Origin of the sequence: Ferrimicrobium sp. (assembly GCF_027319265.1) — a bacterium.
Lineage (GTDB): Bacteria > Actinomycetota > Acidimicrobiia > Acidimicrobiales > Acidimicrobiaceae > Ferrimicrobium.
This window is the reverse complement of sequence record NZ_DAHVNP010000070.1, coordinates 1-115343: the sequence shown is the minus strand read 5'-3', so window position 1 is coordinate 115343 and position 115343 is coordinate 1. Positions and strand designations below refer to the sequence as shown.

At 57.0% G+C, this 115343-nt stretch carries 105 protein-coding genes and 2 tRNA genes (1 of these 107 running past the window's edge); 58 read left to right on the top strand and 49 right to left on the bottom strand.

The annotated features are described in order from the left end of the window. Positions 1-979, top strand: the 3' portion of a protein-coding gene (locus tag M7439_RS10750) for an inositol-3-phosphate synthase (protein ID WP_298342749.1). It extends 95 nt beyond the left edge of the window; only the last 979 of its 1074 coding nucleotides appear in the window; its start codon lies off the left edge, out of view; it ends in the stop codon at positions 977-979. 11 nt (positions 980-990) lie between these two features. Here the strand turns inward: M7439_RS10750 and M7439_RS10745 are convergent, their stop codons facing one another. The 8 genes from M7439_RS10745 to M7439_RS10710 form a co-directional block, all read right to left on the bottom strand. After that, the gene (locus M7439_RS10745) at positions 991-1971 is read right to left on the bottom strand and encodes a peptidoglycan-binding protein (protein WP_298342746.1); all 981 of its coding nucleotides are present in this window, start codon (positions 1969-1971) and stop codon (positions 991-993) included. After that, positions 1968-2300: a thioredoxin gene (trxA, locus tag M7439_RS10740; protein WP_308464494.1), complete on the bottom strand. Its 333-nt coding sequence runs from the start codon at positions 2298-2300 to the stop codon at positions 1968-1970. The genes M7439_RS10745 and trxA overlap by 4 nt, the downstream gene beginning before the upstream one ends. A gap of 73 nt (positions 2301-2373) precedes the next feature. Then, positions 2374-3339 (bottom strand): thioredoxin-disulfide reductase, encoded by a 966-nt coding sequence (gene trxB, locus M7439_RS10735; RefSeq protein ID WP_298342740.1) that lies wholly within the window; start codon positions 3337-3339, stop codon positions 2374-2376. Positions 3340-3491: 152 nt separating this feature from the next. Beyond that, positions 3492-3827, bottom strand: coding sequence for a hypothetical protein (locus M7439_RS10730; protein ID WP_298342737.1), 336 nt, complete (start codon positions 3825-3827; stop codon positions 3492-3494). 25 nt (positions 3828-3852) lie between these two features. Further along, positions 3853-4692, bottom strand: coding sequence for a DegV family protein (locus M7439_RS10725; RefSeq protein WP_298342734.1), 840 nt, complete (start codon positions 4690-4692; stop codon positions 3853-3855). Beyond that, complete coding sequence (gene murJ / locus M7439_RS10720; RefSeq protein WP_298342729.1) at positions 4689-6290, bottom strand: murein biosynthesis integral membrane protein MurJ; 1602 nt, start codon at positions 6288-6290, stop codon at positions 4689-4691. Before murJ ends, M7439_RS10725 begins: the two co-directional genes overlap by 4 nt. Then, positions 6287-8116 carry a DUF6049 family protein gene (locus M7439_RS10715; protein WP_298342726.1) on the bottom strand — a complete coding sequence of 610 codons (1830 nt, stop codon included), beginning with the start codon at positions 8114-8116 and terminating at the stop codon, positions 6287-6289. Before M7439_RS10715 ends, murJ begins: the two co-directional genes overlap by 4 nt. Further along, entirely contained in the window at positions 8097-8816 is a 720-nt protein-coding gene (locus M7439_RS10710; RefSeq protein WP_308464493.1) for a GNAT family N-acetyltransferase, read from the bottom strand. The genes M7439_RS10715 and M7439_RS10710 overlap by 20 nt, the downstream gene beginning before the upstream one ends. 117 nt (positions 8817-8933) lie before the next feature. Here M7439_RS10710 and M7439_RS10705 point away from each other — a divergent pair, with 117 nt between their 5' ends. Together M7439_RS10705 and M7439_RS10700 are read left to right on the top strand one after the other, a co-directional pair. Next, on the top strand, positions 8934-9971 hold the full coding sequence (locus M7439_RS10705; protein ID WP_308464492.1) for a histone deacetylase: 1038 nt from the start codon (positions 8934-8936) through the stop codon (positions 9969-9971). A 56-nt stretch (positions 9972-10027) separates the two neighbouring features. Further along, complete coding sequence (locus M7439_RS10700; RefSeq protein ID WP_298342720.1) at positions 10028-11416, top strand: CCA tRNA nucleotidyltransferase; 1389 nt, start codon at positions 10028-10030, stop codon at positions 11414-11416. 91 nt (positions 11417-11507) lie between these two features. Here the strand turns inward: M7439_RS10700 and M7439_RS10695 are convergent, their stop codons facing one another. The 8 genes from M7439_RS10695 to rpmH form a co-directional block, all read right to left on the bottom strand. Further along, the gene (locus M7439_RS10695) at positions 11508-12416 is read right to left on the bottom strand and encodes a ParB/RepB/Spo0J family partition protein (protein ID WP_298342717.1); all 909 of its coding nucleotides are present in this window, start codon (positions 12414-12416) and stop codon (positions 11508-11510) included. Further along, positions 12409-13176, bottom strand: coding sequence for a ParA family protein (locus M7439_RS10690; RefSeq protein ID WP_298342901.1), 768 nt, complete (start codon positions 13174-13176; stop codon positions 12409-12411). The genes M7439_RS10695 and M7439_RS10690 overlap by 8 nt, the downstream gene beginning before the upstream one ends. Before the next feature lie 1131 nt (positions 13177-14307). Then, positions 14308-14925 (bottom strand): RsmG family class I SAM-dependent methyltransferase, encoded by a 618-nt coding sequence (locus M7439_RS10685; RefSeq protein WP_308464491.1) that lies wholly within the window; start codon positions 14923-14925, stop codon positions 14308-14310. Then, positions 14891-15790, bottom strand: coding sequence for an RNA-binding cell elongation regulator Jag/EloR (gene jag, locus M7439_RS10680; protein WP_298342712.1), 900 nt, complete (start codon positions 15788-15790; stop codon positions 14891-14893). Before jag ends, M7439_RS10685 begins: the two co-directional genes overlap by 35 nt. Positions 15791-15855: 65 nt before the next feature. Beyond that, entirely contained in the window at positions 15856-16851 is a 996-nt protein-coding gene (locus M7439_RS10675) for a YidC/Oxa1 family membrane protein insertase (RefSeq protein ID WP_298342709.1), read from the bottom strand. Further along, a complete protein-coding gene (yidD, locus tag M7439_RS13135; protein WP_366525211.1) occupies positions 16835-17083 on the bottom strand; it encodes a membrane protein insertion efficiency factor YidD in 249 nt (82 codons plus the stop codon). The genes M7439_RS10675 and yidD overlap by 17 nt, the downstream gene beginning before the upstream one ends. A 25-nt stretch (positions 17084-17108) precedes the next feature. After that, positions 17109-17483: a ribonuclease P protein component gene (rnpA, locus tag M7439_RS13130; protein WP_366525209.1), complete on the bottom strand. Its 375-nt coding sequence runs from the start codon at positions 17481-17483 to the stop codon at positions 17109-17111. A 3-nt stretch (positions 17484-17486) separates the two neighbouring features. Continuing rightward, positions 17487-17621 carry a 50S ribosomal protein L34 gene (rpmH, locus tag M7439_RS10670; RefSeq protein ID WP_298338309.1) on the bottom strand — a complete coding sequence of 45 codons (135 nt, stop codon included), beginning with the start codon at positions 17619-17621 and terminating at the stop codon, positions 17487-17489. 242 nt (positions 17622-17863) lie between these two features. Here rpmH and dnaA point away from each other — a divergent pair, with 242 nt between their 5' ends. From dnaA to M7439_RS10630, 8 genes are all read left to right on the top strand, one after another. Then, positions 17864-19264: a chromosomal replication initiator protein DnaA gene (gene dnaA / locus M7439_RS10665; RefSeq protein ID WP_298342708.1), complete on the top strand. Its 1401-nt coding sequence runs from the start codon at positions 17864-17866 to the stop codon at positions 19262-19264. A gap of 221 nt (positions 19265-19485) precedes the next feature. Continuing rightward, the gene (dnaN, locus tag M7439_RS10660; RefSeq protein ID WP_298338305.1) at positions 19486-20592 is read left to right on the top strand and encodes a DNA polymerase III subunit beta; all 1107 of its coding nucleotides are present in this window, start codon (positions 19486-19488) and stop codon (positions 20590-20592) included. 3 nt (positions 20593-20595) lie between these two features. Continuing rightward, positions 20596-21657 (top strand): DNA replication/repair protein RecF, encoded by a 1062-nt coding sequence (gene recF / locus M7439_RS10655; protein WP_298342705.1) that lies wholly within the window; start codon positions 20596-20598, stop codon positions 21655-21657. Continuing rightward, complete coding sequence (locus M7439_RS10650) at positions 21638-21958, top strand: hypothetical protein (protein WP_298342702.1); 321 nt, start codon at positions 21638-21640, stop codon at positions 21956-21958. The genes recF and M7439_RS10650 overlap by 20 nt, the downstream gene beginning before the upstream one ends. 80 nt (positions 21959-22038) lie before the next feature. Continuing rightward, entirely contained in the window at positions 22039-23967 is a 1929-nt protein-coding gene (locus M7439_RS10645; RefSeq protein ID WP_298342700.1) for a type IIA DNA topoisomerase subunit B, read from the top strand. Between the two features lie 8 nt (positions 23968-23975). Further along, positions 23976-26435: a DNA gyrase subunit A gene (gyrA, locus tag M7439_RS10640; protein ID WP_298342697.1), complete on the top strand. Its 2460-nt coding sequence runs from the start codon at positions 23976-23978 to the stop codon at positions 26433-26435. A 98-nt stretch (positions 26436-26533) separates the two neighbouring features. After that, positions 26534-27310 carry a tyrosine-protein phosphatase gene (locus M7439_RS10635; protein ID WP_298342694.1) on the top strand — a complete coding sequence of 259 codons (777 nt, stop codon included), beginning with the start codon at positions 26534-26536 and terminating at the stop codon, positions 27308-27310. Positions 27311-27491: 181 nt separating this feature from the next. Then, positions 27492-28295, top strand: coding sequence for a ferritin-like domain-containing protein (locus M7439_RS10630; RefSeq protein ID WP_298342690.1), 804 nt, complete (start codon positions 27492-27494; stop codon positions 28293-28295). A gap of 476 nt (positions 28296-28771) precedes the next feature. Here M7439_RS10630 and M7439_RS10625 read toward each other — a convergent pair whose 3' ends face one another. The 3 genes from M7439_RS10625 to M7439_RS10615 are packed head-to-tail and all read right to left on the bottom strand — an operon-like array spanning position 28772 to position 31068. Then, positions 28772-28903, bottom strand: coding sequence for a hypothetical protein (locus M7439_RS10625; RefSeq protein ID WP_298342688.1), 132 nt, complete (start codon positions 28901-28903; stop codon positions 28772-28774). Between the two features lie 12 nt (positions 28904-28915). Further along, positions 28916-29596 carry a response regulator transcription factor gene (locus tag M7439_RS10620; protein ID WP_298342685.1) on the bottom strand — a complete coding sequence of 227 codons (681 nt, stop codon included), beginning with the start codon at positions 29594-29596 and terminating at the stop codon, positions 28916-28918. Next, complete coding sequence (locus tag M7439_RS10615) at positions 29593-31068, bottom strand: ATP-binding protein (RefSeq protein WP_298342682.1); 1476 nt, start codon at positions 31066-31068, stop codon at positions 29593-29595. The genes M7439_RS10620 and M7439_RS10615 overlap by 4 nt, the downstream gene beginning before the upstream one ends. A 62-nt stretch (positions 31069-31130) precedes the next feature. Between M7439_RS10615 and M7439_RS10610 the strand changes: the two genes are divergently transcribed. Then, a complete protein-coding gene (locus tag M7439_RS10610) occupies positions 31131-32282 on the top strand; it encodes a universal stress protein (protein WP_298442444.1) in 1152 nt (383 codons plus the stop codon). A gap of 75 nt (positions 32283-32357) precedes the next feature. On the opposite strand, the gene M7439_RS10605 is transcribed toward M7439_RS10610, so the two are convergent. Genes M7439_RS10605 through kdpA form a run of 3 tightly spaced genes read right to left on the bottom strand, consistent with a single transcriptional unit; the run spans position 32358 to position 36622 of the window. Then, entirely contained in the window at positions 32358-32894 is a 537-nt protein-coding gene (locus M7439_RS10605) for a potassium-transporting ATPase subunit C (protein WP_298342677.1), read from the bottom strand. Further along, a complete protein-coding gene (gene kdpB, locus M7439_RS10600; protein WP_298342673.1) occupies positions 32894-34933 on the bottom strand; it encodes a potassium-transporting ATPase subunit KdpB in 2040 nt (679 codons plus the stop codon). Before kdpB ends, M7439_RS10605 begins: the two co-directional genes overlap by 1 nt. Next, positions 34934-36622, bottom strand: coding sequence for a potassium-transporting ATPase subunit KdpA (gene kdpA, locus M7439_RS10595; RefSeq protein WP_298342671.1), 1689 nt, complete (start codon positions 36620-36622; stop codon positions 34934-34936). It lies immediately after the preceding gene. Positions 36623-36952: 330 nt separating this feature from the next. Between kdpA and M7439_RS10590 the strand changes: the two genes are divergently transcribed. The 3 genes from M7439_RS10590 to M7439_RS10580 all read left to right on the top strand — a co-directional run bounded on the left by M7439_RS10590 (position 36953) and on the right by M7439_RS10580 (position 38610). Then, complete coding sequence (locus tag M7439_RS10590; RefSeq protein WP_298342668.1) at positions 36953-37492, top strand: RNA polymerase sigma factor; 540 nt, start codon at positions 36953-36955, stop codon at positions 37490-37492. 52 nt (positions 37493-37544) lie between these two features. Beyond that, the gene (locus tag M7439_RS10585) at positions 37545-38456 is read left to right on the top strand and encodes a hypothetical protein (protein WP_298342665.1); all 912 of its coding nucleotides are present in this window, start codon (positions 37545-37547) and stop codon (positions 38454-38456) included. Positions 38457-38536: 80 nt separating this feature from the next. Then, positions 38537-38610 (top strand) — tRNA-Ile (locus M7439_RS10580). A gap of 294 nt (positions 38611-38904) precedes the next feature. Here M7439_RS10580 and M7439_RS10575 read toward each other — a convergent pair. The 5 genes from M7439_RS10575 to M7439_RS10555 form a co-directional block, all read right to left on the bottom strand. Then, positions 38905-39060, bottom strand: a complete 156-nt coding sequence (locus M7439_RS10575) for a hypothetical protein (RefSeq protein ID WP_298342662.1) — start codon at positions 39058-39060, stop codon at positions 38905-38907. Between the two features lie 181 nt (positions 39061-39241). Beyond that, positions 39242-40684 (bottom strand): MFS transporter, encoded by a 1443-nt coding sequence (locus M7439_RS10570; protein ID WP_298342659.1) that lies wholly within the window; start codon positions 40682-40684, stop codon positions 39242-39244. Between the two features lie 401 nt (positions 40685-41085). Continuing rightward, positions 41086-41592 carry an N-acetyltransferase gene (locus tag M7439_RS10565; protein ID WP_298342655.1) on the bottom strand — a complete coding sequence of 169 codons (507 nt, stop codon included), beginning with the start codon at positions 41590-41592 and terminating at the stop codon, positions 41086-41088. Between the two features lie 49 nt (positions 41593-41641). Next, positions 41642-42667 (bottom strand): acetamidase/formamidase family protein, encoded by a 1026-nt coding sequence (locus tag M7439_RS10560; RefSeq protein ID WP_298342652.1) that lies wholly within the window; start codon positions 42665-42667, stop codon positions 41642-41644. After that, the gene (locus tag M7439_RS10555) at positions 42664-44136 is read right to left on the bottom strand and encodes an APC family permease (RefSeq protein WP_298342650.1); all 1473 of its coding nucleotides are present in this window, start codon (positions 44134-44136) and stop codon (positions 42664-42666) included. Before M7439_RS10555 ends, M7439_RS10560 begins: the two co-directional genes overlap by 4 nt. 268 nt (positions 44137-44404) lie before the next feature. Here M7439_RS10555 and M7439_RS10550 point away from each other — a divergent pair. Together M7439_RS10550 and M7439_RS10545 are read left to right on the top strand one after the other, a co-directional pair. After that, positions 44405-44480: transfer RNA gene (locus tag M7439_RS10550), tRNA-Ala, on the top strand. A gap of 138 nt (positions 44481-44618) precedes the next feature. Next, the gene (locus tag M7439_RS10545) at positions 44619-45713 is read left to right on the top strand and encodes a site-specific integrase (protein ID WP_298342647.1); all 1095 of its coding nucleotides are present in this window, start codon (positions 44619-44621) and stop codon (positions 45711-45713) included. On the opposite strand, the gene M7439_RS10540 is transcribed toward M7439_RS10545, so the two are convergent. Next, positions 45693-46067, bottom strand: coding sequence for a hypothetical protein (locus M7439_RS10540; protein WP_298342644.1), 375 nt, complete (start codon positions 46065-46067; stop codon positions 45693-45695). The genes M7439_RS10545 and M7439_RS10540 overlap by 21 nt on opposite strands. A gap of 219 nt (positions 46068-46286) precedes the next feature. Between M7439_RS10540 and M7439_RS13125 the strand changes: the two genes are divergently transcribed. From M7439_RS13125 to M7439_RS10495, 10 genes are all read left to right on the top strand, one after another. After that, on the top strand, positions 46287-46490 hold the full coding sequence (locus M7439_RS13125) for a helix-turn-helix domain-containing protein (protein ID WP_366525207.1): 204 nt from the start codon (positions 46287-46289) through the stop codon (positions 46488-46490). A gap of 371 nt (positions 46491-46861) precedes the next feature. Then, entirely contained in the window at positions 46862-49072 is a 2211-nt protein-coding gene (locus M7439_RS10535) for a YfjI family protein (RefSeq protein ID WP_298349234.1), read from the top strand. Further along, positions 49062-49418: a hypothetical protein gene (locus M7439_RS10530; RefSeq protein ID WP_298342636.1), complete on the top strand. Its 357-nt coding sequence runs from the start codon at positions 49062-49064 to the stop codon at positions 49416-49418. The genes M7439_RS10535 and M7439_RS10530 overlap by 11 nt, the downstream gene beginning before the upstream one ends. Then, a complete protein-coding gene (locus M7439_RS10525; protein WP_298442441.1) occupies positions 49415-49561 on the top strand; it encodes a hypothetical protein in 147 nt (48 codons plus the stop codon). Before M7439_RS10530 ends, M7439_RS10525 begins: the two co-directional genes overlap by 4 nt. Then, positions 49554-49745 carry a hypothetical protein gene (locus M7439_RS10520; protein ID WP_298342633.1) on the top strand — a complete coding sequence of 64 codons (192 nt, stop codon included), beginning with the start codon at positions 49554-49556 and terminating at the stop codon, positions 49743-49745. The genes M7439_RS10525 and M7439_RS10520 overlap by 8 nt, the downstream gene beginning before the upstream one ends. Next, on the top strand, positions 49735-49896 hold the full coding sequence (locus M7439_RS10515; RefSeq protein WP_298342630.1) for a hypothetical protein: 162 nt from the start codon (positions 49735-49737) through the stop codon (positions 49894-49896). Before M7439_RS10520 ends, M7439_RS10515 begins: the two co-directional genes overlap by 11 nt. After that, positions 49893-50330 (top strand): helix-turn-helix domain-containing protein, encoded by a 438-nt coding sequence (locus tag M7439_RS10510; RefSeq protein ID WP_298342627.1) that lies wholly within the window; start codon positions 49893-49895, stop codon positions 50328-50330. Before M7439_RS10515 ends, M7439_RS10510 begins: the two co-directional genes overlap by 4 nt. A 77-nt stretch (positions 50331-50407) precedes the next feature. Next, entirely contained in the window at positions 50408-50929 is a 522-nt protein-coding gene (locus M7439_RS10505) for a hypothetical protein (protein ID WP_298342625.1), read from the top strand. A gap of 1238 nt (positions 50930-52167) precedes the next feature. Beyond that, the gene (locus M7439_RS10500) at positions 52168-52614 is read left to right on the top strand and encodes a nitroreductase family deazaflavin-dependent oxidoreductase (protein WP_298342623.1); all 447 of its coding nucleotides are present in this window, start codon (positions 52168-52170) and stop codon (positions 52612-52614) included. A 418-nt stretch (positions 52615-53032) separates the two neighbouring features. Next, complete coding sequence (locus tag M7439_RS10495; RefSeq protein ID WP_298342620.1) at positions 53033-53491, top strand: Fur family transcriptional regulator; 459 nt, start codon at positions 53033-53035, stop codon at positions 53489-53491. 67 nt (positions 53492-53558) lie between these two features. Here the strand turns inward: M7439_RS10495 and M7439_RS10490 are convergent, their stop codons facing one another. From M7439_RS10490 to M7439_RS10460, 7 genes are all read right to left on the bottom strand, one after another. Further along, on the bottom strand, positions 53559-54482 hold the full coding sequence (locus M7439_RS10490) for an oxidoreductase (RefSeq protein WP_298342617.1): 924 nt from the start codon (positions 54480-54482) through the stop codon (positions 53559-53561). 43 nt (positions 54483-54525) lie between these two features. Then, positions 54526-55308 carry an ABC transporter ATP-binding protein gene (locus tag M7439_RS10485; RefSeq protein ID WP_298342612.1) on the bottom strand — a complete coding sequence of 261 codons (783 nt, stop codon included), beginning with the start codon at positions 55306-55308 and terminating at the stop codon, positions 54526-54528. Further along, a complete protein-coding gene (locus M7439_RS10480; RefSeq protein ID WP_298342609.1) occupies positions 55309-56268 on the bottom strand; it encodes an ABC transporter ATP-binding protein in 960 nt (319 codons plus the stop codon). Further along, positions 56265-57167 carry an ABC transporter permease gene (locus M7439_RS10475; RefSeq protein WP_298342606.1) on the bottom strand — a complete coding sequence of 301 codons (903 nt, stop codon included), beginning with the start codon at positions 57165-57167 and terminating at the stop codon, positions 56265-56267. The genes M7439_RS10480 and M7439_RS10475 overlap by 4 nt, the downstream gene beginning before the upstream one ends. Beyond that, positions 57164-58096, bottom strand: coding sequence for an ABC transporter permease (locus tag M7439_RS10470; protein WP_374045754.1), 933 nt, complete (start codon positions 58094-58096; stop codon positions 57164-57166). Before M7439_RS10470 ends, M7439_RS10475 begins: the two co-directional genes overlap by 4 nt. Before the next feature lie 154 nt (positions 58097-58250). Continuing rightward, complete coding sequence (locus M7439_RS10465) at positions 58251-59951, bottom strand: ABC transporter substrate-binding protein (protein ID WP_298342600.1); 1701 nt, start codon at positions 59949-59951, stop codon at positions 58251-58253. A 442-nt stretch (positions 59952-60393) separates the two neighbouring features. Then, the gene (locus tag M7439_RS10460; RefSeq protein WP_298342597.1) at positions 60394-61137 is read right to left on the bottom strand and encodes a maleylpyruvate isomerase family mycothiol-dependent enzyme; all 744 of its coding nucleotides are present in this window, start codon (positions 61135-61137) and stop codon (positions 60394-60396) included. Between the two features lie 125 nt (positions 61138-61262). Here M7439_RS10460 and M7439_RS10455 point away from each other — a divergent pair, with 125 nt between their 5' ends. Beyond that, a complete protein-coding gene (locus tag M7439_RS10455) occupies positions 61263-62033 on the top strand; it encodes an SDR family NAD(P)-dependent oxidoreductase (RefSeq protein ID WP_298342592.1) in 771 nt (256 codons plus the stop codon). A gap of 62 nt (positions 62034-62095) precedes the next feature. Here M7439_RS10455 and M7439_RS10450 read toward each other — a convergent pair whose 3' ends face one another. Further along, positions 62096-63310, bottom strand: a complete 1215-nt coding sequence (locus tag M7439_RS10450) for a M20 family metallopeptidase (protein WP_298342589.1) — start codon at positions 63308-63310, stop codon at positions 62096-62098. Between the two features lie 184 nt (positions 63311-63494). On the opposite strand from M7439_RS10450, the gene M7439_RS10445 reads away from it, so the two are divergent. The 7 genes from M7439_RS10445 to M7439_RS10420 all read left to right on the top strand — a co-directional run bounded on the left by M7439_RS10445 (position 63495) and on the right by M7439_RS10420 (position 69152). Continuing rightward, the gene (locus M7439_RS10445) at positions 63495-64271 is read left to right on the top strand and encodes a tyrosine-protein phosphatase (protein ID WP_298342586.1); all 777 of its coding nucleotides are present in this window, start codon (positions 63495-63497) and stop codon (positions 64269-64271) included. Positions 64272-64752: 481 nt separating this feature from the next. Beyond that, entirely contained in the window at positions 64753-66201 is a 1449-nt protein-coding gene (locus M7439_RS10440; RefSeq protein ID WP_298349231.1) for an amidase, read from the top strand. Further along, complete coding sequence (locus tag M7439_RS10435; RefSeq protein ID WP_298342582.1) at positions 66198-67064, top strand: metallophosphoesterase; 867 nt, start codon at positions 66198-66200, stop codon at positions 67062-67064. The genes M7439_RS10440 and M7439_RS10435 overlap by 4 nt, the downstream gene beginning before the upstream one ends. A 61-nt stretch (positions 67065-67125) precedes the next feature. After that, positions 67126-67599 (top strand): hypothetical protein, encoded by a 474-nt coding sequence (locus M7439_RS10430; protein WP_298342579.1) that lies wholly within the window; start codon positions 67126-67128, stop codon positions 67597-67599. Beyond that, positions 67590-68453 carry an RNA-guided endonuclease TnpB family protein gene (locus M7439_RS13120; RefSeq protein WP_366525206.1) on the top strand — a complete coding sequence of 288 codons (864 nt, stop codon included), beginning with the start codon at positions 67590-67592 and terminating at the stop codon, positions 68451-68453. The genes M7439_RS10430 and M7439_RS13120 overlap by 10 nt, the downstream gene beginning before the upstream one ends. Continuing rightward, positions 68450-68905 (top strand): hypothetical protein, encoded by a 456-nt coding sequence (locus tag M7439_RS10425; protein WP_298343914.1) that lies wholly within the window; start codon positions 68450-68452, stop codon positions 68903-68905. Before M7439_RS13120 ends, M7439_RS10425 begins: the two co-directional genes overlap by 4 nt. 4 nt (positions 68906-68909) lie before the next feature. Beyond that, positions 68910-69152 carry a hypothetical protein gene (locus M7439_RS10420; RefSeq protein WP_298343910.1) on the top strand — a complete coding sequence of 81 codons (243 nt, stop codon included), beginning with the start codon at positions 68910-68912 and terminating at the stop codon, positions 69150-69152. Between the two features lie 400 nt (positions 69153-69552). On the opposite strand, the gene M7439_RS10415 is transcribed toward M7439_RS10420, so the two are convergent. Both M7439_RS10415 and M7439_RS10410 read right to left on the bottom strand, forming a co-directional pair. Then, positions 69553-70410 (bottom strand): HEAT repeat domain-containing protein, encoded by an 858-nt coding sequence (locus tag M7439_RS10415; protein WP_298343920.1) that lies wholly within the window; start codon positions 70408-70410, stop codon positions 69553-69555. Continuing rightward, positions 70410-71924, bottom strand: a complete 1515-nt coding sequence (locus tag M7439_RS10410) for an APC family permease (RefSeq protein ID WP_298343907.1) — start codon at positions 71922-71924, stop codon at positions 70410-70412. The genes M7439_RS10415 and M7439_RS10410 overlap by 1 nt, the downstream gene beginning before the upstream one ends. 348 nt (positions 71925-72272) lie before the next feature. Between M7439_RS10410 and M7439_RS10405 the strand changes: the two genes are divergently transcribed. The 8 genes from M7439_RS10405 to M7439_RS10370 all read left to right on the top strand — a co-directional run bounded on the left by M7439_RS10405 (position 72273) and on the right by M7439_RS10370 (position 82042). After that, entirely contained in the window at positions 72273-73700 is a 1428-nt protein-coding gene (locus M7439_RS10405; protein WP_298343901.1) for a phospholipase D-like domain-containing protein, read from the top strand. 129 nt (positions 73701-73829) lie between these two features. Then, positions 73830-75248: a cytochrome ubiquinol oxidase subunit I gene (locus tag M7439_RS10400; protein WP_298343899.1), complete on the top strand. Its 1419-nt coding sequence runs from the start codon at positions 73830-73832 to the stop codon at positions 75246-75248. 15 nt (positions 75249-75263) lie between these two features. Further along, a complete protein-coding gene (gene cydB, locus M7439_RS10395; protein WP_298343896.1) occupies positions 75264-76295 on the top strand; it encodes a cytochrome d ubiquinol oxidase subunit II in 1032 nt (343 codons plus the stop codon). 26 nt (positions 76296-76321) lie between these two features. Continuing rightward, entirely contained in the window at positions 76322-77989 is a 1668-nt protein-coding gene (locus M7439_RS10390; RefSeq protein WP_298343893.1) for an ATP-binding cassette domain-containing protein, read from the top strand. Next, a complete protein-coding gene (cydC, locus tag M7439_RS10385; protein ID WP_298343890.1) occupies positions 77986-79653 on the top strand; it encodes a thiol reductant ABC exporter subunit CydC in 1668 nt (555 codons plus the stop codon). Before M7439_RS10390 ends, cydC begins: the two co-directional genes overlap by 4 nt. 261 nt (positions 79654-79914) lie before the next feature. After that, positions 79915-80202: a hypothetical protein gene (locus M7439_RS10380; protein WP_298343887.1), complete on the top strand. Its 288-nt coding sequence runs from the start codon at positions 79915-79917 to the stop codon at positions 80200-80202. A 50-nt stretch (positions 80203-80252) separates the two neighbouring features. Then, entirely contained in the window at positions 80253-81677 is a 1425-nt protein-coding gene (locus tag M7439_RS10375) for a DUF4331 domain-containing protein (RefSeq protein WP_298343885.1), read from the top strand. Then, entirely contained in the window at positions 81620-82042 is a 423-nt protein-coding gene (locus M7439_RS10370; RefSeq protein ID WP_298442458.1) for a hypothetical protein, read from the top strand. Before M7439_RS10375 ends, M7439_RS10370 begins: the two co-directional genes overlap by 58 nt. A 123-nt stretch (positions 82043-82165) precedes the next feature. Here the strand turns inward: M7439_RS10370 and soxR are convergent, their stop codons facing one another. After that, positions 82166-82630 (bottom strand): redox-sensitive transcriptional activator SoxR, encoded by a 465-nt coding sequence (gene soxR / locus M7439_RS10365; protein WP_298343879.1) that lies wholly within the window; start codon positions 82628-82630, stop codon positions 82166-82168. Positions 82631-82902: 272 nt separating this feature from the next. Here soxR and M7439_RS10360 point away from each other — a divergent pair, with 272 nt between their 5' ends. The 4 genes from M7439_RS10360 (at position 82903) to M7439_RS10345 (ending at position 87277) form a co-directional block, all read left to right on the top strand. Next, a complete protein-coding gene (locus tag M7439_RS10360) occupies positions 82903-84201 on the top strand; it encodes a M20/M25/M40 family metallo-hydrolase (RefSeq protein WP_308464490.1) in 1299 nt (432 codons plus the stop codon). Further along, positions 84194-84967: a FadR/GntR family transcriptional regulator gene (locus M7439_RS10355; RefSeq protein ID WP_298343874.1), complete on the top strand. Its 774-nt coding sequence runs from the start codon at positions 84194-84196 to the stop codon at positions 84965-84967. The genes M7439_RS10360 and M7439_RS10355 overlap by 8 nt, the downstream gene beginning before the upstream one ends. Before the next feature lie 69 nt (positions 84968-85036). Continuing rightward, positions 85037-85837: an alpha/beta fold hydrolase gene (locus M7439_RS10350; RefSeq protein WP_298343871.1), complete on the top strand. Its 801-nt coding sequence runs from the start codon at positions 85037-85039 to the stop codon at positions 85835-85837. 3 nt (positions 85838-85840) lie between these two features. Continuing rightward, positions 85841-87277 carry an APC family permease gene (locus M7439_RS10345; protein WP_298343868.1) on the top strand — a complete coding sequence of 479 codons (1437 nt, stop codon included), beginning with the start codon at positions 85841-85843 and terminating at the stop codon, positions 87275-87277. Positions 87278-88661: 1384 nt separating this feature from the next. On the opposite strand, the gene M7439_RS10340 is transcribed toward M7439_RS10345, so the two are convergent. The 4 genes from M7439_RS10340 to M7439_RS10325 form a co-directional block, all read right to left on the bottom strand. Then, on the bottom strand, positions 88662-89783 hold the full coding sequence (locus M7439_RS10340) for a P1 family peptidase (RefSeq protein WP_298343865.1): 1122 nt from the start codon (positions 89781-89783) through the stop codon (positions 88662-88664). Then, positions 89783-91225 (bottom strand): APC family permease, encoded by a 1443-nt coding sequence (locus M7439_RS10335; RefSeq protein WP_298343862.1) that lies wholly within the window; start codon positions 91223-91225, stop codon positions 89783-89785. The genes M7439_RS10340 and M7439_RS10335 overlap by 1 nt, the downstream gene beginning before the upstream one ends. 736 nt (positions 91226-91961) lie before the next feature. Further along, on the bottom strand, positions 91962-92513 hold the full coding sequence (locus M7439_RS10330; RefSeq protein WP_298349228.1) for a PH domain-containing protein: 552 nt from the start codon (positions 92511-92513) through the stop codon (positions 91962-91964). Between the two features lie 464 nt (positions 92514-92977). Continuing rightward, positions 92978-93970: a YihY/virulence factor BrkB family protein gene (locus M7439_RS10325; protein WP_298343857.1), complete on the bottom strand. Its 993-nt coding sequence runs from the start codon at positions 93968-93970 to the stop codon at positions 92978-92980. Between the two features lie 349 nt (positions 93971-94319). Between M7439_RS10325 and M7439_RS10320 the strand changes: the two genes are divergently transcribed. The 3 genes from M7439_RS10320 to M7439_RS10310 all read left to right on the top strand — a co-directional run bounded on the left by M7439_RS10320 (position 94320) and on the right by M7439_RS10310 (position 97433). Then, positions 94320-95372 (top strand): aldo/keto reductase, encoded by a 1053-nt coding sequence (locus M7439_RS10320; RefSeq protein WP_298343854.1) that lies wholly within the window; start codon positions 94320-94322, stop codon positions 95370-95372. A gap of 664 nt (positions 95373-96036) precedes the next feature. Next, on the top strand, positions 96037-96261 hold the full coding sequence (locus M7439_RS10315) for a hypothetical protein (protein ID WP_298442438.1): 225 nt from the start codon (positions 96037-96039) through the stop codon (positions 96259-96261). 5 nt (positions 96262-96266) lie between these two features. Beyond that, on the top strand, positions 96267-97433 hold the full coding sequence (locus M7439_RS10310; RefSeq protein ID WP_298343847.1) for a G1 family glutamic endopeptidase: 1167 nt from the start codon (positions 96267-96269) through the stop codon (positions 97431-97433). Between the two features lie 77 nt (positions 97434-97510). Here the strand turns inward: M7439_RS10310 and M7439_RS10305 are convergent, their stop codons facing one another. Continuing rightward, positions 97511-98917, bottom strand: a complete 1407-nt coding sequence (locus M7439_RS10305; RefSeq protein WP_298343844.1) for an aminotransferase class V-fold PLP-dependent enzyme — start codon at positions 98915-98917, stop codon at positions 97511-97513. Next, the gene (locus M7439_RS10300; protein WP_298343842.1) at positions 98914-99627 is read right to left on the bottom strand and encodes a GntR family transcriptional regulator; all 714 of its coding nucleotides are present in this window, start codon (positions 99625-99627) and stop codon (positions 98914-98916) included. The genes M7439_RS10305 and M7439_RS10300 overlap by 4 nt, the downstream gene beginning before the upstream one ends. A gap of 441 nt (positions 99628-100068) precedes the next feature. On the opposite strand from M7439_RS10300, the gene M7439_RS10295 reads away from it, so the two are divergent. The 4 genes from M7439_RS10295 (at position 100069) to M7439_RS10280 (ending at position 107216) form a co-directional block, all read left to right on the top strand. Continuing rightward, entirely contained in the window at positions 100069-103356 is a 3288-nt protein-coding gene (locus M7439_RS10295; RefSeq protein ID WP_308464489.1) for an SNF2-related protein, read from the top strand. 290 nt (positions 103357-103646) lie between these two features. Beyond that, positions 103647-105071: a M20/M25/M40 family metallo-hydrolase gene (locus tag M7439_RS10290; protein WP_298343836.1), complete on the top strand. Its 1425-nt coding sequence runs from the start codon at positions 103647-103649 to the stop codon at positions 105069-105071. Beyond that, a complete protein-coding gene (locus tag M7439_RS10285) occupies positions 105061-106290 on the top strand; it encodes a dipeptidase (RefSeq protein WP_298343832.1) in 1230 nt (409 codons plus the stop codon). Before M7439_RS10290 ends, M7439_RS10285 begins: the two co-directional genes overlap by 11 nt. A 71-nt stretch (positions 106291-106361) precedes the next feature. After that, positions 106362-107216 carry an alpha/beta fold hydrolase gene (locus tag M7439_RS10280; RefSeq protein ID WP_298343829.1) on the top strand — a complete coding sequence of 285 codons (855 nt, stop codon included), beginning with the start codon at positions 106362-106364 and terminating at the stop codon, positions 107214-107216. A 539-nt stretch (positions 107217-107755) separates the two neighbouring features. Here the strand turns inward: M7439_RS10280 and M7439_RS10275 are convergent. Next, the gene (locus M7439_RS10275; protein WP_298343826.1) at positions 107756-108694 is read right to left on the bottom strand and encodes an amidohydrolase family protein; all 939 of its coding nucleotides are present in this window, start codon (positions 108692-108694) and stop codon (positions 107756-107758) included. A 446-nt stretch (positions 108695-109140) separates the two neighbouring features. Then, positions 109141-109794, bottom strand: coding sequence for an FMN-dependent NADH-azoreductase (locus tag M7439_RS10270; protein ID WP_298343824.1), 654 nt, complete (start codon positions 109792-109794; stop codon positions 109141-109143). A gap of 108 nt (positions 109795-109902) precedes the next feature. Here M7439_RS10270 and M7439_RS10265 point away from each other — a divergent pair, with 108 nt between their 5' ends. Both M7439_RS10265 and M7439_RS10260 read left to right on the top strand, forming a co-directional pair. Then, positions 109903-110292: a helix-turn-helix domain-containing protein gene (locus tag M7439_RS10265; protein WP_298343822.1), complete on the top strand. Its 390-nt coding sequence runs from the start codon at positions 109903-109905 to the stop codon at positions 110290-110292. Positions 110293-110944: 652 nt separating this feature from the next. After that, positions 110945-112384, top strand: a complete 1440-nt coding sequence (locus M7439_RS10260; RefSeq protein ID WP_298343817.1) for an EAL domain-containing protein — start codon at positions 110945-110947, stop codon at positions 112382-112384. A gap of 53 nt (positions 112385-112437) precedes the next feature. Here M7439_RS10260 and M7439_RS10255 read toward each other — a convergent pair whose 3' ends face one another. After that, positions 112438-112713 carry a hypothetical protein gene (locus M7439_RS10255; protein ID WP_298442435.1) on the bottom strand — a complete coding sequence of 92 codons (276 nt, stop codon included), beginning with the start codon at positions 112711-112713 and terminating at the stop codon, positions 112438-112440. A 120-nt stretch (positions 112714-112833) separates the two neighbouring features. Between M7439_RS10255 and M7439_RS10250 the strand changes: the two genes are divergently transcribed. Further along, on the top strand, positions 112834-113859 hold the full coding sequence (locus M7439_RS10250; protein ID WP_298343811.1) for an EAL domain-containing protein: 1026 nt from the start codon (positions 112834-112836) through the stop codon (positions 113857-113859). Between the two features lies 1 nt (position 113860). Here M7439_RS10250 and M7439_RS10245 read toward each other — a convergent pair whose 3' ends face one another. After that, positions 113861-114967 (bottom strand): lysylphosphatidylglycerol synthase transmembrane domain-containing protein, encoded by a 1107-nt coding sequence (locus tag M7439_RS10245; RefSeq protein ID WP_298343808.1) that lies wholly within the window; start codon positions 114965-114967, stop codon positions 113861-113863. Between the two features lie 58 nt (positions 114968-115025). Here M7439_RS10245 and M7439_RS10240 point away from each other — a divergent pair. Continuing rightward, positions 115026-115343, top strand: a 318-nt coding sequence (locus M7439_RS10240; protein ID WP_308464488.1) for a sulfatase-like hydrolase/transferase, incomplete at its 3' end; no start/stop codon positions are given.

Genomic DNA, 115343 nt, shown 5'->3' with positions numbered 1-115343 from the left:
CGAAGTCCCTGGTCTTATGCATGTCCAGCTCGGCGACTACCACGTCAGCGATCTGGAGTTCGTCGCTGCCTTCGACGTCGACGCCACCAAGGTTGGTGTCCCACTCTCCAAGGCGATCTTTGCCGGTCGCAATAACACCATCAAGTTTGCCGATGTTCCTGAGAGTCAGGTGACGGTCCAGCGAGGACCAACACTCGATGGCCTTGGCAAGTACTACCGGGAATCTATCGAAGAGTCTCCGGTCGAACCAGTCGACATCGTGGAGACGCTCCGAGCTGTACAAGCAGACGTGCTGGTCGCGTACCTGCCGGTCGGCTCCGAGCAGGCACAGAAGTTCTATGCTCAGGCCTGCATCGATGCCAAGGTGGCCTTTGTCAATGCCATCCCGGTCTTCATCGCCTCTGATCCAGAGTGGGCAGCCAAGTTCACCGCCGCTGGCGTTCCTATCGTTGGCGATGATATCAAGAGCCAGGTTGGCGCCACGATCGTGCACCGCACGCTCGCTCGCCTCTTCGAGGACCGTGGGCTTGTGATCGACCGCACCTACCAGCTCAACGTCGGTGGGAACATGGACTTTAAGAACATGCTTGAGCGCGAGCGACTGGAGTCGAAAAAGATCTCGAAGACGCAGTCCGTCACCAGCCAGATCGACAACGGCATCGAAGCCGACGATGTCCACATCGGCCCCTCAGATCACGTGCCGTGGCTTGAGGATCGTAAATGGGCCTACATTCGGCTTGAGGGTCGCAACTTTGGTGATGTTCCCTTAAACATCGAGCTCAAACTTGAGGTGTGGGACTCCCCCAACAGCGCAGGCGTCATCATCGACGCCGTTCGTTGTGCCAAGATCGCCCTTGACCGCGGCGAGGGCGGGCCACTTCTCGGGCCATCTGCCTATTTCATGAAGTCACCACCTCAGCAGTTCCGTGATGGAGTCGCGCAAGAGATGGTCAATGAGTATGCACGCTCCCGCTCTTAGCTAACCGTCGGCTAGCCGACTCCAGGAGTGCCAGACTCGGGGTTCACCAGAAACTCCTCAATGGAAGCTGCGACCGCCTCCACCACCTCAGGGCCCAAGATGAGCCAACGGTGGGGGTGGTCGATAGCGATCGAAACCGCAGGCATCCTCGTCTCACGAAGGATCGGCAAGGTCATCCCACGAAGGCTGATCATCACCGGCAGTTCGAGACGTGAGAGACCATCAGCGACCATCTGGGCTAGCAACATGCCCGCGGGCGAGGTGTAACGAAAACCGGAGTAGTACGCGACCTGCAACCCCGAGGTCGAGAAGTCGAAATAGGTCACGAGATCGAGTTCCCGCGTGTTCACGATGGTGGCGAGGTGTGATTGATCGGCGTCGGTGAGCGCCACCGCCTTGGCTCCCCTTGCACGCAGACGCTGGGCAAGCAGATCTGCCTGCTGTTCCAGCGGAAGGGCAGCAAGGATCGCCACAGAGGCCTCTGACAACGGCTTTGTCCGGATGCGAAGGCGCTGTCGCTCACGAACTCCATGGATATGCTCAGTGCTGCGTCCAAAGACACGACGCAACTCGTCGACGGTTGCTCCTCCACAGATTCCATCGGCAGGAAGCGCTACATTCGATTGAAAATCCTGCAGGGCATCTCGCGTTCTCGTACCAAAGATACCGTCGACTCTCCCCGGATCGAACCCTAAGTTACCGAGTCGCTCCTGCAACCAGGCCACATCCTCACCACGGAAACTGGGATTTCGCAGATACAGAACTCGATCCCCAAAGGCAAATCCAGCCTCAACCAAACTCCTCCAGGTGATACGATCGCAATCCCCTGTCTCAGGAATTCCACGAGAGGACTGGAAAGCGACAAGCGCATCGGATAGGCCCACCAACCCTACATCGGGAGACAGAAAACCAAGCCGAACCAGACGCATCTCGACATCCGCCAAGCTCGCCTCAGAATGAGGGATCAGTGCCGCGGTTCCCTCAGCACTCACCCCGCTAGCGCTGGGTCCAGCTCCTTCAACAGTGCCTTCTTGGACATCGCTCCTACGATACGCTTCACCGGTTCGCCGTCTCGAAACAGCATCAGCGTCGGGATACTCATGATCTCGAACTTCCGTGCCACCTGCAATGCGTTGTCCACATTCAACTTCCCGATCACCAGCTGACCATTCTTGTCCTGGGCTATCTCCTCGAGAATCGGAGCAATCATCTTGCACGGTCCACACCACTCTGCCCAGAAGTCTACTAGTACCGGTGTCTGCGACGCCTTGATACGGTCATCAAAATTCTGATCATTGAGTTCAATAATCTGTACACTCATCTTCTTCTCCATTCACTCGCCGTGACAGTACTTGCACGTGCAACTATCAACATCGTCATCACCGAAGTATTCCTCAGGCCTCTTGCGCAGCAAGGTAGTGCTCAACATCGAGCGCCGCTTGACAACCAGAACCAGCCGCCGTGATCGCCTGGCGATAGATATGATCCTGTACGTCGCCTGCGGCAAATACCCCCCTGACGCTGGTTGCGGTAGAACCCGGCTGCGTCGCGAGGTAGCCAAGGTCATCCATCTCGAGTTGTCCTTTGAAGACATCGGTGTTGGGTGCATGGCCAATCGCCACAAAGAGACCGGTGAAGTCATGGCGCTCTTCGGGTCCACCCGCTGGGTCCTGCACGGTCACGCCGGCGAGCGAACCACCCTCTTCGTGCAATGCCGTCACCTGACGATTCCATAGGAAGGAGATCTTCGGGTTGGCAAAGGCCCGGTCCTGCATGATCTTCGAGGCCCGCAGCGCATCGCGACGGTGAATAATCGTCACTGACTCGGCGAACTTGGTGAGGAATAACGCCTCCTCCAACGCAGAGTCACCACCACCAACGACCGCGATACGGTGGCCGCGAAAGAAAAAGCCGTCACAGGTTGCACACGTTGAGACGCCGTGACCGACCAGCCGTAGTTCGTTATCGAGTCCGAGCATCAATGAACGGGCGCCGGTCGCTACGATCACGGCGTCAGCGGTGTAGGTCGGCTCGTCAGGGGTCGCATCAGATGCCCAAATAGCGGCGTGTTGACCAGATAGGTCGACTCGAGCAGCCTTGGCCCCATGCATTCTTGCACCAAAGCGTTCCGCTTGACTTCGGAAGTTACCCATGAGCTCTGGGCCGAGGATGCCGTCGACAAAACCTGGGAAATTTTCGATCTCCGTTGTTAGCATCAGCTGGCCACCAGGCTGATCAGAGGTTGACGATGGCTCGCCTTCGAGTATGACTGGGCTGAAGTCGGCTCGGGCCGCATAGATGGCCGCCGTGAGGCCAGCTGGCCCCGAACCAATAATTACTACCTTCACATGCTCTGTCATTAGAGTCCTTTCTCCTTCACCACCGTGTTCGTCCGGCTCACTTCGTCGACGCAGTTCGTGTGCTCAAGGTTCGCACCACGACAGGAGCTGCCCTATTACCGGCAGCAGTCGCTATCGCCCCCTGGGTCCTGCGTAAGCCCACGCGCGCCCCATCACGCCGAAGCGCCGGTGACAAGGCGATACTTGCCCATCTTGCGCCAGGCATACAGCGATAGCAACAGGGCGAGCCCACCGATCACAAAGTACGTGATCCATACCCGTCCTGCGAAGAGATAGGCATCGAGCAGCTTGACCAAGGCGTCGACGGTCAACACGCCGGCGACCACCGCCAGCGCCAAACCCAGTAGGCCAAAGATGATAGCGCGTGCGACCCAAAACAACGGCGACACCGCTTTGCTCTGTAGAAACTTAGCGATCTCGTCAACCCACTCCGCCGCGCGAGCGGCTAGGTCACGCTGACCCTCTGTTTCGCCGTGATAATCAGCCACGTACCCTACCTCCTTGCCTACCATCCTACTTGGGTTCGTGCTTGAGCACCGAGATACCAAGGGCACCTGGGCCAGCGTGGGTCCCAATGGTGGCGCCCATGACCGAGACCACCACCTCATCCACACCGGTCACCTCACGTACACGCGCTAGCACGGCATCGAGGTCGTTCGCCATCGCGTGGACGAGACCAACCCGCTCATAGGGTCCACCACCAGCGAACTTCTCCAACAGCGAAGTAATGGCGCTCTTGCGAGTGCGCACCCGCCCCGCCGCCTCGATCGCACCATCACGCACCTCGATCAGCGGTTTGAAGGACATGACGGTACCCAACAGGGCGCTCGCTGCACCGATTCTTCCGCCCCGGCGAAGGTTCTCAAGGGTGTCGAGCATACCGAAGGTGACCACTCGCTCGATCGCCGCGCGCACGATCCGCTGGCACTGCTCGGTATCCGCCCCAGCCTGCGCGGCGGTTGCTGCACTCACCGCCACCAACCCCTCGCCAACCGTCAAGCTCCGGGTATCAAAAACTGAGACGCGGCCTGAGTAGGCGCTCGCTGCAGCCAGTGCCGCTTGATACGTCGCCGACAGATCCTTGGTCATGGTGAGGCAGATGACGTGGTTCGCACCGGCGTCAAGTTCGCTACTGAAGGCGGCGTCAAACTCTGCTGGCGATGGGGCTGCTGTCTTCGGCAGATCGCTCGCTCGCTGAGCGAGTTCCCAAAACCGTTCCCGCGAAAGCTCGGTTCCGTCTTTGTAGTCAACCCCATCCAGGCTAATCGTTAATGGTACACGACGGATCCCTAGGGCATCAGCCAATTCGTTCGGCAGGTCGGACGCCGAATCGACCACTACGGCGACACTCATCGATGGATCTCCCTTCCTTGGCGGCCAAGTCTAGTTGCGAGCGCATTGAGAACCACGAAGACGCCTGCACAAATCAGGAGTGCTCCCAGGGTCTGAAGGAAAAAACCAACACTCCTTGACGCAGTGATCGAAGGCAAGGTCCTCCACAGCACCAGGGCTGCGATGGCACCAATCACCCCAAGCTGCAACCACACCCGTACGAGTTGCCCCGGTGCGCGAAGCGCGTGCATTCTCATCAACACGAAGAGACCCAGCAGCGCCGCCACTGTGTAGGCAATGGACAAGGATGTCGTCAACCCGACGATTCCATATCGGTTGACCAACGCAAAGGCGAGCACGATGTTGAGCCCATTCTCTACAAGGTAGAGGACGAAGACGACTCGGGCATTGCGGGTCGCCTGAAGACCCTGCACAATCGAGAGGAAAAGAGCGAATCCTGGCAAGCCCACCGCGAATCCCTGCAGCGCCATGGCGGTCAGCTTGACGCCGGCCATGCCTACCGCTCCATAGCGAAGCACCAGATCGAGTCCCACTGGAGCACCAACCAACATGACTGCCGCGAGCGGTAGTGTGATCGCCACACTCGCCCGAAGCGCGCGGGTAAGGTTGGTAGCAAAGCCTTGCCGATCACTCGTGGCCCACAGTCGAGCCAGCCGGGGTTGGAGCGCCGTCATAATCGAGAGCGAGACGATCGCATAAGGCAATTGGAAAAACAGATAGGCATAGTTGTACGCACTGATAAACCCAGGTCGAGGGTCAGCGATAGCCTGGATCACGAAGACGGCGATCTGGTTGGCGATCACAAAGCCAATGGTCCACGATGAAAGGGAGAACATCTCACGAACCGCGGGGTCTCGAAGAGCAAAGGATGGACGGAACTCAATCCCGAGCCGCAACATGACCGGTAACAGAACGAGCATCTGCGCCGCTACACCCGCGGTCGAACCGAGACCCAGAATCAACACGGCATCCGAGTGGGCTAACACCACGCTAAGATTTGCACCCGGATAGAGCGTGGCGAAGGTCACGAGTGAGGCGACCGAGACGATGTTGTTCGCGATCGGAGCGAACGCCGCCGAGGCGAAGTTGCCTCGAAGGTTCAAGACGGCGGTGAACAGCGAGATGGCGCCATAAAAAAAGAGCTGTGGCGCAAAGAGACGCAGCAACTCGGTGGCTAGTTCCCGTTGCGCTAGTGCATAGGCGTGATGGTTCGCGATTGTGTAGAGACCGATGATCGCCGGTGCCAGTAGTTCGAAAATCATCGTCGCCACTAGCAGACCGACGATCCCAAGAGTCAAGATCGTAGCTTGTGACCTCGTGCCCAACCGACGCCCCGCGACGCTAAAACGCGCCGAGAGTACCGGTAACAGGGTTGCTGAGATGACCCCTCCCAAGAGGAGGTCATAGAGCATATTTGGGGTATTGTTGCCAAGGTTATAGGCATCAGCGAGCGGACGTACGCCGAGCACGACGGCGAGCACGATAAGACGCGCCAATCCGGTCAGGCGAGAGGTCAGTGTTCCGGCCGCCAGCAAGGCCGCATTTTGACTAGCCGATTCCCGCGTCCCAAAGAGAAGACGCTTGAGTTGTGCGATCACTCGGTGCTCGTCTTCTTATGGTGGCGACGAGCAGTGCGTACCCACCATGAGACCAAGACCAGTGCAGCTCCGACCGTCAACACGATGCCGACCGTGGAGAATCCAGTGGAGTGGACCGTGAGGACATCCGTGATAAGCACCTGTCCGTTGGGAGCCGATACCACCGCGGTTACCGCGAAGGTTCCTAGCGCTTTCACCACGACCGGCAGTCCCACGGTAGCCGTCCCCTTTGTTAAGTCCATATTACGCTTCGACCCCTTAGGGAACGAGATCTCCGATGACCGGATCGAGAGCTGAACACGGATAGGAAAGGGTAACCGCGAGGAGAGAGTGAGCGGTACCGACACGCTATGAGAGGTGAGAGTGATGGTCTTGGAACCAACCAACTGTACATCATCGAGCAGCTCCTGCTCTTGTTGCCCAAGCAAGGGCAGCGCCTGTGTGGCCGCATGCGAGTCGCTTGAGGTGGCGAGTTGAGCCAAGCCGATGATCCCGACTAAGCCATCTCGCGATCCACTATCAGCTGACGCAAGGGCGCTTAACCGAGCCAATCGGTGACGCTGTTCTTTGGTTAGCGCGCTGCAATGCTTTGGAGTGGGAGCTAGCGAAAGATTCGCGAGCGAGATCTGACTGCTTGGCAGGGCGGCTGCGGTTTGGATCGTCATGCTTTTGAGTAATGGGTTGGCCCCAAGATGGTCAAGCACCGTGGTAATGTCCTCGATCTGTCCAGGTGTCGTGAGGTTAACCTCCATCACTGCCACCCTTCCACTCTGCGCCGGTGCTTGAAAATAAAACTGGGCGAGATCTGCTACCAGCCGTTGATAACCCAGCGGTGTATCCGCGTTGGCGAATTCGTTACCGAGCTGTCCACTCGCGCCCAAAATCGTAAGCCCATCGCTGCGGATGTAAGCTGGGTCGGACACCGAGAGCACCGAGGCGAGTTGGCTCAATACCCCATCGGGGACGACGACCGAATCGATCCGTTGTTGGCCCAGCACACTGAGGGTATGACGGGTAGGGTGCTGATAGAGGACCGCCGTCTTGGATCCCGTCCCGTTAATTAGACCAGAGAGTCGAAGTCGTGCCCTTAGACCAATAAACGAGGAGAATGGCGAACGAGGACAGCTGGTAGCCGCGGCAGCGTACGGCGAAACGATGCGCTGATGGAGGTTCGACGGGCCAATCAGACTGGCATATTTTTTCTGGAGCGCAACGGAAGTGCCGATTGCGCCACCCAATGAGATCGATGCGGCCACTGGTGAACTCGACAGACGCGAGAGGGCCGCATCAACACGCTTTGCGGTAGTCGATAGCTCGAAATGGAGGACTGGCGCTACCCCAAGCGGTGCCGTGACCGCGGTGCTTGACGGAAGGAACGGGATCCCCAAAATCAGCTGATCGAGGGTGACCCCTGTTTGGCTGTTAGCGAGTCGAAGTTCAACCGGATAGACCCCTGCACAGTTCGTACCACAGGAGAGGTCGGCAAAGATCCGCGACGTCAAGTCATAACCACGGGACGAGCCCAACGACGAGAGCGCACGGGGCCTCGACAAGGCCAAAGGCGAGCCACTCGGACCGAGTTTGAGGGTCTGGCGCAGCTGAAAACGTGAGGATGTGCTCGGATAGACGACAAGAAACGCCTCCACATTCGAGGAGGGACCAGTCCAGGTGAAGTGCAGTGAGAGTGGTTGCGGGTTCACCAGGATACCCACATCCTGGGTTAGGGTTACCTTCGCTCTTGCAGCCGTCAGGTCCGATCCGCTTCGCAGCGGAAAGGCCAACAAAATCAGGATGAATACGAAGCTGCTACGGAGAAGCAGGCTCAAAAATCGAGATACCCTCCGCCTGTTGCTCGAAACCGAGCTTGAGGTAGAGTCTGAGGGCGTTCTCGTTACGTTGTTGTGTATTGACTCCAACTCGCCGTGTTCTCCACCTCTTGGCCCACCGTAGTCCGTCGACGATAAGTCGAGTAGCAAAGCCGCGCCCCTGCCATTGAGGATCAACCGCGATCCTCTGCAGGTAACCTTCTCCACCACCTAAGCCAAAGATAGCGTAGCCCGCGAGAACATCGGAGTCGCCTACTGTCATCACCCTAAACCGACTTCTTGGTGTTGCGGCTACCGCCTCAGAGAGTGCGAGCTGATTCATCGCCCAAAACGGCTCAAAGCAAGCGTTGTCAACCCGAATCACCTCCTCAATGTGGAGTGGACTGGCTCGATGAAGCCTGCCGATACTGGCAGAATCCGGTACCTTAGGGAGCGGAAGCGCACATCTTCGGAAGAGCACATGCAGTCGATCCAACTCCCGGAATCCAGCATTGAGCAAGACCTGTTTCTGTGTCGCTCCTGTCGCCTGCACCAAAAAATGAGAGTAACCCATCTGCCGACCTACGGCTATCGCGCGCATCAGGATCTCCGGATCGCGCATCCACACCTGCGTGGGTGCCGCCACAAGCACCGCCTGCAAATTCCCATACCACGGCGAATATCGAACTTGGATACCACCGACACTTCTCAGCGCAGCCAACTAGCGTCAACGGTCCTTTCTTCAGTTGCCCTCCATCCGCGAAGGATCACTCATCCAAACCTTAGTTGCCGACGTAGCCCTGCCTGCAAACTCGCTGGACCAACCCGGTATCATGGGATGATGACCGTACTGTTCGGAACACATCCCGAATACCTAGAACACGATACCGGTCTCTTCCATCCAGAGTCAGCAAGCCGACTTGAGGTCATCGCTACGGTGCTTGACCGTTTTCGCGATGATATCGTCACCTTCAAACCCACACCAGCAGCCACCGCCTCGGTTACTCGTGTGCACGATAGCGCGCACGTCGCCGAGATTCGCCAACTCTGCCTCATGGGTGGCGGGCCGATCGATGCCGACACCCAAGTGGGTTATCAATCCTACGATATCGCCCTGCTGGCCGCTGGCGCTGGCCTCGACGCTATCACACGTCTCCAGCAAGGAGAGGGTGACGCAGCCTTTGTCGCGGTGCGGCCTCCAGGACACCATGCAACCACTGATACGTCCATGGGGTTCTGCCTCTTTAACAACATTGCCGTAGCGGCTCAGCGACTCGTTGACCAGGGTGAGAAGGTACTCATCGTGGATATCGATGCCCATCATGGCAATGGCACGCAAGACATTTTCTACTCGCAGCCCTCTGTCCTCTATGTATCGATCCACCAGTACCCTCTGTATCCTGGTACCGGCAAGGTATTCGAGGTCGGAGAGGGCGCAGCGATCGGGACTACCATCAACATCCCGTTACCACCGCGCACCACCGGAGCAACGGCTCTCGCTGCCCTCGACACGATCGCTGCGCCAGTGATCACTACTTTTGCTCCAACCTGGCTGCTGATCTCAGCAGGTTTTGATGGCCACCGCGATGATCCGCTCACCGATCTCGGTTACGGAGCGAACGACTACTACCATCTGACTCAGTGGGCTCTCCAGTTCGTACCGCACGGGAAAACGGTGGCTTTTCTTGAGGGTGGTTACAATCTCGCTGCCTTGGCGGAATCGACGGAGGCATCCATCGAAGCGTTACTTGGTGTCTCGAGACGCCTTGATCCAGCCGACCCACCGGGAGTCGTTGAGGACGAGATCGTCTCAACCCTGGCAAGGATGCGTCAAGAGACGCTCCTGGCCCGTGGCGATGACGTGCCACCGCGTTGATGCGCCATCTCTCCGATCAGACGAACCCATAGACCAACGATAGGAATGTCCGCTGAGTGATCCCTAACCGCTTCGAACCTGTTATTCACACACTTGAACCCATTGCGGCACGATTTTCGGAGCGTGGCTTTCGGCTCTACCTTGTCGGCGGCATCATCCGTGATCTGCTTCTTGGCGACGTCGATGCCTTCACCGACGTCGACCTCACCACCGACGCTGAACCCGACGAGATACGTTCAAATCTGGCGGGGCTGGTACACTCAGTCAATCGAGCCGGTGAGCGCTTCGGGACAATCGCCTGTTCACTGCAGGACTTGCGGTTAGAGATCACGACCCACCGAGCGGAAGCCTACGTCGATACGAGTCGCAAACCCCACGTGACTTTTTCGACCTCACTCCAGGACGACCTCGCACGTCGCGACTTCACCATCAACGCTATGGCTCTCGAGCTAACCGCGAAGGAACCACGCTTGATCGACCCCTATCACGGTCTTGAAGACCTCCTTGCCCACCGTTTGCGCACACCGGTATCCCCTACCACCTCTTTTAGCGAGGACCCACTCCGTATGCTGCGGGCTGCTCGTTTCATCGCACGCTTTGATCTCGTGCCGGAACCAGAGATGCTCGAAACTATCGAACTACTCGCGCCTCGTCTCGACATTCTTTCGCGTGAAAGAATCCGCGATGAGCTGAACCGTCTGCTGACTATACCCAACCCCACCCGCGGTCTTCAATTCCTCGTCAACACTCCGCTTGCCAGCAACTTTTTGCCGGCGCTCGCCAACCTCCGCCTCGAGCAGGACCCAGTGCATCACCATAAAGACGTTCTTGCCCACACCATCGCCGTGGTGCAGAAATGCTCACCCCGCCTCCGCCTCCGCCTGGCCGCTCTCCTCCATGATATCGCCAAACCCAAGACCCGGGCGATCGGCCCCGACGGTGTCACCTTTCATTTTCACGACGTCGTCGGTGCGAGAATGACGACCGCCATCATGACAGACCTCCGCTACCCGAAAGACCTCACCCAGGAGGTCGCCAAACTCGTCGCTCTCCATCTTCGTTTCCATGGTTATGAGAATGGCTGGACCGACTCCGCCGTCCGTCGCTACGTCCGCGACGCCGGCGAGCTCTACGACGACCTCAACGAGCTCACCGTGTGTGACGCCACGACTCGCAATCAACACAAGCTTCAAGCGATGACGAGGCGAATGGAAGAGTTCAAACAACGGGTGATGCGCCTTCAGGAAGCAGAGGCCCTTGCCTCGTTGCGCCCCCCTTTGGACGGACTAGCCATCATGGAGCTGCTCCAGATCCCACCATCACCGGCCGTCGGAAAGGCCTTGGCCTTTCTCCTCGAGACCGAACTGGACGAGGGTCCACTTCAGCGAGACCAAGCCATCGAGCGCCTCCTTGCCTGGTGGCAGCAGCAGTCTCACGACGCCTAACTCAGGTTACGCACAGACTACGGGTGCTTCATCCACAACCTTATGCACAGCTGTGTACAACCCTCATCTTGAACCTCGATCAAACCCTCAATTAAGACTCAAACCCTGGGTCCACGATCGCGGAGGCGATCCGATGCAGGTCAGACAGATCAGCAAAATCGATCCTCACCACCCCTGAACCCGTCTTTTTGACCTCAATCGCCACCGAAGTCAACAACGTCTCAGAGAGCAATCGTTCTACCTCTACCACCACCGCAGGGCGGACATTGCCTACAGGCATGCCTCGATCCCCACGAGAGCTCTCTTGGAGCACGCTGGCTCCCGTACCTGGCTGAACCTCACCAGTGCTACGTCGGACGAGCTCCTCAGCTTCACGAACACTCAGAGCACCATCGACAATGGTATCCGCCAACTGCTCTTGGAGCTTGCGGTCTGGCGAACCGAGCAATGCCCGCGCATGGCCTGCCGAGAGGGAACCGTCAACCAGACGGCGTTGTACGCTCGATGGTAGTTGCAAAAGACGCAGAGCGTTCGATACCGCAGACCTACTCTTACCCACACGTTGTGCAACTACTTCATGGGTGAGACCAAAGTCATCGATCAACTGTCGATATGCAGCAGCCTCCTCCAAAGCGTTCAGATCCTCACGATGTAAATTCTCCACCACCGCTGCCTGAAGCGAAGAAAGATCATCCCGGTCCTGAATCACTGCTGGAATCGTCGTCAAGCCCGCGCGCTGCGCTGCCTGCCAGCGCCGCTCCCCCGCTACCAATTCAAACCCATCATCGTGCCGTCGCACCAGAATCGGTTGCAAGACTCCCAACTCGGCGATCGAGAGAGCAAGCGCCGCTAACCCCTCATCGGAAAAGGCCTTGCGCGGCTGGAAACGATTGGGGCGAACCATGCCGATGGGAATCTCTTGCATACCCTCAGCAAAACGCTCGCTTGGCACCGGGATTAGCGCTCCAAGCCCCTTACCCAACCCTGATTGCCTAGCCATGGGTCACTTCCTTCGCGAGATGTCGGTAGGCAATCGCCCCTCGAGACCCAGGATCGAACACCGTGATTGGCTTACCGAAGGAGGGTGCCTCGGAGAGACGAACAGTGCGTGGAATGATCGTGCTACAGACTTTATCACCACAGTACTCGCGCACCTCGCGTACCACTTGCTCAGCAAGATTCGTACGCGCGTCATACATCGTCATTACCACGTAATCAATTGTGAGGGAAGGATTGAGTGACGCCTGGATCAGCCCCACGTTCCGAAACAGTTGCGAAAGCCCCTCTAGCGCATAATATTCACACTGAATCGGAACCATCACTGTGTCTGCCGCTGACAGTGCATTGATGGTGAGCAAGCCCAACGATGGGGGACAGTCAATCACCACATAGTCAAAGTCCTCGCGCACCGCATCTAGTGCCCTGCGAAGCCGTAGCTCACGAGAGAACGCCGACACCAGCTCTATCTCCGCACCAGCTAGATCGATGGTGGCAGGGCAAAGGAAGAGGTTTGCCACCATCGTGGCCTCTACCACATTCTCCATCGGCTCGTCCTTCATCAGCACGTCGTAGACAGAGTATTCGAGCTCCCTGGGGCTCACACCCAATCCAGTGGTCGCGTTACCCTGCGGATCGAGGTCGAGCACGAGCACTCGATGGCCAAGCTCTGCGAGTGCAGCTGAGAGATTTACCGCCGTCGTTGTCTTCCCAACCCCACCCTTTTGGTTCGCCAGCGCAATCACTCTTGCTCCCTCGCTCACCACGCAACCTCCCTCACTCTATCACTACACCGTTCGGTCTGTTTCACGTGAAACCCACCATGACCTCTCACCGATCCTGTCCCACGTGGCACCGATCGAAAGAAAACCATTGACCTACCTTAGTACCTCGCTCACAAGAATACCCCTCTCCGCGAACACGGAGCTGGCCCGTCACCCTGGTGCGGTGGTCTCGCTCGTCCCACCATTACGGATCCTCAACACCCATAGATCACCCTTATCCCCGCCGAACAGCCGCAATAAGATCGTTCTACGGATGCGACGTAACTGCAGTCGGTACGCTGCCAACCTGCCTCAGTCGCGAACCCCATTTCACCTTGACAGCAAACCCATGACCTCACCGTGCACCGTTGTACAGGCTCGAACATCCCGATGCCCTGCCCACAGCCTGGGCAAACCACCCATCCTGCAGGGGACATATAGCGACCTACAGGACTGCCCTAAAGCCGCCAGTGGACCCCTCTCCGTACCGGATGCCCGCGGATGTCGACGCGTGAAGAGACTCGATCCCCACGCCTACCATCACCATCGAGATCAGTCACAGCAGTCCTGATGAGAACCTACGCCCCCTCATCACGCGCAAGCCCGTTCCCCCCGCAAACCTCCTATCGGGACAACGTTCTCAACGAGCGCATCTGGCAGTGCTAGCAACAATGGTGCAGTGTACCCACTCAGACGTACCCAGAAGGGCCCGGATCGCTTCTCCATTCCTTGCAAACCACGCCCTAAGAACGGCGGTGCGTCGGAGATCTCCCTTTGGCGTGCTCCCGTCGCACTCACCAAGACTTCCTCGCCTAGGGTAGAGGGTAGGGGAGCGCAGTCGATGGTCCTCTGCCGGGATAGTAGCCTTGCTGAGGAGGCGCACCCAGTTACCAAAGAGTCGCAGGAGGGACATACGGGACCAACCTCAAAGTACCCATAACGTCCGCTGGAATCTTCCATCGCACATCCAGCTGGTGCTGGATCAGCTTGGGTGACGGGCATTTTTCGCAAACCCGGCTCACCATGTGCCCCGAAACGCGCAATCTCTGCGATCCGGGAGCCAACCGGTCCGGGCTGCTGGTGCTCATCGATCCCCAGAGTGGGGGAGTCAAGCCTCAGCTCATCTGAGCCTTAAAACAACGGCTGCTTCCAAGCCTTACCGGATCGTCGCGGATACCGACGATCACATGCGTGGGACTTCGCGAGCACCGCAAAACTATAACGTCCTTGATAGACCTGGGATAAGCTCAACCCGAGGAGTGCAAGTCCGTCTGCTGGCCACCGCTCGCCCGTCGACTCCGGCGGTTCAGAGACGATAACCTTACCACCAGGCCGCAAAAACCCGGTGGCGACTTCGGCGGTGACCGCTGGGCTCGCAAAACTGCGCGCGGTCACGAATCCGTATCGCTCGCGATGCTCAGCGTCGTGTGCCAGCTCCTCTGCTCGACGTATGACGACGTGAGCCCGTTCCCCGAAGCCCGCCTCATCGATGGTAGTCTCTAGAAAGTTCGCTCTCTTGATCATCACTTCCACCAAGGTCAAACGAATGGATGGAAGCTCAGAAAGGAGAATAAGACTCGGTAGTCCACCTCCGCTACCAAGATCCACTCCTGACTCTTCGGCGAACCCCAAGCTCTGGAGAACTTCGACAAAAGCGTGGGAGTGGTCAAGGTGGAGATCAATATCTCCACCTATAAAACCCCACGCCTGTGCCTTATGAATCGACTCTTGCAGTCGCTCCATCATCATCGGATTCCTGACTCATTGGCCCCTCGCGGAACATCACGACGTAGCGATGCGGCTCGTCACCCTCGGAACGGGTAGCGACCTCCGCGATCTCGGCAACCGTGTCATGAATAATCTTGCGATCCGGGGCGGACATCTCTTCAAAGACCAACTCTTCACCGGTCTCACGAACCTTCGCGGCCTGATCTCGTGCGAACTTCTCGAGAGCCTCACGCCGCTTCTGGCGGTAGCCAGCGATATCCACGCCGACACGGCCAGCTCCCTCACCAGCCCGTGTCTGCACCACCGACCGCGTCACCTCTTGTACGGCGGTCAATACACTGCCGCGTGGGCCAACAAGCGAACCGAGCCCTTCACCGTTGATCTCAAGCTCCATAGACTCATCGTCGAGATGCGTTACCGTCACCTCGCCAGAAAGCCCGAACTCATGCATGAGACCGGCAAGAAACTCTTGAGCTGCATTGGCGAGCTCGACCCTACTGACTTCCTCACGCTCAGCTCGCGGCGCGGCATTCTCCTCTGATTCCACTTTCTTTGACTCCTTTGGTCTCTCGGTTCGTGGCCTCTCAGCCCTGGGCTTTTCGATTTTATCGCTCGAAGCCTCGCTGTTTGATACAGGCGATAGTGACGAGGTCGTGCCTGCGCTCTGTTGCCGTGGTTTCCTCGGCTTGCGCTCACGTTTTGGATTGGGGAACGACGGGCGGAGTCGGGCTCGAATACGCGCCGACTTCCTACCAAACCCTAGAAAACTAGAGCGTCCTTCATCCAAGACCTCAAACTCGATTTCACTCTCCTCGACACCTAAGTGCTCGAGGGCGAGTTCCTTCGCCTCATCGAGATCCTTACCAGTGGTTTCAATCCACTCCATTGCAGCAGTTAGCTCCTTGTCTCTCTATTTTTTGGCCATCACAGCCCCATCAGCTAGAAGATAGACTAGCGACGCTTTTTCTTCTTATTGGAACGATTATCCCGAGGCGCTCGCGGCTTTGGTGGATCGACTGGGCTTGCGTTGTTATCCGTCGATAGCGCCGGGGTAGCGCCAGGCAGTAATCTGCGCAGGATATTTCGTTGCGGTGATGGTCTGCGAACAATCTCCCTCGCTTCGATCACTTGGTTTTGCTTGGCCTCGGACGCCTTCCTCCGTGCCTCTATTGAATGCGATCGGAGCGTGGGGTCGTGTCGCCACATCAACTCTTGCTGCACGACTCGGAAAATACCAGAGACGAGGAAGTAGACAACGACACCAGCTGGGATGTCTAGATAGATAAAGCCAAACACCAATGTCGAGATCTGCTGGGTCTTCGACGCCATCGGGTTTGCCGCTGCCGCCGCCGGGTTCTTGCCGGTGATCTGTTTGATCTGCAGGTACTGCAGACCGACAGAGATAATGACCAAGAGATAATAGGGCAATGAGTCGAGAAAACCGAGGTGCAGATGCAACGCGGTCAGTGTGAGGTTCAGCCCCAAAAACTTCATCACGCCGTGGTCAAGCACCAAATGTTTGTACAGCAAGCTGGAATGGATGATGTACTTCGGTGAGGCGACGATCCCGTGAGCGGTCTTCACGGTGTTGGTGAGCCCTCGGATGACGTCATACATCACGATCAACAACGGAAACTGGAGCAACATCGGCAGACAGCCACCGGCAGGGGAGACTTTGTTCTCCTTAAAAAGGGCTTGCTGGGCCTCGGCTAGACCCTGGCGATCGCCCTTGAACTGCTTCTGCAGTTCCTTGATTTTTGGCTGGATCGCCTGCATCTGGAGCATTGATTTCGTACTCTTGATAGTCAACGGGGAGATCGCCACCATGACCGTGATGGTTAAGAGTGATATCGCGATGCCATAGCTCGGTATCAGTGCATACCAGAACGTGATAATGCCTGCGAGCAGGTCAAAGATCGGGCGTAGAATATCACCGAGTATGTTCATGATTCAATTTTCTCCCATGCTTTGCGACATGCGTCTTTGGAGGAACAGGGTCATAGCCACTTGATCCAAACGGATTACATCGGGCAACTCTGCGAACACCGAGCCACATCCCTTGTAGACCGCCGTATTCTTGGATCGCCTCTTTGGTATACTCGGAACAACTTGGTAGGTACCGGCAGGGGGAAGGACGACCACGTCGAACAAACTGATACCCATCAATTACCTTCACCATGAGGACCTGTAGGGGTGAGAGCTTCTTAGCGCTCATTCGTCACCTTCTTCGTACGGCAGCCGAGTCCTTCGACACACAGCCTAGTGAAGTCGTCTCTCAAACCTGCAAACGACACAGCATCACAAGGCAAGCGCGGGCTAACGAAGTAGCTTCCGGATGGAAGATCTAAACTCCGCAGCACCTCTCGAACCCTACGACGGAATCGATTCCGTTCTACCGCATTGCCAAAGCGACGCGCCACCGCTATACCTAGCCGAGGAGTTCGTGGGACATTTTGGTCAGTGTCGATGCAAGTGTCGACGAGGAAGACCACATTGATATAACGACCGCGCCACCTCTTGCCCTGGGCGAAGACGCTATCGAACTCTGCGCGGGTCCGCAATGACTCGAGTTCAACCACCCACTATGCGGAGAGACGCGCTCTTCCCTTAACACGACGGGCCTTAATGATGGCTCGACCAGCTCTCGTCGCCATTCGATGACGGAAACCATGCTTTCGCGATCGCCGACGATTGTTCGGCTGAAATGTCCTCTTCACACTAACTCCCTTACCGCCGTCCTACTCCAGACGGGTACTCAACCCGTACAGCATAGCTGCTCTCACCCAACACGGTGGTGGTCGATGCCCCTCATCGGCCATCGTGAGTCAATGAAATACCGCGAAGTGCCCAACAACCCTACAAAACTCATCTATGATGGTGCGTTACTCTGGACAGCAACAGTTTTCCACAGGTTCATATCCACAGGTTGACAACTCTGTGGATAAGAGAGGAGGGCCTCTTGCCAGAGCATGAGGATCTATGGAACAGCATCTCAGAACGCTTCCGTGACCACGTTGGTGAGGCGGCTTGGAAGACATGGTTTATCTCCATCACGCCTGTGATGATCACGACCGAGGAGGTCGTGTTGGCGACTCCTTCGCCATTGGCCAAGGAGCGACTTGAGACCAAGTACCGCGAAGTCCTTGGAACCCTCTTCTCAGAGGCGATCGGCCATCACGTTCCGGTGAAGATCCAAGTTCGAGCAAATGAAAATCTCGCTTATCGCGCTGACCGCACAGACCCCAGCATCGTCGAGGAGGACCTCTTCGGGCAGAACCGAGCTCCCGTACGACAGACAAACTCTAAGGCTCGCCTCTCAAGCGCTTTTGACCCCCGTTACACCTTTGAAGCTTTTGTGATCGGATCCTCCAACCGATTCGCCCATGCCGCATCACTTGCCGTAGCCGAGACACCGGCCGCCTCCTACAACCCGCTCTTCATTCATGGTGGTGCTGGTCTTGGCAAGACGCACCTTCTCCATGCCATTGGTAACTACCTTCGACACAACTACCGCGATAAGTACGTGAAATATGTCTCCACTGAGACCTTTCTCAATGAGTTCGTCGATGCCATTCAACGCAACAAAACCTCCGACTTCAAGGCGCGCTACCGCGAGTGTGATGTCCTCCTTGTGGATGACATCCAGTTCCTTCAGAACAAAGAGGCGATTCAGGAGGAGTTCTTCCATACCTTCAATTACCTGTACGGCGCGCAGAAACAGATCGTCCTCACCTCTGATCGATCACCCAAAGCCATCGCCACCCTCGAAGAGCGTCTACGTAGTCGATTTGCGATGGGGCTCATCACTGATGTCCAACCACCTGACCTTGAGACGCGATCCGCAATTCTCCAACGTAAGGCTGAAGACTCTGGATTCCGCCTCGACCCTTCCGTGATCGAGCTCATCGCCACCAATATCACCGACAACATTCGGGAACTCGAGGGGGCTCTTACTCGCCTCTCCGCTTACTCAAGCCTGAATCAGGTCCCTGTCACCCTCGATCTCGCCCAGATCGTCCTCTCTGATCTCATCACCAGCTCCCAGCGTCTGCAACCACGCGACCCCCGAGAGATCATCACCGTTACCGCGACCTTCTTCAATACCACCCCTATGGAACTGCTCGGACAATCCCGCAAGCGACCCATCGCGATGGCTCGCCAGATCGCGATGTACATCATGCGCGAACTCACTGAGTTGAGCTATCCCGAGATCGGTAGAGAGTTCGGAGGGCGTGACCATACCACCGTCATCCATGCTGTTCAAAAAGTGCAGAGTGTCATGCAGACCTCCATCGAGACTTTTGAACAGGTAGATCAACTTTTCAAACTTCTTCGCGATCCCTCTCGGCAACGTGGATAACTATGTGGATCTCGTGTGCACAACCCAGAAGTTTTCAACATCCCACCAGGGCGGACTTCACCATAAAGGGAGACGCACTAGGATTCTCCACATTGCTGTGGATGACACACGAGAACCTGTGTATAACAAAACCGCCTTTCATCAGGTGTAATTGAGTTTCATCCACAATCCAGAACCCCTATTACTACTATTACCTTGATATCAACTAGAAAGGATGGCCTGTGCAATTCATCTCCGACCGTGAGCCACTCACCGAGGCCCTCGCAAATGCCTCGAGAGCGTTGAGTTCTCGAGGGTCGATAACTGGTCTGCGATGGACAGTTGCAGCTGGTCTACTAGAGATCGAAGGGCGTGAGAGCGATCTTTCGATTCGGGCAACTGTGCCAGTTGATGGGGGCGATACCCGTTTCACTACCCCAGCGTCACTTGCCGTTGATCTCATGAAGTCCTTACCGGGTGATCGCGTGGAGATTGTGGTGGAGGACGCTACCGTCTCTTTCCGCTCAGGTCGGGCTGAGGTATCGTTGAACCTGCTCAATGAGTTTGAGGTCCCCCCGCTTGGAGTTGAGGATCATGCGGGCGTTACCGTACCCTCCGCTGAGTTGGCAAGCGGTATCTCACAGGTGGCGATCGCTGCCAGTCGTGACGACACCAGAGATCTGATCTATTCAGGCATGTTGTTTGCTTCATCACCAGAGGGCCTGCGGTTAGTAGCAACAGATGGGATTCGACTCGCACTTCGGGATATCGCCGGCATCAATATGTTGAGTGACTCCGACAATGGCGAGGTGGTTATCCCCACCAGAGCAGTGCGCGAGCTTGAACGCATCCTCTCGAGCTCGGCATCCGATCAACTACTCAACGTCAAGATCGGAGCACGAGAGGCGGTCTTCTCAGTTGGGGCAACGACACTTGCTACCCGCCTCATCGATGAACCATTTCGTGACTATCGACGACTAGTCGATGTTTCCTACTCACGGGTCATGCTCGCTGATCGATCACAACTCATCTCTGCGCTGCGGACCTTACGTCGAATGGCGAAGGAGGCACGCAACTCGTCGATGCTCAGGATGACCATCACCGGAACTTCGTGTGAGCTGAGTGTGAAGATTCCTCAAATCGGTCAGGTCCATGAGGTCATCGATGTGAACTTCTCAGACGAGGAGTTCACGATCAGTTTTGATCCAGACCTTCTCGCAGAGGGTATCGATGGAGTCGAGTCGGAGGTGGTCCGTTTCGAGTTTCTCGAGTCGAATCGAGCCGCTAGCATCACCAACTCAGATTCCCGATCATTCATTTACCTTTTAATGCCTATCGTACAAAAGTAAGTCGTGAAGGTACTGAGTGTAGCGATCGAGCACTTTCGTAACCTCTCCTTAACTGAACTCGACTTCGCCCAGAGGAACTTACTAGTTGGGCCGAACGGAGCAGGTAAGACGAGTGTTGCTGAGGCGGTCGTCGTGGCGCTCAACGGTCGTTCCTTTCGCACCTTTGATAATCAAACCTTCCTCCAACGAGGCAGCGAGTATTGGCGAACGCGCGCCCAAGTAGAGGTCGCAGACCACCTACCTCACCTAGTCACTATGGTTGGCAGTTCCCAACAACGCGAGCGCATTCTGCTCGATGATCAACGGGTGAGGATCGCTCAGCTCGGAGCGATGTTTCCAGTGGTTAGTTTCGTACCCGAGGACCGCGATCTGGTCGTCGGTCTCCCGACGGTACGGCGAGAGTATTTAGATAGTATTCTGGCGCGATCGAGTCAAGCGATGCAACGGACACTATCGAGAGCGAATAAGATACTGAAGCAACGACAGAATCTTATTCGGTCGAGTAGACCGGACATGGTAAGCCTCGATTTCTTCGATCAAGAACTGGCAAAATCGTCAACAATAATCGCAGATGAACGAGAACGGATGTTGGGTTTTCTATGCACGATGGTAGCGGGTTTTAATACCAATATATCGGGTGCTCATGAGGATCTTGATTTTCAATATGTAAGGAGTTGGAAGAAGGATCCCCTTGAGGATCTCATTGGAGCTCGATCGGAAGATCTTCGAAAGGGAACAACAAGTGTTGGCTTCCATCGTGATGACTTCTCGATCGAACTCAATGGACTTCAGGCGAAATCAACGGCATCTCAGGGTCAGATTCGCTCGCTCGCTATCGCGCTACGGATAGGGAGTGCCCAGTTGTTAGAACAAGAGATTGGTGAGTCGCCAATTCTCATACTCGATGACGTCTTCGCCGAGTTTGATCAGCAAAGAGCAGCGAGGTTGCTCGACCTGGTTGGGCACTATCAGACGTTTGCTACAACCACTGACCGGTTGGTCGATGCTGATGGATGGACCGTCTTTGACGTACAAGGAGGGCGCGTTGTATCTAACGCACACTAACCAAAGTCGGTCAAAGAACCCTGCTTCAATTCGAGCTGTTCTTCTGGCAGTAGTGGACGACTTACAACTTATCGATCATGCTAAGTTGGTCGAAGTTCAGGGTGTTCTTGATGGTTTATTCGGCATCGATGTGGCTCAGGGTATCGCCATCGACCTAGGAAGAAAGGGAGATATTGTAGTCACGACAACAAGAGAAATAGTACCACTAGTGAAACTGCGATCCTCGCAGTTAGCGACACAACTAGAGAGCCTTGGTTTCAGTGGACAAGTGCGTATCGTTGCTGTTCAAAAGGCACCTTGACGCCCCTCACCTAGTAGAATGAATCCAAGCGATTTTTCTTGACTAGACAGTCGTGCAAGATGAAGGAGTGAGGTGAGTGGGTGAGCGACACGGCTAGCTCTAACTACACAGCGAAGGACATCATCGTCCTCGAAGGGTTGGAGCACGTTCGGATGCGTCCGGGAATGTATATCGGGTCGACAGGACCGAGTGGACTCCACCACCTCGTCTGGGAGGTAGTCGATAATTCGGTAGACGAAGCGATGGCGGGCCAGTGTACAAAGATCGATGTCACAATCCTTGCTGATGGAGGCTGTCGTGTGATCGATGATGGTCGTGGTATTCCGACGGATGCCCATCCATCCGATCCATCGAAATCAGCTGCCGAGGTAGCGCTTACCCAGTTGAACGCGGGCGGTAAGTTTGGATCCGGCGGCTACAAAGTCAGCGGTGGGCTTCATGGGGTCGGCGTTTCGGTGGTCAATGCGCTGTCGCAACGTTTACTGCTCGAGATCGATCGGGATGGTAAGCATTACGAGATGGAGTTTGTCGATGGTGGGAAGCCAACCGGTCCACTCAAGGAGATTGGCCCCGCAAAGCGCGGTCGTCGGGGAACGACCGTGACCTTCTGGCCGGATGCCTCAATCTTTGATGAGGTGGAGTTGCAGGCGCATCGGATCATCGAGCGGCTCCAGATTATCGCCTTTCTTAACAAAGGTGTAGAGGTTCGGTTTAGGGATGAACGGGTCGGTAAGGACCCCGCCGATGTGGTGCTCAAATACGACGGTGGCATCGTTGACTTCGTCTCGCATCTCAATACCCCCAAAGATCCTCTCTTTAAGAAGGTGGGTTACTACGCAGCCTCCGAGGATGAACAGGAGGTGGAGGTCGCCTTCTCCTGGAATACTGGTTACTACGAAGCGATTCACTCGTACGCCAATGGGATCTCCACAGAGGAGGGTGGTACGCATACCGAGGGTCTCAAGAAGGCACTCACACAGGTGGTCAACAAGTACGCAAGAGCAAAGAACCTCCTCAAGGAGAAGGATGACAATCTCGCTGGTGAAGATATTCGCGAAGGAGTGACCGCTATCGTCTCAGTAAGGCTCACCAATCCCCAGTTTGAGGGTCAGACGAAGACAAAGTTGGGAAATGTTTCCATTCGATCATTGGTCGAAAAGGTAACCAATGAAAAGATGGCTGAGTGGTTTGAGGAGAATCCTCGAGAAGCTGGGGCGGTGGTCCAAAAGGCGATTCTGGCGGCACGAGCACGTGCGGCAGCTCGACAGGCTCGTGATCTCACGCGTCGTAAGTCGGGACTCGAAGGAGCTGGCCTGCCAGGCAAGTTGACCGACTGCACCTCGAAAGACCCGAAGGAATCAGAGCTGTTCATTGTCGAAGGCAACTCAGCAGGAGGCACGGCCATCAAAGGTCGAGACCCAAAAACCCAAGCCATCCTTCCTATTCGTGGAAAGATCCTGAATGTTGAACGGGCGCGCTTGGATAAGATGCTCGGAAATCAGGAGATTCAATCACTGATCGCGGCGATCGGTGCTGGCGTAGGGGAAGAATTCGACATCAAGAAGGCGAGATATCACAAGATCATTATTCTTGCTGATGCTGATCCGGATGGTTCTCATATCCGTACACTGCTCCTAACCTTCTTCTTCCGGCAGATGCGACCGCTCGTAGAGGAGGGAATGGTCTACGCTGCCCAACCTCCTCTGTACTCCACGCTCATTGGCAATGAGAAGACCTATATCAAGAACGAGGTGGAACGTCAACAGTTTCTTTCGAGCCGACCCAATCATAAGCAACCCTTCCTCCGGTTGAAGGGTCTTGGGGAGATGGACTTTGACGAGCTGAACGTCACCACGATGGCGAAGGAGCATCGTTCACTTCTCCAGATCAATGTCGAACAAGCCAGTATCGCTGATGAAGTGTGCTCAGTGTTGATGGGTGACGATGTAGAGCTTCGTCGCCGTTTCATTCAAGAGAACGCCGACGATGTTCGGTTCCTAGACTTTTAAGGAGCGGTATGCCAGACGATCCAGAGGGTTTCGAACCCACCCAAGTTCAGTTAGTAGAGTTACAGGAGGAGATGGAGCGTTCCTTCCTTGAATACTCCATGTCGGTCATCATTTCGCGTGCCTTGCCCGATGCCCGTGACGGTTTGAAGCCGGTTCACCGACGGATCCTTTACTCGATGTTCGATAACGGTTATCGACCTGATCGACCCCACGTCAAGTGTGCCAAGGTCGTTGGTGATGTGATGGGTAAATTTCACCCTCACGGTGACGCGGCTATCTACGACGCCTTGGCTCGTATGGTGCAGGACTTCTCGCTACTCCATCCCCTGATCGACGGGCATGGTAATTTTGGAGCTCCTGATCCCTCGACAGGACCTGCCGCTTCTCGCTATACCGAGTGTCGATTGGCTCCAATCGCTCTCCAGATGCTCGCTAGCATCGACGAGGAGACGGTTGACTTCGTACCGAACTATGATTCTCAATCCGTTGAGCCCTCCGTGCTTCCAGCGAGGTTCCCCAACCTCCTCGTGAATGGGTCACAAGGGATCGCGGTTGGAATGGCGACACAGATTCCGTCGCACAACTTGGCCGAAGTCGTGCAGGCGGTGATCTATGTGATCGACCACCCAGATGCGGTGGTTGACGATCTTTTGAGCATCGTTCCGGGACCTGACTTTCCTACGGGTGGTCAGATACTCGGACGCGAGGGTATTGTGGCAGCCTATCGAACAGGGAGAGGGTCGGTTCGCCTCCGAGCAGTTGCTGAGATTGAGGAAGTAAAGAATCGTTCGCAGATTGTCGTAACCGATATTCCATTCCAGACCTCCTTTGAGCAGATTGCTGAGCGCATTAAGAAGCTTGTCGAGGACAAGTTGATCGATGGTATCTCTGATGTTCAGAACTACTCCTCCGGGCGAGAGAGTCGTTTTGTGATTGAGCTCAAGCGCGACGCGAACCCAAATGTTGTCCTGAATAATCTCTATAAGCTCACCCCGTTGCAATCGAGTTTTGCGATCAACATGCTCGCCATTGTCGATGGCGTCCCGCGGACTCTCAACCTGCTCCAAGCGATCCAGGTGTACATCGACCATCAGCGTGAGGTAGTGACACGCCGGTCGGAGTATCGACTGCGAAAGGCACGTGAACGGCTGCACATCGTCGATGGCTTGTTACGCTGCATCGATCAGCTCGACGCTGTGATTCAAGCGATTCGAGGGTCAGCGGACCGGCGGGAGGCACGCGAGGTGTTGATGGCGAGCCCATTCGACTTCTCGGAGTTACAGGCCAACCACATTCTCGACATGACACTCGGGCGATTGACACGCCTGGGTCGGTCCGAACTTGAGGAGGAGTCGGTACAGCTCCATCTGTCGATCGCTGATCTAGAGGCCATCCTTGGTGATCGGGTACGTCTTGACACGATCGTCAAGGAGGAGTTGGTCGAGGCGTCGCAACCCTACGAACAGCCGCGGCGATCGCAGTTTGTCATCGATCCAGGCGAGTTCTCAGCAGAGGACCTGATCGAAGATGAGAACTTGGTGGTGATGATCTCTCGATCGGGGTACATCAAGGCGGTGCCAGAGGCGTCGTTTCGTGCGCAAAACCGTGGGGGCCGAGGAGTGGTTGGTGCCAAGGTTAAGGAGGAGGATGGTATTAGCCATCTCATTCCTTCCTCCATGCTCTCGAAGATTCTTATCTTTTCGTCGAGAGGCAAGGTCTATCAGCTCCGTGGCTACGAGCTTCCAAGGCTCGAGCGTAGCGCTCGTGGTACAGCCATGGTGAACCTGATCCCTCTTCAGGATGGGGAGTCTATCGCTGCGGTGATGGGGACAAAGGATTTTCCGGAGATGACCGACCTTGTGTTCATTACCGAACAGGGGATGATCAAGCGAACACCGATGCCCGAGTATGCTCGGTCGCGACGCGATGGATTGATAGCGATCGATCTACGTGAAGGCGATAGCCTCGTCAAGGTGATGACGGCCCACGCCGAACAGGAGGCCATGATCTTCTCGAAGGACGGGATGGTGATCCGCTTCTCCATTGAAGAGGTGCGATCAACAGGACGCGCAACGGCTGGGGTTAAGGCGATGCGCATGCGACCTAATGATCGGGTTATCGGGGGAGACATGATTGATGACGATCGTGAAGTAGTCTTGGTCACCTCCAACGGCTATGGCAAACGCATCAGCCCGCACTATTTCTCAGCACAGAAGCGTGGTGGCGCTGGTGTCCACGGGATGAAGCTGACGGCTCAAAAAGGCCATCTCGTCGCAGCGGAGTTCGTATCCAAGGACGAGCAGCTGATTATCGTGAGCTCCAATGGACAAACAATTCGCGTACGGGCGAAGTCGATCTCTGCGCAAGGAAAAATCGCTACCGGGGTCAAGTTGATGACCCTCCAGGGTTCCGAGGTGATCTCTTCGGTAGGGGTCGTGCAGGATTCAGAGATAGAGGATGAGACCTAGGTTCTTGGACTTCCTACTGGGTTCCTGGCGAGGCTGAGGGCACATAGAGGTAGCGGCAACGAGGCGAGGATGGCGATAGAGAGGCACAAGGAACGAAAATGATGGGAGAACTCGATCCTCGGATCCAGTTACAAGGTCCATTGAACTTTCGCGACCTTGGCGGTTACCCAACCATTACCGAGCGACGTGTTCGCCTGGGTCTGGTGTATCGTGCGGATAACTTAGCGCAGTTGACAAGCTCTGACATCGATCGTCTTGGAGGGCTCGGTCTCCGTACCGTGATCGACCTGCGCAGTAGTGAGGAGGTTGATCGACTCGGTCGTTTTCCCGTTGACGAGTATCCATCACCATTGACCTATGCCCATCTCTCGTTGGTGGAAGACGTGGTTGGTGTGCACAGTCCCGGCGTGGATGACCAAACGTACATCAATACCCGCTATCTGCATCTGTTGGAACGCGGCGCGGATGCTATCGTAGCGAGTTTCCACCTCTTTGCGCTTCCCACGAGCTACCCGCTCGTCTTCCACTGCGTTGCCGGCAAGGATCGGACGGGATTGATTGCCGCCTTGCTGCTCGACCTCCTTGGCGTACCAGATGAGAGTATCGCACGGGACTATCAGTTGACGGATAGGGCGACCAAGGCATGGTTTGATCGCATGCGAAGTACACAACCGCAAGAGCTTGAGGTCATACAGCAGATCCCTGCAGTGTTGTTCTCCTCCAATCCGGAGACGATCCTCGCAGTACTGGAGCGGATTCGAAGTTCAGCTGGATCAATCGAGGAGTGGTTGCGGGCGCAGGGCATCGCTGATGATGAGATTGATTCGATTCGCAATCTACTGTTGACTGAGCAAGAGAAGCAACCTTATTGTTGATGGCTTACCATCAATCTCTTCGACTGCGATCGATCAGCAAGCTCGATAGGGCATTGACGACATCGTAGATAGGGTGAGGAACTCCGGCCTGTTTATTGGTTGTTCTCTGGATGCGAGCTAACGAACAACAGTTGTCGGTGAACCGAACATCCAGAGACCGCTCGTGGAACGAAGAAATGATATGCCTGTATCTAGTCGTTCTATTATCGGGCGTTCGGCTCGAGTAGATCTTGAAGGGATCGATTTTAACTCCTTCGAGACGCAACCGTTAGCAGTGGAAACGCTCCGTTGCCTCCGTTACATGTGCGATGTTGAGAGTCATACAATCTGCTATCTTCGAGAGATCTTGGCCACGAGCGCGCATCGCGATCCAGATATCACCGCGTTCCTCGCTTGCTGGAACTACGAGGAATTTTGGCATGGAGAAGCACTTGGTCAGGTGCTCGAACTGCACCGATTACCGGGAGCTAAAGAGTCAGCACAAGACCTTCGTCGTGAGCGAAAATGGCTTGATGAACTACGACTATTGACCTTCAATATTGGGTCGTTGATCGCAGACGATTTTGTTGCAATCCAGATGTGTTGGGGTGCGATCAACGAGTTGACTGCCCAGGCGGCGTACGCAAGAATGATCGCCAAAGCCCAACACCCGGAGCTCTCTGAACTCGTTCGTCGGATCATGAAACAGGAGGGTAGACACCTTGACTTCTATGAGGGTGAGGCTCGGAAACGTCTCTTGAAGAGCAGACGTGCGCAGCGTCTGGCTCGATTCGCCCTCACCAAGTTCTGGGCCCCAGTGGGTAGTGGAGTTGTCTCCAATAGCGAAGTCGCTCATATGGCATCCTATCTATTCGCCGATGAAGAGGGTCTGGTAGCCGCACAAAGGGTCGACCGGAAATTTTCGCGACTACCGGGTCTTGACGGGCTCACCTTGCTCGAGACCGCGGCGCGCCGTGGCGGCAAAGCAGCAGCTCTCCGCCAGTGAGGCTTCTGCGGAAACGGTGATTGGATCTGACGAGAGGCTTCCTGATCTCCACCGGGCTGCGAAAGGTTCACCAGTGACAATTCGCACCTACCTGACTGGTCAAACGACCATTGGAGGTGCGAATCGATACGACTCCGCGAGGCGTGAATGCGCAGACACAAAGTAGTACTATCGATGCACCCTCTTATGAATCGCGCGACTTGCGCCTGTATCGCTAGGACCAGCATGCCGGGTTCGTGAAGCTTCCCACGCGCCACGTGTGAGCGTTCGCGAAAACTCTAGTATCTCTCGGCAGAGATTCGAGCGCTCGCATGGGGTAGAGGTTGCGGTGATTGGTCTGCGGCTGGACGCTCTGGAAGGGACGTTCCCCGCCTACTCTTGAGCGTCGTGATCGCGGCGATGGCGGTCGAGCTGACGATCTTGGGTGTCAATCCGATTAGCACCATGGTGCTCGCATCGGCGATTGCCTTGGCAGACTACGCGATCAGGAAGGCCCCCTTGGAGATCAGGAGAAGACAGAGATAGCTCTCCCAGATGGAGCGAACGGCCGCAGCGAAGGTATCGCATGGGTCGTAGAGCGTGTTGGTAGTGACCGAGAGGGTATCCATGGGTAACGGTTGTCACGGAGCCTCGCTCTCCCAGAGGTAGCCCAGTCCAGCTCTGGACCGGAGGTATTGGCTGGATGGACCCAACTTGGTTCGCAGTCGATTGACGTACACACGTACATGGTGCGGGTCGTCGTAGCCCTCTCCCCAGAGGGTCGTCAGGAGGAGCTGATGCGTGCAGAGACGCCGTTGATTTTCAACCAAGAACCGTAGGAGATCAAATTCTCGCGGCGTGAGTCGGATCTCACCTTGGACATCGTCGATCACGCGACGTTTTGCGAGGTCGATCACCAATCCTGGCGCAGCGGTTATCTCGGTGACCATCGGAGCGGCTAGGTCCATGCGGCGCTCCAGTGCGCGTAGTCGAGCTTCGAACTCGCTCAACCCGAAGGGCTTGGTGACATAGTCATCGGCACCACGGTCGAGGGCTTTGACTTTGGTGTGTTCATCGCCTGCCGCTGAGAGGACGACAAGGCCCTTCTTGTGATAGCGACGTAGCTCTGCAACGAGGGTCACGCCATCGATGTCCGGTAGACCAAGGTCGACGACCAAAAGATCAGGATGATCCTGGATGGCCCGAGCCAGTCCATCCAGACCCCGCAGGGCAACGGTGACGTCATAGCCCGCGGCGCTCAATCCAATGCGGAGCACTCTACTGAGTGCTGGGTCATCGTCGATGATAAGAACGGAGGTCATGGTTGCCTTGGGAGCGTGAAGGTGAAGGTCGTTCCGCTCTCTGTCGTATGCACTGAGAGCTGACCATGGTGGGCCTCGATGAAGGATCGTGCAATTGCAAGGCCTAATCCACTGCGCCCACTCTTGCCTACGGCATGGAACCACTCAAAGAGCCGTATCTGATCTGCACCCTCGACGAGTCGGCCGGTATCGTGGATGTGGACGACAAAGAACGCCTTGTCGAGTTCGATCGCTACCTGGACCACGTCACCGATTGGCGAGTGACGGACAGCATTATCGAGCAGATTCCAGATCACCTCGCGTACCAACCCAACGTCAACCCGAGCCAGGGGTAGTTCAGGCGGTGCAGAGAGGTCGAGCTTTGATTCGACCGAGAGAAAATCGATACCCATTGCTACCTCTTGGATTAACTCGATCAGGTTCACCGACCGATACTGGAGATGAAAGGCGCCGGCCTCGATTCGCGTGACATTGAGTAGATCACTGACCAACTGAATAGATCGGTCGATTTGGCTGAGTGCGGTATCCAGGAGCTGTTCGCGCTCGTGTGGTTCGAGGCCATCACCGAATTCGTTGAGCGCGGTGGTGGCGGTCTTGATGCCAGCAAGTGGTGTCAACAGGTCATGGGACACCGTTCTCAGGAGGGAGGCGCGCCAACCGTCGATCTGTTGGAGCGTATCGAGTTTGAGGCGCGTCTCATGGAGCTGTGTTCGCTCAAGGGCGGCAGATATCTGGTTGGCTACCACATTCAGTGCCTGCACGAGGCTATCAGGCAGGTCATCGCTCCAGATCACCAGGAACCCGAAGTTGTCGCTGAGCGTCGATAAGGCAAAGGAGCGGACTCGTATTCCCTCAATGGTGATCTCCCCACTCCGAGCCATGCCGTTTGATCCAACAAAGGCGCTGGCTATCGAGGTGGCCATCTGGTGGTCGCCGACGATGTTCGCCGGTCGGAGCAGGTTGTCTGTTGGGCGCAACGCCATCGCCCCTTGGAGATCCAGGAGCTGAACGATCTGTTCAGTGGCGCTTCGCCACACACCCTCAAGGGAGCGCTCACTGATGAGCGTAGCGGGAAGATTGGCCAGTTGTTCGAGAATATGCGCCTGGTAGAGGGCGCGCTCTCTTTGGAGTCGGAAGCGACGGTCAATCAGGACAGTGACGAGACCGACCAAAGCATAGACACCAAGGGGTATCCAATTTGACGCTACCCCTACAGCGAGGGTGCCATAAGGAGGGATAAAAAAGAGATCGTAGGCGCCAAAACCAGCAAGGGTGGCGACTACTCCGGCCGAGATGCCGCCAACGGCGATGCTGGCCACCAGAGGGACGACAAGAATGAGCGCGATGGATGCGGGTGGGAGATGCGTGCGCAATGGTACCAGCAGCGCCGAAAACACACCGATCATGAAAATACTGAGACCCGATCCAAGCAACGCTGATCGGTCGTGTGCTGTGATCGCTCTACCCATCATATTCTGTCCACCGCCCCTAGTATAGAGATCGTATCATTGTCGACTTGGAGATAGACCGAGGTATGTCGAGCGTGGAACAATCCGCAAGCAATGAGGTCGAGGCTGCCGGTCGATTTCGTATCTATCTGGGGGCGATGGCGGGGGTGGGTAAGACCTGCGCCATGTTGGACGAGGGTTGGCGGCGGATGCAACGCGGTGCCGATGTGGTGATCGGGTTGGTTGAGACCCATGGGCGGGTCCACACCCAGGAGCTGATCCGCGAGATTCCTGTGATTCCCCAACGGGTGGTGACCTACCAAGGGCGTCAATTCATGGAGATGGACACCGCGGCGGTTGTGGCTCGTCATCCTGATGTGGTGCTGGTGGATGAGCTCGCACATACCAATATTCCAGGATCCGGACCACATGAAAAGCGTTATGAGGATGTGCTTGATCTGCTGAATGCGGGAATCGATGTCATCGCAACTCTGAACGTGCAACATATCGAGAGCATCGCCGGTGCGGTTGAGGAGATGCTCGGAGTCCGAATCTCCGAGCGGGTACCGGACTGGGTGGTACGCCAAGCCGATCAGCTCGAGCTGATCGACTCCTCCCCACAGCAACTGCGGCGGCGAATGCTTCACGGCAACATCTACCCCGAGTCGAAGATCCAGTCGGCACTTGACAACTTCTTCACCACGCAGAATCTGACCGCCCTGCGAGAGTTGGCCCTGCGTTTTGTGGCTGACGAAGCGGACGAAGATCTGCTCTTGTCGTTCGCAAACCGACAGGGTCGGAGAGTTTTTGAGACGAGAGAGCGTTACTTGGTGGGATTGAGCCTCTCGCCGGAGACTCCACGGGTTCTTCGTCGGGCGGCGAGGATGGCGGCTCGATCTAAGGCGGACCTGCGCTCGTTGTTGATCATGCCCGACACCGACATATCGGAGTCGGCTTCCCGGGAGATCGAGGCGCTCAGGAAGTTGAGCCATGATCTTGGGGTTGTCTTCTTGGAGAAGTACGGTACCAAGGTGGCCGATGTCATGGTTGAGACCGCGCTCGAGCATCAGATCACCCAGATTGTCATCGGTGCCTCAAAGCGTTCTCGGCGCGATGAACTGTTGAAGGGTTCTATCGTCAATCAGGTCCTTCGTAAAGTCGGTCCGCTGGGCATTGATGTCCATGTGATCGGGATCCGCGACTATGACCCAGGACTTGCTGAGATTGACGACAACTAGGCGGGGTCGCCTAGTTGTCGTCCGTGGATCACGCATTGCTCGCTGTCTGTTTCCACCCACCGTGACGCGAGCCAGCTAGCGCCCTTCGATCGCCGCGAGTGCACGATTCAGGCTCAGTACGTTCACGTAGCCATCGCCAAAGATGCCGTATTCAGGCCCGGTGGTCTGTGCGTCGATGAGCTGGCGTAGGCGGCTAACCGAGATGCCGGTTGATCGGTGGATCATTGGGATCTGGACAAGAGCGCTCTTTTGGGAGATGTCGGGGTCGACCTCGCTTCCTGATGTGGTGACCAGTTCTTGGGTGGGGTCGACACCTTGGGCATGCCAGAACGCCACGAGTGCTTTGGTGTTATCGAGCAGTTGCTTTGACCGAGGGCCAAGATTGGTGCCTCCCGTCTCGGTGTCATTGTCGAGATCTGGCCGACCGTGGAACCAACGGTCTCCACTCCAGTGCTGGCCTATCTCGGTGGAGCCGTACGGGGTGAGTGAACCTTTTGCCTGGGTGGGAAAGAGGACATTGGCCAGCCCAGTCTCAACAAGTGGATAGGCAAGACCGAGGATGATAGCGAAGAAGAGGGCGAGAACGATTGAGCGGCGGATTTGAGTCAGCATTAGTACAACCTCGTGACCGTGAGAAGAATATCGATAAGTTTGATGCCGATGAAGGGGAGGATCACCCCACCCACTCCATAGATGAATACGTTTCTTCGGATGATCTCACCGGCAGCGGCGGGTCGAAACTTCACCCCTCGCAGCGCCAGCGGGATCAGAACGATGATGATCAGTGCGTTGAAGATCACTGCCGAGAGGATCGCGGTGATCGGGGAGTGAAGGTGCATGACGTTGAGCACCTTCAACTGTGGGTAGGCCGCAATGAAGAGTGCGGGGATAATGGCGAAGTACTTCGCGAGGTCATTGGCGATCGAGAAGGTGGTGAGCGCCCCTCGGGTGATGAGGAGTTGCTTGCCCACCTCGACGATCTCGATCAGTTTGGTGGGACTTGAATCGAGATCGACCATGTTCCCTGCCTCCTTGGCAGCGACCGTGCCTGAGTTCATCGCAACCCCGACGTCTGCCTGGGCGAGCGCTGGGGCGTCGTTGGTACCGTCACCGGTCATCGCAACGAGTTTGCCCCCCTCCTGCTCCTCCTTGATGAGTTCGAGTTTGCGCTCTGGTGTCGCCTCAGCGAGATAGTCATCGACGCCAGCCTCTGAGGCGATCGCGGCTGCCGTAAGAGGGTTATCTCCGGTGATCATCACGGTGCGGATGCCCATCTTACGCAGCTGGGCGAAGCGTTCCTTGATACCAGGCTTCACGACGTCCTTGAGTTCGACGACGCCGAGCACTCTCTTGTTCTCAGCGACCACCAGTGGGGTCGAGCCAGCGTTGGCGATCTCCTTGGTGAGATCGTCAACTTCACTGGGAACCTCTCCACCCTGGTCGATCACCCACCGTTTAACCGCTTCGGTTGCCCCCTTGCGAATCTGGGTGTCATTGATGTTCACGCCAGACATACGGGTGGTAGCTGAGAAGGGAACGAACTCGTAATCGGTACCGACTTCGTTGTCACGGATGCCGTACTCGTTTTTCGCCAGTACCACGATGGAACGACCCTCGGGTGTCTCATCAGCCATCGAGGCGAGTCGAGCTACTCGAGCCATCTCTTCATTGGAGGTGCCGCCGACGCCGACAAAGCGCGACGCCATTCGGTTGCCAAAGGTGATCGTTCCGGTCTTGTCGAGCAACAGGGTCGAAACGTCGCCGGCGGCCTCAACGGCTCGGCCTGACATGGCCAGCACGTTCTTTTGAACCATTCGGTCCATTCCGGCGATCCCGATCGCCGAGAGGAGGGCACCGATCGTCGTCGGGATGAGACAGACGAGAAGGGCGACAAGGGTAACGATCGCGATTCCTGTATGCGAAAAGTGGGCGAAGTACTCCAAGCTCACCACCACGGGAACAAAGATCACGGTCAATGCGATCAGGAGAATGGAGAGTGCGACCTCGTTGGGCGTTTTTTTGCGGTTCGCACCCTCGACTAGCGAGATCATTCGATCGAGGAACGAGTTGCCCGGCGTCGCGGTGATTTTGATCACGATGCGATCCGAAAGCACCATGGTGCCACCCGTCACCGACGACCGATCACCCCCAGCTTCGCGGATGACTGGTGCCGACTCCCCCGTGATGGCGGACTCGTCGACGGATGCAACGCCGTCGACGATCTCTCCATCGGAGGGAATGACGTCGTTGGCTTCACAGACGACGAGGTCGCCGGTCTGGAGTTGATTGGCTGGCACGACCTCCTCGGATCCATCGGAGTTAAGCCTTCGTGCCTCAGTCTCGGTTCGGGTTCGACGAAGGGTATCAGCCTGGGCCTTGCCTCGACCCTCGGCCATCGCCTCTGCAAAGTTGGCAAACAACACAGTAAAGGCGAGGACGATCGTGACCATCCACGAAAAGAGTGAGGTGTGGACAATCGATGCGATGAGGGTCACCACGGTCCCGAGGTAGACCACGAACATAACAGGGTTGCGCACCTGGACCCGAGGGTCGAGTTTGATGAATGACGCCTTGATGGCAGCGGTGAGGATGTCGCGGTCAAAGAGGGACTTCGACCCCGCGACTCCCTTGGTTCGAACGCTGGTAGCCATTTAGAAAAACCTCCCATGTGAGACCGCTTCCGCGATGGGTCCAAGAGCCACCGCCGGAAAGAAATTAAGAGCACCAACCAGTAAAATCACTCCGACCAGTAGACCGGTGAACATCGGGGTTGCAGTCAGGAACGTCCCGGCGGTTACCGGTACCTCCTCTTTGGCCGCCAACGAGCCGGCGAGTGCCATCACCGGTACGATGACGCCGAATCTTCCAATCAGCATGGCGATAGCACCGGTGATGTTGAAGTACGCGGTGTTGCTCGAGAGGCCGGCAAAGGCCGAGCCATTGTTGTTGCCCTGCGAGGTAAAGGCATAGAGGATCTCGGAGAATCCGTGAGGTCCGTGGTTCAAGATGGCCGCTCGTCCATCAGGGAGGGCAACGGTAATCGCGGTCAAGATCAGGACGGTGATCGGCATCACCAGCACTCCGATCGACGCCCAGATAATCTCGGTTTTCTGGATCTTCTTCCTCACGTACTCAGGTGTTCTCCCTACCATCAGACCGGCGATAAAGACGGTGAGGATAGCGAAGATCAAGATGGTGTAGATGCCGCTGCCAATACCGCCGGGGGAGACCTCACCGTACATCATGCCTGCTAGCATGCCAAGCCCACCGATCGGGGTGTAGGAGTCCGCGGAGGAGTTTACCGATCCGGTCGAGGTCTGTGTTGATGTTACGTTAAAGAGTACCGAATTGTCGACACCGAATCGTGATTCTTTGCCGACCATATTGCCGCGGGTACTGGTGATGCCAGCTGCGTGTACGGCGGGATTGCCGCCTTTTTCCGCTGCGAGCGTGAAGGCGAAGGTGCCAGCGAAGAGGATAATCATCGCCATGAGCACCGCAACGCCCTCCTTGATGTTGCCGACCATCTTGCCAAAGGTGTAGGTCAGGGCAACAGGGATGCAGAGGATCAGAACGATCTCCAGGAAGTTCGTGAATCCGGTCGGGTTTTCAAAGGGGTGTGCAGAGTTGGCGTTAAAGAAACCGCCACCGTTGGTGCCGAGCTGCTTGATCACCTCTTGGGAGGCCACCGGTCCTCGCAGGATGGTCTGGTGGACGCCGTTCAAGACATCATGAATGTGCGCTGGGCCAAGGAGCGTCTGGGGAGCTCCTTGCCAGACGAAGACGAGCGTCATGACGATCGAGATTGGGAGAAGAACGTAGAACACTCCACGAATGGTGTCGATCCAGAAGTTGCCAAGGGTACTCGATCGCTTCCGGGAAAAGCCGCGGATCACCGCGATCGCGACGGCAAGACCAACGGCGGCTGAGACGAAGTTTTGCGTCGCCAGGGCGACCATCTGTGAGAGATAGGACATCGTCGTCCCGCCAGCGTAGTTTTGCCAGTTGGTGTTGGTGAGAAACGACACCGCTGTGTTGAAGGCCAGTGCTGGTGTCACGTCACCAAGATGCTCGGGGTTGAGCGGGAGATGTCCCTGGAGAGCCAGCAGTAGGTAGGTGATCACCAAGGAGACGAGAGAGAAGACGAGCAAGGACCGGAGATACCGACGCCAGCTCTGCTCCGCGCCCGGTTGGATACCGAGGAGACGAAGGAGAGGTAACTCGATCCAGTCCAGAAAATGGACTCGCCCAGTGAACACTGCCGTCAGATATGAACCCAGATATCGCCAGATCAGGCCGAGCACGACCAGTAGGACAATGATTTCGATTACAAACGCCATGTAGACTCCCAGTTCCAGAACATGGGCTCATCCTATGTTCGAGCACCGGTCCGGCTTGGAGATTGGCCGCAACGTTGAGAGTCTGTTGACGCGGGGCAAGAGAGGTATCAAGAACTGTTGACATGGTTCGCCCAAAACGCTGACAGGGCGTACAGGAGCGACATTTTGAACACGTGACCCAGATGCTTTGGGGTGATGCATACCTGGCAGGAAGATTCGGACTTACCTTCATCCGGATCCGTGCGTGAGTTCTTGGGTAGGGCTGTAGAGTCGTTCCAAGACTATTGCCGAGATAGCCGCATTTTGCGCATACACATATCGAGGAGCCGGTTGAGTCAATTTGGTATTGAAGACTTCCCAGAGGTTCTCCAACAGGCGCAACGGGGTGATGAGGTAGCTTTTCGGGTTATCTATCGAACCTATCACCCTGGCCTGCTGCGGTTCTTGCGAGGTCGCCTTGGAGGTGATGCCGAAGACGTCGCTGCCGAGGTCTGGATCTCGGTCACCAAAGGATTGTCCAAGTTTGTTGGTGACGAGCTCGCCTTTCGTGCCTGGATCTTTGCTACCGCGCGACGTCGAATGATCGACCTCTACCGACGCCGGGCTGTTCGACCACAAATCGCACGAGACTCTGACGTGCACGAGCTGTCGGAGGTTGCTCCGCCTGAGCAATTAGAGATCGACGAGGCAGTCGCTGCTCTGGTGGAGGGGCTGAATGACGAGCAAGCCGAAATCGTGCTATTAAGGGTGCTTGGAGGATTTAGTGCGAAGGAGGTGGGCGACCTCTTAGGTAAGAGCGAGGCATCGGTACGCGTCGCGCAACACCGAGCGCTCGCAAAACTCGCTGAACATCTGAAGGATAAGGCGTAACGTAAGCAGCCTTCGCTGCGTTTATTCTGACAAGGTAAGGAGTGGAAGAGCGTTGGATCCGGACGAGATCGAAGACATTTTGGGTGGTCGTGGCGCTACGAGTTCCAATGGTCATCTCGCACGGCTAGTCCGCACTGCCCAAGCTCCAGCGACCACCCACGAGTTAGTCGCCGAGGATGTGGCCGTTGCCGCGTTCCGACGGTCGGTGGTGGTTGGGTCAGCACAACGGCGACGAGCGTTCTCACGTTTTACCCCGCTCAAGGTAGCGGCCGCGGCTGCTGCGTTCGTGGTGGTGGGAGGCGGATTCACTGCCGCGTTGACGCATGCGTTTACGCATCCAGCAGCAACTACAACGCCATCGGCCACACAAGCAACGCAATCGAAAGTACAAGTGAGTCCTTCGCACCAGCAGGTCGCTCCGTCGAAGGAGGACAACGGTCAAAACGGCAAGAAGACACCATCTGGATCGGAGCATTCAACAAAGGTGGCGGAGTCTGGCCAGACTAAGGAGCAAGGGAAGCAAAACGGCCAAGGGAAGCAAAACGGGCAGGGCACACTTGTCGCACCAGGCCAGGTGGGTAGCGCGGTGCCCGCGAGTTATCACGGTCTGTGTATGTCCTACAGCAAAGCGCTCAGTGAAGTACAAAGTTCCTCTGCCGTGACAACCAAAGTTTCGAAGCTACAGTCGTCAAAACAGTTTCTACGATTGGCAGAGAGTGCACTGAATCGTGGGTTGACTGTCCCTGAGTTTTGTTCAGCGATTCTCGGCACAAAGATACCGAATCCGAGTGTTCCAGGGTTTGGCTTGAATCCCACCTCTTCTACCGGGGATGGCAATACTTCGGGATCAAACTCCAATACGGGTGACCAACCCGCTGGAGCAGGATCGGGCGCGTCTGGCTCTGGACAGAACGATGGGGGAGGCGGGATCGTTTCAGCAGGTGTGCCAGCGAAGCTTCCGTAGTCGAGCGGAGATCACAATCTCGGTTCCAGGAGATAAACCGGCGGACGCCGACCCATGCGGCTGTTAAAGTGGATGTTTCTGGGGCTATAGCTCAGTTGGTTAGAGCGCAGCACTGATAATGCTGAGGTCCCTGGTTCGAGTCCAGGTAGCCCCACTCCCTTGCCAGAGCTGTGTTGTGAGCACGGTGTGCGCCTTCGGTTTCAGCTATGAACAATGCCTATTCGTAAGAGATGGCAGGAGTTCGATTGCGAAGCTACTCCAAGATCGGGCTAGCGCTTGTGGGGTGAGGTGGCCCGGCGTCGTGGATGGCTTTGATCTGCTTGCTGGCCGCGTTGGTGTTGACATCGGCGAGCACCGTCGACCGCAGTCATCTTCCGACTTGATCATCTCTCTATCGCGATTCCCGTGCTGCTGTCCCAGTCGGAATCGCTCGTGTGATGAATGGTGATCAGACCGGTCCGAGCGGATCGCAGCTGTGGAGTCGGTCGTACTCTGCGGTGACAAGAGCTCCGCAATGCAGCGCGGATCGTTCTCCGTCCGAACCAAAGGGAAATCGCAAGGACTGCTGTGCAAGGCCATAACGATGGCGATCCTCTGATGCCACAATGCCCATCACCTAAATGCTGCCTCAAGGGCACCAACGGCTGAATGCTCGAGTCCGTCAAGGAAGTGCTGCTCGCTCGCGTGCCTCTTCTGTGGGAAACGGACTTGTTCTATTTGCGAGTGAGCACAAACTTACCACTGTCGTGACGTGCGTGACGCCACGAGGTATCTGCGGTAATTAGCTAACTGGCACTCGCGGTGGGGGATGAGCTGGTAGTCGATTCGTGCTCAAAGAGTACCGGCGTCTCATGCGAAGCGTCTTCGAGCGAACGTCCGCGCGGCTCAGGGAGTGCAACGATGGTGAGCAGAACCCCAATAACAGACACGCCAGCCATGATTCCCATGACGCCACTGATCCCCACCGACTGGAGCAGATGAGGGACGAGTAGCGCACCAAGGAAACCACCAAACTTCCCCATTCCTGCCGAGATACCGTCGCCAGTACCACGTATTGACGTTGGGAAGACTTCAGCTGGGTAGACAAAAGTGGTGACGTTTGGACCGAACTCGGTGAAGAAATAGCTGATCGCAAAGAGTGGTAGGAAGATTGCCACCGAACTCGCACCATCCGGGATCAACCAGATCAGGGCGAAGGCTGCGGCCATGACGGCAAAGCCTTGCCACTGAATACGTCGGCGACCAATTCGATCCATCAGGAAGACCGCCAGCCAGTAGCCAGGGAAGGCGGCCACAGCGAAGATCAAGAGAGAGAGTAATGTATGGGAGAGCAACGACCCCTTTGGCTGGAGCAACTTCAAAATCAATGGTGATGAGACCGAGTTGCCATAGAAGGCGATGTCGAGCAAGAACCAACCACCCGCGGTCCCTATGAGTCTGAGCAAGAAGGGTTTCTGGGTCAGCTTGGCAATCGGGCGAGGGCGCATCTTTGCGGAGGTGACACTTTGTTCATCCGGTGTGACGGAGGTGTGTACACCTGTGACCCATTCGACGGTTTGCGCCGTTGCTGCGAGATCGCCCTTGATTCCCAGGGTATAACGGGGGGTCTCACGGATTTTGCGGCGAAGGTAGATCACCGAGGCGGCTGGAATCGCTCCGATGGCGAGCATGATCCGCCAGGAAAGATCTGAGGGAACGCCACTGCTGAGGAAAATGGTCGCGATTGCTGGACCAGCAACGAGGCCAAGAGCTTGCATCGAGAAGACGGTGCCGATTAATTTGCCTCGAGATTGACGGTTCGAATATTCAGAGGTGATAACTGCAGAGGTCGCGTAATCGCCACCGACACCATATCCAACGATGATTCGAAAGATCAGCAGGGAAGTGAAGTTCCAAGCGAAGGCGCTCAGGATCGCGCCAACGACCAAAATGGCCACTTCGACCCCATACATGCGCTTGCGACCGAGTTTGTCCATCAATCGGCCGAAAGTAAGCGCACCAGCCACCGATGCCAGGAGAGATATGGAGTTCAACAACGAGATCTGGTCGGTGTTGAGGTGAAAGATTGGTGTAAGGAGGACCGTCACCGTACCGATGATGAAGAGATCATACGCGTCGGTGAAGAACCCCATTCCCGAGGTAAACACCGTCACCCAGTGCTTGCGTCCAACCTTCGCCTCGTCGAGCGAGTGGTAGAGGTTGCTAATCGACGCCTCTGAATCTTCCATTATCGGGACCCTCCTGACCGCGAAGGTAATGCACTCTTCGACTCTCAAGCTAGCAACCGATTGCGAGCATAAAGAAAACAAAAGGTTGCGTGTAGGTAATGGAACTGTGAACGAAAGGTAAACAAAACGCTTGGGAGGAAGGAGGGTTCGTTGAGAGGCTGGTGCCTACGATGCAGGATCTTCACGAGGATTCCAAACCGGTGATCTGGAGCAGTAGTGGGTGTTGTGCACGATTGATCGGATGGAAAGGTTTTGGTTGGCGAGTAGTACGGCTCCAGTTGTCAACAGGAGTATCCCGGTTCTCGTGGAACACTTCTTCTTTGTGGCGTTCGATGACCATCTGGTTCGTGCCCTCGGGCTCGTTCCTACGGGTAGCTCAGTACTGACTCACCTGCACCGGGTTATGATTGGCGCAGAGCCCGGAGCATGCTCACTTCGCACATGCCATCCATCTCGTCGCATCGCTCACCGGTGTCAACGAATCCATGTCGTTCATAGAGCGCAATGGCCGCCCGGTTCATCTCGCGGACGTAGAGACGCACTTGGGCGAGATCTCGTTCGCTCGCCCAGCGCAATACCTCACCAATCAGCCGATCACCGACTCCTCGACCCCGGAATTCGGGAGAGACCCATAGGGACACCAGTTCTGTCTCGCCAGCGGTCGGCGTCGTTGTCGCCACCATCCCGGCGGGTTGGTGGTCAAAGAGACAGACCAAGGCGAGAGCAGAGTTACGCAAGCGGTCCCGCCACCGTGATTCTTGATCGGATTTCCCACTCCATTGTTCAAGGGTGGATCCAAAAGCGTTGGGGGCGTCGGCAAGCGCTTGCAGACGGAGAGACCTCCATAGCTGCCAGTCCGTCTCAGTCAGAATGGAAATTGAAATCTTCTCGATGGTCGCGTCATCCATTGGCCCAGAGCCTAGCCGGGTGAGAAGTTCGTGTCTTTTGGAGCGATAGTTACGATGAACGAGCTGTCAGGTACTCGAGCCCTACCTGTCTCGCGAGATGATGTGCGTTCTGGTATGGTGCGGTGATGTCGCCAAGGTAGTGGCGATCGACCTTGGCAACTGAGGTGTAGTTGGTGTCACAGACGTTTGCTAACGGAGACTCAACAAGCTGTGAGACCAGCTGATAGGAGTCCATGCGCCCTATCCCACAGAGGGATGCGACCCAGTCCACCATCTCCACCTGAGCGATCCTAAAGGCATCCTCAAGCGGACGGGCTGATCCGGTGGTCATCAGGTACTTGTCAGACTCCAATTTGGGCCAAGGCGTGGGAGTGCCTTTGATGAGGTCAAGATAGACGACGGTGTTCATCGCGCATTCAACGGCTACACCACAACTTTCTCCCTCGCCTTGCCGTGCGTGTCCGTCACCGAGAGAGAAGAGTGCTCCCTCGACGTTGACCCCGAAGTAGCAGGTGACACCAGCACGTAGTTCAGGAGTGTCCATATTACCACCGTGTGCATCAGGTACCAGCGCAGAGCGTACCTCGAGATTGGCCGGCGCGACGCCAACGGTTCCGTGCATCGGATCCATGGGGAGCTCGACTGAGAATTCACCAACATCGGAACGAAATCGGCATTGTCGAGTTTGTCGATCAAGTTCCCAGATCCAGACGATCTCGGGGAGGGGGTCCTGCAACGTTGCCGTGAGGTGGGTCGAGGTGAGTGCACCAAAGAGCGGGACGGTAGTGGACACCGCCCAATCCCGGGCTGGCTCGATCTCGATGAAGTGGGCTACGACGGTATCGCCAACCTCGGCGCCCTTGAGGTAAAAAGGTCCAGTCTGTGGATTGAGGAACGGGAACTCACAAACCTCCGAGACAAGGTCAGTTTTGGCCCGAACTTTGCCAGCAAAGCAATCCTCGGTGAAGACCTCCAAGATCGTCCCCGGGTCGATCTCCATGACGGGTTCTCGACCACCAAACGTCCAGCAAAGCTGTTCTTCAGTAGGAGTAAAGGTGATCACAGGGTTCTTCATGATGGTGCTCCAGACTCATCGACAATCTCTTCGAGGAAGACTTCGGAGATGCGGTTCACTGCACCTGGAGAGGCTGATCGAAGACGTAGAAATACTATCACACCAAGGATCAACCAGACCGCGACGATGGGTCCGGCATAGGATGCGGGTGCGGTAAGAGGGGAGATAAACGAGAATGCCGCGATCCCAGCTCCAGCAAGGAGGGCAGGGAAAAGAAAGGCGATGGCAAGCAACGGCACTATACCGTGAGAGAAGAAGTTGAAGCGATCTTCGGAGATTGACCTCGCGAAGTAGACCATTGAAGAGAGATTCATCAGGATGTAAACCGCGACGACGACAATCGTGATGAGGGTGCCATCGAGTGCGAATCCGTTCTCTGGTCCGAAGGCTAGTCCAAGAAGCAGCGTTGCCGCTGCCGAGACGATGATCTGCGAGTAGACAGCGAACTGAGGAACCTTGGTTTTGGCGTGAACCTTGCCAAGCACACCCGGGAAGACTCCTATTCGCCCTAAGGCAAAGGCCATACGGGTGGATACAGAGGTGCCAGCATTTGCATTACCAATGGTCGAATTAATGATCGCCAAGAAGATCAAGATCCAGAAGAGGCCATAGAAGTCTCGGCTCAGGCCAACCCAGGACGCTGCCCCAGCGCCTGCAAAGGAGCTAAAGCGAGCTGGACCATAGGCGACCGAGGCTGCATAGGTGGTGAAGACATAGATTAAGCCAATCGCCAAGGTGGATCCGAGAATGGCAAAGCGGATCGTTCGTTTGGGATCCTTCGCTTCTTCTGCGAGCGGTGCTGCCGCTTCAAATCCTGCGAAGGCGAGGAGGCTGTAAACCGAGCCAGCGAAGACACCCGAGAGCCCGTGGAATCCCTTCGGGGTGTATTTAGTGGTGAAGACGGAGAGTGTGTTGTGCGAGCCCGCGTGCACTACGAAGAGGATACCCGCGGCGAGAAAGATGACAATCTCGATACTCCCAAGGATCGTGCCTGTTTTGGCCGAGGTCGTGATGCCGAGAAGCGCGAGAGCTCCGACGAGGGCGATTCCGACGAGTGACCATGGCCACCAAAGACTGCTCGGATAACCGAACTCAGAATTGAAGGTACCGGCGATGGTGAAACCGAGCTGCAGAAAGAGGAGAGCCGGTACTAACGCGTAGACGAATACGTATCCCCAACCGACAAAAAATCCAACGATTGGGTGGAGAGCCTGCGAAGCGTAGGTCGCAAATGAACCTGCTGATGGAATTCGGGAAGCGAGTTCGCTGATGGAGTAGGCGGTGAGCAGGCTACCGATGAGCGCAACGATCACCGCCAACGTGAGTGCGCCGCCGGCAAATCCTGCTCCTGCGGGAATCGACGCTGCAATTGCTGCTCCTGGAGCCATCGCGGTGATGCTTTGGAAGAGCACCTCGCGGCGCCCAATCGCACCAGCTTTTAGCCGACCAGAATCTGATGTTGCTGACATTTGCCCCCCTTGGCTTCACTGCGACCAATGTTGGGTCGATACTATCTGAACCAGAAGGCACTAGAGGCAGATTTTATGAAAATTTTATTACAGATGAGTCTCTTTACGTTTCTGCTTCAAGGCGCCAGCGGCGGTATCCAAGTACGATAGTTGAGGCGGAGTGCTGAGCGATAATGATTCATTCGATCTAAGCGGCTAAGATCAGTCGGCACTTTCTGAGAGACGGTTAGACTCTTGAGGTCCACTCAAATCATCATGGTCGGATTAAGGGGGCGTAGCTCAGCTGGAAGAGCGCCTGCTTTGCACGCAGGAGGTCAGGGGTTCGAGTCCCCTCGTCTCCACCATATAACCCCAGTTCAGAGCGCTATACGCATAACTGGATAGGAGAATCTGAGGCTTCGTGGCCCCTACGCTGGCCCCTAACGAATTCCTGGGGTACAATGGACAGCATGAGACAGCCAGAGACGCGCAGGGCTAGAGGGATGGGATCGGTCAAGTATTACTCGCCGACCGAGTATCGAGCCGTGCTCCGATGGACAGATGAGCTTGGCAAGTCGAGGACGCGGACGCGCGTATGCACCACCAAGCAAGAAGCCGAGCAAGCGCTCAAGGAGTTTCGCGCTGAGAGGGACAAAGGACTAGCTAAGTCTCGACCCGCGACGTTGGGCGATCTCTTGGCCACGTGGCTTGAGGTGAAACTACCTGACGTGGCACAAGCTACGCAAGGTCAATACAAATGGGCGGTGGAAAAGCTTACACCTATCTCAGGGGCAAAGCTAACGGAGCTTCGCTCAGCGACTCTTGATCGTGCTATCGGGGAGGTTGAGGGCTCGGCGCGCTCGCGCCAGATTGCGCGCACCGTGCTCAGGGCCGCTTGCGCCTGGGGAGTGAGCCAAGGACTGCTCGTAACTGATCCTGCAAAGGGCACGCGGGCGATCAAGCAGGAACGCAAGGAGCTAACCGCATGGACACCAGCTCAGATCGAGAGATTCAAGAGGCTTTGCGAGACAGAACGCCTCGGGCCTTTGTACCTTACGTTGGCTACTCTCGGGCTTCGGCGAGGTGAGGCGCTGGCTCTGCGTTGGGACGATTACGACCCCACCACACGCACCCTCACGATCAACAAGTCTCGCTCGAAGGCGTGGGATAGCGTCGTAGAAGGACCCACCAAGACTGCAAGAAGTCAGAGGGTTATACCTGTCCCGGAGCCGCTGGCGGCGGTCCTAGAGGCTCACAGGGTCACACAGAGGGCAGAGGTAGAACGCCTGCTCAGCTTAGGGATTCGCGCGGAGTCCGGCTATATGTTCTTGAGTGATTTTGGCAAGGCGCTCGACCCAGATACGGTGAGCCATAAGTTCGCGCGTCTCGCTCGAAGTGCAGACCTTGGAGAGCGACACCTACACGAGTTGCGGCATTTGGCCGCGTCGTTGTTGTTGAGTCAAGGTGTCCCGATGCCAGTAATCTCTCGGGTGCTGGGTCACAGTTCGACCGCGGTCACCGACACCATCTACGCTCATTTGGCAGTTGAGGATTTGCGAGTGGCGATCGACTCTAGCTCAAGGCTCTTGGGAAGCTGAGGGCATGAACAGCGGGGCCGCGGCCCCGTCCCGATAAGTTTTGGCGGACTCTTCGCGGTCGACGATCCCGGCGCTCAGGGTTCGCTGATCACCTGTTGACTCGTTGATGCTCACGTGAACCAGCTCACCATCGGCGGCGGCTATTAGTGCTTCAATCTTGGTCATCCATCGAGGTTTGACGTAGGGAGCCAAAGCCGCGCGCTTTAGGAGCGCTGCGGGCGATGCGGTCTGAACGATGCCACAGCACTCGACGCGCGTCGGTTCAGTGATCGCTTGCCATTGAGTACGTGATGCCTCATTGTCAAATACGAGCAGACCCTCAGCGCGGTACGTATCGGCTGGACGGCGCTGCATGCGCTTCGTTCGCACCTCGACTATTCCGTCTTTGATCGGTCGCACCCTCGCTAACGTGGTGCTGCACTTCGGGCACTTGAGGCTCATCCCTATAGTCTAATCGCGTACAAATGATCTAGTTGGGATGCTATTATATAGACAACGAAAGTTTGCGGGCCCCAAAAGGACCCTATCGCTCGACCGATTGGCTTTGGCTAGGAGGTGGGCATAGGGAACCTCATGTCCGAAAACGAATATCAACCATTCGATCAGCTGCTAACCGTCTCCGAAACCGCCCAGGCTCTGCGCTTGTCACGCGCCACTCTATACGGCATTCTGAGCCGCGGAGATTTGCGCTCGGTCTACATTGGGAGCCGCAGACTTATCAGGTCCTCAGACCTTGCGGCCTTCATTGCGAATCTCAGTAGCGAGGCGCAGCCGTGACGGCCCTCAACCGTGTTCTCGGCGCACTCTCGGCGCACGGTTCAAAGATCAACTCAAACCACGAGGGATATTTGGTTACGTGTCCGGCTCACCAGGACAACAACCCATCGCTCAGCGTCTCGGTGGGCGCAGATGGTCGGGTCTTGCTCAATTGCTTTGCGTTATGCAGTACTGACGCGATCCTCTCTGCTCTTGATCTGGAAGCTCGCGATTTGTTCAATGAGCAGGAGAAACCGAGGCCAGAGAAGAGAATCGTAGCGACTTACGACTACCGGAGAGCTGACGGCTCACTCGCGTTTCAAGCGGTGCGGTATCAACCGAAGGGGTTCAGTCAGCGCAGGCCAGACGGCAACGGTGGCTGGGCTTGGTCTTTGAAAGATCTCGCACCCGAGGATCGCTCCCTACCTTTCATCTTGCCGGAACTGACCGAGGCGATCAAAAACAATCCAGAGTTGCCGTTGGTGATCGTCGAAGGCGAGAAGGATGCACTCGCTCTTTGGTCGCAGGGCACGGCGGCGACTTGCAATGCGGCGGGCGCTGGGAAGTGGCGACCTGGCCACTCTCGTGTGATCATCGTAGCGGGGTTCAAAGATATCGTAATCTGGGCTGATCGAGACGAACCAGGCCGCAATCACGCTAAGGCCGTGGCTGAATCCTTGAGGGAACAGGGGTACTTGGGAGCGCTTACGTTGCGAGAGCTGCACTGTCCTGATGGTTGCAAAGATGCGAGCGATGCGATAGCTCATCATCCTCAGAATTGGCAGGATATGCTCGGCGGGCTAGACGTGTTGACAAACGTTGACAACGTTGACAAAACCGATCTACCAGGGGAAACAGTGCAAATCGGTGTTGACAAAAGTGTTGACACGGACACTGCACCTGTTGACAAATACGATCCTGAGCCAGATCTGAGCGAGATTCTGCGGAGCACCGGCCTACTTGGTCAATACTCTAAAGCTCTGGCGAGTGCTTACCAGGTCTCGCCAGGCTTCGCCTTCGCAACCGCTTTGGGCGTGGCCGGTATACCCGTCGGACTCGGCGCGACGGTGGAGATTACGCAGGATTGGCGCGAGCCTGGGGTGCTTCACCTCTTGGTCATCGCACCGCCAGCGGAGCGGAAAACACCAGTCTTAAGCGCGGCAATGGGGCCGATATGGGACGCTGAGAAGGCAGCTCGCCAAGGTCGAGATGATGAGATCGCCAAGACCAAAGCTGAACACGAGCTACTAGCGCTCGCGCGTGATCAAGCTCGCAAAGATGGTGGCACAGCATTCGCAGAGGCACTGGCGCGATTGGAGTCGCACCAAGTGCCCGCGCGCTTCTCGGCAGTGGCGAGCAAGGCTACGGCAGAAGCGTTGGAAACGCTAGCAGCGGCGCAAGGGGAGGACATCGCACGCATCGCGGTCGTATCGGATGAGGCGGGGGGCGTTTTCGGTGATCTTGGACGCTACAACAAGGCAGGGACAAATTACGAGGTGTTGCTCGCAGGTTACGACGCTGGCCACTATACATCGCACCGTGTCACTCGGGGCGAGATTCGGGTTACTGAGCTGCGGGTTCCGCTCTTGCTCATGGGCCAGCCGAGCGCTTGGGCACAAGTGGCAGGAGACGCGGAAGCAGGAGGTCGAGGGTTGCTCGCGAGGCTCTGTCCGGTTCGTCCTGAGTCATTGGTTGGCGTTCGCTTTGGCTTTGGTGAGCAGATGCCAGAGTCACTTAGCCGCGCTTGGTGTGAGCGGTTGACTGCGCTATTCAGCGAAGCCTATGCAGATGAGCAGCCAGAGCCGATGAGACTCGACGCGGCGGCATTCCAGCTCTTCGTGGCCATGAAGGATGAGATAGAGTCCGAGATGACCGCGCTCTACTCGGGTGACATTCTGAACGGTTGGGCAGGCAAGCAGGCTGGGCGTATCGTGCGCATTGCGGCAACTATCCACGCCATGGCCACCGGCAACCTCGCAGGCCGCATTACAGCCGATGAAATTGGCGCGGCGCTTGCGATTGGTGAGTGGCTCGCATGGCATGCCAGACGTGAGTATGGCGGCGAGGACGTAGCGCCAGCGCTCTCAGGAGACGCTACGAGATTATGGGAGTGGGCGAAGCATCGCCAAGAGTTCACCGCACGCGATGCGTACCGGTCGGTGTTTCGAGGTCTGCGCGCTCGCTTTGACGTGGCGGCTGAGCAACTTGAGAAATTAGGCCTCATCGAGCGCCTGGATTCGCGCGGCTCGAATTGGCGCGGTGGCGAGCAACTGTTGACAGTGTCAACACCTTTGTCAACACCGAATGGGGACATAACCGCAGGTCAGAGGCCTTTGTCAACATTGTCAACGTTTGTCAACACATCTGCAGAGGAAAGCGGAAACGAGCAAGCAACGGAGGAAGTAGTAGCGATGAACCATTACGTAACGAAGGAGACAGCACAGATGACCGAGCTAACGCAAGTAGACAGAGTACGGGAACAACTCAAGAAGGAACCAAAGCCTGAGCCGCGTGATTGCGCGGAGTGTGGGCGGCGACTAGTCAACTCAACCGGCACGTTGTGCAAGCCATGCGCCGCTAGGAGGTTGGCCGATGCAAGCTGACTACGATCCGGACAAAGACACGAATGGATGCGAGAAGTACCAACTCATCACCATCCATGGGGCAAAGTTAACCGGAACCTCGGGAACGCTCTACAGCATCGCAGCCCTGGCGCTTGATCTCGCGAGAAGCGTGGTTGACTCGTGGGCGCATGTGTTGAACTATCACCGCGATCTTTTCGGGCTGCCTGAGCCGGTCGATGCTACGTGGTTGTGGGATGCGCTGATCGAGGTGTGGGTGCATGAAGAAGAGGACAATCTACCGAAACCCCAACTTGCTCCGAGTGGCGATTTGAGTCGCCTAAGAGGCGCGCTGGGACGGCCACCGAGGGCACGGAGGGATCAATGAGAACGACAAACGGAGAGACGGAGTTGCGCGAGTTCTGCGAAGCGTTAAACAGCTGGCGAGCAGCGCAAGCCGCGCCGAAGGAAGTACGTGACGAGTTGTACCGCGAAGTATTACGGATCGTGTATGGAGGCCGAAATGGCTAGCGAGCTGGAGATTTTGGAAGCTGAGATAGCGGCGCATCGGGCAATCGTGGAAGTCAAGAAAGCGCGGTTTGATGAGTCGGTGAACTTTGCGGAGTTCTACGAACTTGTCGAGAAGTTCACGGAGATAGCGGCGGCCTGGGAGGCACTCAGAGGTGCACGATTGGAGGTCGAAAATGAAGGATAGGGATAGCCAGCCAGTAGATAGGGGCCAGTCAAGCGGTAGCGATCAAGAGCGGCTCGACGCGATTCACAAGCGGATCTGGGCGCAGTTCCTCGATGGCTTGGAACGGGATGCTGAGCGTGGCGAAGCCGAACAGTGGGAGGGCGAACAATGAGCACCGGGAAGCGAGACGCTGCCAAGTTTGAAGTAGCGCAGAGAAGGGCACGCGCGCTTGAACTGCGCTTGACAGGGATGACGTATCGAGATATCGCGGATGCGATGGGGTGCGCGGACAGCACAGCTCACGAGTTGGTCACGTCTGCGCTGCGAGAGATCCCAGCGAAAGACGTGGAGCTACTGCGGACTGAGCAAGGTGCGACGATCCGGTTACTCTTGTCCAAGCTCTGGCCGAGAATAGAGCGAGGCGAACCGCGGGCAATCGAGGTCGCGGCGAGACTATTAGAGCGCCAGGCCAAGCTCTACGCGCTTGATGTGGTGCCGCCGAAGCCACCGATGTTGATCACCGAGGAATTGGTCGATGAGCTTATCGCCGATGCAGAGCGCAAACTTAGGGAACTTGAGGAAGGCACTTGGCGCAACAAGCGGTGAACATACACGCCCGGGCACCTGAGAGTATGCTTGGAGACGGTCGAGCGGGTCTGCTCGCTCTGGGAAGGATGGAAACAATGAGAAAACTGTTGATGATCGGGGCGAGTGCGCTTGTGCTCGCAGCGTGCGGATCAACGGCTGCGAAATCAAGCGCTACGACGACAACAACAAAGAAGACAACGACCCCAAGCGCGGCACCCGTTGCGATGACTGAGGCACAGGCGGCCAAGGTCTACACCGCTGCAATAGGTCCGATGAACTCGGCGCTCACCGCACTCGGCAAGCAGGCGAACGGTTGGACGAACAGTACGCCGACAAGCACGGTTACGGCGGCCCTCGCACCTGTTAACTCAGCGCTTACCAAAGGCGAGAACGAGTTGAATGCACTTGCGGTCAAGTACCCCAAGGCGGCGACAGCGCTCCACAACCTGACGACCGCGGCTAGTTCGATGGATGGAGTACTGAACTCAGTGACAAGCGCTAACGTCTTTAGTCTTTCATCGTGGGTTACTCAGCTAGAGCAAGCGGCCTCGGTCACTAACAACGACGCGAACATAGTGCGCTCTGAGCTTGGCTTGCCGCCAACGTCACAGGACTGACAACAGAAAGACTCTCGACCCTCACACCACAATATAGGCCATGAGCTGGGGGGAGCTTAGCTCTGGCGATCATACGCATAACTGCAAACAATTGCGTAGCTCCTACGACAGTAGCTCCGTGGCCCCTACGTGTAGTTCGGTCGGGTTCGATGACGAGCTAATCAGTGCGTTAAACAGGGAGTTTACAAGTCGTTGCATAGAATCCGTGGCCCTTACCGTGGCCCCTACGCTGGCCCCTATACCTTTTCAACCATGGACGATGACCTAAATCAAGCTCCATGGCCCCTACCGTGGCCCCTAAGGTGTCATCACCTTTGAACTGGGAGAACGGCTCATATCTTGGCGTTACGGTAGTTTGCATACACCCGGTTAGACTGCATAAGACACCCTAAGACAGGGTATCCCTGATTTGCACGCAGGAGGTCAGGGGTTCGAGTCCCCTCGTCTCCACCAAGGGCTGTTTGCGAAATTGCCCCATCCACGTTTGCGAAACTCACCAAGAACTGACCTTACCCTGGTAAAGGTCGAATGTGGGCGACATTGCAAACGTGCATGATCTCCTCGATAACCATGTGATTCTCGATCGTTCAGTGTCTCGACCGGATCTAGCGATGCGTCTACGTACCCAAGCTACAAGTGCCAGGTCAAGTCGTCTACTTTTTGCGCGATCATCGCAAGATGCCAATTGCCTCTCCGGTGATCATCTCGGAGGATGCGGAATCGCTTCAGAGAGGGCCGTTGAAAGGCCACTCGCACCTAGTTCACCTAATACGTGTCTCGACCGGTATGTGTTGATGGGGAGATGCTTGCTCTTGCAACGATCTCGAGGCACCCTCATGAGCTACGCTGTCCACTATCCCCGGAGATTTTGGAAACTCGTTCCAAATTCTTACGGGAAGTACCATTTCAGGGCTATGGAATGTGCAATCAGGACAGTCGGCTAGTCATGAAAGAATAACCACACTACCGTGTACTCCATTCTCCAGGGTCAAATTGACAATGGACGGCCCCTCGTACACGACACACCTCTGATTGACAGAAACAACGAGGACAGATGCGAGACGACGCTGCTGTTTGGTCAAGTTACAAATCCGAGGTCGAGTCTTTGCAAAACTTGTGGGAGGGTGATCGGATGTTGAAAGAGGCAGGACCTTCGTGAGGGCAAGATCGTCAAGTTTCCTGGCTCGAGAGCGATCGATGATGGTGACCTTTTGCGGTCCATCTCCTAAACTGGCGATATGGCGCTGTTAGGTGAGTACGAGCCGAGTACCCAAGAGTGGGTTCGCGATCAAGTAGAACGTTATGAGCGCACGAATGGGCGTGAAGGCGGGACACTAGCCGATACCGGACTCCCAGTGATTATTCTCTGGACCCTAGGGGCAAAGACCGGTAAGTTGCGCAAAACGCCGCTCATGAGGGTGGAGCATGAAGGCGAGTATGCACTTGTCGCCTCAAAGGGCGGCGCACCTGAACATCCGTTCTGGTTCTACAATCTCATCGCCCATCCCAACAAAGTAACCATCCATGATAGGGAGCTTCTCATGGATGCGACGGTTCGCCAGGTTGAGGGTCAGGAGCGGGTGTTGTGGTGGGAGCGTGCGGTTGCCGCCTTCCCGCCCTATGCGGAATATCAGACCAAGACGACCCGCCACATTCCTGTCTTTGTGGCGACCGCCAAGAGCTAGGACGCTGCAAAGATCGCAGGGTTGCAAAGATCACGCAGAGGAATGCATTGCCAGGGTGGAGGGGCCGATCGTCCGGTTGTAGTTCGCGGATCTATCATCCTCGCACATCGGTTCGGTCTCCTTCCAACACGTTTCCGGCACGCCTTTCAAAGGCGTACTCCCCAACAGCCGAACCGCGACTGAGCAGGCTCAGCTATAGTCTTGCTCTTTGGACATGAGATCCGTATGCTACCGACGACGGCCACGTTGATGATTGGCGAGATGGGTTCTATCGGAGGATTGGCGGTCAGTTTTTGTCCGGCACAACGTTGTGAAAGGCAATGAGTTCACGAGCGGGTTCCGGGGTGGGTTTAGAACGATTCTAAAACTAGAAGTACGGCAGAACTTCTGTTTTTCGACAAGTCTCTATACTGGAGGCATGGAGTCGGCTGTAGCAAACCCTGAACAGTTAATTGATCGCCTGCGCAGTCGGGGTTGGCGACTCAGTGCCCAGCGTCGTGTGGTGGCAGAGGCGCTCCAAGGCGACCATGTCCATATGAGCGCTGAAGAGATCTACAGTCTTGCGCGCGAGCGGCTCGAGGAGATCAGTCAGGCTACCGTTTACAACACCCTACGTGAACTTGTCAGCATGGGCGAGGTCCGCGTACTCTTGGCTGACGATGGGGTAAAACGCTATGACCCAAATGTTGCGGTGGCGCATCATCATCTGTTGTGTGTCCATTGCCAAACCTTTAAGGACGTGCACCCAAGCGGTGATGATGGTGTTGAACTCCCTGACGCTGAACGTTTCGGCTTCATACTTACTGGAATGGATATCGTCTTCAAAGGCATTTGCCCAGAGTGTCAGCTCGTACTTGGAATCCAGGATCACGAGTGACGGGCGATTAGCCCTGCCAATTTCCGTTGTGTAAACTACGGCTTCGTAGTCGAGCTGTACAGGTCTGCTAGAGTGGGAAACTGACGCCAGAGAGGGTGGCGGAGATCTCCCAGAGTTCGCGTGCGAGCTCCTCATCGAGCGCGGCTTTTGGTACGTGAGCAGGGGCCGCTTTTCTGCCCCAGAGTTCTTTCAATCCATCGGGTCCGAGATAGGTCCCATTGTCAAGAGTGAAGTCAGTCGCCGCTCGAATGAGAGGTATGGCGCCTCGTTCGGCAGACTGTGCAAAGAGGAGATTGGCGCCGATCATAGCGACCTCGCCCACTCGACCAAGATTGGCCCGGCCGGTCCGTCGTTGGAGGCCAGTGTTAGCAAAACCGGGATGAGCGATCACGCTGGTGAGCGAGAGACCCTTTGCCGCTGCCCTGCGTGCGAGCTCCTTGCCAAAGAGCAGGTTGGCGAGCTTGGACTGGGCATAGGCGCGAGAGCGCCCATAATGGGTGAGTCCTTGGAGATCGTCGAGCTGAACGCTCCCATGATTCGCTACCAAACTCGCGACCGAGACGACCCTTGGGGTCTCGCTTGCCAGCAGCCGCTCGAACAGTTGGGCAGTCAGGGCGTAGTGGGCAAGGTAGTTGATTCCAAACTGTTGCTCAAATCCATCCACCGTCATCGCTCTAGGCAGCATCATGACCCCTGCGTTGTTGACGAGGACGTCAAGGACGTCGTGACGTTCGGCGAGCTCCTGCGCCGCCTCTTGAACTGACGAAAGGTTCGCTAGGTCCATCGTGAGTAGTTCGAGATGAGCCGCTGGTACTCGTTGGTGAATCCAATCGATAGCTGCTTGTCCGCGTTGAGCACTCCGGCAGCCGAGGATCACCACGGAGCCGCGCTGGGCAAGTCCAAGGCTACACCACCGACCTAAGCCACCGTTGGCACCAGTGACGAGTGCCACCTTGGGAGACGTGGCACTGTTGAAGGGGAGATACGACACTGTTGGGCAGTCTACTGCCTTCGAGCATCCCAGGCAGGTGCGATCATTCGGGCAATCGCGGTATTGACGCCAGTAACTCTCGGGTATATGGGTGCTGTGGGTGTGTGAAGAGCATCTCGGTGGTATTCTCTTCGACCAGTTTTCCCCGATAGAGGACGACTACTCGTGAACAGATGTGGCGAATGACCGCTAGGTCATGGGAGATGAATACCAGCGTCAAACCGAGCTCAGCAACGAGGTTGGCGATGAGATTAAGAACTTGAGCTCGAACCGAGACGTCGAGGGCCGAGACAGCTTCGTCGGCGATGAGCACCGATGGTCGTGGAGCGAGAGCCCGCGCGATGGCGACCCGCTGGCGCTGTCCTCCGGAGAGCTGATGGGGATAGAGCGTCTCGGTATTGGGAGTGAGTCCAACAGCCCGCAGGAGCTCTTGCACTCGCAGGTGCGGATCGCCAGCCAAACGGAGAGCCCGCAGCGGTTCCTCGATCGAAGCACCGATAGAGAGGCGCGGATCCAGGGAACCAAAAGGATCTTGGAAGACGATCTGCACCTGTTGGCGGAAGTTGAGCAGCGGCTCTCCTTTTGCAGGGAGTGGTTGACCCATGAAGAGGAGCTCACCGGAGCTTGGCGTATCGAGAGCTACCAGGAGCCGCGCGAGTGTCGTTTTGCCTGACCCGGACTCACCCACGATTCCCACACGTTCCCCCGTGTGGATGGTTAGGTTGAGGCCATCGAGAGCGACAACGTTGCGGCGACTTCCACCGTAGATCCGGCTGACTTGATGAAGCGCGAAGAGTGCTGATGGGGTGGCGGGCGCGCTTGACACTTAACTTTTTATCCCGTAGGGATGCCAGCACCGTACCTGGTGTTGGGTGCCCTCAGCCGACGGCGCAGAGCGACAGCGTTCCGATTCACGTTCGCATCGGCCGCGAAAGGTACAACCCTGAGGGAATCGACCGGCCTCTGCAACGACTCCTGGGATCGTCGGAAGTTGCCCGAATAGTTCTTGGTCAAGGTCCTCAATCCCCCGCGAGGTAGCCAAGAGGGCGCGAGTGTAGGGGTGCTGTGGTGCACGCAGCAACTCATGGGTAGGGCCCGATTCTACGATCACGCCGCCGTACATGACCTGGATGCGCTCGCAGACACTAGCGACAACGGCAAGATCATGACTGATCAGCATCAAGGCACACCCATGCTCTGTGGTCAGCTCTCCTAAGAGTTTAAGAACCTGTGCCTGGACGGTTACGTCGAGGGCCGTCGTTGGCTCGTCCGCCAAGATCAGATCAGGGTTGCAAGCGATCGCGGTGGCGATCATCACCCGTTGGCGCTGTCCTCCTGAGAGCTGATGTGGAAAGGCACGGGCTTGCTGTGCTGGTGTGTCGAAGCCGACCCGTTCAAGGAGTGTGATGGCCTGGGCAATACTCGCCTTGCGAGAAAGACCCTGATGGATCCGGAGCACCTCGCCGACCTGCTTTCCGACTCGCATCAGTGGGTTTAAGCTGGTCATCGGTTCCTGGAAGATCATAGCGATCCGATCACCGCGCAAGCGAGAGTAGCGTCGTTCGTTGAGGTCAGTGAGTTCCTGATCTGCTAGTCGTACCGAACCCGAGCGACGACCTCGCGGGGGCAGAAGACCCATGATGGTCAATGCCGTTAACGACTTTCCTGATCCAGACTCCCCGATGAGACCGAGGCGTTCAGCGGGCGCCATCTGGAAGCTGATGCCGCGAAGCAGTTCCGTGTCGTCGATCGAGAGCCGAAGATCGGCGACCTCTAGCAGACTCATGATCGTCCCTTGAGGGTGGGGTCGAGAATATCGCGCAACCCATCGCCAAGCGCATTGAGGCCGAAGACCGTCACGGCGATAGCGAGACCGGGCCAGAGGGCCAGGAGTGGGTCTTGATAGAGGTAGTTCTGCGCGCTTTCGAGCATGCCGCCCCAGGTCGGGGCGGGTGGTGGTGTGCCAAGGCCTAGGTACGAGAGTGCGGCAACCGCCAAAATGGTCACCGAAAGGAGGAGCGCGATCTGCGCTACCAGAATTGGCATGATGTTTGGCAGGACATGTCGCCGGGCGATCTGGATGTTCGAGCGCCCATAGGCCCGCGCAGCGAGCACGTAGTCGGTTGAGAGAATGCCCAGTGCAGTCGATCGAGTGACCCTCGCAAAGACGGGAATCGAGGCGATCCCGATGGCCAGGGTGGCTGTGAGGGTAGACGCACCGAGTGCGGCCACCAACGTGATAGCGGCCAGGAGGGCAGGAAAGGAGTAGAGCAGGTCGGCCCCTCGCATAATGATCTCGCCAGTCGCTCCGCGCCGGAAGGCAGCGACGAGACCGGCCGGCACCCCAATCACCAGAGCGATGGCAACCGCACCCAGACTCGACAACAGGGTGATCTGCGTCCCCGTCATCAGCCGCGAGAGTACGTCTCGGCCATACTCATCGGTACCAAGTGGATGCGCAAGACTCGGACGGAGAAACTCTGCAGCTGTGTTCACAGCCAGAGGACCATACGGTGTCCACCAGATCGAGACGATGGCGACGATGATGGCGATGCCGACGATGATGGCACCCGCGGTTGCGCTCGGACTCGATAGGAGTAACCGTAGGCGTGAAGGTTTTGTCACACCAGGGCGTGGCGACGGCTCATCGGTGCCCGTCGTTGCGGTGGTGATGCGTTCGTTCATGAACGTAGCCCCATGCGAGGATCGATGATCCGATAGAGCAGGTCGACGATAAGATTGACGACCAGGACGGTGGCTGCGACGAGCATGACGATGTCTTGGACGGTGATGAGGTCACGATTCGCCACACTCGAGAGCAGGAGACTTCCGAGGCCGGGGAGGGTAAAGACGGCTTCGATGACGACCGCTCCGATGATGAGCCCGGAGAGTTCGAGGCCAAGGACGGTGAGCACTGGGATGCTGGCATTGCGAAGCCCGTGACGAATGAGGGCCTGGTTGGGGCGAAGCCCCTTCGCGCGAGCGGTACGAAGAAAGTCGGCACCTAACACCTCCACCACTGAGGTGCGGATGTAGCGCGCCAGAATCGCACCCTCGACGAGTCCGAGCGAGATCGCTGGCAGAATCAACGACTGCAGCGCCCCCGTTACGCTGGTAGACCAGGTGGTGAAGCCACTTGCTGGCAGCACCTTGAGATCGACGGCGAACACGATGATCAACAGGATTCCGAGTACAAAGTTTGGTATTGCGATGCCAACTTGGGCGAGCCCGGAGAGTACGACGCCTGAGCGTTTCGTGTGGCGAATTGCGCTGGCGATGCCAAGAGGTACGGCGATCAAGAGGCCCACGAGGAGCCCACCCAGTATCAGTGGACCGGTCACCTCAAGGGCTGCTCCGATGACTGGGGCGATTGGTTGTGAGGAGATATAGGAGTCTCCTAAGTGCAACGTCAAAAGTCCGTGGATCCAGTGAAAATACTGCGCCACTAGCGGGCGGTTGAGTCCCAATTTTGCGGTGAGGGCCGCCACGGCACTCGGCGTAGCCTGGGTTCCGAGAATGACCTGCGCAGGCTTACCGGGCAGGATATTGAGGATCCAGAAGACGAGCACCGAGGCGAGAAACAGAGTGATGAGGAGTGTGGCGAGACGCCGTATGAGGAACCTTCGGAGTTCGTGAGCGTGTACCCGACGCCGCGTGGCGACGTCGCCCGCCTTTGGCAGCTCAGCGATGAGCAATGTGGACCCCTGTCATCGATAGACCCGCGATCGACCTCTTCCTCTGGCGACAGACAGCCCCAGCTTCATGTGGTTAACTGAGGTAGCCAAGCTGTTTGGCTGAAGTGGGGATCGTGCCACCGATTCCAACATAGGAGAGATTGTAGGACTCCGTGTAGGCGCTGGTGGGGATGCCTACGATGTTTTTGTCGATGACGGTGATGAAGGGTGCGATGTAGAGCCAATCGTTGACCGCATCGGCGGTGATCTGCTTGAGCACCTTCTGGTAACCCGCAATCCACTGTGCCTTTGTGGGCGCGGCGTTTGCGGCGGTCAGCTCACTGGCAATCTCAGGCGTCTTGGCATAGTGCCAGTAGTAGCCGGTGGTCCCATAGTTGGAGACGTCTCGCCCTTCCGCCTGGTCGATGATGGTCGCCTGGAAGTCGCCCCCCTCAAAGACCTGGGAGATCCAGAGGGGAAAATCGATCGTGGAGACACTGACCTTGATGCCAATGGCACCGAGTTCAGAGACGAGCAGCGGAGCAGCTAGCTTGGCATAGAAGTACGGTGGCAGGACCAACTGAAGCGAAAACCCCTTGGAATAACCCGCCTCTGCCATCAACTTCCTAGCCTTGGTGACGTTGTAGGGGTATTCGCTGGCGAGGTTGATGTAGTACGGATCGGCGGGCACGGTATCGGTGCCGTCGATCAGTCCGTAGCCACCCGATGCGGCATTCATGATCGCCTTGCGATCGGTTGCGAAGAGGATGGCCTGGCGTACCAATTTGTTGCTGAGCGGTCCATAGGTGTTGTTCAGCGTCATCTGAACCTTGCCGTTGGTGAGACTGGAGACAACTTTATACTTTGGATTCGATTTGAACAGCGTCGCATCCGATGGCGCAGAGAGGTTGTCGATCATGTTTACCTCACCGCTTTGCAGCGCTGCATTCAAGGAGTCAGCGTTGGAGAAGTAGCGGAAGACCACACCCGAGACATGGGGCTTGTATCCCCAGTATTGGTTGTTCCTCGCTAACGACACCGAGTAGTTCGAGACCTCACCGGTCACCTTGAAGGGACCCGTCCCGATGGGATCGGTTGCCAAGGTCGATACTGTCGATGGGTCGAGGATAACGCCGTTGGAGTAGGCGGCTAAGTCATAGAGCCAGTTCCAACTTGGCGTCGTCAGCGTCACACGCACCTGATCGGAACCCACCTGCTCTACGGAGGAGACGTCAAAGATCTTGCCGTAGGGGTAGGTCGAGCCAGGGGCGTATACCCGTTTCATGCTGAAGACGACGTCAGCTGGTGTGAGCGGATTACCGTTCGAGAAGGTTACGCCTTTGCGGATGGTGAAGGTGTAGACCTTGTTTGCGTCGCTCACCGTGTACGAGCTGGCCAACACCGGGACGATCGATCCATTGGGTGCAAGCTGGACAAGGTGTTGGAGTACGTTGTAATCGATGACCTCATCGATGGCCTGTGAGGCGTTGGCGGTGGGGTTGAGCGTCGGCGGAAAGACATTGGAGGAGCCGATGGTCAGCATCTGGAGCGGAGTGCTCTTGTTCGTCGACGATGGTGCAGTTGAACTCGTGGATCCACACGCCGCCAGCATGAGTGCGGCGCTAGCCACCAGTGCGGTCGTCTGTGCAAGATGTCGAAGCGAACGAGCCATCTCTTCCCCTCTCGTTAGGAACCCCCGTTGGATGTAACCATAGCCTAGCCAACGACCACGAGCAGCGATCAGGGTAGTTTTGGCGCCGACTTTGCCCTCTCCCATGATGGGAGGGGTGGTCAAGGGAGATCCATCCCCGCGCTGAATCGTGGAGCCTTCTGGTGATCGTGAGTTTGTCATTTCGTCCGGTCGTTGCGGTCCCAAGCACGCTCATGGCGACCATGTTGGCACTTGAGTGCTCGGCAACCAGCGACCGTGACGGTGGTGGGTCGATGCGAGGGATGCCCTGTGCTCCTCCGAGGATCGGAAGGTCGAGGCCGGACGATGCTGCTGGGCGTGTCATCGAGCGCATGGTGAGTGTTGTGACCGATCACATGAGTGGGTTCATAGGAGTTCACACGCATCTCTCGTACTGGGGATTTGGTGCAACCGCTTCCTACAGGACCTGACGATTACCTCCTGGAACCGCTGGTCTCTCGAGTGTTCCCCGCAAGCGGTCCCCTGGTTCTCGCAGGACGTCTTGTGGCGGATCCTCTCGCTATGAGCATCCACGAACACCGGTATCTCAGCGCGGGATTGCAGAGAAGGCTTGAACGGTGGCAGTGTCTCCAGTGATGGACAGGCCTGTTGTTGGTCGGTTCCAACCAAAGAGGTAGAGTTCGATGCTGGTTCCCTTGACGGTGGCGTCTGGTGAACCCACAGGATCGACAGCGCGTAGACCCTGCTGGTCGAGTTCGATCGACCACGGTCTTCCAACCTCGTCGGTAGGGATGAAGCTCAATAGGCGAGGCGGATCGACGAGTTGGGGTGCTGATCGAGCTCGGCTCGGCAAGAAGACGGTGATAAGTTCATCGAGTCCGTCTGCGGCCAAGAGAGGATCGATGCCGAGCGCTTCAGGGCGTGATGGTGTCGGGGAGGCCGCATCGAGATCTACGAGGTGGATGGCGAGTTCGTGGGCAAGCCGACGCAGGTACCAACTGACCCGCTGATTCTCCCCGGTCCAATTCCAGGCCGGATCATCCATGTCGTGTGCAAGCAGGGTCTCTTTCAGATCGCGATAGGTCCTCGCAAGCCACTCGTAGGTAGGCATGCCGATGGGCGGTTCGGAAGGCATGGTGTTTGGCTCCGGGTCAGCGTTGGTCTCAATCCGAACTTGCATACGAGAGAGCACGATCGCAAGGTGGTTGACCAGATCGTCGACGGTCCAGCCGGGGCACGTTGGGATTGGGTTGCTGCCAGGAAGTTCCCGTGCGAGTCTCTCGATGTTGGCCATCAGCCCATCAATGGTTTGTAGTCGGTCGGCGTTCATCGTGCTCCTTTGGGGTTCTGCTGAAGTTTAGATGGTATCGCACTGGTACGGAGGAGGCGCATGCGTGGGCAGCGCCGGGTCCGGGATCGGACGCGATAGATTGAGGACGGGGAAGAGGAGGCGTGATGGAAGACTTCAGGAGACTCTTTGATCTCACCGGGAAACGTGCGCTGGTCATCGGCGCTGGAAGTGGGATTGGAGCTGCCTCGGCGCAGGGGTTGGCCGCCTTTGGCGCGCAAGTTTGGTGTGCCGACATCAACGATGCCGCGGTTGAAGGAGTGGTGAAGGATCTGCCCGGAGCTGAAGGTCTTCACTTCGATATCGCCGATGCAGGGTCGAGTGCGAACGTGCTGTCAACGCTCGGGACTCCTGACATCGTCGTGTCGACGCCTGCGATCAATGTACGCAAGCGTCTCACCGAGGTCAGTGACGAGGAGTTCGACCGAGTGATCGAAATCAACCTCAAGGGAAACTTTCGGGTCATGCGTGATTTCGGGCGCGCGATGGCGGCCAACGGTGGTGGAAGTATGATCGCCTTTTCGAGCATCCGGGCCCAGGTCGTTGAGCCTGGCCAAGGGGTCTATGCGGCCACCAAGGCTGGTGTCCTCCAGATGCTCAAGGTACTTGCTGCAGAGCTTGGACCCCAAGGAGTACGGGCCAATGCGATCGCTCCGGGCGTGGTGGAGACGCCGCTCACCGCCCAGATCAAGAACGATCAACGCTGGTACGAGGCCTACCGTGACAAGACCATGCTTGGACGTTGGGCACAACCATCAGAGATGGTTGGGGCAGTGGTTTTTCTCGCCTCTGAGGCAAGCTCGTATGTGACTGGTTCCTATCTTGTTGTCGACGGAGGCTGGCTCGCCGCCGATGGGAGGTTTACACCTCCGGCGTAGGTGCACAAGAGGCGTAGGTGCACAAGAGAAGGGCCTACCTGCTGTCCAACCCGGCGAGCAATTCATGGGCCTTCGTGCAGTAGCTCTCTCGCGGCGAGCAGATAGACCTTCGCCGCGGCGATCACCTCTGTGACCTCCACAAATTCGTTGGCCTGATGCGCGATCCATTTTCCTCCCGGTCCATAGACCACCACTGGCAGATGCGCATCACGGTGGAGGATCGTCCCATCCGTCGTGCCCGGAACCCCACCATAGGTTGGTTCAGCGCCAACCACTCTCCGGTGAGCTGCCGTTAGAGAACGGACCAGGTCTGCGTCGGGCGAGATGTCGGTCGGTGGACGATCGTCGATCACCTCGACCTCTCCTCGACAGCCAGTAGCCTCGGCGATTCGTCCAACCTCGGCGATGAAGGCATCGATGAGCCGGGCATGATCAACCAGAGGAGTGGTCCGGAGGTCAAAATCGGCGATGGCGACGGATGGGGTGACGTTGAGCTGAACTCGCGATCCAGCCTGTAGAACCGTTGGAGTGATGGAGATGGCTCCAAGAAGGGGATCTTCGCCATATTCTCTCTGGAGTTCGATCTCGGTTTCATGGGCGAAGGTCAAGACCTTCATCAGTGCAGGTATCGGGTTGATACCTTTGGTGGGCATAGCACCATGGGAGATTCGTCCGTGCAGTCGCACTTCGAGCCGGATGGCACCCTTCTGGGTGATACAGATTTCACCGGCCTCAGGTTCACAGACGATTGCCCCGATGGCTTCATTGCAGTAGCCCTTGGCGACGAAGTCCTTGACCCCGAGCATCAACTCCTCCTCATCGATGAGCGCTGCAAGCGTGAGTGTTCCTACCAATTCGCCGCTCAGTTGGAGTGCACGGGCTGCAAAGAGCATCGCCGCAAGCCCGCCCTTCATGTCTGCCGAGCCTCTGCCCAGTAGACGGCCATCGACGATGTCACCGGAGTAAGGGTCGAAGTCCCAGAGATCACGAGAACCCTCCGAGACGACGTCGGTATGGCCCTCAAAGATGAGGTGGGGTCCAGGGGTGGAGCCACGGAGTTGAATGATCACGTTTGGTCGACCTTGCCGTACCTCATCGACGATCGGAGTCCAACCGAACCCCTCGGCCAACTCGATCACCGCGTGGGCTGCGCCCATCTCGGTTGATCCGGTTGCTGGATCATTCACGCTTGGGATACGAACGAGGCGTTGGGTGAAGTCGATGAGACCCTGTGTGTCGAGATAACCAAGTAGTTCGTTCGATGATGGTGCGCTCATCTGCTCCCTTTGTATTGCCTATTTGTACTGCCCCTTTGTGCGGTCCAGTCTATTGCGGGTCTGTGTTGCTCGAGAACCAGCTCAAGTGCTCAATGGTCATGGGGTGCACAAGCTTTTGTTATCGGTAATGCTCTTGCAAGCTCCGATTCACCTGGTGGCAACCTTTGGCCATCAGGCTGGATGTATGGATACCTTCAAGATTGCGAATACGAGAGATGGTCAGCGGATGATTGAAGAGCAACGATGGATACCACTTGACGGTGCGGCCAACGTTCGCGACCTTGGAGGCTATCCAGTAGGACGAGATGGTGTGATTCGATCGAGGGAGATCTTTCGTGGAGACTCACCGCATCGCCTCACCCGCAGCGACGTCGAGCGACTCCGAGCCGCGGGTATCCGTACCCGGATTGATCTACGACGTGATGAGGAGCTCATCCGTTTTGGTAGTGGGCCCATTGGTCAGGTCGTGGCGATCACGATGCATGCGCCACTGCGCCCAACGTTGGCAGATCCTGGTTCGGGATCGCAGTCGCTTGGTGAACTGTACCGACGGTATCTTCTCGAGAGTCCCTACGAGTTGGCCAGTGCGCTACGTTTCCTGGCGGATCCGCTACAGCGACCTGCGCTTTTCCACTGTTATGCCGGTAAGGATAGGACAGGGGTGTTGACGGCGCTGCTGTTATCGGTCCTTGGCGTAACTGATGAGGTCATTGTGGCTGATTACGCTAAGACCACTCTCGTCCGGGATGCCTTCTTGGCCTTAGCCGGCGAGGAGTTAGGCATCTCTCGCGAAGGTGAGCTGACGGCGGACTCCCCAGCATTGGCTGCCGATCCGGAGACGATGGCAGCGACTCTGGATTGGCTGAAGATGACGTTTGGCTCCGCACAGTCCTATCTTGAGGGCGCTGGCTTATCGTCCGAGATCATCGGCCGACTACGAGCCGACCTCGTCGTCTCGTAGCGGTCCTGCCTGTCGTATCTGTCAAAGAACCGAGCAAACAGAATCATTGATATTGCAAAAGGAGGAGTTTGCGGAGAAGGGACCTGAATCAAACCAGTTGACAACCACTATCTCCGGGCCTCAAAATGAGGCGCGAGCCATACGATCCTACCAGTAGGGGATGTTCGCGGCCAGCCAACTAGATCGGTGTCTTTCTAGTGGGCCACAGGTTGCCTCGCGTTGGTGGAAGTCAATGTTGACAGAGGCGGTTCAGGGGTTGACAGACAACAGAGTGCAGGGAGTTGCTCTTTGTGGAGATGCATGCGCACTGCATATCCAGGCTTGATCCTCGCGGTGACTCATCGCAGGGAGGCAAGCGGAGCGGAAGAGGGCAGGAGAGATGACCTTTGGACGCGGATTTGCCATCACTGCTAGTGTTGCTTTTGGTGGGAGGGACCGAAGATCGGTCCATCTCGAAAAAGATGAGAGGGGACGATCAGGTATGGATGAACTTTGGCGATATGACGCGACTGGTCTCGCGGAGCTGATCCGATCAAAGCAGGTGAGTTCACTTGAGGTGACTGACGCTGCGATCAGCCGTATCGAGATGTTCAACCCCATCCTCAATGCGGTCATCGTCGATCGCTTTGAGCAGGCGCGAGAAGAAGCCCGACGCAACCGCAGCGGCTCCTTTGCAGGCGTCCCCCTGTTGCTTAAGGACCTGGGTGCAGCCCAAGAGGGCGAACCGTTCTGGCTCGGCTCTGCGGTACTACGCAATGCTGACTATCGAGCCCCGGTGACGAGTTACTACGTTCAGGCACTGTGCGACGCAGGCTTCATCGTCATCGGTAGAACAAATGCACCGGAGTTCGGCACCAATATCACCACGGAGCCGGTCTCCACTGGTGCCACCAGAAATCCCTGGAATCTGGAGTACTCCTCCGGTGGATCCTCCGGTGGATCCGCTGCAGCGGTAGCGAGCGGCATGGCACCGGTTGGTCAAGCGAGCGATGGAGGTGGATCAATCCGCTTTCCGGCAAGTTATTGCGGATTGGTCGGCTTGAAACCCTCGAGAGGTCGTGTCTCGAAGGGCCCATTGGCCGGTGATGGCTGGGCGGGTTCGACGATCGATGGAGCCTTGACCCGTTCGATTCGAGATGCGGCCGCAGTGCTCGATGTGATGGCTGGGTATCGTAGTGGCGATCCCTATACGGCCCCGGCCTTCGCACAGCCACTCATCGAAGAGGTGAACCAACCGGTCAGACGCCTGCGCATTGGGGTACTCGACCACTCGCTTCTGCGTGCGGCACAGACTGATCCCCGTGTCACGGAGGCCGTTCGCGCCGTTGCAGATCTGCTCGGGCAACACGGCCATATGGTTGAAGAGGCGTGGCCGGAGGCCTTAGGGGAGGAGGAGTTCCAGCCCCGATTTGTCGATGTTGTGAAGGGCTCGATTGCACAACAGTTTCGTTCTCTCGAACGGATGCTGGGTCGCTCTGTCGATCTTGACGAGATCGAATCCGATAACCGAGTCTTCGTGGAACTTGGACGTCAGCTGCCAGCATATCGGTACGTCGAGTCGGTGGATTGGCTGCAGTCCTATGGCCGACGAGTCGCCAAGTTCTTTGAGATCGATGGCTATGACCTTCTCCTCACCCCTGTCGCTCCTCGTTTGCCACCCAAGCTGGGTTACCTCAGCGATCCGAAGCTTGGTCTTGACCGCCAGCTTGAGTTTCTCGGCTTCACCGGTCAGTTCAACGTCTCGGGTCAACCGACGATCTCGTTGCCGCTTGCGATGAGCCCTGGTGAAGACCCCCTCCCGATCGGCATCCAGTTGGTGGCGGCCTATGGGCATGAGGATCTGCTCATACGGATTGGATCTTGGTTGGAACAGGCCATGCCGTGGGCAGGACGCTGGCCGACGATCGCGCTTGAGGGCCCACCGGCATGACACGGATTGTGCATGTCTCGGATCTGCACTTCGAACTCGCGCCCGAGCGTTTCAAACCAGGCATTCGTCAGATTCTTGACCGGTCGATCCCCCTGCTACAGGCGACTGATCCGGATCTCCTCGTCGTTACCGGTGACCTCACCAGCTACGGATGTTTTGATCGAAGTCAACTCATGGGAGTCCGTCGATGGCTCGATGGGCTTGGTCTTGCGTACCTCGCGATCCCTGGAAATCATGATCTATCGGCGAACACGGTGCGTGGCAGCGCCTATCCCATCATGGAGACTTATGAAGCGGTTCCTTGGAAGCGAACGAACTTTGCATCCACCTTCGATCAAGAGCCACTTGTCATCGTCCAAGAGGGTCCCCTCACACTGTTGGCCATCGCGTTACGAGAGGGTGATCCCGACGGTGCTCTTGAACAACTCTCCGCGGCACTCGACGATCTTGATGGTCCGGCACTCGTGTTGGGTCACTATCCTCTCGTTGCGACCAAAGACCTCGGAGTGCTAGCGACTTTTGGTTATGAGGGCTACATCGACGGCGTGCGTGACCGACTGCTCAACCTATTGTTGGCACAACCACTGGTGCGGGCCTACCTCTGCGGTCACGTCCATGCCCAAACCGTGACCACCCTTGGCGGTGAGCTGGTGCAGCTCTCCGCGGGCGGGCTTGGCCCTGGGGCGAGCGCTGGTTGGATCCTCGATGTCAAGGGACCCAACCTTGAGGTGCGCTCCCTCCCTGGAGGAGGGCCTCGGGCCTTCTGGCCCCAAGAGATGCTTGGCGATTGCGACCCGCTTGACTATCACCTCTGGTGTGGCAACGAGCCTCTGATCATCCCGCTCTCCCCGTCTGTCAGCTAGATGGATGACGTGAGCGTCAGACTTGCGGACAACAGCACTTTGTTGGCGATATGGTGTGTTGATGGTACTGCTGATTGAATTCCTTATTTGGTTGCCCGTTACCGCATTGGTGCTGGGGCGGTTCGCGATCGAGCTACTGTGGCGCCGGACGGTGGGATATCGAGTGTGGGTCTCGTATCGCGAGACAGAACGAGCGCCTTGGAGGACGCGGTTGTGCGAGAGTGATCGCCTCCATGGCACCAGCCTTGACAGCGGAGAGGGCCTCCCCACCGCCTACCTGATGGCGCAGCAAACGCACCTCCGCGTGATCAGGCTGTGCAATGCCATAGTCACGACAGTTGTCGTCAGTAGCCTGTTGTTCCTTGCGGGTGCCTTTGTGGTGATCAACGTCATGGGGATTGCCATTCTCGTCGCGGAGATCGTCGCCTCTGTCCGGTATCGTCGGATCTTCGCGTCGATTGAACGGATTCTTGTGCTGCGTCGTGGTGGTGATGCGCAAGGAGCGCCGCAGTCGTTGTCGATTGGATGGAATTGAATCGGAGAGGCTGTCTCGCCACGACGACCGGGCGGGTGGGACAACTTTCGCGATCGATGCAACCTGGACGGAGATGGCCGTTGATGCAAGGCCCTAGGGATCTCGGACTGAGGTCGCTAGCAACGATAGCCGACAGTGACGGCAATATAGAAGTCTTTCCCAACCCAGCACCACTACGTACGACGCGTACCGAGCGTCGTAGGGTTGGGCGCGCTCTTTCACGACGGATACCCGGTTCAAACGGATACAGGCGAGCGAAAGCCAAGCTCGCCAAGCTAGACCGCAAGTCCGTATACATCCGTCGTGAAAGTGTCCACCAGCTAACTCGTTATTTGGTGGATAACTACGGCGAGGTACATATTGAAGATCTGAATCTCGCCGCCATGAGGCAGAGCATGGGAAGACGAGCCTTTCGACGTTCGGTATCTGATGCCGGACTCGGAGGCTTTCGACCAACACTCACCTACAAGGCCAAACGAGCCGGAGTAACGGTAGTCGTCGTTGATCGCTTCTTCCCTTCATCGCAAATCCACCATGACTGCTCAGGCAGACTCATGGGTGCAAAGCTCACCAAGAGGCTCACTTGTGAGGTGTGTCACGTTGAGGTGGATCGCGATGACAATGCTGGGCTCAATATCCGTGACTGGTCGGTTACCAGTCCTGGTCTAGTTGAGGCCAGTGCCCTGTTCGTTCCCAGGCCCTTATCGGGTACAGGCGACAGTTCAGATGATGGGATGACTCATCACCTGGAGAGAGCGCGTAAGACCAGTAACAATGCTGGCCGTACTCGGAGAGGCAAGAACAACTCTTGGACAAGTGAGCATGAGAACCTTGTAAAAGGTGCATCATCATGAGTGAACTCACTATTAATCACTCAGGTGCAACGGTACGAAACGGGGTATGGCCAGGGTGCGATCGTAGCCCTCAGCCCTGGACTCCCTCGTCTACGGCTGGCTGCGGTGAGGTCCTCTGCCGATACTGTGGTGCAGCCGATCGCAACCGTCGGAGCGTGTGGCCATTGCTTGGGGACAGCTTGAAATCGGATGGCATTGATGGATTGCAACGATCTATGCAGGCTTGCCATGTCAATGGCATGGTTGAACTGCTTGCGTTCCGTAGTGGTGCGTTGATGGTTCTCGCTGCGTTGGATGGGTCCGAACATGGGGATCTCGCGGGGCCAACCGTTGGTGCGACGGCCTCAGCGTTCGAGCTGCTGCCGCGTGACTTCGTATGGCCGAGCCGTTCGGTGACGGCCGCACGTTTTGGGTTAGGTGTCGCTACTGAATCGCCCCAAGAGGAGATGTGAAGAGATGAAGCCCTATCAAGTGTTGTGGTTGGATATCGGTATCGACGTGCTGGTCTTGATCACGTTTGTTGTTTCTTTAGCTGCGCGGATTCCATGGCTGGATGAACATACAGGCTGGAAGAGATATCTCCGCCCACGCGGGGCTCTGGATACTGATCGATGCATGTCGCGCAAGCAGTTTGTGTTGATGTCTGTTGTGTGCGTACTCGTGGGTGCCGAGCTGATCTGGGCGGTGGCCCACGTCTAGGTTTTCGCTGTCCGCAATGAGCAGCACGAGCCACTCGTGTTGGAGAGAACGCGATGAGTTGTCAACCGGTGCGTTCCCTGGTCGTCTGCGGGCAGAGAGTAGCGGACTTCGTGTTCCGCTGGCGCATACCATCGGTTATCGAGGAGCACGGCCGCTGGCTGGCGAATCACGTATTCGATTGCTCCGTCCGTGGCAATGTCATCGTCTGGGACGTCGACACAGCTCTGGTCTTCTGTGATTTCTCAGTTTCTACAGAAGGCAAAGTGAACAAATATGCCGTCCTAGTGCAGCGATGTTTCCCCGAGAGCCCTTGCTGGTCCGACAACGGTCTGGGGGCCTGCTCGCACCCGACACTGCAGACAACCGTGGTACCTGTCTCGGTGTTTGGTGATGGGTACCGCTAGGGTTGATCCGCTCTCTTGGTCTGAGGGAGGACTTGGTTGAGGCCGAAGGCAAGTGAGTTGGCCAAGCGAGCGGTGGTGGTATGCGCGTGTCGTGCCATCGATCGGACCTTTGCATCTGGGTCGGTTAAGAGTGCCGCTCGCAGGTGATCCGGGGTACGTGGGTTCGCGGCGACAAAGAAGCGCACCCACGGCTCAGGATCAACAGCGAGAATGGTAAGCGCCGCGACCGGAGCATCCTGGCGCTTGGCGATAGATCGGCGAATCTCCCATCGATCATCCTCGGTGAGGCTGATCTGCGCATCCACTGGACAACGGGGATGCTCGGCAGCAGCATCACGTACCCCGAAGTCGGGATCTGTGGCCATCACCCCGATGAAGCCCGGTTCGGCTTGGAGGTTTTCAGCCAGTGCCCGCCTGACCCATGGGTTCTCATCGGTGACGAGTGTCTGTTGAACCCCGGTGGGGCAGCACGGATTTGCGGCGATACCGGCGCGTACCTCCCACCACCAATCCTGGGCTAACGCTGCAGCGATGCCGGGAGAGCAGTCTGGGTTTTGAGCTGGGATGAGCCGACTATTCGGATCGGGTGAGTTCGCGAGTTGTTCGAAGATGCTCGCCCTGATCGGTTGGGGCACATCGGTGGCCTGGAGCAAATGGTCGAGCTCGTTGTCCCATGCACGGCGGAGACGAGACCGTCGCTGGAGAAGACAGGCAGTGTCGCCGCTTCGATGTACCTCGCAGTCGATCAGGATCGGTTGGGTTGCGAAGATCGTGATCGCTAGGAGACGGCACTTCGCGATGGTCAGGACCGTACCTTTGCCAAGAGTGGAGAGCCCCGCGCCCGAGCGTAGCATCAAGTCTCTCGCCAAAGGCCAAGACTATCGACGGTGTCGAGGGGGTGTTCCTCATGAGCCAGACCGAGTTGATGGCCGGCCTGCCGGGTGAGACCACGATCACCGCCCATTTTGATGTAAGTCCAGACGATCGCTCCGATCAGGATCACGAGCCAGAAGATAGCTGCCCATGCGAGTGGGAAGACCAACGGGACAACGGTCTCATAGAGCACCATCCAAAACAGGCCCATTGCGATGATAGGGAGCACGAAGTGAAAAGCCAACTGGGTGACGCGTCGTTCTCGGTAGGAGATGCGCATCAATGAGAGGTTCATGAGCGTGTGGGCGGTCACAAGGCCAAATAAGACCGCGGTGGTGAGGACGTCAAAGGCCTGAGCTGGCCCAAGCCAGAGGCCAAAGACCAATCCCACCAGAATTGCTGTGGCGCCCACGAAGGTGACACTGGCCGCTGGCGCACGTTTGCCGTTGACGGTGGCAAAGCTCGTCTGGAGAAGCTTGTCGCGGCTCACGGCGTAGAGGACCCTAGCGGTGCTGGTCATGAGGGCGAGATCGTCCATGAGCGCGCTGTTGATCGCGAGGACGACAAGTGCCACGGCACCAATGGGTCCGAGATAGTGGAGGAATACCTGTACACCTGGGGCGGCAGCCTTTGAGAAGAGTGCCATTCGTGCCTCTCCCCAGCCGACGGTGAGCGCGTAGGCCGAGATGGTCAGTGCTACTCCTACCAGAGTGAGGGAGAGGATTGCGGCCTTGCCGATCAGCCTTCCTTGTTGGGTGCGAACTCCCTTGGCCTCCTCGCCAAGTGGGGCGTGGCTACCGACACCGATGAAGCTGGTGATGGCAAAGATCATGCCGAGAGCGACCCCCTTGACGCCAACCGAGGCGAAGGTGAAGGGATGCAAGGGAGCTGCGACATGAGAGCGGGCGATGATGATGATCGACGCGACGATGAGAAAGACGATCTCCAGCGAGCTCGTGAAGAGCATCGCCTTGACGGTTGGACGAATGCCGAGTACGGAGAGTAGCCAGGGTACTCCGATGAAGACCAGCATCATCGGGATCCAGAACCAGCCCGGAAGGGTGACGCCAAAATACGATCGAGCGATCCCTGGCAAGAAGACACCGGCGACGTAGATCGGTACACCAGCGACACTGATCAGCTGGTAGAAGACGACCATGATGGCGGTCACCAATGCTGGCTTTGCTCCGAGCCCTGCCGAGACGTAGCTATAGTAACCTCCAGCTGAACCGCGATGCTTGGAGAGGTGATAGAGGGTGTTGACCTCGATGAACATAAGGATGAAGGCAAAGAGGTATGAGAGCGGCAGGGCCACGAGCGCAAAGGCGGCTCCAGCGGTCATAAAGGCGACGACGTCACAGGTCGGGGCCATGCCGGCGATGCTTTGACTGACCAGACCCCAAACCGAGACGATCCCAGGCTGGAGATGGTGAGGCTGGCCGGCTGGTGAGGTCAGCGCAGCTGGGTCGGCCTTGTTCAACTCGTCTGGTTCCATCGGATGCTTGCCCTTTCCAGAACTAGGTAGAATTTTTTTCTACTACTATAGTAGTGCTGCGAGGTGCCGAGATATTCCGAATAGAGGAGAAAAATCTTCTGATGGCGTTCGTGCCCTGGGGGGCTGGGTTCTCGATAGGAGGGTCGATCGTCTGCTTGGTCATCGACGGTAGGGGGTGGGGTGCAACATATCTCGGTGAGACTGCGAAGATCGAGCATGGCACTACTTGATCGAGCACAACACGATGAGTCTTGGTCAAAGATCCGCGGATTGACCCGGGCGTTCGCGATGTCCGAGTCAAGCGGTATTCTCCACGATAGGGCGATCAACGGGATGGGAGTATAGATAATGGGCCGTCAGCGCATGGTTCCGTTGGTGTTGTGTCTTGGGGTTGGCGTGGTGTCGCTTGGGGGCTGCAAAGCGACGACGGACGCGGCTCCCCGTCAGTCCGTCAAGCATCATCATGCAGGCCTGTCGTTGTCTGCCAAGAAAACGCAGGCACCTTCCTCGCAACCGAACTTTAACAGGACTCCAACTGGCACCGTTGATCGGGGACCGACCAGTCCCAGTGGGCACAACGCGCCAGTCGCGGTGGGTCAAGTTCCCGAAGGCACGCTGACCTTTATCACTGAACCCCAGGCAGGCATTGGACCTTGGTTGAACGCGATGAATCATGCGCGCTCCGTCATCGATGTGAACGAGTACCTCCTCACCGATCCCCAGTTCCTCTCGTCCCTTCGGAGCGCAGCTGTTCGAGGAGTTCAGGTCGACGTCATTGTTGACGGGCATCCCTATGATGACCCCTCAGCTCCCTCTATCGCGGTCGCTGGACTTGCAGGAAGTGGAGTGCACCTCAAGATGGCTCCAGCACGTTTCGAAGGACAGTATGCCTTCGATCACGCAAAGTACCTGATCGTCGATCCTGGTCAGCCAGATCAGGTTGCTCTGTTCGGTTCGCCGAATGCGACCCAGAGTGCCTTCGATGGCGAGAACGTCGAAGATGCCTTCGTGACCTCGAAGCCAAGCGCCATCGCTGCGCTCGCCACCGTTTTTCACGCAGACTGGACTGGAACAGCTGCTGGAGCATCACCAAGATCGACGCTCGTACTCTCCCCCGGGTCGGCCTCCACGATCGCCGGGTTGCTTGGGCAGGCTGGACCGGTTGCCGTCATGGCTGAAGAGCTCGGTGACGCCCCTTCGTGTTACCAGGCGCTGCTTACCCATGGATCAGCTGCTCGCGTGCTGATACCGGCGGATCCGTCCTGGGAAGCGGCGAGCTATGCGAACGAACTCGTCCGATCTGGTGTACAGGTGCGAACGTTGAGCAGTCCCTATGTGCATGCCAAGCTCATCGTTACTCCTCACACCACCTTCGTGGGCTCTGAAAACTTCTCAGTTGTCTCCTTCAACGACAACCGCGAAGTCGGAATGATCACCTCAAGTCCCAGCGTGCGAACGCAGGCTCTGACATGGTTCGATGCACTGTGGAACGATGCCGTGGTTTGGTCTGTGTCTGGAGGGGCGTCACCGACTCCAGTACCAGCGACCCCGACCCCGTCCTCTTTAGCCCCACCGGACTCCGGGAGTGCCTCCCAACAGTCCTATCCCTATCTCAACGATGGTGATACCGAGGCCGAGGTGACCCAGCTTTGGGGGCCGCCAGCCTCGACGACGAGTGCTAGCTATGACGGCTACCCTGAGGTGGTCTGGGTCTACCCGGCGGGTCGTGTGTACTTCGAGGGTGGCACCGTAAGCTATGTGCAGCGAACACAGTGAAAGCTGAGAGGAACCCTCGGTGCGCCGGTGCGCCTGGCGTTTTCTGAGAAGAAAATGTGACTTATGACCCTAAGTTAGGTATGCCTCAGCTCTCTTAGGCTGTCTTATAGAAATTGAATGGAGTTACTTATGGAGCCTTTGCTGGGTACGGTTACCCTTACATTGTCGCGATGGCAATTCGCTACGACGATTATCTTTCACTTCTTTTTTGTGCCTGTAACCATTGGTCTGGCGGTTATTGTCGCCATTTTTCAGACGGCGGTCTACAAGACCCATGATGACCGATATGAGCATCTCGTACGCTTCTTTGGGAAGCTCTTTCTGATTAACTTTGCCATCGGGATCGTGACCGGCATCGTGCAGGAGTTTCAGTTCGGCATGAACTGGGCCCAGTACTCGGCCTTTGTGGGTAATATCTTTGGACCACCTCTCGCAATCGAGGGCCTCCTCGCCTTTTTCATGGAGTCAACGTTCCTCGGAATCTGGATCTTTGGCAAAGGCAAGGTGTCGCCGAGGATCCATATGCTCTCCATCTGGATGGTCGTGTTGGGTAGCTCGCTCTCGGCCTCGTTCATTCTCGTTGCCAATACCTGGATGCAGGACCCTGTTGGTTACAAGATCGATCACGCGACCCATCAGGCCGTGATGACGAACTTCTTTGCGATCCTGACCAACGAGCTGTTTATCACCACCCTCTTCCATGTGCTTCTTGCCTCGCTCATCACAGGTTCGGCGGTCGCCCTCGGTGTTGCCTTCTACCAGATGAAGCGGGAAGGATCGCGGGCGATCTTTTCCCTTGGTATCCGCGTCGCGCTGATCGTCTTCTTTGTCGCATCGCTTGGGATGGCTCTTGATGGATCAGCCCAGGGAACGGTGATGGTCAAGGACCAGCCGATGAAGATGGCCGCAGGAGAGGCACTCTATAACACCCAGCGAGGGGCGCCTGAGTCCCTCATCACCATCGGCAATCTCCACGACAAGGTGATCTTTCAGGTCGATCTTCCCCATGTGCTCTCGTTGCTGGCCACGAACTCCTGGAACGGCAAGGTTCAAGGCATTAACCAGCTCCAAAAGGAATACGTCAAGAAGTATGGACCGGGCAACTATGTACCCCCCGTCTGGCTTGAGTATTGGAACTTCCGCATCATGGCGGGTCTCGGTGCGGTTATCATCGCGATCGCCCTCTGGGGTATGTGGCTTCTGCGGCGCAAGAAGCTCGACAACTCCAAGTGGTTTCGCAGAGTGGCGATCTACGCCATACCCTTGCCATTCATCGCCAACACGACGGGATGGATCTTCACCGAGACCGGTCGCCAGCCCTGGATCGTCTATGGAGTGCTCCGGACTGCCCAGGGAGTCTCCCGTGACATCTCCGCTTGGGACGTTGGATTCACCTTCTTTGGCTTCATCGCGCTCTATGCGGTACTGGGAGTGATCGATTTCGCCATGATGTACCACTACTCACGCAAGGAGCTCGCGATGATGAACGGCGAGGTGCTTCCCCCTGAGGACGATGCGGATGCCGAACACGATGCACTGGTTTACTAGGAGGGATTGACGATTATGCATGTAACAGGACTGCAATTGATTTGGTTTGTCTTGATCGGTTTCCTCTGGGCAGGCTACTTCTTTCTCGAGGGTTTCGATTTTGGTATCGGGATGCTGCTTCCCTTCATCACCAATGGGGACCTGGAACGAAGGGGCATGCTCAACGCGATCGGCCCGATTTGGGACGGGAACGAAGTCTGGCTGATCGTGGCTGGTGGCGCGACCTTTGCCGCCTTTCCCCTGTGGTACTCGACGATGTTCTCGGCGTTCTATCTAGCACTCTTTGTCGTGCTGGTCATGCTGATCGTCCGAGGGATGTCCTTTGAGTTTCGTGGTTTGCGCACTAGCACGCGGTGGCGAGCCAACTGGGACCGGGTCAACTTTCTCGGCTCGCTGATCCCCTCGTTGATCTGGGGTGTGGCCTTTGCGGACCTTTTGAAGGGGATTCCACTCAATGCCCAGCATCAGTACACCGGTACGTTCTTGGGGTTGCTTCAGCCGTATGCGTTGTTGGGTGGCCTTACGATGGTGGCACTCTTCGTGCTCCACGGGGCGACTTTCCTGAGCCTGAAGACAACCGGTGAGTTGCACGATAAGGCGACGATGGCGGCTCGTCGGGTCGCCCCAGCTGCAACCGTCATTCTCTTGGCGTTCCTTGCTTGGACCTACTTTGTTGCGCGTGCGCATGGCAACAGCGGTGCCGTGCCAGGCTTCATCCCAGTGACGGCGTTCCTACTGGTCGCCGCCGTCTCCTGGCTCGTGAGAGAACATCTGAACGGATGGGCATTTGTCTTCACGGGGGTCGCAATTCTGGCACTCACCATCACCATTTTCATGACGCTCTACCCCAATGTGATCACGTCATCGACGGCGTTCTCTGATTCGCTGAGCATCGCCACGGCCGCTTCGCAGCGCTATACCTTGAACATCATGACGATCGTGGCGGTGATCTTTACTCCTTTCGTCCTGCTCTATCAGGGTTGGACCTACTGGATCTTCCGCAAGCGTCTTACATTGCCAAAGACTCCCTCCACCGTCGAGTCTTGAGTGAGGATGAGGGTCAAAGAGGGAACGTGTTTGTTAGTGAGCCAAGTGTTCGTCGTGCCCCGTCCTTATTGCGGGGCGCACTAGCGAGTCGACGGAGTCGGACGCTCGCGATCCTCATCGTGGCGGTCCAAGTCGTCGCGCTGGTATCGTTGGTGGTGTCCGCACTCCTCATTGGTCGGATGCTCGAGGATGCGGTCATGCTGCACCGATATGGGGTTATCCCACGTTTGGCGCTCCTCTTCGGTGTTGCCTTTGGCATTCGACTTGCGATGTTGCGACTCATCGACTACCTGGCGGTCCTCCTTGGAGTCGACTATGCCCAGCGAACGATCTCTCAGCTCATCACAAAGGGCAGCGCCGCACCGGTGGCCGGGACGGAGTTGGGTTACCTCCTGACCGACGGGGTCGCCACCCTTGTGCCGTATGCGTCACGCTTTCTTCCCGAGGCGATTGGTGCGGCGATTATCACCCCAGCACTGATCCTCTTTACCTTGATCGAGTCGCCGATGGCTTTTATCGAGGTCGTCGGTGGACTCGTTGTGCTGCCGGTGATCATGATCGTGGTCGGCAAGAGCACGAAGGATCGCGCTGATCGTCAACTCGGTGCAACCGTACGGTTGAACGCGCTCTACCTCGACATGCTGAGCGGCATGGTCACCCTCAAGTCCTTTAACAAAGCGCACCTGCAGGAGGCTGCTATCGCGAGAGCTGCCCAAGATCTGCGCAAGCGCACCCTTGGGGTGCTGAGTGTCGCCTTCATCTCTGGGGTGAGCCTTGACACGCTCGTCGCCATCATTGTGGCCCTTGTGGCGGTCTCCATCGGTATCCGTCTCAACGACGCATCGATGTCACTCGCCACCGGAGCAGCGGTACTCTTTATCGTCCCGGAGATCTTCCGACCGGTACGCGCGGCAGCGCTGCAGTTCCATGCGACCCAGGACGCCGCTGCGCTGGTGCGACGCGTGGATGCGCTAGCGCTGATGCCTGATACGCGAGAGCCGATCACCGAGGTGGTCCCCGTTCGCGTGAAGCGTGGTAGGGAGGATGAACACACGCGCAGTCTCGCATCGAAGTCGCTATCTCTTGCGCTCACAGACTTTGGGGTGATCATGCCCAACGGCAAGCAGTCAGCGAGTATCGACCTTGTCGCTGCAAGCGGGGAACTCATCGTGTTGCGGGGCCCAAGTGGCGTTGGTAAGACCTCCTGGCTTGAGGGACTGGCAGGATTCTTGCCTACGGTAGGTGCGGTGCGTGTGGGATCGGGTGATTCGGCCGGGGCGCTCCCTCCCGGCGATGTAGGTTTTCTCCCCGCACTTCCCGGCTTTGTTGATGGAAGTGTCTATGACAACGTCACACTCCTGAATCCCGATGCCAGCGAGGCTGAGGTGGGGAAGGTCTTGACACTCGTTGGTGCTGACGGTTTTGTCGAGAGACTGTCTCAGCATGTCGTGGCAGATGGCTCGAACCTCAGTGCGGGTGAGCGTCAACGCCTCGGTGTCGCCCGCGTCGTACTTATGGAGCGTCCGTTCCTGCTACTCGATGAACCCACAGCCCATCTCAACGCGGCGATGGAGCGACAGTTGTTGGACGCGCTAGCCCAGATCGGCAGGGCCAAGGTGCTCTTTGTCGCTTCGCACTCGGATCGAGTAGAGGATCGAGCCAATCAGGTGATTGAGATTGGCCCCCAGCTATGACCCTTGGTACACTGGCGCGCGAACGTCTGCGAGAACGTCGATGGGAGGTGTGGGGTTATCTTGGGACGGGATTCATGGCCTACCTCTCACCCGCGGTGCTCTTTGGCCTCTCGGCGTATCTGATCTCGAAGGCTGCACTCAAGCCTGGTATCTTGACGCTCGGAGTGGTGATCGGATCGGTTCGTTTCTTCGCGCTGGCCCGTGGGGCAAGCCAGTATGGTGAGCGCATGTGGGGTCACTCACTCACCCTCGATCTGGCAGCAAGGATTCGCACCCTGCTCTTCGATCGTCTGGCGGCGGTGGTTCCCTATCGGGTGCGACCGGGGGTCTTTGGCGAGGTGCTCGCCTCGTTAAACGGTGATATGACACAGCTTGAGAATCTTGCCGCGCGGCTGGTTGGTCCCGCCACCGGTGTCGGCCTCGCTTCACTGGTGGTTGTGGTCATTGCCGGCGCGGTGTCGCCCGTCTTTGTGGTGGTTCTCCTACCGAGCTTGCTCCTGATCGGACTCGTGGTCCCCTTTGGGGCCTATCGCCTCGCTCGCTCGGGAGCGCAGAGTACGAGCGTCTTGCGCGCGCAGGCCTACGACACCTCCCTGGCGACCGCAGCAACCTTTCAGTCCCGCTACTTTCTTCGCCGTGGGGACCCGCTTCTTGACCAACTCAAACACAAAACGTTCCGGCTACTCCGTCCACAGCGGCGCCAGGCGGGCATCCAGACCTGGCTCGGCGTCTTCAACGGTGTGATCGAGGCGACGGCTCTCACGGCCACGCTATGGATTGGTGCTGATCTGATGGCAGCGCACAGGCTCGATGCGGTCGAACTCGCCGTCATTCCCTTTCTGATCCTCGCCATCGTGGAGGGGCTGACCGCGGTCGGCCTCGAGGCAGCGACGGCTGGTTCTGGTACGCCTGCAGTCGCACGACTTGAGCGAACGCTGGCGCTCCAGGGTCGCGACTGTTCGCGGTGCTCGCAGACCACCCTCCCCTTGAGCGCCTTAACGATCGAGTGTGAAGACGTCTCGTTTCACTACCCAGACGCTGATCGCGAGATCTTGCACTCCTTTGAGCTTCATCTTGAGGGGGGTCAGCGGCTGTTGGTGGTTGGACCGACGGGATCGGGTAAGTCTACCTTGGCTGCCATGGTGCTGGGAGCATGGACGCCAACGGCCGGGGTGATGCGTATCGGTGGGATACCGACGACGGAGCTCAGCGAGGAGACGATCGCCGCTTCGATCGCCTACCTCTCCTCGGAGCCGTACCTCTTTGGAGCCTCACTCGCCGCCAATCTGCGGCTGGCGCGCGCGGCTGCGAGTGATGCTGAGTTGATCGATGCGCTTGGTCGGGTCGGCCTTGGCCCATGGTTCGCGGAGTTATCCGATGGGCTCGCGACGATGATGGGGCAGGACAATCGGATGGTATCCCAAGGGGAAAAGCAACGACTTGCCTTGGCGCGCCTACTGGTCCTGAACCCAAAGAACCTCGTGCTTGACGAGCCCACTGCGGGGTTGGATGCAGAAAATGAGCAGATCGTCGCTGAAATACTCAATGCGCAGTTCGAGGGTGCCACCATTATGGTGATCACGCATTCAGAGGCATTCATGGAGGCTTTTCATGCCGATCATGTCCGTGATTTTGGCGAGTTTGTGAGGACAAGCGTGATCTGATAGCGGCGGTGTGCTAGCTCGCGTGGAAGGAATCACTCGAGAGCGATCTGCACTAGCACGAGGTGTCGGCTGGTGTGTAGGTGTCATGTTCCTCGACCAACGGCGCCGATCGCTGACGATGAAGAGGTCCAGCGGGGGCGGTGAATCGCTGGTTCACCCGCAAAAAGTAGTCAAACATTTTCTATCGATGACATCCAACGCCGTCAGGGGTGACGAACCAAACACATCAGCAGCATTCGCTGCTTAGTGAATGGAGGCCATATGACCGAAGTTAGTCGTCGTTCCTTTCTGATCCGATCCTCTGCCACCTTGGCGGCGGCCGGAGCAGTTGCCGTTGTTCCAAGTGGTGCAGCCCGGCTCGTCGATTCCAGGAAGCAAGCATATTCCCAACTCACTCCCGAGGAGTCGAGTGCTCTGCAGTCGTTGGTGGTTCACGTTGCCAACCCCGCCACTGGAGAGTTGTCGGTGATGTTTGGGACCCAAGAGGTTCGTATCAAGGATCACCGCCTCATTGCGCAACTCGCCTCAACGATCCGCGCTACCAAGTAATACCACACCAACGAAAATACCAAGATATCGTTCCCTGAAAGGAAATTGCCGTGTCGTCACACCGAGAAGCACCCGCTATATCAAAAGATCCCGTCGCAGATTCAACGGATCTCTATGCATTTCGTTCTCCTGATAATCCAGATACCGTTACGATCATTGCGAACTACCTACCACTGCAGCTACCCGCCGGAGGACCGAACTTTTATGAGTTCGGTGATGATGTGCTCTATGAGATCCACATCGCGAACAACGGTGAGCCGTTGTCAAATATCACCTATCAGTTCCAGTTCCACACCGTGTTGAACGACCCGAATACCTTCTTGTATAACACCGGTCAGATCACCTCGTTGGATTCACCGAACTGGAATCGTCGTCAGTTCTATACGGTGACACGCATCGATAAAAACGGCTCTCACGTGCTCGCGAGCAACGCGCCATGCCCGCCCTCTAACGTTGGACCTCGTTCGATTCCCCACTATACGCCGCTCGCTGATGCAGCAGTGGTAACCACCAGCGATGGAGAGAAGATCTTTGCTGGTCAGCGTGCTGAAGGCTTCTATGTTGATTTGGGCTCTATCTTTGATCTTGGCGACCTTCGTCCCTTCTCCCCTGATCAGCTCATTCCGGGACCAGCCTCCGCAGGAGTCAATGCGACAGCTGGACTCAATGTCGCCTCTATTGCGATCCAGGTGCCGATCACACTCCTGACGAGCAATGGATCGATGCCGACCTCGGTCACCGATCCAGCGGCGGTGCTTGGCATTTGGACCTCGGCAAACCGGCAGAAGGTGCGTGTCTTTGACCAGGCCTTCTCGGGACAGAACTCAGATGTGGGTCCCTTCGTGCAGGTGTCAAGGTTGGGCAACCCACTGTTTAATGAGGTTATCGTTCCAATCGGCAAGAAGGATCTTTGGAATACACTGCCACCCTTTGCCGATCGAGAGTTCCTCTCCTACGTACAGCACCCTGAACTCGGGTCGTTGTTGCCGGTCCTCTATCCAGGGGTCTTCCCAGACCTGGCCAAGTACACGGCGGCCAGAGCCGACCTCGTCGCCATCCTCTTGACTGGTATCCCAACCGGTATTGTGGACGGCCTGAACACCTACACCGGCCCATGGTACGCTGACATGTTGCGGCTGAATGTGGCGATACCTCCATCGAGTTCCCCATCGATTCTCGGGGTCCTTGGCGGCGATCTTGCCGGATATCCCAATGGACGCAGGGTCTTCGATGATGTCGTCTCCATTGAGCTTCGCGCGATTGCTGGTTTGACGATTCCTCTGGTGGATAAGAGTTACAAGCCAGATGCGGCAGCGGGTGAGATCTATGACGTCATCAACCCCAATAAGACTTCGCCAAGCCAGCTAGGTCCCATTGGAGAGACATACCTACCGAGCTTCCCCTACTTGGGGATCCCATGGGATGGGTTCTCGAATCCTTCGACAACACCCACGCCGAGTCTGGTCAACTCGTGACCGAACAGTCACTTCCTCCCCTGAAGCTCCTTGGGCAGCGTATGCTGCCCAAGGAGCACCTTCCGTCCATGACGGGTTCAGTGGCGGTCGATATCGATGAGACGGTGGGTGCCCTCATCGTTATGGGTGAGGACGTCCACGTTGGCAAGGAGTGTTTTGTCCGCGGTGTCGGAGGTTTCCATAAGCACGTATGGTTCCTCGATCGTGTCCTTCCTGGAAGGATTCAAGTAGCTGCGGTCTTTGCAAGCCTGGAGCCGGGGACCTATACACTTGACATCGAGGGCCAGGAACAGCTGGGGAGGGTCACGATCGTCGCCGGTCAGGTGAAGACCCTCACGGTGAGCCAACTCGAGGTTTCCGTCTAAGACATTGCGCTATTAAGCGCAAATAGGGAGCGCAGGGAACTCCCTTGGGTCACTGTTGCTCCTCATTGAAGATACCCTCCAACGCCGCGGTGTTGGAGGGTATCGCCTTGTGGGTAGGCGGCATTACCCCTTTGGCGAAGATTCGTCACCGAGAAGGTACCTCGCACCGGTTCCGAACTTGGCAGCTCGATCACCAGCGTTGTAGAGCGAGCACGTTCCCAGTGAAAGGCATCCGCAACCGATGCAGGAGTCAAGGTCATCGCGCAGTCCTTGCAAGGTCTTGATCTGTTCGTCGATGCGGGATCGCCAACTAACCGATAGTTGACGCCAATCTTTTGCTGTTGGAGTCCGGTTGTGAGGGAGCAATGCGAGCGCTTCGGTGATCTCGTCGAGTGAGAGCCCTACTCGCTGGGCGACTTTGATGAAAGCTACTCGACGGATCATCGATCGAGGGTACATGCGTTTGTGTCCATCTTGCCGGATTGAGGCGATGAGCCCGCGCTCCTCGTAAAATCGCAGCGTCGCCACCGAGACGCCACAGCGCTGAGCGACTATTCCAATCGGCAGTAGTTCCTGATTAGGGGACATGTTGGTAAATTTTTCCTCTCTTGACTTGACCTCAAGTTAACTTGAGATTGTAGCGTAGTCCCCATGAGTGATGATGTGTCGAAGGCGATTCCTAACTACGGACTGGATGCTAAGCCACAGCAGTTCTCCTAATCAAGCAAGGAGGGCTGGAGGAGAAATCCAAGAATTAGGCCGTTCACTCCGAGTAGGAATTATGAGCTTGGGGCCAAAATGTGCATGAACATCTAAAAGATAAAGTACTATTGGTTCAATGTCTGCACCATTGAGAGTTTATGATGGCTTGTTTGCCTGACGGCCTGGTTCGGCAACTGGATGCTGCCGTCGAGACCCACATCGAAGCTGAGCTCGGTTTCCTCAGGGCGCTTGTGAGCGAGCCAAGCACCGTTGGCAACGAGGCCGGTGCCATCGAGGTTCTTGGGGATCGCCTGAGTCGTCTTGGCCTCGATCCCACGCTGGTATCAATCGACGATCGTATCGCAGCTGATCCACTCGCTGGAGTACCGTCGCAGGGCTATAGAGATCGCCATAATTTACTGGCCACGACAAACGGAACAAGCGATTCACTCTCATTGCTGATCAACGGACACATTGATGTGGTGCCCGCCGAAGGCCCCGGTTGGAGCAGTCCACCCTTTGTACCAGTGTTGGCTGGTGACCGTATGTATGGACGCGGTGCAGGTGACATGAAGGGAGGACTTGTGGCCGCCACACTTGCGCTACAGGCGATCTCTGTAGTTGCGGGAGACTTCCTTGATCACCCAATGGCACTTTTGGCAGTGATCGAGGAGGAATGTACTGGCAACGGAACACTGTCAGCCCTTCGTTCTGGAATCGACGCAGAAGTGGTGCTACTACCAGAGCCGACCAACCAGTCGATTCTCCTTGGAGGGATTGGGATCGTCTGGCTACAGCTGACCATCAATACCAGGGGCGGACACGCTGAAGCAGCTGACAGGCTCCGTTCTCCGTCACAGCTCCTCTCTGGTTTGATCGCTGAGTTAGGGAATCTCGAACGCGAACTCAACGAATCGATCGAGGAGCCGTTTACTGACTTGTCCCAGCCATATAACGTCAATATTGGGAAGATCCAAGCTGGTGACTGGGCGTCGAGTGTTCCTGCGTGGGTCACACTTGAAGTGAGGATCGGGTTCCCCAACGGATACAGTCACGACGAGATTGCCCAGCTAGTGGAGAAGCGCCTAGGGGTAGTCATCGCGGGCCCGGAAGACTTCTCACTCACTGTGACCGCGACCGGCTTTCGCGCAGAAGGTTACTATCTCGATCCCGCTAGCTCACTTGTGAGCACCTTTAGCGATGTGCTTGTCAGGCACTATGGACAACGACCTGCCCGCGAAGTAATGGGTAGCACGACCGATGCGCGATACTACGTCAACCATGGACGTGGCGAGGCGCTCTGTTATGGCCCAATCGTTGGCAACATGCACGGGACCGACGAATATGTGGTCATCTCAAGCATCGTCGAGACGGCCAAGCACTACGCGAGTTTTATCGTTTCCTATCTCTCCGGTGAATTGGACATTCTTAACCCCTCAAGGATGAAGCATGGATGAAGAACACTTTGCCAACCAATGGATCACTCAGTCACTTGCTCCGCTTCCCATGCAAAACGCTGGTGAAAGGATCGCCGAGCGCATCGTTACCGCAATTGCTCTTGGAGAGTTCGTTCCCGGACAACGCCTCCCCTCAGAGCGTGAGTTAGCGACACTTCTCCAAACAAGTCGAGGTGTCATCCGAGAGGCGATACAACGACTTGCTGCGAGTGGCTACCTCATCGTCAAACGCGGTCGCGATGGCGGTTCGTTTGTTACTGACTATGTCGGTCCTGAAGTGGACCAAATGGTCAAACGTGTGCTCTTGCCCGAATGGAATCGGGTAGAGCATCTCCTTGATCTCCGGTCACTCATCGAGTCGGAGATCGCCAGGACAGCAGCACATCGTCGTACCCCAGAAGATCAAAGAAAGATTGCCGACGCGGTTGAGGGTTACCACCAGGCTCACAACGACAGGCTCTCGTCGGGCGAAGCTGACAGGCTGCTACACGTTGCCATCGCAAGGGCGACGCACAACCCATTGTTGGTGGACATCTCCTTGCAACTGCGCAAGGAAGTATCGCTTGGCTTTGGTGCAGAACCTTACTCCAAGGACATTCGTGAGCGTGCCCTCCATCAACACCCGGAACTGGCTCAAGCTATCTTGGACGGCGACTCAGAAACTGCGGCCAAGCTCGCGATGAAACACTTCTTGCTCACCGAGGACCTACTTCGCGGCCTCTTCGCACGTGTTGCGAGAGAGGAGGATCAAGACACTACAGATTGAGACCACGAACATGTCCCACATTGGGCAAAATCTTTTCAGAGCAGCAATACACCTTACCAAAGGGGGGAAATGTCAAAAATCCAAGTTGGAGAAATCGAGTTCCACTATGAACTCGAAGGAGAATCAGAGCGGACAATCGTGTTGGTGAATGGCCTGGCCGACACGCTCGAGACCTGGGAGCTTCAGGTGCCAGATCTTCTGGCGGCGGGTTACCGGGTCCTGCGTTTTGACAACCGAGGAGTCGGTGCGACCTCAAAACCGGCTGGTCCCTACACGACGCAGATGATGGCAAGGGATGCTCACGATCTGGTCACCGCACTGGGAATCGAATCATTTCACCTCATGGGTGTCTCGATGGGTGGAATGATCGCCCAAGAGTATGCCCTTGCGTTCCAAGAGCAACTCCTCTCCGTAACGTTCGCGTGCACCTATGCGGCCCCTGGTCCCTTCTGCTCTCGAATGTTTGCAATGTGGGCAGATCTTGCTCCAGTGTTTGGAGTTCCCTTCGTCATGCGAGACGTCACCCTATGGGCCTTTACCAACACCTTCTTCGAAGAGCGAGAGAATGAACTCCGAGAGTTCGAGGAAGCCATGGTCTTTGGCGACCAACCAACGCATGCCTATCTCGCCCAGCTCAACGCTATTCAAACACACGATACAAGAAATCGACTCCAGGATTTGGGAATTCCAGTAATGGTCTTAGCTGGCGAACAGGACATCCTCATTCCTACCTATCTCTCCAAAGAGTTAGCCAAGCTAACCCCGGGAAGTATTTACCGCGAAACCAAGGGTGGGCACGGATGTGTGTGGGAGTATCCGGATGAGTTCAATCAATCGTTTTTATCATTCATCAACTCAGTAGGGGGATAACCAGTGGAAAATAATCATACAGAAGAGCAACTTGAACGCAACCAGATCGGTTTGATCGGGGTCATCATGCCTGGGCTTGCCCAGGTCGCTCCGGCATTCAACCTCTTCTTTACGACTGCAGTGATGGCAGGTCTAGCAGGGGCTTCCGTGCCGCTGATCTTTTTGATCTCAATGGTAGGGGTTGCTGCGACCGCCAACTCCCTTGCACAGTTCGTTGGTCTTTATCCAAGCTCTGGCTCCTTTCTGACCTATATCGCAAAGAGCATTGGTCCAAAGACTTCGACTGCCGTTGGAATCATCACCATTTTGGGTTATATCATTGCCTTTGGTGGGATCTACATCTACGTGGGAAGCTATATCACCCAGAATCTCTTTGGAGGCCTTCACTTTTGGGGTGCTACGCCAATCGTGACGATTCTCTACGGAGTCTTGGTCGCGGTGCCGGTGATACTGGGTTTGAAGGTAGGGGTGCGTGTCACCATCGTCCTCTACGTGTTTGAAGTCGTGCTCCTCCTGGCTTTGAGCATTGCCTTTCTCATTCACGGAGGACCTCAAGGGTTGAGCGCGACACCTTTTGCCTGGCCGGGTCACTCAAAGGAAGTACTGCTAGCATTTTCTCTTGCCATTCTCGCCTTTGGCGGCTTTGAGGCGTCTGCCCCCCTCGCCGAAGAGACGAAGAACCCTCGCAAAAACGTAGCCATCGCAGTCCTTGGTACCGTCTTGGTCAGTGGGATCATCTATGTATTGGGATCCTATGCCCTGGTCATCGCCTTTGGAACCAATCACATCGGAGCCCTCGCCGCAAATCCAAATCCCTTCCATGCTGCGGCCGAGCGCTACATAGGCGCATTGGCACCCTTTGTGACCTGGATCTTTCTCACATCCGTGACGTCGAGCTATGTGGCAGCGAACACCCAGACCTCCCGGGTGATCTTTGGTGGTGCGCGCAGCGGACTCTGGGCAAAGCAGTTCGGTCTCATCTCTAGAAAGTTCAAAACACCGTGGACAGCCGTCATTGTATTCGTCGCCCCCAGTATTGCAATTGGGGTCGTATCCTATGCGTTCACGCAACCCGGGACAGCCTCTGGATTCTTGGGTACCTACGGGATTCTCGGCGTCATCATCATGTACTTGATGGCGAATGTCGCATTGGTAGTCCACTGGTTCAAGTCACGAACTGCTGGGGTGCGATCAAAGGTGGTACTGCAGCTCATCGTTCCGATTATCGGCATTCTCATTCTGGCCATCCCCATCTATGGTGATCTCCAGCCTGGGCAGGCGGCCCCTTATAACTCCTTGCCATACTTAACTGTTGCGTTGATAGCGGTTGGTGTTGCTTACGCCCTCTATCTTGGCAAGCGCAAGCCAGATGTCATGCGCAAGGCACCGGCTCTGCTCGAAGGTGCTGAGGACGATGAGCAAGCACCGATAGCTGACTAGGACAGCCCCTCACCCGACCCCTGGTGGTAGTTGCTACGTTCCCAGGGGTCGAGGAGTGTTGGGCTAGCTATTCTCGTACCCTGGACCACGATTTCGCGCAACCTTGGACCACTCGTTACTCACCTTAGACCGAGATCCATGGGTCGGCTTTCCTTCTCTTTCCGACTCCTCTGGTCACACGTGCATTTTCCTTTGAGCTCGACGCCTATCGCGTTGTGGACGAGCGATCCGTGTTGGCATGCGCCACAGTTCGGTCACCAAGGTTCTCGTACCGGGCCAAGAGGGTAAACCCGCAGGGATGTTGAGCATGCTGTTCCGGTGTAAGGTTTGAGTTTGGAGGCGAAGAAGAATAGTAGATCTCGCTAATGTGTATGAGCAGTTCGAGCAGTAATCGCATCTGCGGGTGCCAGTGTCGCATCTTCGGGATTCGCGCCACCACAGTGCCGGTCCGGTAGTGGGACGCCTTCTAGGCTTGAGAGCGAAGGTGTGCTACAAAAGTTGAATCCGTGTCGCATTGTGTGTCACGAAGTTCTGCCTGACCCTGCTCATCCATGACAACGTATGATGAAGACACCCCCCTTGAACTGCACTGATGCTAATCAATGACTAGGTGTGAGGTGTTGCGATTCGAACTTCGGACCGGGAGCCGCGATCTCCTGGTAGCCGCATGGATGGCCCAAAGGGTGCTCTACTCGCGGTGGCCCCCGGTAGACCCGATACTACGTCGCTGGCGCTTCACCTAGCTGCCCATCGCACCGGCTGAGTGCTCGGAAAGTGATGGGTGGCGCATTTGCGTGGTCGCGATCAAAGCCGAAAATGATTCGTACGGCTTTTTGGGGCGATTTCAGGCAGCAGCCTGGGCGATAAGCAGTGATCAACCTGACAATAGCGTAGCACAAGCGATGGTTGGTCTCTTGATTGTGGAGAAACGTACCACTAGCAAAATTCAAGTGGAGACCGTCGACATACTGGAGTGAAATCGAAGCTTTTCCCTGGCGAGGGACCTCATAGAACCTCTAATTACTGGCGGTGGCGACCTATCGGTAGAACAACCTGGCCATCTCTGCGAAGCGGAGGCAACCAATCGTTAGGTGGGCCGTGCGTGCGGTGCCGCACGTGACGAATTGGAAGAGAGGGCCAGCTTTCAGGCTAACCAGCTCGTGGACCCTTTGATAAGTTGCGAAAAGACCTATTGTAATTAGCAGTCGGAACAGCTACTTCCGATTTGCTGGCCTACGTGACGAAGTACTGCCGGTGAAGTGACAGATATTCTATTGAGGCAAACCTGGGCACGAGGAAGAATTTGGTTATGCAGTCGTCGAGGTCAAGTAGTACCCGCCAAAGGTCACGATGGAAGTGTCACTCGCGGCAGGTCCTCTTGCCTTCAGTGTCGCCGCTTCAACTCTTCGCTCGCGCGCTCTTTTGGAAAAGCTGGACTCCTGTGCCCGAGATAACCTACCATGTCTTGGTTGACCACCAAGCAATTGGCAACCGCCTCTTCGACTGCTTGCACAACTGCCTCATAGAAAGGGTCGAGATTGCCCCAGGGAATGAACGACATCGTATCAAGCACCCCGGATGCTCCATTGGCAAAGGTAACCTGAGCAGGGGTGAATGCGTGAGCATTCCCGGTTGAACAGGCGAGAAACAAATCGCCAGAGAAGTGTGAGCCAGTCGTGCCAGTTCTTGCCAATCCGAGCGTGACGCGCCGAGCAAGCGCCTGACACTGCCCGGGCAAGAGTGGTGCATCAGTGATGACAATCGCGATGCACGATCCAGCCCCCGGTGGAGCTGGGGCACTATCGCGCATCGGATTGTCGTCTGCAAACAATTTTCCAAAGTGAACTCCTCGAAGCGTCAATTCTTCGCGACTTCCAAAGTTCGCCTGCAACAGCACCCCGACCGTATATGTCGTGTCACCGTAAGCGACAATTCGGCTTGCAGACCCATTGCCACCCTTGAACTCATAGCAGTTCATTCCTGTCCCACCGCCTACCGAGCCTTCTGCAACAGGGCCAGATATAGCGCTTTCAAGTGCCTCAATCACATCCTCCTCGGTCACAGGATGCGAATTGATGTCATTGAGATATCCATCCCAGGTCTCGCCGACGACCGGAAGCAACCAAACTTCTGCGGCATCACGGTGGTGCTTTACGGTCCAAGCGACCACTCCGGCATGGCCAACGCCAACTGCATGGGTATTGGTGATGACAACTGGACCAGCAAAGGTGCCGGATTCCGATATCCATGACACGCCAGTCATTTCACCATTCCCGTTCTGGGAGTGGAATCCCGCTGCTATCGGATCAGTCACCTGTCCTTTGCCCCGTGGGTGGATTGCTGTTACACCAGTACGCACTGAGTCTCCGGTGATGATGGTCTTCACGCCGACTTCTACTCCGGGTACATCGGTCAGACTATTGGTTGCTCCAGGAACTCCATCGAATTCGAAACCAAGCGCCCGAGCCCTCGGACGTCCATCCGCCGTACGTTCAAGATTGGCCATTATTGAGAATCTCCTTCCTGAGCAATTTCACGAAGGTCCCAGGCTTTTCCTTTTTGAGGAAGAATCACAATGAGCCAGTAGAGAAGACCGATTGCTATGGTGATCAGCGTGACCTCTAACAGGTAGCCGGTCTGCTGAGTAAAGACATAGACAAGACCAGCGATGGCAAGGATCGGGGGTAGGGGCCAGAGCGGCATGCGGTAGTGAGAGTGTCGCGTGGCGCCGGTGGTCCTAGCGACAATCGCAGCGATGGCGATGATCGCATAGTCTGCTACGAGACTCGCACCAGTCAGGTTCGCGAGCGTGCCGAGCGAAACTGTCAGGCAAAGAATTGCACCTGCGACGCCAACTATTGCGGTTGGAAGCCATGGCGACTGTGTCTTAGGATGCACCCAAGCCATCCAATCGCTCAACTTCCCAGGCCACGCCTTGTCACGTGATGCACTGAACAAAATGCGCGCATAACTCAAAATGATGGCAAGTGTCGCGTTGAAGACAGCAAGAGCAATGCCAATCGCGACTATGTCATACACGGTGTTTGAGGATGTCGCCTTGATAAAGTACTCGAGAGGGATCGCCGACGTAGTCAGCTTGCTCAACGAAGGTGCACCTACGATGACCGCCGTGATAGGCAAGAGCTCTGCGACAACGGTGATCAACAGCGAAATGAGGATTGCCTTCGCAATCGTTCGATGTGAACCCTTGGTCTCTTCGGCGAAGTTGACAGCATTTGCGTAGCCATTGTAAGAAAATATGGCGACCGCGGTTAATGCGAGCACTCCTGAGAATGCGACCGGCACGAGAACACTGTGGCTGTTGCCGAGTTGGGGATGTATGAGTGCACCAAAGTGGTGAGCATGGATGATCCCTAGAACTGTGAGGGTCAGTAGAGCAAGCATTTCGATTCCGAGGAAGATCCCCGTGAGAATAGCATTGAAACGAATCTTTAGCATCGCCACCAGTGCTGCGAGGATCATGATCGCGGCCCCGAGAATTTTGGCATCAACGCTGAAGACGACACCCAAGTACTCACCAGCACCGAGTGCGATAGTGGCAGGGATGAACGCGATGAAGTCAACATACAGGGCAAAGGTGATAAAACTCATGGGACCAGCCAGTGGCTTGGCTCGCCCTTTGAAAGAGTGCCAGACCAAAGCGTAGTCACCGCCCGAAATCGGATAGCTCGAAGACAACTCCGCCCAACAAAGTGCCATCACCACACCAAGGATTGCCGCAAAAATAAACGATAGAAACGTACCGCTACCGGCCTCGACGAGCGCAACAGGAGCGATCGCGAAAACTGACACCGCTGGTGTTACTCCCGACAAAGTAATCATGATGTTTCCCCAAGTGGAGAGCGAGCGCGAAAGTTTCTGTTCGTAGTGCCCAGTGGTAGCACCCGCTTTATCGCCTAGCCCCCCAGGATCAGCATTCTGTACCATACAATCCCCCCTTTTTGGATGTAGTAAGACAGCTATCCGAATGTTACAATCAGCCCACAAGTCTGTCAAGCGAAACGCAAAAAGTTTTCTTTCCGTGGAACGATTTCCCAACCAACTCAGTCGGCCGTGACGCTGACACTCGAGCGCATCCAACCGTTGAACGAGGTTCGGTTCTACCTTGTTCAGGGCTGAAAGGTTTCGGCCTTACCTCTCGGGTATGCAATCTATTACCATCTTGGGTTCTGAAGCGCGTTTCCGGTGGGACACAGAGGCGTACTGCTCAGCTGTTACATAATGTGATACTATAAGCTTCTCGGAGCTTCCGTGAACAGGTCATCTCGATCTCCTTATCGTCGATTGACTGCATAGTGGGGCAACAAGTAGCCGATATTACGCCCAGCCGTCGATTCAGATGTATATCACGAGTCTCATGAGCCGTCCGCCCCATCTCCGAATACCATGAGCTCTCCGTCAATAATCGTCGTGCTGTCATGTGCTTGGGTCCTACGATGTGACACACCTCTGTGGCGGTCCCCTCAGGTTGATGGAGAAGTGTCCGTAATGGTGGCGTCACCCTTTTTCCATGGGTAGCGATTCCATACAGTCCATCCGTGTTGTGTCAGGGAGTTTTGACTAACCCGTCGAGCGGTCCCCACCACAAGTATCTGCAATGCTGCTAAATCCCTAAAACCTGCTACTTCATGCCAGCGAACTCCTCGTCTGTTAGAACTCCCTGCTAGTGAAGGGACGCGAACTTAGCCAGTTCTTCAGCCCTAGAGGTGGCCGACTCAATCGAAGCCTCAGCCGAGAGGGAGGACTTCATGTTTGTCCTCACCTTTCTAAACCCCCGAGCAATTGCATCTCCCTGTCCGTGCATCATTCGGCTGATGGATGTTGTGCTACCAGCCACGGTCACAATGAGTTCCTCACCGATGGGCCTCCGCTTCGCAACGACCGAGTTGATCGCGGTGAGGGAGAACTCTTCACTGGTAGCACCGACGAAGCCTTTTGTCAAGAAGAACAAGCGCTCATCACTGAGCACTACCATCGACTGATTCCCCTGCCATGGGCCTTGGCCGATTGCCCGAAGTGTCTCTGTGGAGGAAAGATAGTGATCGACGGAGCGAAACTCACGCCAACCAGCGAGTTTGCTTACCTTGCTGAGCCACTCAACTGCATTCTTCAGCCCGCAACCGTCAAACACTTCCTCCGGCAAGTAGCGTGCGATCTCGTCGGCGACGGCAAAGTGCTTCGTGCCCGCCGGCATCTCGATTCGAAGCTCAGTCAAGGATCCATTGGGATGCGGTCTCTCTATAGCAGTATCGTCCACAGCCCAACGGTTCCTTGTCAACTTCGCCTTCGCATGGCCAATGACTGCCCCAGAAGCTACTTCAGGACTGAGATCAGCGATCTTGAAAGCGCTAAACAGGAGTTCCTTCGCTTCCTCGGGGCCAACGATTAGGCGTTAATCAACTGTACGAATAATCGACATGCCTTGCCCCGCCCCTATCATACGCCACCAACATCGGTGCACGACTTGGATCATGGGTAGCACGGATCCGATGCCGGTTTCGGTGCTGTGCAATTGACCAGTGGTGTTGAGGGTGAGACAAGTTCAGTCAATCGCACTGGGGCTAGTTCAGTCAAGTGCTGCAAATACGCGATAACCAGTTGATCTCGCACCCTCCGTGTGGTGGCAACTTTCAGCAAGAATGGGTTTCATACTGAGCGAGAGTACCCACAGAACCCTGCCTATTTGGCGTCTTTGGCACTCGGGTCCGAAGGGGTGCCAAAGGCGACCGTGATCTCCTGTTCTTGGCGGTAACGTTGCTGCTCTACGAGCGCGGTGAGTGCTGCCTTGTCTGCTGCAGTGAGTGGCGGTTGAACGAGGCTGCGGGGCCAGAGTTTTCTGACGTGAACGACATTCACCTCGGCTGCGTAGAGTGTGAGAGTGGCGGTGAGGCCAAGCCATGTGATGAGGCCAAGGACGAGCCCAAAGACACCATACGTTGCCGAAGCGTGTGCGAGTTCATGTCCGACGAGGAAGCCACCGAGTTGTTGGAGGGCACTCCAGGCGACGCCTGCGATCAACGCCCCGGGCAAGAGGTCCTTCGTGGGGATCATCTTGGGTGCCAAGAGGCGAAAGCCAACGACATAGAGTCCGAGGTTGATCGCGACAGTTCCGATGATCAACAGTACTTTACCGATCTCATGTCCTGCGAGCGTGGCAGTAAAGGTGGCGATCGAGGAGGTGACCAGGACGTTGACGCCCAAGATGGCGAGGATGCCAAAGTTCCGCCCTGTGCGTGGGAGAAATCCAGGCCGATCGGTCATGGGAACGTTCCAGACGGTTGCCATCGCTTCCTGTGCCGAGGACGCGATGCCTTGGGAACCCCAAAGGGTTCCGACGACTCCGACGACAAGCGCGATCGGACTGTGGGCATCGAGTGCGTGGACGCCTGCCTTGGAGCGTAGTTCGGGTCCGATGACGGGTATCTGCGCAAAGACGGTGTTCGAGATCCGGTGCGAGAGCGCAGGATCGTGGGCGAAGATGATCCCAGTCAAAGTAACAGCAACCAGCAGGAGTGGGAAAAGGGAGGCAAATCCGTAGTATGCGATGAGAAGTGCCCAGTTGGAGGCGGAGTCCTGCCCGTATTTGCGAAGAACGGCAAAGGCGAAGGCAAGTGGTCGCGTCCGTTGTTGGAGGCCATCGATTTTGCGCATGAGCTGGGCGATGTCGGGCATGTCGTTACATCCTAAAGGCCAACATGGCCATTGCCCTGCTCCCGATCAAGCGACTGGCATGGCAACCCTTGTGCATCTCGCATGCGTCGTCCGGATGTTTGGCATGCAGGGGGCCTGCGATCGCAGTGCCGTTGCCTCGCAGGAGTCCGGGCGTGTCTGCGGATATCATGACTATGCCTTTCGGCCCAGGAGCGATTGGCGACGATCGCTCATCGCAGGCACTATGTCGCCATCAGTAGGGGTTTCACGCCTCGCACGTGCGTGATTGGGCCCAGACACTAGGGGATCCCACGTTTGGGACCCAGATTGCGCCAGGACGCAGATCTCCCAACAGGGATAGCATGAAGGTATGAAGTATCGTAACCTTGGCCATACCGGTATGTACGTCAGTGAACTCTGCCTCGGCGCGATGATGTTTGGAGCTTGGGGAGAACCCGATCACGACGCCGCGACCCAGATTATTCACCGCGCCCTTGATGCGGGTGTGAACTTCATTGACACTGCTGATGTCTACTCTCAGGGAGAGTCTGAGGTGATCGTTGGCAAGGCCCTGAAAGGACGCCGCGATGAGGTGATTCTGGCGACGAAATTTCATGGACCGATGGACGTGGCGATGGGAACGCCCGGCGGTGACCCTAACAAGCGAGGCAACTCACGCCGTTGGATGATCCAAGAGGTTGAACAGAGTCTTCGGAGGTTACAGACCGACTGGATCGATCTCTACCAGGTTCATCGTCCAGATGCTGACACCGATGACGACGAGACGCTTGCTGCCTTAACCGACCTTCAGCGCCAAGGTAAGATTCGAGCCTTTGGTTCCTCGACCTTCCCCGCCGCAAGGATGGTCGAGGATCAGTGGATCTCCGAACGACGTGGCCTCGGCCGCTTCGTGACCGAGCAGCCGCCATATTCGCTACTCGATCGTGGCATCGAGCGTGAAGTACTGCCGATCGCCGAGAAGTACCATCTCGGTGTCCTCTCGTGGAGTCCATTGGCTGGAGGTTGGCTATCGGGCCGAATCCGTCGAGATCAGGGTGCTCCCCAGACGAGGAGAGCACAGATGATGCCGGCGCGTTTTGACCTCTCTTTGCCTGCTAATCAAGCGAAACTCGATGCGGTCGAAGACTTTGCCCAGCTTGCTGAGGACAGCGGCATCACACTGGTGCACCTCGCTCTGGCCTTTGTGCTGCAACACCCAGCGGTGACGAGCCCAATTATTGGGCCGAGGACGATGGATCAGTTGGAGAGTCAGTTGGGTGCGGTGGATGTGGAACTCAGCACAGAGGTACTCGATCGCATCGATGAGATTGTCGCCCCTGGGACTACGGTTGCTGACGACGGCAATGCCTACGTCACCGAGGCACTCGTCAACCCTTGGATGCGGCGGAGTCGGACGCGATGAGCATACGCACCGACCGTGTCCTCTGTGTTTGGCGCTGGTTCGCTGGGACGGGTCAATCGACCTTGCGCTCACGACAGGTCCTATGCGGCGAGCCCACGTTTTCGCCGATGGTGTAGTGGAGCGCGGGTGTTGATGAGCACCAAGAGCGGTGATCTCGTCGATGGGTCGTGTGAGCGATCAATGGGGATAGGGCGGCGCAGGACCGTACTTCGATTCCCTATCTTCTTTGATGACGTTCCAACAGCTCGGATCAGATGGGGCTGGGTGAGAGTGAGAGGCTACTGCTAGCGAGGCGTCCTTCCCGCGAGGTGATGAGGGCGGTAGATGAGCCGATCCAGGGTAGGAGGGCCATCGCTCGCGCCGGCGCGAGACGTATCGCCCTAGCGTGCTGACCTCCGCAGCAGTAGAGTCCCGTATCGAGGACGAAGAGGTGCTGAACGAGGGGACCAAGCCCGGGCCGAGCTTGCGGTGGTATCTCCTCCAGTTGTGGGTGCGGTATTCGGGTGGGTCTGAGAAGGGGGCCACCACTCCTTGATACGTGTCGTTGGTGGCGCGTCTTCTCGATACAGCTTGGTTGCTCATTCATCCAGGTTTCTTTACGCTTCGCTTTGTGCTCCACTAAGCCCGCGCACCTACCTTGATGAATGAAGCGTTGGAGTAACGAGTGATGATTGAGATTCTCACAACTGGTAGTGACAAGGTTCAAGGCAATGACGCGGATGGCGGGTTCGCCGATGGTCTTGCTGTGGTCGTTCGGGGCGAGTTCGGAAGGGGCAACGAACGAGCCGGTCGTTGGATGCCGACGATGCGCAGAGACACCGTTGCCCTGAATGCTTGGTTGTTTGGTGACCAGTTGCGTGAAAATCAGACAGAGGAAATGGAGGCGTAAAGATCATGGTACGACGTTCATCAGCTGGGAAACTCGCTATTGTCGGAGCCACCGCAGCGTTGGCGGTCGGTTTTTGGGGTGCCCAGACCGCACCGGTGACCCATTCCAAGGTCAATAACCCTAGTACTTTTGCGACCTCGCGGAGGAGCCTTGAGTCGAAGAACTCCTCGAACTCGCTCGCGACCCTCATTCAACAGTACAATCACAAGGTAGCGGCGACGCCGGCTTCCTCCTCAACAGGGAATGCCTCATCCCTCAAGATTCAGGCCCCATCGGGCATCGGTGCGATCGAGGGGACCCAAGTCCAACAGCAATTGTCCGCAACTGGCGGTAATGGTGGGCTACAGTGGTCGATTAACAGCAATCTCGGCTGGCTGCAGATAACGCCGAGTGGTTTGCTCTATGGCGTTCCGACGGCGCCAGGCAATGGCCATGCAACGATCACCGTCACCGACGCGGCAGGGCAGTCGAGTCAAGTCACCGTACCGGTTGTCGTTGATGTTCCTTCGGGCAACTGGTCGGGATACGTTGACTACTCGCCAAACGGGGTACCGTTTACCAGGGCGAGTGCTCAGTTTGTGGTTCCGACCATCTCCTCCTCGTTGCCGGCCTCGTGCCAGAGTGATGTCTCCGGTGGTATGAGCCTCTCTTGCTCATTGGCAGAGTGGGTCGGCATCGGTGGCACCTCCGGGAATCAGACCCTCATCCAAGCAGGCGTCTATGAGATCCCCGACCTGACGACGGGTTCCGTGAAGATCGTTCCGTGGGTTGAGAACTTACCGTCACCCTCGCAGACGGTTCCCAATATGAATGTTGCGCCAGGCAATGACATGCAAGTCACAGTTGCGCAGGTGACGGGCACCGAGTGGAAGGTGACGGTCGCTGACCTGACCACTGGACAGTCGGTGAGTGGGACCGGAAATTATTATGGTTTCGGTGACAGCGCTGACTTCATTGTGGAAGCGCCAACGACCGCTGCAGGTCAGACGGCCCCGACGCCCTTCTCGAGTCCGATCAAGTTCTTCGACGTGAAGGTATCGAGTTCAGCTCAGGCTAGTCAAGTGATGGTACCTACCGCGATGGTCCAGTCAGGGAATGTGGCCACGTATCCGGGACAATTCCATAGCTCCTATAGCGGTTTCAAGGTCTACTACGACGACCAGCAGAGCTAAGTTTCCTCCTTGCCAACAAGGGAGGTGGCCACAGAATATTGTTGGCCGCCTCCCGTATTGGTGGTGGTGAAACGACGCTAGGTGAGGAGCGTGATGGGGAGGTCAGGCCATGGTCTGGGGTCGGGATCGGGTGCGAACTCGCCGGTCGTTGGGTCGATCGCGTAGGTCCAGCGCGCTCCATGGTTGGCGATTTGAGTGAGTGATGCGGCGAGGTAATCGACATCCTCGTGGGTCGTGCCGATTCCCACGCTCATGCGTACCGCTCCAGGGAGGCGAGGCCGTCGGCCAGCCTTGAGTTCGGCCCGCAACGACGTGGCTTGATCATCGGAGACGTTGAGTAACTCAAGAATCAATGGGTGGGCACAGAAGCATCCGTGGCGTACGCCGATTCCGTATTCAGCGCTCAAGATTGCAGCGAGATGACTGTGATCGTAGGGGGCAAGGTTGAAGGTTACCACCCCGATTCGCGGTGCCTCAGGTTCCCAGAGGCGATACAGTTCGATCCCTGGTACCTCGCCTAGGCGCTGGCGAGCGTACTGGGCGAGGCTGATCTCTTCGGCTGCGAGTTTGTCCATCCCGTAGTTGGCTAGCGTGTCACAGGCGATGGCCATCGCGACTGCGCCAAGAACATTGGGCGACCCTGCCTCGTGCCGGGGTGCACCGCTCGACCAGAGAACCTCGGTCGGAGTGACGAAGTCGACCGCACCCCCGCCGCGGAGATAGGCAGCTGCGCTGTCAAGCCAGTCAGCTCTCCCGATCAGCACGCCTGCCCCATAGGGGGCGTAGAGCTTGTGACCCGAGGCTGCAAGATAATCGACGTCGAGGGAGGTCATATCGATGGGGAGGTGCGGGGCCATCTGCGCAGCATCGACGACGATGCGTGCCCCATGGTCGTGGGCCAACCGCGTCAGCTCGGCGATCGGCCAGACCTCTCCGGTGACATTTGAGGCACCGGTGACCGCCACCAGAGTGGTATCCGGGTGTTGGGTGAGGTAGTCGGAGAGTGCCTGGATTGCGACGCTGGCACTCGTTGGCATAGTGAGGTAGTGGATGCTGCCCGGCGTCTGTGCCCAAGGCAGAAGAGTCGCATGGTGCTCGGAGGTAAAGGCCACAACCCTCGCTCCAGCTGGAAGACAGCTTGCCAGAAGGTTCATCGAGTCAGTGGTGTTACGTGTGATGATAACGGTATCAGTTGGACGTCCGTGGAAGAATCGACGGAGCGTTTCGCGTGCACCCTCATAGGCAGCGGTGGAGATCTGTGATTTCCTACCCGCACCACGATGAACGCTGCTGTAATAGGGGAGGAACGCCTCGAGTTTGGCAGCGACGTCAACCAGAGCCGGGGTGCTGGCCGCATAGTCAAGGTTGACATAGCGACGCCACTCGCCGGAGACGAGGGGAACCTCGACCGAAGAACCTACTAGGTCGAGCTGGTGATGCGGTGATGCGGTTGTTGCGGCCTCGGAGACTGGGTTGGTGGTCATGCGTCTGTTCCTCCATCTAAGTTGACCGTCAGCAAAGCGTTGTCGAAGGCTCCATCGAGAAAGGCCTGGGTGACCATCTCGAGAGCGTCGTCAAGCTGGGTATGGATCTCTCCTACAGCGAGGGTTGTCTCGCCGGCCTCAAGTGCGGAGATCAGCGAGCGGTGTTCGTGGATGATCGCAGCCCCGCGGTCGCTGTGTTGGAGGCCAAGGTACAGGAGCCGTTCCATCTCATCGAGGAGCGGGCTGAGCAGGTCGACGAGTCGGGGATTACCCGAGGCTCTGGCTACGGCTTGATGGAACTCTCTGTTGGCCCGTAGGAATCGTTGAATGCTCTCCGGATCGGCTGGATCATAGGTGTCGGCACAGAGCTGATCGAGTGCGCGTAACTGCTCGCCGTCAACCCTCCCCGCCGCTAATCGGGTTGTCTCGGACTCAATGAGTCGGCGTACGTCAAAGAGATTGCGGACATCGCCCATGGCGATGGGGGCGACGGCGTAGCGACGAGCGGCGAGTAACACGATGAGGCGATCGTGGCGTAGTCGCGCCAACGCCTCACGGACTGGTGTCCGACTCGAACCGACCAGCTCAGCGGCCCCCAATTCAGTGAACTCAGCGCCAGGAGCTAACGTCCCGCGAAGAATCATACCTTTGAGGACACGGTAGGCATCGTTGCTCCGTGAAGCTCTTACATTCGGTATACCAACTACCATTCCTACCACCATACCCTATCGCTGTTGAGAGGTCGGCACGTGGTGGTCGTTGTGTCGATGGGCAAGTCGAGGGTATGAGCAGTGCCGCGGTCGTCCTTGGGGAGCCATTGAGCACGCTGCTCTGCAGGGGGTGGGGCCCGCGACAAGAGCAGCCGCACGCTAGTCAATCGAGTGGCTGATCATGGCTGTCGATGGGTGCATCGAGGGGATCGGTTCGCTCCTGGTGGCATCACTGGGTAGATTGGTCTCGGTGACACAAAGTGAGGAGACCGGCGGTGCCTTCATCACTCGGACGCAGCTTAGGCTTGGCAGTTCTGATCATTGATGGTTCCCAAAATGTTGAGAAATAGCTGGTGGACGCTGGCGGGTCACTCCATGGTGAGTTGGTGGCTTGAGAGTGGCAACTGCGCTGTCATGGGTTGAGAGGCAAATAAGGGGTCGATGATGGACGGATTGAATTTCACCCGGCAAGATGCGGCGAGCTACTTTGGAGAGCGCGAGATCCAAAAGGGTGAAGGCTATCTCCATCGGGTGGATCTGCAGTCGGTCACTGTCGATGCCATTGTGGCCAACGTGCAGGGGACGGCCGTACGGCCATATCGTGTGGTCGTGCACTTCGCCAGCAATCGCATGCTCTCGATCTGCACCTGCCCGGTGTCGACGCGCTGCAAACATGGTGCTGCAGCGGCCCTTGTGGCCTTGCGGACCCCGAAGCCGGACAGGGGACCGGAGATCCGGTCCCAGGCCAAGGAGTGGCTTGAGGACGTACGGCGTGCGGTCGTTGCGACACCTCCAGCGATGGAAGATGGCGAGCAGGCGGTGGCCATTATCTGGAGAATTTTGCCCGGCGAAGACCGATTGCCCCCTCGTTTGGCATGTTTCAAGACCCGCCGGGAGGAGAATGGAGGGCTCGGCCCCAAACTCGAACCGTGGACGAGCTTTCGCCATATCTTGAAGATCCAACCTACCTTTGTGACGCCGATCGATTTCGACGCCATCAGGATGCTGCTTTTTGACGCGGTGAAACCCAATGAGTACCAATTCGATTACTTCGGGCTTGGGGGAGTGTACGCATCAAGGGCCCTCGAGTTACTAGCGGGGACGGGTCGTCTCTTTGGACGGCCAAATGCCGGGTCCCCACTGAAGTTTGGTGACCCACGGACAGGCGTGCTTCGGTGGCGGGTGGTGAGCAGCGGGGAGCAAGTCCCCGTTCTTGATGTTGGTGAGCGTGATGCTTGGTGTCTGCCGACAAAAGATGAGATCCTCTACATCGATGAGCAGGCCGGAGAGATCGGTTCTGTCATCACGGAAGCGCCGAAGCACCTTGTTAGCGCTATCCTACGAGCTCCGGCACTGAATCCTCTTGAAGCCAAGCGTGCGAAGGAGGTGCTGCAAAACGTTGGTCAACCGATTGCCCTGCCGAGTGAAAGGCCGGACAAGACACTCCCAACAGTAAAGGCGCCATTGGTGCCAGCACTTGTCGTCTCGAGTGCGCCGGTGCCCCAGCATGGCGGAACCTGGATGCTACGGATGAGCGATGGGATGATCGATTTTGCACGTGCAGAGTTTCGCTATGGTGAGGTCGTGGTCGAAGTCGGCGAAGAAGGCGAGCTCATCGAGACGAGCGAGCAGCGAACTGTACACCTTACCCGTAACAAGAGGGCAGAGAAGAAGGCACGAAAAGAGCTAGCGTCGATACAACTCGAAGAGCTCAGCCCCTCCGTCGTCAAAGCATTGGGTGGCCCAGCGACGCGGCTCGCCTTTGGAACTGTTAGCCCAAGCAAATGGGAGAAGTTCATGGGCGAGACCGTGCAAGAGCTCAGGAGCAAGGGTTGGCAGGTAGAGATCGATCCAATGTTCCGTTATTACCACGCGACGGTCTCTGCCTGGCATCTCGATGTAGAGTCGAGCCAGGAGGGCTGGCTTGACCTCGATCTCGGTATCACCGTTGACGGTGAACGCTTCGATCTCGGCAAGCTGCTGATCGGGTTGTTCAATCGGGATCCACGGTGGCTCAGCCCAGGAGGTCTCTCGCGGATCGACGACGATGAGGTGATCTACCTGAAGCAACCTGATTCTCCCCGGGTGGCCGTGGAGGCGAGAAGACTCAAACACATCGTGGGAACCTTGATCGATCTGTTCTCTCGAAGCGCCGATGACCTACGCCTGTCGGTCTTTGACGCTGGCCGCGTGAAGGCTCTCGTCGGGGATCACCAGTGGGATACGACGGGACTCGATCGAGTGCTTGGACTCGCTGGTGCCCGGCTCACGGGAGAGGGTCCAGCGCTGGTTGAACCACCGCGAGGACTCATGGCTGACCTGCGACACTATCAACGTGAAGGTCTGTCGTGGTTGCAGTTTCTGCGCGCACATGATCTTGGTGGGATCCTCGCTGACGATATGGGGCTCGGCAAGACGCTGCAGACGCTTGCCCATATTCTGACCGAGAAGGAGGCGGGCCGGCTGGTTTCGCCAGCCCTGGTCGTCGTGCCGACGAGCCTGATCAACACCTGGCAGGACGAGGCGTCTCGTTTTGCTCCAGAACTCAGTGTCCTCACGCTGCATGGACCCGATCGTAAAGCGTCCTTTGCAACGATTGGGGAACACGACATCGTCCTCACGACGTATGCGCTCATCTGGCGTGATATCGCAGCCCTCCAGGAGCAGTCCTTTCACCTCTTGGTCCTTGATGAGGCACAGAACGTGAAGAACCCTACCGCGAAGGCGTCGAGTGCTATACGCCAGCTCAACGCGATTCACCGCCTGTGCCTGAGTGGAACGCCGATCGAGAATCATTTGCTTGAGCTCTGGTCGCAGTTTGATATCCTGCTCCCAGGGTTTCTCGGCGATCGCAACTTCTTCCGCGAGGTTTGGAGTACACCGGTCGAGGTGCACCATGATCTCGATCGCCTCCACGTGTTGGCTCAACGCGTCCGGCCCTTTATTCTCCGACGAACGAAGTCTGAGGTAGCGGCTGAACTCCCGGCTAAGAGTGTGGTGATCCAGGCGGTGGAGATGGAACGTGCACAACACGATCTCTACGAGTCGGTACGAGCAACGATGGATAAACGGATTCGCGATGAGATTGTGAGCCGTGGCATCGAACGGAGCCATATTATCATTCTGGATGCCTTGCTCAAGTTGCGACAGGTCTGTTGTGACCCACGACTTCTCAAGAGCAACACGGCCAAACGGGTCACCAGCTCTGCCAAGCTCACCGCGCTCATGGAGATGATTCCGGAGCTGATCGAGGATGGCCGAAGGATTTTGTTGTTTTCCCAGTTTACGGAGATGCTTGATATTATTGCAGCTGAGTTAGCGAAGGCAAAGCTCGATTTTGTTACCCTACGAGGCGATACCAGGGATCGCAAGACGCCCGTTGATCGATTCCAGAATCGGGAAGTACCTCTCTTTCTGATCAGCCTGAAGGCCGGCGGTGTCGGACTCAACCTGACGGCGGCCGACACGGTGATTCACTACGATCCGTGGTGGAATCCCGCCGCGGAGGATCAAGCAACCGATCGTGCCCACAGAATTGGGCAAACTAAGCCGGTTTTTGTCTATAAGCTCATCGTCGCAGGCAGCATCGAGGAGAAGATCCTCGCACTGCAGGAGCGAAAGGCCCAGTTGGCCGCTGGGGTGCTTGATGAAGCGCAGGCGAGTTCGGTCAAGTTCGGCCAGGATGACATCTCCTCGCTGTTGAGTCCGTTGCCGATCAAAAGCCGGTAACGACGCGTACTGGCCCGACAGCGATGGCATCACTGCGTTAGCAAGTCGCATGGCTTGTGGAACGATCACAGGTCAAGTCCTGTGATCAGCAGTCGCCATCACTGGAGGACGTTGGTAGTGGCGGTCGCTCCTGTATGACAGATTGGTAATCCCATTTCAATATAATCTAGAATTGTAAGATATAGTACAAGAAACTGGTAAACGACGATCGTGCTCGACGAGGTGGACGGAGCCAGTTTGAGGTTCACCAATGGGGGGTCAACGGATGGGAGATCGCGAGGATCGGTGCGGTGTCTGCGGTATCGCGACGGGGAGGCATGGCCGTGCTCGTCTTTGATCCCGACGATGCCGGCTATCTCAGCGAATTGGCGGACTATGTAGCCATACCCAGCGTCAGTCGAGATGCGACACCAACGGTGATGAGGGCGGCGGCTCAGTGGCTTGTCGATCAGCTCTCCTTCGCCAATGGTCATCTCGTGGAGACAGCGGGTCATCCTGTGGTAATGGGCGAGTGGCTGGGTGCTGAGGGGGCACCGACCGTTCTCATCTATGGCCACTACGATGTGCAGCCCACGGGCCAACTTGAGGAGTGGATGAGCGACCCGTTCTCCTTGACGGTGGATGGGGAGGTGATGCGAGGACGCGGTTCGACCGATGACAAGGGTCCGGTCTATATCGTCCTCAAGGTCGCCCAGGCCTTTATCGACCAAGAGGGTCGTCTGCCCCTCAATGTCAAGTTCCTCTTCGAGGGCGAGGAGGAGATCGGGAGTCCCCATCTCCCCGCATTCGTCGCAGAACACGTTGCGCTGTTGGGCGCCGACCTTGTGATCTCGGCTGATGGCGCCATGTGGCGTCCCGACGAACCATCACTCTCCATTGGTTCTAAGGGTCTTCTCTCCATGGATCTTGTCGTGACCGGTGCGGAAGGGGACCTGCATTCCGGGCGCTATGGTGGGGTGGTCGCCAACCCTGTCCATGCCCTCTGCGAGATCATCGCCGGTCTGCATCACACCGATGGTAGCGTGGCGGTGGCGGGCTTCTACGACGGCATAGCGGCGCTGAGCGATGAACGACGAGGAGCGATAGCAGCGGTCTCCTTTGATGAACAGGAGTTTCTGGAGGGCTTGGGGCTCCGACAGGGATTTGGTGAAGCGGGTTACTCTCTATTGGAACGGTTGTGGGAGCGCCCTACGTTGGAGGTCAACGGTGTGAAAGCCGGTGGCAAGTACACGGTGATCCCTCACAGGGCCGTCGCGAATATCTCTTGCCGCCTGGTTCCGGACCAGGAACCGGATGCGGTGGTCGCTGCCTTGCAAGCCCATTGCGCGGCTATCACGTTACCCGGAGTCGATGTCGAGCTCAACGTTGATCCAGCACGCAGTCGGGCCTACACGATCGACGCCGATCATCCAGCGATCAGCGCAGCGAAAGTTGCACTAGCCAGTGTCTATCCGACCCAAGAGGTGTTGCTCGCCAAGATCGCCGGCACGCTGCCACCGGTGACGCTGTTTGAGGAGTTCCTCGGGGCCAAGACACTCTTTTTCTCCTTCTCAACGGCCGATGAGAGGTTGCATGCCCCCAACGAATATCTGCGCATTCGTCGGTTGCGAGAGGGCATGCTCGCCTGGGAACAACTCTGGCGCCTATTGGCCTCCGGACCGTACCGACTTCAGCCTTTGGCGCAGAGGGAATCGAGGATCAGCGATGGCGAATGAGGATCGACCGGACTTCACCGAACCAGAGAATTCCCACCCCTACCTGGCGTATACCTATCTTGGCCCCGACGCCGGTCTCTCCACGATTGAGTTGGCGCCTGAATTCGATCGGGTCCCCGCATATAAGGAGGGGTTAACGGAGGGAGAACGAGATCGGGCGCAGCGGCTTCTTGCCGAGAGTTTGGTGATCAGCTTCCATGACCATCCGGTTCGCTTCCCGCTTCGCATGGAAGAAACTCCCGAACACTACCGAGCGGGACGTCAGTACACGGCTTATGCCGGCCTCGAGGCCTCGGGCATGACGGTGGTGTTCGACAACATGATGGACGGTACGGCATGTGTCACTGGTAAAGCTCCATGGCGCTGGGACGATGTGATCGCTGATCTCGGTCACCGGCTCGCCGATCTCGCTCACCAGGATCGGGTCGTTCCGATTCGCTCCTTGGCCGATATCGATCGGGTCTATGGATCTGGCCAGATCGGGATTGTCTTCGGTCTGGAGGGGGCAATGCCGATCGAGAACGAGCTGGACCGGCTCGACATCCTCTTTGGTTTGGGTATTCGCCAGATTGGCATCGCCTATTCGGATGCCAATGCGCTCGGGAGTGGCCTCAATGAGCCCACTGACGGGGGCCTCACCTTGTTTGGAAGGCGGGCGGTGCGTCGAATGAATCAACTCGGTCTTGCGATTGACGTGTCACACTCCTCGGATCGGACGGCTCTTGACGCTTGCGAACACAGCGAGCAGCCAGTGTTTATCACCCATGCGGGAGCACGGTCGATATGGAACACACCACGGATGAAGCCTGATGCGGTCCTGCGTGCGGTTGCTGAGAGCGGTGGGGTGATCGGTATGTCAGCGGCTCCACACACCACCATCTCTCCAGCGCATTCTCGCCACTCTATCGAGTCGGTGATGGACCATCTACTCTACTGTATCGATCTCGTTGGCATCGAACATGTGGCCTTCGGACCGGACACCCTCTATGGCGATCATGTGCAGATGCACAAGGTTTTTGGTTCACTACTCGGCATCGGTGAGCGGCCCCAGACACCCCCGTACGAACCGGTCCCCTATGTCGATGGGCTTGAGAATCCGACGGAGAACTTCACCAACATCTCGAACTGGTTGGTCAAGCATGGGTTTACCGATGAGGACATCCAAGCCGTCATCGGCGGCAATATCTATCGCGCGCTCGGATCAGTGTGGCCGAAGTGATCGATGGCGAGCATCGGTAGCCCGGTCTCCACGTACCGGATGGGTCCATAGACGTTGAACAAGGAGAAGGAATGCGTGTCGTTATCAACGAGAATGAGCTAAACGTTGAGGTTTTTGGTGCAGAGGGTCTTCCTGTGCTGATTGCCCATCACGGTGGAGGTGGGATCGGGTCGCTCAGCGAACCAAAAGCGACCTTTGCTCCCTTATCAGACATGGTGAGGGTAGTGGTCTTTGACGCCCGGGGTTGTGGACTGAGTGAAGGTAAGCCTCCGTTTTCTCATGCCCAGTGGGCCGCCGATATCGATGGACTGCGTGAGTGGATGGGTGTTGAACAGGTCTTAGTCGCGGGGGGATCCTATGGGGGCTTCATTGCCATGGAGTATGCGATTGCCTATCCTGACAGAGTGCAAGCAATGCTATTGCGAGATACCTCCGCTGACAACTCAAACCTTGCCCGTGCCTACGAGAATGCTCGCAACCAGACGCGTATCGAAATTAATTGGGAGAACTTCGATCGCTACTGGAAAGGAGAGATCTACGACGATGAGGATCTGAAGGCGAGGTGGGCTGAGATCATCCCACTCTATGATTTTGCGTATGACCCCGTAGAGGCACAGCGTCGGGTGGATGCGGGCATCTATCGGCATGAGGCGCATAACTGGTGTTTTCAGCACAATATGCCAGCCTATGATTTGCGCGCACAGCTGCCCAAGGTTCGATGCCCAACGTTGGTGACGGTCGGCCGAACCGACTGGGTGACTCCCGTCTCGTATGCTGAAACCATTGCTGCACTGATCCCAAACGCGGAACTCGTTGTCTTTGAGAGGTCGGGACATTCACCCCAGATCGAGGAGTTTGCCGCGTTCCAGGCGGTGATGCGGGAGTTTCTTACCAAAGCCCTTGACGAACAAAACCCACAAGCGTAGAGATCACCTTTCCCTCTCTTGCGGTCCCACCGGGTGCGATACGAGCATCACTCGTGCCCTTGTCCATTGGTCAACCATGTCGGGGAGAACCTGGTTGCTCGCTTATCCCTGCTTGGTAGCTCACGTGTAGGCAGCTGCATCGAGGTGGTCGATGGACCCTCACCGGATCGCCAGCACCCATCGCGTTGGCTACACCGGCGTGGAGGTAACGCACTAGGTTACTGCCTGCTGACAAACGCTGCGGGTCAACTGGTTGGCGACACCATCGGCGCGATGTCATAGGGTGCCTGGAGCGTCGGGTATCGACGGGAATTGCACTATCGTCCCTCGCTTGCAGGTCCTGCTGGAAGCCTCCCTTGTGGCGCTCGATGGGAACGCATTCCACAATCTCTGTCTACGGTTGGCAGGTAGCTACCACTTCCACCTGGGATGGAGTCCTTCTGGAGGAGGAGCGTAGGCCTCGCCCTCAGCGCGGTTGCGGGGAGATCGACAGCTGCCCTATCCGGGCCGGAGCTACCTCGCCATCCTCTCCACGTCTTCTAGGTTGGGATTGGAAGTAAGCGTTCAACATTTGCATGGGCGATCTTGTGCCGATCGCTGAGAGAGAACGGTATGGTATCGAGAAAGGCTCGAGCCTCTTCGTTGCGTGCAAAAGGATAATCGACGGAAAAAATCAGTCGGTCGACACCGACAACCATTGCGGCACACAGCAACGGAGGGAGAGTGAAGTAGCCCGAAGTGGTGACGTAGAAATTCTCACAAAAGGTTTGGCTGATCGAGCGGGTCAGTTCGGGGGTGACACGCCCGAGGGTCGCCTCGGCTCTCGCGAGCGAAAATGGGACGTTTTCACCCATGTGGCCGATGATGATCTGGAGCCCTGGGAACCTCTCGAAGACTCCAGTGACGATGAGACGTAACGCGTGCAGGCCCGTTTCCGCGTGCCATCCCCAACCACTTGTAGAGAGGACCTGTGCGATATCGGGCTTGAGATCACCATAGTATGCATCAAATACGGCCGGGACAGGGGGTGTCGGGTGCAGATAGATCGGAACTCCGAGCTCCTCTGCCTTCGCAAACGTAGGATACAAGCTGGGTGAGTCGCAGAAGACACCGTTCGCATGGCCATGGATCATCGTACCGCAGAATCCGAGGTCGTTGATCGCTCGCTCAAGTTCGGCTGGACAGGACTCCGGCTCAGGGGTGGACAGTGAGGCGAATCCTCCGAATCGATCAGGATGGGTAGCGATGATGGCCGCGAGCCTGTCGTTCCACCTCGTCGCCTCTGCGGCACTGGCGGCATTCGGTGGCGTCGAGGCGAGTACTTGAAAGGAGATCCCATGGCGATCCATGTCAGCGATGCGCTGTTCACCCACCTCGTCGAGGAGCGTGCCGAGCTCGTTGGGGTAGTTCGTCGCGCCACCTCGCGCTGCCTCAAGGTCCCGCGGGGCATAGTGTTCTTCGATAGCGACGATCCGCATCCCTGGCTCCCTCCAGTCGGCACTGGCGACAATCCTACCAAAGGGATAGCCCATTTGTCGCTGAGGAGGTGCGGTGACTCCGGTGTCGGCGGAGTGACCTACTGGACGAGCGAGTCAGAGCGTAGTCCCTTGTCGTGGATCGATCACCGATGCGAAGCGTACCATGGCGTGATACATGCGTCGAGCTGGGACGGACTGGGTGACCAAGCGCTGTCAAGCTAGCGCCAGGCAACCAAGGGTACCCTCCTTTGCGCCTTCCCGATGCGGCTTTGTACCCTTTTGTACCCTGGGTAGGGCCTCGCCGCGGCAATGGAGTGTGGCGGGCATGGGCTGCGGAGCGGACCTATCATCTCATGTCCGGTCACGTCGATCACCGAGGGGTTGAGTTGCTGGCATGGAGGCGCGCCGATGCCACTCGATCCGCCCTCGGCAATCCCTCGATCGGGTCAGGCAGCAGTACCTTCACTCCGAGCGATGGCTCGGCCGTATTCGCGTGCCGTTGTCTCTGCCGCTGCACGCATAGTGGCAGCGAGCTCCTTGAACTCATCCAATGCGGGGTTCACACCGACCAGGGTGAATTCTGCTTCAACGATGCGAAGGTCGAGTTGGAAGACATCAGCGAAGATACGCCGCATCCATGGTGTCGCATGATCCCATCCCTCTCGTGGTGTTCCTGCCCCATAGGCTCCTCCTCTAGCGGTCACCAGCACGGCCGGTTTCCCCGCAAGCGGGCTTGTCTCGGCGCTCATGCGCGAATCGGTGATGATCAGATCGACCCAGGCCTTCAGGTGTTGGGAGACGCCATAGTTATAGAGGGGAGCCGCCACAATGATCGCATCTGCATCGAGCAACTCGTCGGTGAGTTCGGCGACGAGCGCTAGTGCGTCACGCTGTTGGGGCGTCCGCTCGTTGGAAGGGGTGTAGGCGGCCATCACGGCTAATGGCCAGATGGTTGAAGCAATCGGATCCTTGCCCAAATGGCGGGTGATGACACGACCGTCAGGGTGAGCGTCGCGCCACTCCTGCTCGACGATGTCGGCCATCTGGCTGCTGTGCGATCCCTCGGTGCGAATACTGGCGTCAAGGCGGAAAAGTTGCAAGGTCGTATCCTCCTACTAGCTACTATTAACCAATATACTAGGAAAACACTAGTAATAAGCCTCACGCTGTGATCGACGGGGTGGAGATAATTCGGTTAGCATTGCCCCATGGAGTCCTCGCGAGATGCATGCGCCGTCCGGCACTGTGATGCAGGGCTGGTGCGCGCCTTCGAAGTGCTAGGAAAGCGTTGGAGCGGGCTCGTGCTGGGAACACTCAGTAAGGGGCCAGCGAGCTTTTCGGAGATGCGAAGGTCCCTCGCTCCGATCACCGATTCGGTGTTGTCTGAACGATTGAACGAGCTGGTCGCGGCTGGACTCTTGACAAGATCCGTCAAGGCTACACGGCCACCGGGGGTGAGCTATGAGCTCACTACGGCGGGAACGGCGATCATTCCCGTGCTGGACGAACTGGCCAGATGGGCGACTGAACATCTCGTGAGTCGGGAGGCTGAACTCGCAGAGCACGACCCCGCGATCATGTCGCGCGCTGATCGCTAGCGCCACTCTCGGTTGATGACCCAGTCGCAGTGGTAGCGACTGACCGATTGGTGTGTGTCAGCGTGGTTGGTCCACAGGTTGGCGAGGTGTCGGAATCTCAGACCTGGGACTGACTGCTGATCGTTGCGGGATGACCAGTGAGGTGTGTAGTTAGCAGTGCCAAGCCGCATCGTTCACCTCGACGCCCAGGCTGGTGATCAAGGACAGAGCGCAAACCCGGATCGTCGGTCGCGGTCCCGAGCTCGATCATCACCCCCGTCGTGACGTCGCGCACACGATCGAAGCAGGCGGATGTGGCACAAGATGCCAACCATGTTGGCTTGAACCCTGGAGTTGGGTCATCGACCTTGCCGATACCCATGCCTCGAGCGTGGCCGAACAAGGAATGTCGTTGAACGGTTTCCATGAACGGGTCCCGATGGTGGCGCGGAAGAACCCCACCTCGTCGTCGATCTCGCCTTGTGGTGTTGGTGGCGACCAAAACCGCTGTGATGAGGTCAGATTGACTGACGCAATCCTAGATTCGCCCTAACCTTCTATAACCATCGGACCGATAGGTGATAATATCCGGATAACGGCATGGGAACAAGCAATCGTCGCTTCAGGGAAGCTACGACACGAGTAAAGCCATGACAAAAGTAGAGGAGCTGCCATGGGAGTAGGGCAGATAGGTTGGAGGGCCGGTGGGCCAGAGTCGATATTCCAACGGCTGATGGATGAGACGATGGAACTGGTCCCTGCGGCCGATGGTGTGGCTGTCGAGATCGCCCAAGGGGATGTCCTCTACCAGATCGCTGGGTCCGGCCGGTTGTGTCGCCCTGCTGACAAGCAAATCAGGGTCCAAACGAGCACCTCTGGTCAGACGATGAGGATGGGCACAGTGCAAAACTGTCCTGAGATCGCTAGTGCAGCTAGCTCAACGAGAGCGATCTGGAGGGAGTTGGGGATCAACTCCATGCTGTACGTTCCCCTCCTTCGCGGGAAGGAAAGCATCGGAGTTTTGCTGCTAGCTTCTCCTCTGCCTCATGCCTTTTCACCGGAAGATGTACTCCAGCTCTCGAGTGTGGCTGATTTTGTGGCCAGCGTGACCGGTGCGGTCCTTGACTTCATCGACGTGACTGAGAAGGCCGAGATCGCCACCACCCGTGGCCAGCTCACCCACCTCGTCCCCGAACTCGCCACCGATGAGTGCCCCTTCGCCCTTGCCCGCTCAAGTTTTATCACCAAGGTACTCCAACCCGAGACCCAACGGCGCGCCAGTAAACGTCGTCGGATCGAGAAGATGATGCGAACCGACGCGCTCACGATGGTCGCACAACCCATCATGCGTCTTGATGAATCGCGTCGGATCACCGAGGTCGAGGCGCTCGCTCGATTCCATACCACCCCACCTCGGGCGCCTGACTACTGGTTTCACCAGGCAGCTTCAGTCGGCCTCGGGGTTGCCCTCGAACTCTTCGCGATCCGGCGTGGGCTTGAACTTCTCGCGCGATTGCCGAACCCCATCTCCCTCGCCATCAACGCGGGCCCTACGACTTTTATGTCGGACGAGCTCTGTAAGATGCTCGGTACCGTTGACGCGACGAGGGTGATCGTCGAACTTACCGAGCACACGGACATCGTCGACTCTCCGCAGCTCCAAGAGGCCTGCCAGAACCTTCGTGATCTCGGTTGTAAAATCGCCATCGATGATACCGGTACTGGCTTTGCTAGCCTGGCCGTCGTCCTCCAGGTGGCCCCGGATATCATCAAACTCGATCGGGAGTTGACCAGGGGGATCGACACCCATCCCGTGAGAAGAGCCTTGGCGAGCGCGCTTGTGATCTTTGGTAACGAGATCGGGGCTGAGGTGGTCGCGGAGGGGATCGAGACCGTCGAGCAGCTCAACACCCTCGTCGATGTTGGCGTTCGCTATGGCCAGGGCTTTTATCTCGCCCGACCCGCTCCACTTGCCGAGTTGGACCCACTCTTGGCTAGGCACCATCCACGGCATCGGGGACACGCTCGTTTTGAACGCGAGAGCTCCCCCGATGCACCGGTGATCGATGCTCGGAGGCAATCGCCTCATGCCAAGAATCCTTCGGTGGGATAACTGCAGGCTGACTCGTCGTCGGCATCGCCATCGGCGAAGCGTGTCCATCGGGCTCAGGCTCTGTCACTCAAGGGAGGCAGGATGAGAAGCTGGGGGTGGCGGGCGAGGAATGTAAAGCGTTGGTGATCGGAGCGGATGTTGTGGCCCGTGATGGACGGTGCTGTCCAGGCGCCGCTGCGGTGGTAGCCTTGGGCCGCCCCTGGTGATGAGACACGGGGAAGCTGTTGCTCTTTGAACGTAGCTAGTGGTGCGGGGGTTCGGTCCATGTCGTGGCACTCCTCCTGTCGTTCGGCAGAGATGGTATCGGTGTGGACGGGACGACTGAGCAACTTTGCTACTTCGATTTGAGTTGCGCACTCAGGTGCCGAAGTTGACTATAGGGAGTAGACGAGGGGTCGATCTTGGGTTGTGAAAGTTGTCAGGGGTTTGTACCGTCTAGGCCGCCAGATATGAGCGACCCACACGTCCTTGTGATTCATCAGGAGGAGTTGCGACGAAGGGTTGCCGGTGGTTTGCGCAAGGCGGGGATCGGATATCGGCAGGAAGGGGCTGTCCTCATGCCCCAAGACGTCGACCTCGCGTACGTGGTCTCGGTCATTGGTGCCGATACGCGTCTCACCGCCTACCAACGTGAACAGATCCGCGTCATCGAACACGATGCGTCGGTGGCTATCGACAGCAATACGTTGCGCAGCGTGACGACCGTCGAACACCTCCTCGGCACTCAGGATGCTCCAGAGGTTGAGGATTGTCTCGAACGCAAGGCGTTAGAGACGCATTTCCAACCGATTGTCTCCGTTGAATCCTCGCAGGTGATTGCCTACGAGGCGCTCAGTCGAGGGCGAAGTCGTTCTGGGGCGTTGATCTCTCCGCTGCGGTTATTCTCGTATGCGCAAAAGATGGACGCCATCTTTTTTCTCGATCGTCTCTCGCGGGAGACGGCGATTGCAACGGCGGCGAAAATCGAACTTGACGGCCGGATCTTCATCAACTTCCTTCCCAATGCTATCTATGATCCACGCCAGTGTCTGAGGACGACACTGGCGATTGCTGAGCAGCATCAGTTCGACCCCAGTCGCATTGTCTTTGAAGTCACCGAGAGTCAGCAGATCCTTGACTTTGCCCATCTCAAGAGGATTTTTCGCTACTATCGCAGTCATGGTTTCCAGGTGGCGCTCGATGATGTTGGTAGTGGCTACGCAGGCCTGAATACGATTGCAGGTCTGTTGCCGGATGTCATCAAGATTGATCGAGAGTTAATCGCTGATATCGACAGTGAACCCCTGAAGCGTGCACTTGTGGGTGGGCTGATTCAAGCCGTGAGAAGCGAGGGAATCGAGGTCGTCGCGGAAGGAGTCGAGACCGTGGCAGAGCTTAGCTGTGTCATCGACCTCGGTGCGACGCTGATCCAAGGTTTTATCTTTGCCAAGCCAGCGGCCCAACCCGATCGCGAAGTCCATTGGCCCCTGCTTTGATCTAGCGCCGGTGGGTGCATGAGGACGAGTTACTACCTCCTTCATGATCGATCATGGGACCATGATCGATGAGCGTCGAAGGTGCTGAGTTGGCTCGATGTCTCGTCTCCCGCCGGGTGAGGACCCAGATGACCACAAAGGCGGTCCAACCCACTGCGATGATGATCCAATAGGAGATCAGCCGATACACCAGCACCGCGGTGATTGCATCATGGGTGCTGACCGCGAAGGCCACCAGCACCCCACTCAGGCTCCCCTCGATCGTTCCGAGACCTCCCGGTGTGATCGGCAGGATTCCGACGATTTGACTCGCGCTATAGGCCAATACCACGGAACTCCACGGGATAGCCAGGTGAAGTGCCGGAAAGACGAGGATCAGACAACCGAGATCGAATCCCCATTCCCCAAGCCCGAGCAGCCCAAGCAGCCCCGCATCCCGTGGACCGATGCGGAAGTGAGCCAGCATGTCGTGTGCCCGTTGGAGCACCCGTTCACTCGGCAATCGAACGCGGCGAGGCGCATACTTGATGCCACGGGCAACGAGGTTCAGAGTCCAAAGCCAGAGCGATACACGCGTCAAGACGATCACCATCACGACGAGGAGCATGATCGCAACGAGGATCAAGACCAGATCAGGTGTCCCGTGCTGTCCCAGGATCGCAGCGAATGAGGCTCCGATGAGGAGCAGGATGGAGAGCCCGAGCGCGAGGGCAACCAACACCGCCACCATCACCCAGGCAGCGTTGGATCGGTCGACACCATGCCTGCGATACTGCGTGAAGCGAAAAGCGCTGGAGAAGAGCGGTTCGCCGGGCAGGGAGTCGGCGATTGCATCGGTGGCGAGAGTGAGTCCAAAGAGTGAGGCAAAACGGATATGGTGACCGGTGAGGGTGAGGAGTTGACGTTGTAGAAGTGCATAGCACGTGATGGAGGCTATCTCTGATCCAATGGCGGCGAATGCCCAGGCGAAGTTGAGATGGGTGAGCCGATGCAGGGCAAAGATGAGTTCCGAGCGTGAGCCAAAGAGGAGTACAAAAACGACGACGATTACGATAACGCTGAGCAGGGTACGAAGAAGCAGCCGTCTTGACCGTTGCTGAGGACCCATAGGCCCATCGTACTGGCTGTGTGGCATGGGTTGAAGCCAAAGAGGAGCGAGGATAGGCATGGAAGAGTTCCAAGGCAAGATCGGTAAAGATTGGCGAACCTCGGTACCGTGGTGGCCGCCCCAACCAAAACCAAAAGTCGGCACACCCAACGTGGTGCTCATCGTACTCGATGATGTAGGCTTTGCCCAGCTGGGTTGCTATGGGTCAAATATCGCAACACCGCGCATCGATGCGCTAGCTGACAAGGGTGTCCGCCTTGCCAACTTCCATACGACCTCACTCTGTTCGCCTACCCGAGCCTGTCTGCTTACCGGTCGCAATCATCATCGCAGTGGGATGGGCAGAGTAGCCGATCTGGCCATCGGTTTTCCTGGA

Bases quoted from the DNA above. Each gene is read 5' to 3' on its own strand.
- M7439_RS10460 (WP_298342597.1), bottom strand. From the start codon at position 61,137: ATGAACGCCGACCGACTACAAACCATTGATGGGCTGATGGCCAACATC.
- cydB (WP_298343896.1), top strand. From the start codon at position 75,264: ATGCATGTAACAGGACTGCAATTGATTTGGTTTGTCTTGATCGGTTTC.
- M7439_RS10320 (WP_298343854.1), top strand. From the start codon at position 94,320: ATGAAGTATCGTAACCTTGGCCATACCGGTATGTACGTCAGTGAACTC.
- M7439_RS10350 (WP_298343871.1), top strand. From the start codon at position 85,037: ATGTCAAAAATCCAAGTTGGAGAAATCGAGTTCCACTATGAACTCGAA.
- M7439_RS10450 (WP_298342589.1), bottom strand. From the start codon at position 63,310: ATGAGCGCACCATCATCGAACGAACTACTTGGTTATCTCGACACACAG.
- M7439_RS10555 (WP_298342650.1), bottom strand. From the start codon at position 44,136: ATGTCAGCAACATCAGATTCTGGTCGGCTAAAAGCTGGTGCGATTGGG.
- trxB (WP_298342740.1), bottom strand. From the start codon at position 3,339: ATGACAGAGCATGTGAAGGTAGTAATTATTGGTTCGGGGCCAGCTGGC.
- M7439_RS10260 (WP_298343817.1), top strand. From the start codon at position 110,945: ATGGGAGTAGGGCAGATAGGTTGGAGGGCCGGTGGGCCAGAGTCGATA.
- M7439_RS10410 (WP_298343907.1), bottom strand. From the start codon at position 71,924: ATGGAACCAGACGAGTTGAACAAGGCCGACCCAGCTGCGCTGACCTCA.
- M7439_RS10440 (WP_298349231.1), top strand. From the start codon at position 64,753: ATGGATGAACTTTGGCGATATGACGCGACTGGTCTCGCGGAGCTGATC.
- M7439_RS10435 (WP_298342582.1), top strand. From the start codon at position 66,198: ATGACACGGATTGTGCATGTCTCGGATCTGCACTTCGAACTCGCGCCC.
- M7439_RS10310 (WP_298343847.1), top strand. From the start codon at position 96,267: ATGGTACGACGTTCATCAGCTGGGAAACTCGCTATTGTCGGAGCCACC.
- M7439_RS10565 (WP_298342655.1), bottom strand. From the start codon at position 41,592: ATGGATGACGCGACCATCGAGAAGATTTCAATTTCCATTCTGACTGAG.
- soxR (WP_298343879.1), bottom strand. From the start codon at position 82,630: ATGTCCCCTAATCAGGAACTACTGCCGATTGGAATAGTCGCTCAGCGC.
- gyrA (WP_298342697.1), top strand. From the start codon at position 23,976: ATGCCAGACGATCCAGAGGGTTTCGAACCCACCCAAGTTCAGTTAGTA.
- M7439_RS10335 (WP_298343862.1), bottom strand. From the start codon at position 91,225: ATGGTACAGAATGCTGATCCTGGGGGGCTAGGCGATAAAGCGGGTGCT.
- M7439_RS10475 (WP_298342606.1), bottom strand. From the start codon at position 57,167: ATGAACGAACGCATCACCACCGCAACGACGGGCACCGATGAGCCGTCG.
- M7439_RS10635 (WP_298342694.1), top strand. From the start codon at position 26,534: ATGATGGGAGAACTCGATCCTCGGATCCAGTTACAAGGTCCATTGAAC.
- M7439_RS10250 (WP_298343811.1), top strand. From the start codon at position 112,834: ATGAGCGACCCACACGTCCTTGTGATTCATCAGGAGGAGTTGCGACGA.
- M7439_RS10620 (WP_298342685.1), bottom strand. From the start codon at position 29,596: ATGACCTCCGTTCTTATCATCGACGATGACCCAGCACTCAGTAGAGTG.
- M7439_RS10380 (WP_298343887.1), top strand. From the start codon at position 79,915: ATGACCGAAGTTAGTCGTCGTTCCTTTCTGATCCGATCCTCTGCCACC.
- M7439_RS10630 (WP_298342690.1), top strand. From the start codon at position 27,492: ATGCCTGTATCTAGTCGTTCTATTATCGGGCGTTCGGCTCGAGTAGAT.
- M7439_RS10285 (WP_298343832.1), top strand. From the start codon at position 105,061: ATGGCGAATGAGGATCGACCGGACTTCACCGAACCAGAGAATTCCCAC.
- M7439_RS10570 (WP_298342659.1), bottom strand. From the start codon at position 40,684: ATGGAAGATTCAGAGGCGTCGATTAGCAACCTCTACCACTCGCTCGAC.
- yidD (WP_366525211.1), bottom strand. From the start codon at position 17,083: ATGGTGAAGGTAATTGATGGGTATCAGTTTGTTCGACGTGGTCGTCCT.
- M7439_RS10685 (WP_308464491.1), bottom strand. From the start codon at position 14,925: ATGATGATGGAGCGACTGCAAGAGTCGATTCATAAGGCACAGGCGTGG.
- M7439_RS10420 (WP_298343910.1), top strand. From the start codon at position 68,910: ATGAAGCCCTATCAAGTGTTGTGGTTGGATATCGGTATCGACGTGCTG.
- M7439_RS10370 (WP_298442458.1), top strand. From the start codon at position 81,620: ATGGGATGGGTTCTCGAATCCTTCGACAACACCCACGCCGAGTCTGGT.
- M7439_RS10545 (WP_298342647.1), top strand. From the start codon at position 44,619: ATGGGATCGGTCAAGTATTACTCGCCGACCGAGTATCGAGCCGTGCTC.
- M7439_RS13125 (WP_366525207.1), top strand. From the start codon at position 46,287: ATGTCCGAAAACGAATATCAACCATTCGATCAGCTGCTAACCGTCTCC.
- jag (WP_298342712.1), bottom strand. From the start codon at position 15,790: ATGGAGTGGATTGAAACCACTGGTAAGGATCTCGATGAGGCGAAGGAA.
- trxA (WP_308464494.1), bottom strand. From the start codon at position 2,300: ATGAGTGTACAGATTATTGAACTCAATGATCAGAATTTTGATGACCGT.
- M7439_RS10530 (WP_298342636.1), top strand. From the start codon at position 49,062: ATGCAAGCTGACTACGATCCGGACAAAGACACGAATGGATGCGAGAAG.
- M7439_RS10355 (WP_298343874.1), top strand. From the start codon at position 84,194: ATGGATGAAGAACACTTTGCCAACCAATGGATCACTCAGTCACTTGCT.
- M7439_RS10415 (WP_298343920.1), bottom strand. From the start codon at position 70,410: ATGCTACGCTCGGGCGCGGGGCTCTCCACTCTTGGCAAAGGTACGGTC.
- M7439_RS10405 (WP_298343901.1), top strand. From the start codon at position 72,273: ATGGGCCGTCAGCGCATGGTTCCGTTGGTGTTGTGTCTTGGGGTTGGC.
- M7439_RS10340 (WP_298343865.1), bottom strand. From the start codon at position 89,783: ATGGCCAATCTTGAACGTACGGCGGATGGACGTCCGAGGGCTCGGGCG.
- M7439_RS10560 (WP_298342652.1), bottom strand. From the start codon at position 42,667: ATGAAGAACCCTGTGATCACCTTTACTCCTACTGAAGAACAGCTTTGC.
- M7439_RS10495 (WP_298342620.1), top strand. From the start codon at position 53,033: ATGGAGTCGGCTGTAGCAAACCCTGAACAGTTAATTGATCGCCTGCGC.
- M7439_RS10265 (WP_298343822.1), top strand. From the start codon at position 109,903: ATGGAGTCCTCGCGAGATGCATGCGCCGTCCGGCACTGTGATGCAGGG.
- M7439_RS10430 (WP_298342579.1), top strand. From the start codon at position 67,126: ATGGTACTGCTGATTGAATTCCTTATTTGGTTGCCCGTTACCGCATTG.
- M7439_RS10515 (WP_298342630.1), top strand. From the start codon at position 49,735: ATGAAGGATAGGGATAGCCAGCCAGTAGATAGGGGCCAGTCAAGCGGT.
- M7439_RS10400 (WP_298343899.1), top strand. From the start codon at position 73,830: ATGGAGCCTTTGCTGGGTACGGTTACCCTTACATTGTCGCGATGGCAA.
- M7439_RS10300 (WP_298343842.1), bottom strand. From the start codon at position 99,627: ATGGTAGTTGGTATACCGAATGTAAGAGCTTCACGGAGCAACGATGCC.
- M7439_RS10625 (WP_298342688.1), bottom strand. From the start codon at position 28,903: ATGGATACCCTCTCGGTCACTACCAACACGCTCTACGACCCATGCGAT.
- M7439_RS10280 (WP_298343829.1), top strand. From the start codon at position 106,362: ATGCGTGTCGTTATCAACGAGAATGAGCTAAACGTTGAGGTTTTTGGT.
- M7439_RS10605 (WP_298342677.1), bottom strand. From the start codon at position 32,894: ATGCTGACTCAAATCCGCCGCTCAATCGTTCTCGCCCTCTTCTTCGCT.
- M7439_RS10615 (WP_298342682.1), bottom strand. From the start codon at position 31,068: ATGATGGGTAGAGCGATCACAGCACACGACCGATCAGCGTTGCTTGGA.
- M7439_RS10455 (WP_298342592.1), top strand. From the start codon at position 61,263: ATGGAAGACTTCAGGAGACTCTTTGATCTCACCGGGAAACGTGCGCTG.
- M7439_RS10295 (WP_308464489.1), top strand. From the start codon at position 100,069: ATGATGGACGGATTGAATTTCACCCGGCAAGATGCGGCGAGCTACTTT.
- M7439_RS10500 (WP_298342623.1), top strand. From the start codon at position 52,168: ATGGCGCTGTTAGGTGAGTACGAGCCGAGTACCCAAGAGTGGGTTCGC.
- M7439_RS10360 (WP_308464490.1), top strand. From the start codon at position 82,903: ATGATGGCTTGTTTGCCTGACGGCCTGGTTCGGCAACTGGATGCTGCC.
- M7439_RS10445 (WP_298342586.1), top strand. From the start codon at position 63,495: ATGGATACCTTCAAGATTGCGAATACGAGAGATGGTCAGCGGATGATT.
- M7439_RS10540 (WP_298342644.1), bottom strand. From the start codon at position 46,067: ATGCAGCGCCGTCCAGCCGATACGTACCGCGCTGAGGGTCTGCTCGTA.
- M7439_RS13120 (WP_366525206.1), top strand. From the start codon at position 67,590: ATGGAATTGAATCGGAGAGGCTGTCTCGCCACGACGACCGGGCGGGTG.
- M7439_RS10610 (WP_298442444.1), top strand. From the start codon at position 31,131: ATGTCGAGCGTGGAACAATCCGCAAGCAATGAGGTCGAGGCTGCCGGT.
- M7439_RS10520 (WP_298342633.1), top strand. From the start codon at position 49,554: ATGGCTAGCGAGCTGGAGATTTTGGAAGCTGAGATAGCGGCGCATCGG.
- M7439_RS10675 (WP_298342709.1), bottom strand. From the start codon at position 16,851: ATGAACATACTCGGTGATATTCTACGCCCGATCTTTGACCTGCTCGCA.
- M7439_RS10505 (WP_298342625.1), top strand. From the start codon at position 50,408: ATGAGAAAACTGTTGATGATCGGGGCGAGTGCGCTTGTGCTCGCAGCG.
- cydC (WP_298343890.1), top strand. From the start codon at position 77,986: ATGACCCTTGGTACACTGGCGCGCGAACGTCTGCGAGAACGTCGATGG.
- M7439_RS10705 (WP_308464492.1), top strand. From the start codon at position 8,934: ATGATGACCGTACTGTTCGGAACACATCCCGAATACCTAGAACACGAT.
- M7439_RS10525 (WP_298442441.1), top strand. From the start codon at position 49,415: ATGAGAACGACAAACGGAGAGACGGAGTTGCGCGAGTTCTGCGAAGCG.
- M7439_RS10695 (WP_298342717.1), bottom strand. From the start codon at position 12,416: ATGGCTAGGCAATCAGGGTTGGGTAAGGGGCTTGGAGCGCTAATCCCG.
- M7439_RS10480 (WP_298342609.1), bottom strand. From the start codon at position 56,268: ATGAGTCTGCTAGAGGTCGCCGATCTTCGGCTCTCGATCGACGACACG.
- M7439_RS10510 (WP_298342627.1), top strand. From the start codon at position 49,893: ATGAGCACCGGGAAGCGAGACGCTGCCAAGTTTGAAGTAGCGCAGAGA.
- M7439_RS10305 (WP_298343844.1), bottom strand. From the start codon at position 98,917: ATGACCACCAACCCAGTCTCCGAGGCCGCAACAACCGCATCACCGCAT.
- kdpB (WP_298342673.1), bottom strand. From the start codon at position 34,933: ATGGCTACCAGCGTTCGAACCAAGGGAGTCGCGGGGTCGAAGTCCCTC.
- kdpA (WP_298342671.1), bottom strand. From the start codon at position 36,622: ATGGCGTTTGTAATCGAAATCATTGTCCTACTGGTCGTGCTCGGCCTG.
- M7439_RS10425 (WP_298343914.1), top strand. From the start codon at position 68,450: ATGAGTGAACTCACTATTAATCACTCAGGTGCAACGGTACGAAACGGG.
- M7439_RS10725 (WP_298342734.1), bottom strand. From the start codon at position 4,692: ATGAGTGTCGCCGTAGTGGTCGATTCGGCGTCCGACCTGCCGAACGAA.
- M7439_RS10245 (WP_298343808.1), bottom strand. From the start codon at position 114,967: ATGGGTCCTCAGCAACGGTCAAGACGGCTGCTTCTTCGTACCCTGCTC.
- M7439_RS10325 (WP_298343857.1), bottom strand. From the start codon at position 93,970: ATGCCCGACATCGCCCAGCTCATGCGCAAAATCGATGGCCTCCAACAA.
- M7439_RS10275 (WP_298343826.1), bottom strand. From the start codon at position 108,694: ATGCGGATCGTCGCTATCGAAGAACACTATGCCCCGCGGGACCTTGAG.